This is a genomic window from Comamonas sp. SY3 (assembly GCF_041730275.1).
GTDB lineage: Bacteria > Pseudomonadota > Gammaproteobacteria > Burkholderiales > Burkholderiaceae_C > Comamonas > Comamonas sediminis.
Genome location: NZ_JBGTYN010000006.1, coordinates 1 through 109,157, shown reverse-complemented (window position 1 = coordinate 109,157; position 109,157 = coordinate 1). Strand labels below are relative to the sequence as shown.

Here is a 109,157-nt window from a genome sequence, read left to right as displayed (position 1 = left end):
GCCACGCGTGCTGTATCTGGCGCTGGTCTATCTGCTGATCCAGGCCAGCGTCTACGGCGTGGTGTTCTACCTGCCCAGCCAGGTGGCGGGCCTGTTGGGTACCAAGGTGGGTCTGCAGGTGGGCCTGGTCTCGGCCATCCCCTGGCTGTGCGCGCTGCTGGCGGCCTGGTGGGTGCCCGGCCTTGCCCAGCGCAGCCAAAAGCCCCGCAGCGTGGCCAGCATGACCTTGCTCGTTGCCGCCATCGGCATGGCCGCCTCGGTGAGCTTCTCCAGCCCGCTGCTGGGTGTCGCAGCCCTGTGCTTTGCGGCGGCAGGCTTTATCGCGGTGCAGCCGGTGTTCTGGACCTTTCCTGCCAACACGCTGGCCGGCGCAGCTGCAGCGGGTGGCATTGCGCTGATCAATTCACTGGGCGCTGTCGGCGGCTTTGTCGCCCCCATCGTCAAGAACTGGGCCGAGGGCCATTTCCATTCACCCGCCGCAGGCCTGTACCTGCTGGCAGGCACAACGGTACTGGCAGCGCTGCTGGTGCTGGGCATCCGGGCCCGCCTGGCGCCCGCTGCGCTGCAGCCCCAGGCCGCTGCCTAAATTGCATAAGGAGCAAACACCACCATGAGCCAGATCCCCACCATCAAGCAAGTGCGCGCCTATACCCTGAAAGGGGGCGGCGCCGACTACCACGACCAGGCCGATGGCCACTGGATCGACGACCACATCGCCACGCCGATGGCCAAGTACCCCGAGTACCGCCAGAGCCGCCGCAGCTTTGGCATCAATGTGCTGGGCACCCTGGTCGTGGAAATCGAAGACAGCGCTGGCAACGTCGGCTTTGCCGTCACCACCGGCGGCGAGCCCGCTGCCTATATCGTCGAGAAGCACCTGGCGCGTTTTCTGGAAGGCGCCAAGGTCACCGACATCGAGCGCATCTGGGACCAGATGTACTGGTCCACCCTGTACTACGGCCGCAAGGGCATCGTGATCAACACCATCTCCGGGGTGGACCTGGCGCTGTGGGATTTGCTGGGCAAGGTGCGCGGCGAGCCGGTGCACCAGCTGCTGGGCGGCGCGGTGCGCGATGAGCTGCAGTTCTACGCCACCGGTGCGCGCCCCGATCTGGCGCAGAAGATGGGCTTTATCGGCGGCAAGATGCCCCTGCACCATGGGCCGGCCGAAGGCGAAGAAGGCCTGCGCCGCAACCTGGAGGAACTGGCCACGATGCGCGAGCGCGTGGGCCCGGACTTCTGGCTGATGCTCGACTGCTGGATGAGCCTGGACCTGAACTACGCCACGCGCCTGGCCCAAGGTGCGCAGGAGTATGGCCTCAAGTGGATCGAAGAGGCACTGCCGCCCGATGACTACTGGGGTTATGCCGCGCTGAAGAAGAACGTGCCCACCGGCATGCTGGTGACCACCGGCGAGCATGAGGCCACGCGCTGGGGCTTTCGCCAGCTGCTGGAGATGGGCTGCTGCGACATCATCCAGCCCGATGTTGGTTGGTGCGGCGGCATCACCGAGCTGCTCAAGATCTCGGCGCTGGCCGATGCCCACCAGGCGCTGGTGATTCCGCATGGCTCCAGCGTCTACAGCTACCACTTTGTGGCCACGCGCCACAACAGCCCCTTTGCCGAGTTCCTGATGATGGCCCCCAAGGCCGACGAGGTCGTGCCGATGTTCCACCCGCAGCTGCTGGGCGAACCGGTGCCGGTGCAGGGCCGCATGCGCCTGTCGGCACTGGACAAGCCCGGCTTTGGTGTGGAGCTGAACCCGGCCTGCGAACTGCACCGCCCCTATACCCATTGATCAGCCATTGATCAGCCATTGATGGGCCCGCGCCGACGGGCCACCCAGGAGACATCCTATGGATTTGCCATTGAACCCCTTCAAGGCCGCGCTGCGCCGCAGCGAGCCGCTCTACGGTATCTGGGCCGGCTTTGCCACGCCCTATGCGGCCGAGATCATTGCCACCACCGGCTATGACTGGATGCTGGTGGATGGCGAGCATGCGCCCAATACCGTGCCGACCCTGCTCGCGCAGCTGCAGGCGGTGGCGCCCTATGCCACGCACCCGGTGGTACGCGCTGTGCATGGCGATGCGGTGCTGATCAAGCAGCTGCTGGATGCCGGCGTGCAGACCCTGATGGTGCCGATGGTCGAGACGGCCGAGCAGGCCCGCGCGCTGGTGCAGGCCATGCGCTACCCGCCGCATGGCATCCGGGGTGTGGGCGGCGGCCTGACCCGCGCCACGCGCTGGGATGCGGTGCCCGACTACATCCGCACCGCACATGATCACCTCTGCCTGGTCGTGCAGATCGAGTCGCGCCTGGGCGTCGAGAACGCGGCCGAGATTGCCGCCGTCGACGGTGTCGACGCCGTCTTCATCGGCCCGGCGGACCTGTCCACCGGCATGGGCCATGCCGGCGATGCCAGCCAGCCGGAAGTGCAGGACTGCATACGCCGCACCATCGAGACCACCCTGGCCCATGGCAAAGCCTGCGGCATTCTGGCGCCGCGTGAAGAAGATGCCCGCCGCTACACCGAATGGGGCTGCCGTTTTGTGGCGGTGGCCATCGATATCAGCCTGATGCGCCAGGCCGCCGTGGCCAACCTGGCGCGCTACCGTGCGCCCACCCAGCCGGCCATTGTCTCTACCACCTACTGAGGACGACCCCATGCCCACCACCCCTGTTTTGCGCAACTACATGGCCGGTGCGTTCAGCGACAGCGCCGAGCTGCACGAGGTCCGCAACCCTGCCACCGGCGCGCTGCTGGCGCAGTCGCCGCTGTCCACCCAGGCCGATGTGGACCGCGCGATTGCTGCGGCGCGCGGCGCGCAAAAGGCCTGGGCGCGCCGCCCCGCGATTGAGCGTGCACAGTACCTGCGCCGCATTGCCGCCCGCCTGCGCGAGAACGTCGCGCGCATTGCGCGCACCATCACCGAAGAGCAGGGCAAGGTGCTGGGCCTGGCCGAGGTGGAGGTGAACTTCACGGCCGACTACCTGGACTACATGGCCGAATGGGCGCGCCGCATCGAAGGCGAAGTCATCAGCAGCGACCGGGCCAACGAGCAGATCTTTCTGCTGCGCAAGCCGATGGGCGTGGTGGCCGGGATCCTGCCCTGGAACTTCCCCTTCTTCCTGATCGCACGCAAGATGGCGCCGGCGCTGCTCACCGGCAACACCATCGTCATCAAGCCCAGCGAAGAGACCCCCATCAACTGCCAGGCCTTCACCGAGCTGCTGGCCCAGTGCGAGCTGCCGGCCGGCGTGTTCAACGTGGTCTATGGCCAGGGCGCTACCGGTGGTGCGCTGTCGGCCCATGCCGGGGTGGACATGATCAGCTTCACCGGCAGCGTAGGCACCGGCGAGCGCATTGCTGCAGCCGCTGCGCCGCATATCACCAAGCTCAACCTGGAGCTGGGTGGCAAGGCGCCCGCCATTGTGCTGGCCGATGCCGACCTGGACCTGGCCGTCAAGGCCATCCGTGATTCGCGCATCATCAACACCGGCCAGGTCTGCAACTGTGCCGAGCGCGTCTATGTGCAGCGCCAGGTGGCCGACGAGTTCACCGCACGCATCGCCAAGGCGATGGCCGCCACCCGCTATGGCGACCCGATTGCGCAGAGCGATGTGGAGATGGGCCCGCTGATCAACCAGAAGGGCCTGGACAGTGTGGACGCCAAGGTGCGCCGTGCGCTGGCCGAAGGTGCGCAGCTGGTGACCGGTGGCCAGGTGGCCGATCTGGGTGCCGGCTTCCACTACCAGCCCACGGTGCTGGCCGGCTGCCGCGCCGACATGGAGATCATGCGCAAGGAAATCTTCGGCCCTGTGCTGCCGATCCAGGTGGTCGAAGACCTGGACGAGGCGATTGCGCTGGCCAACGACTGCGAATATGGCCTCACGTCCTCGCTCTACACCCGCGACCTGTCCAAAGCCATGCAGGCGATGCGCGAGATCGACTTTGGCGAGACCTATATCAACCGCGAGAACTTCGAGGCGATGCAGGGCTTCCATGCCGGCGTGCGCAAGTCGGGTGTCGGCGGTGCCGATGGCAAACACGGGCTCTATGAGTACACCCATAGCCATGTGGTGTACCTGCAGTCCTGATGGAACGCTGACGCTGAGGTGTTGAGCCCCAGCTATCCGCCATGAAGAAGGCCGCCGACCCGGATGAGCCGGGTTGGCGGCCTTTTGTTGTTGGCATTGCGGCGATCAGGTCTTGGCGCTGAGCCCCTCCACCACCGCGCGCACCTGCTGCAGCACCTCGTCGGCCAGCGCAGGATCGGCCTTGACGACACCGCGCGAGATGGCCATGGCGCCCACCAGGGCGGCGACCAGGGTGCTGGCCAGTGCCTGGCGCTGCTGCGGGTCGGCGCTGGGTGGCAAGGCCGCCTCGATGCCGGCGCGCAACTCGGCAAAGCCGTCGCTGAAGCTGCGGCTCACGGCCTCGCTCTGGCGGCCGGCATCGCAGGCGGTGGAGACCAGCGGGCAGCCCCGCGTCATGTCATCGCGCACCTGGGGGTTGAGGTAGCTGTCCAGGTAGGTGGCCATCGCATGCGCGCTTTTTTCACTGGCCTGCCTGACCTTGCCAAAGCCTTGCCCAAACCCATAGGCCAGCGCCTGGGCAGCCAGCTCCTGCTTGTCGCTGAAATGCTTGTACAGCGCGCCTTGCGTCAGGCCCGCCTGCTGGCAGATATCAGCCACGCCCGTGCCATCGATACCGCGTTCCTTGAACAGTGCAGCGGCGGCATCCAGCAGTGCCTGGCGGTTCTGTTGCGCTTGTTCCTTGGTGACTTTCATCGCAAATACCCTGCTTGAACCTGTGCTTGACAGTTTTTGATTGTGATCGCTATCATTGTAGCCCCTCCGTCGATAAAGTCCAATAACATGCTCGCTTCCCGACTCGCCGTGCTGCTCCAGCGCCATGGCATCCATTACGCCTGGGTGATTGCCGCCATCACCTTCCTGGCCATGCTGGTCACCTCGGCGGCGCTGGGCCTGCCGGGGGTGCTGATGCAGCCGCTGGCCGTCGAGTTTGGCTGGAGCGTGCGCGATCTGTCCTCGGTGTTTGCCACCCGCTTTGCGCTGTATGGTCTGCTGGGGCCCTTCGCAGCCGTCATTTTGCTGCGTTATGGCGTGTCGCGTGTGGTGGCACTGGCTGCGGCGGTGATTGCCAGCGCCTTGCTGCTGGGGCTGTTCATGCACAGCCTGGGACAGGCCTTTGTGCTTTGGGGCATGGTGCTGGGCCTGGGCACGGGCCTCACGGCCATGGTGCTGGGCGCTACGGTGGCCAACCGCTGGTTTGTGCAGCGCAAGGGCCTGGTCATGGGTTTGCTGGCGGGCAGCAGTGCCACCGGCCAGCTGCTGTTCTTGCCGGCTGCTGCCTGGCTGATTGCGCAGTACGGCTGGCGCTGGGCCTTGCTGCCGGTGGTGGCGGCATCGGCCATCGTGCTGGTGCTGGTGCTGCTGTTCATGCGCGACAGCCCGGCCCAGATGCAGCTGGCGGCGTATGGCGCTGACCCGGCTGCAGCGCCTGCTGCCCCGGCACCCCGCGCCAGCTGGGGCCTGCCGTTCAGCACCTTGGCCGCTGCCGCGCGCGTGCCGGCCTTCTGGATTCTGGCGGGCACCTTCTTCATTTGCGGGCTCAGCACCAATGGGCTGATCCAGACCCACTTTGTCTCGCTCTGCGGTGACTATGGCCTGGGCCCGGTGCCGGCCGCCTCGGTGCTGGCGATGATGGGCATCTTTGACCTGGTGGGTACGACCTTGTCGGGCTATCTGTCGGACCGCTATGACAGCCGCAAGCTGCTGTTCTGGTACTACGGCCTGCGCGGGCTGTCGCTGTTCTGGCTGCCGTACTCCGAGTTCACCGTGGCCGGCCTGTCGTTGTTTGCGGTGTTCTATGGGCTGGACTGGATTGCCACCGTGCCGCCCACCGTCAAGCTGGTGGCCAGCGAGTTCGGGCCCGAGCGCGCAGCGCTGGTGTTTGGCTGGGTATTTGCCGCCCACCAGCTCGGTGCTGCGGTGGCCGCCTATGGCGCAGGCCTGGCGCGCTCGGTGCTGTCGTCGTACTCGCCCGCATTGTTTGTCGCAGGCGCTGCCTGCCTGGTGGCGGCAGCGGCGGTGCTGTGGGTGCGCAAGCCAGCGATGGCGATGCGCGCCGTGGGTTAATCCGCCCGCGCGCCCGAGCGTCTCACGATCTCGGCCCATTTCTTTTCTTCGCTGCGCATATAGGCCAGAAACTCCTGCGGGCTTGATCCGACGGGCTCGGCGCCCATGCGCTGGTACTGCGCGGCCACCTCGGGCTTGCGCAGGGCCTGCTGCGCAGCCTGGGCCAGTTTGCCCACGATCTCGGGCGGCGTGTTCTTGGGGGCCCAGAGGCCGTACCAGGTGCTGGTGGCGTAGTCGGCAATGCCCGACTCCTGCATCGTCGGAATCTGCGGCAGCGAGCTGGAGCGCTTGGCGGTGGTGACGGCCAGCGCCTTGAGCTTGCCCGAGGTGATAAAGGGCATGGCCGAGGGCATCGAATCGAACATCAGCTGGATCTGGCCGCCCATCAGATCGGTGAGCGCCGGCGAGCTGCCCTTGTAGGGCACATGCTGCATCGCGATGCCGGTCTTGAGCTTGAACAGCTCGCCCGAGAGGTGCTGCGACGAGGCATTGCCGGCCGAGCCAAAGTTGACCGTGCCCTTGCTCTTTTTCAGGTAGGCCACCAGCTCCTGCACGTTCGACACCGGCAGCTCGCTGTTGACCACCAGCACCAGCGGCACATCGACAATCTGCGTGATCGGCGCAAAATCGTTGAAGGAGTCATACGGCACCTTGTCGTAGACCGAGGGGTTGATCACCTGCAGCGAGGCATTGGCCAGCAAGGTGTAGCCATCAGGCTGGGCCTTGGCGACCTGGGCTGCGCCCACCATGCCGCTGGCACCGGGCTTGTTGTCGATGAAGATGGTCTGCTTGAGGCTCTCGCCCATCGAGATGGCGACCAGGCGCCCGACCAGGTCGGTGGGTCCGCCGGGTGGGTAGGGTATCACCATGCGGATGGTCGAGGCCGGGTAGTCGGCTGCCGATGCCGCGTTGGCGGCGGGCAGGCCGCTGCCCAGCAGCGCCAGGCCCAGGCCGGAATGCAGCAGCGATTGCAGGGCCTGGCGGCGCTGCGCTGAATGGCGTTGTCTCATGTCTTGTCTCCTTGTATTTGTAGCGCGACCTTGCCCAGCACCTCGCGGCTGTGCAGCGCATCCAGCGCATCGCAGAGCTGGTCCATGGCATACACCCGCGAGATGTCGGGATGGATGGCGTCGCGGTGGGCCATCTCAAACAGCGCGGCCATCATGGCCTGCATGGCGGCGGCATGGCGCTGGCGCTCGTTGGCGGGCGTCCAGCCGATGTACTGGCCATAGAAGAAGCCGTGGATCGTCAGGTTCTTGACCAGCGCAATATTCATCGGCACCTTCGGGATCGTGCCGCTGGCAAAGCCGATGATGACGATGCGCCCGTTCTGCGCGGTGCAGCGCAGCGCCTGCAGCAGCAGGTCGCCGCCCACCGGGTCAAACACCAGCGTCGCGCCTTTGCCGCCGGTCACCGCCTTGACCTGCTCGATCAGGTGCTGCGGATCGACGGCGTGCTGCGCGCCATGGCGCAAGGCTGCCTGGCGCTTGTCTTCGCTGCTGGCGCAGGCAATGACCTGCACGCCAGGCACCTGGGCGGCCAGCTCGACGGCCGCCGCGCCTACGCCAGAGCCGGCACCCAGCACCAGCAGGCTGTCGCCCGCCTGCAGCGCCGCACGCCAGTGCAAGGCGGTATAGGCCGTGCCGTAGGAGATCGGCAGCGCCAGCGCGCGCAGCGGATCCAGCCCTGCCGGTACGGCATACACGGTGCTGGCATGCACCTTGGCTTGCTGCGCATAAGCGCCCCAGTCGCAGATGAACACGACCGGGTCGCCCACCTGGACATGGCGCACAGCGCTGCCGCATTGCAGCACCCGGCCTACGCCTTCGGTACCGGGCACAAAGGGCAGCGGCGGGGTCTTTTGGTATTTGCCCTCGATCAGCAGGCCGGTGGCGTGGCTGACGGTGGCATGGCGCACGTCGATCAGCACCTCGTCGGCCGCCAGGGCGGTGGGGGGCTCGGTGGTCTGGACGGCGGTCACATCGCGGGGCAGGCCGAAGCTGCGGCAGACAATGGCTTTCATGGGTGCGGCTCCGTTCACAGGCCTACGACCTGACGGGCCGCCAGTGCGTCGATCTCGTCCGGTGCCAGGCCCAGGCTGCGCAGAATCTGCTGGCTGTCGGCACCAATGCGCGGCGCTGGCAGCGGTGCTTCGGGCTTGGCTGGCCAGGGGGTGGCGGCCATCAGCACCTCGCCAAAGCCGGGCTGCTGCACGGTCTTGAACGTGCCCAGGTGCCGGGCCTGCGGGTGCTGCACCACGTCGGCTGCGCCATGCACCACCGCATGCAGCACGCTGTGCTGGTGGAACAGCGCGCGCAGCTCGGCCAGCGATCGGTCTGCCACGGCAAGGGCCAGGTCGGCATGCAGCTGCGCCTTGTGCTGCAGCCGCAGCGCATTGCTGGCAAAGCGCGGGTCGCTGTCCCAGCTGGTCAGGTCCAGCGCCTTGCCGATGCGCAGAAACTGCTCGTTGTTCAGCGCCAGAATCGTCAAACGGCCATCGGCCGCATCAAAGATGCCATTGGGCGCGCTGACGGCCGCCTTGACGGTCTGGCCGCCCAGCACCTCTTCAGACAGTGCCGTCGATTGCAGCGCGCAGCAGACGTTGAACAGGTTCAGCTCCACATGCTGGCCCTTGCCCGTCTTCAGGCGCTGCAGCAGCGCAGCGGTGCAGGCCTGCGCGGCATAAACACCGGTGGCAATGTCTGCCAGCAAGAAGCCGATGCGCTGCGGCGCGCCTTGGGCATCGCGGTTGCTGTTCATCAGGCCGGTGTCGGCCTGCATCACCGAGTCAGTCGCCGGGTTGTCGGCAAAAGGGCCGTCCGCGCCATAGCCGCTGATCGACACATAGACCGGCTCCAGCCCCAGCGCCTGCAGCGCGGCAAAGTCCAGGCCCAGGCGCTCCACTACCTGCGGGCGAAAGTTCTGCACCACCACATCGGCATCACGCGCCAGCTGCAGGATCAGCGCCTTGCCGTCGGGGTGCTTCGCATCGACCGCCAGGCTTTGCTTGCCGGCGTTGTAGGTGCTGGACAAGGTGCTGTGGCCATTGCGGGCCACGCCCACATGGCGGCCCCAGTCGCCCTGGGCAGGTTCGACCTTGATGACCTCGGCGCCCTGGTGGGCGAGCAGCTGGGCGCAGTAGGGGCCGGCCACGCCCTGGCTCAAATCCAGGACCTTGAAACCGGCGAGCGGGGTAAACCCCAGTGTTGACTCTGGCGTCACGTATTGTCTCCTTGCATGGCCCGGGCTAGGCGACACCCGCCCGGACGTTTGTTGTGAGACCCATGTTAAAAACGCGAAGCCGCTTTGGGAACTGCCAAAGCACAGCCATCAGTGGTGATTCAAAATCAACAATCAAAAGGGGATGCCGGCCATGGACCTGAACCTGGTGCGTTTGTTTGTGGCGATTGCCGAGTCGCGCAACCTGAGCGATGCGGCCCAGCGCTCAGGCGTGACGCGCTCGAATGTGTCGCGCCGGCTGGCGCTGCTGGAAAAGCAGTTTGGCGCGCAGCTGCTGCGCCGTACCACCCGGCATATGGAGTTGACCCAGGCCGGCCGCATCCTGCATGGCCAATGCCTGCAGGCCCTCAATGCGCTGCAAAGCGCCCAGCTGCAGATCGACCAGATCCACCAGACCATCAGCGGCGAGATCCGCGTGCGCATTCCCACCGGCCTGGGGCATTTCCATCTCAAGCCGCTGATCCTCGACTTCTGCCAGGCGCATCCCGATCTGCTGCTGCGCCTGGTGATCAACGACCAGATCCATGACCTGGTGGCCTCCAAGGTGGACCTGGCGATCCACATCACCTCGGCGCCGCTGGAAGACCATGTCGCCACCCGCGTCTGCGGCATCGAATGGGGGCTGTTTGCTACCCCGGCCTATCTGCAGACCCTGGGCCTGGCGCTGCAAACCCCGCAGGACATCAAGCACGCCCGGCTGCTGGCGCCCCTCAACATCCACCACCGGCTGGAGTTTTGGCGGCATAGCGATGGTGTGCATGAACTGGTGCAGAGCACGCCGTCGATCCAGTCGGGCGACTACCAGTTCCTGTTCAACGCTGCGATGGCGGACCTGGGTGTGGTGCTGCTGCCCTACTACGCGGTGCGTGAGGCCATGGCCCGGCGCAGCCTGGTGCAGGTGCTGGATGCTTTTGGCGTCAAGGGCGTGGGCGATGCGCTCTATGTGGTGCGCGCGCCCAACCGACAGCCTTCGGCGGCCACCCTGGCGCTGATCGAGTTGCTGGTCTCGTCGATCCAGAAGATGGCGCCGGGCTGGCGCCTGGGCACGGAGATGGCAGGCGCCAGGCTGTGATCTTGGCGCGGTGTTTCTAGATGCCCGCCGCCAGGCTGTAGACCGTCAAACCGCCATCTTCGCGGTCGCGCATCAGCAGGCCGGCCTGGGCCATCTCCTTGGCCACGCAGTAGATGGTGGCCGCTGGCAGGGGCGCGCCGCTCAGGGCCAGGTGGGAGGAGATATCGGCGCACTTGACCCGCGAGCGGCCGAGCTGGACGATGGCCTCCAGCACCCGCAGCCGGGCCGGCGTGGGCCGTATGCGCACATGGCGGCTGCGCTTGAACCAGTGGGCAGCAGGCAGGGCCGGCGCTGCCTTGCGGGGTGCGTGGTCATCATTCATGGGCGCATGCTGGCATGCCAGTTTGGAGGCGGTTTGTCGAAGTGTGGCAATTTGTGTCAATGCCCAGTTGCTGATCCGCCCAGCTACCACACAGCAGCACCGCGCAGCAGGCCAGCAGTGCTGCTGCCGTGCCGCGCCGGGGCGCATAGCTCAAGATCAGCACCAGGCACCACGCCGCCACGCTGAGCCAGCCCAGCCAGGCGACCGCACCCACTGCTGCGCCCGAGGCCGCCATGCAGCGCTGCAGCGCCAGGGCCAACAGCAGGCATGCCGCCAGGCGCAAGGCCCAGCGCAAGGGGCCGCCAGGTTCGCCCCGGCGCAGGATCTGTTCGCAGTGGCGGTCCATGGCCTGGCTCAGCAGCAGCATGGCTGGCAGGCACAGTGCCAGCGGCAAGGCGATGGTGCTGATCTGGGTGAGGTGGCTGAAGGCGTTCATCCGCAGCACTCCAGCAGCGCGCGCAAGCTGGCCAGCAGCAGCGCGGCAGCGGCAAACTGCAGCGCCAGCCGGGCCAGTCGCTGCACATGAAAGGCCCACAGCAGCAGCCCGGTGTACAGCACAAAACCCAGCAGGGTGCTGAGCAGTACCGCATGCGCCGGCGCGAGCAGGCCCGCCAGCACCAGGGCTTGCGCCAGCACTGCGCAGCCCAGGCCGGTGAGCAGGTAGCCACCACCAGCCGCCAGGCTGATGCGCAAGCCCAGCCGCATGGCATGACGCCAGGGCTGTGGAGCAGTGACCACTTTGGCAGGGGCGTTCATGCGCGTGCTCCTTGGCGGGGCCCGGGCCGGGCGGCGCGGGTGGGGGGCGTGGTGTGTGTTGAAAGCCGGTGGCGCCAGGCGCCCCAGGCGGCGAGCAGGCCCAGCGCGATGCTGGTCAGCTCCACCCCGGCGCGTAGGCCATCGGCCTGGGCCAGGTAGAGCAGCAGGTGCTGGCCCGTGGTGGCGGCGTTGAGCAGCGGCAGGGCCATGCACAGCAAAGCCAGGGCGCAGAGCTGCTCCTGCCAGGCCGAGCGCGCGGGGCGCAGCAGCGCATGCAAGAGGCTCAGAGCCCACAGCGCAAAAAACAGCCGTATCTCGGCACTGGCCCGGGCCTCGATGGCCAGTGGCAGCAGGCGGTTGCCGTAGAGGTAGCCGATGGAGGCCAGCGAGGTGCCGGCCAGCGCTGCGATGTTCAGCGCATCGATGCAGCGGTAGACGGCAGGTGTGGCCCGGCCCCAGCCATGGTCGCTGCGGGTTCGGCGTTTGCTGGCAAACAGCAGCAGGCCTGTAGCCACCATGGCGGTGCCGGCCAGCCCGCAGACAAAGTACAGCCATTTCATGGTCCAGCCGCCAAAGCGGGCCATGTGCAGCGCCTCGATGACCCGGTGCACATCGCGGGCGCTGGCGGCTGGCTCGGACCGAGGCGGCGCCTGCAGCACCTCACCGGTGTCGGCAGCGATGCTGACATGCTCGGCAAGGTTATGCATGCGCCTGGAATCGGCGCTATCCGCCAGCTGTGCCGTAAAGCGGTGGCTGGCCGGGCCTTGCGGCGGGTGCTGCAACGCAATGGATGCCACTGGCTGGCGCAGCAGCGACTGCGCCAGTTGCAGCTGCTGGGCCAGCTGGGGGCCGGCTGGTGGCAGATCCGGGCGCGCGGCCTGTGTGCCCGCGTTCAGATCGGTTTGGTAGCGGCTGTAGGCCTGGCGGTCTTCGCCATAGAGCGACTGCAGCGCATGCGGCATGTAGCTGGTGTAGAAGTAGGCCAGCCCGGTGTAGACGATCATGAACAGAAAGGGCAGGGTCAGCACGGCCGAGGCGTTGTGCGCATCCAGCCAGGAGCGCTGGCCCTTGCCGGGGCGAAAGCAGAAAAAATCCTGAAAAATGCGCCGGTGCACGATGAGGCCCGAGACCAGCGCCGCCATCATGCCCATGGACACCACACCCACCACCCAAAAGCCCGCCAGGCCGCCTTGCAGCGAGTAGTGGAAGGACATGAAGTGCCGACCACCTTCGGTCTGGCGGATGGGTGGCAGCGCCTGGGGTGCGCCGCTGGCCGGGTCGAGTGCAGCCTGCAGCACGCCGTCCGGCCCGCGTGCAGACAGCTGCAGGGCATCGCCCGCGCGGGCCGGCAGATCGATCTGCCACTGCCGGGCTTGCGGCGCCCTTTGCTGCAGATAGTCCTCAGCCGTGTGCAGGGCCTGCAGCCGGTCCTGCAAGCCCAGCGCGGCGCCAGGTGGCCCGTTGGCAGGCGCTGCCTGCATCCAGCGCGTGATGGGCTCGCGGAACACGCTCAAGGTGCCGGTCACAAAGATGGCGCAGAGCAGCCAGCCGCAGACCAGGCCACCCCAGGTGTGCAGCCAGGACATGGTCTGGCGCCAACCTGGCTGGCGCGCCGTACCGGGGACGGTACCGGGCATTTAGAAGCTGCCGCGCAAGGTCAGCTTGACGCTGCGGGGCTCGCCATACCAGTTGCCGCTGCCCGAGCTCCCCACGGTCTTGTAGTAGGTCTTGTCGAACAGGTTGTTCAGGTTGAACGTGGCCGACCAGTGGCGGTCGATGCGGTACTGCAGGCTGGCGTTCCAGACCGCGTAGCCGGCCTGGGTGAACTTGTAGGGCACGCCTTCGCTGTCGAACTTGCCGGTGGCCGGGTTGTAAGGGTAGGCGGTGCCGCTGGCATAGGTGGTGCTTTGCACGGTCACGCCACTGCCCACCGTCCAGCGCGAGAAGTCGCCGGGCAGCTGGTAGCTGCTCCAGAGCTTGAGCAGGTGCTTGGGGGTGATGGTGCTGTAGACCAGCTGCTCGGCATCACTCTTGTTGCGGTTGTGGTTGTAGGTATAGCCGGCAAACAGCTGCCAGCCGCGCGCCAGCTGGCCCGAGATCTCCATGTCCACCCCCTGGCTGACGATCTTGCCCTGGGCGATGTAGCAGCAGCTCAGACCCAGATCGCCCACATCGGTGTCGGGGTAGCGCGGGTCGCGCGCGGCCTCGCCGGTGCGCTCGATGCGGTAGAGCGCAAAGGCGGTGTTGAGCTTGCCGCCGGCCAGCTCGCCCTTGACACCCAGCTCGAAGTTGCGCCCCTTGATGGGATCGAGCGGCGTGCCCGGCAGCGGGCCTTGCAGGCTGCTGGCCTGGGATTTGTGGATCTCGGAGACGCTGCCATACGCCGTCCAGCGGTTGTCCAGGTCATAGACCAGGCCGGCATAGGGCGTGAGGATGCCGCTTTCCTGGTAGTAGATTTTGCCGCTGGAGCGCAGCGAGCCATCGGCGTTGTAGTTGAAGTAGGGCGTGACGTTGGAGTAGCTGGCATAGCGCCCGCCTACGATGGCGGTGAGCTTGTCGGTCAGGCTCAGGTTGACGCGGCCATACAGGCCTTTTTGCGTGGCGCCATAGCCGGGGTAGCTGCGGCTCTTGCGCTCGCTGACCGCATGCGGAATCTTGTCGGGATCAAAGCCATAGACATTGGTGAGCGACTCGTCCGTCTCCATCTCGGAGTAGTAGGTGTCCTGGTCATCGCGGATCTTGGCCCAGTCGGCGCCCAGCAGCAGCTGGTGGCTGCGGCCCAGCAGCGAGAAGGGGCCGCTGATATTCAGGTCCACGCTCTTCTTGTCCGAGCGGAAGTCATTGGAGAAGCCGGTCCAGCTTGCGCCCAGGCCGGTAGCGGGATCGACGGCGCCACTCAGGCTGGCCAGGCGGCTGTCGCTGTCCACCTTCTGGTAATTGAGCTGAGCCTTGGCTTTCCAGCCGCCAGCCAGCTGCTGGTAGAGCTGGGCAAACAGCTCCTTGGCGCTTTTGTCGTAGTGGCTCCAGCCGGCCATCAGTGCGGTGTTGCGCGGCAGGTGCAGATCATCGCCATTGGGGGCGCGCGGAATGCCTTCGCGCCAGGGTGTGGCACTGAGCTTGTCGTAGCTGGCGCCCAAGCTGAGCTTGGTGTCGCGGCTGAGATCGGCTTCGACAATGCCGTAGAGCAGGCTGTTCTTGGAATCGGCACTGCGGTAGAAAAAATCCTTGTCGGTATGGGCCAGCACCGCACGGCCGCGCACGCTGCCATCGCTGTTCAAGGGGCCGGCCACATCCAGCTCCAGCTGCTTGCGGTTCCAGCTGCCCAGGCTGGCCGAGGCCTGGATCTGGCGCTGGGCTGTGGGACGCTTGCGCACCAGGTTGATGGCGCCACCGGGCTCGCCATTGCCGCTGAACAGGCCATTGGCGCCGCGCACGATCTGCACGCTGTCGTACATCGCCAGGTTGGGGTCAAACAGCTGCTGGCTGAAGGCATCGACGCTGGCGCCATCGATCTGCACATTGCCAATCTCAAAGCCACGCGAGAGAAAACGCGTGGCCTGACCGCCCAGGCCGCCGGCACCGGCGTAGTCCACCGTCACGCCGGTGGCCTGCTGCATCACCTCACCAACCGTGCTCAGTGCCTGGTCCTCGATCAGCTGGTGGGTCATCACGGTGATGGACTGCGGTGTCTCGCGCACATCCTGGCCCTTGCCCAGCGACACGCGCCTGCTGGTGTAGGAGCCACTGCCTTCGGTGGCCTCCGTGCGCTCGGCCTGGGCGGTAACCAGCACCTCCTGCAAGGTGTGGGAAGCGATGCTGCGCCGCTGCACGGTGATGGCCGCGCCGGCGGGCATGGCCTCCAGATCGCTGCCGGCCAGCACCTGGGCCAGCGCCGCTTGCAGGCTGAGGCTGCCTTGCAGCGCTGGTGCCTGGCGTCCTTGCACCAGGGCGGCATCCACCGAAATGGCCACGCCCCAGGTGCGTGCCAGTGCATTGAGTGCCTGGCCCAGCGGCTGCGCTCGCATGTTCAGGCTCTGGGTGGCTGCCATGGCCGTCTGGGCGGCTGCCGGCTGCGCATGCACCGGGCCGGGCAAGGCAAGCAGGGCCAGCGAGCCGGCACAGGCCAGGCTGCAGGCCAGCGCGATGACAGGCTGGCGGCGTTGGGCAGTGGCCGGCGCTGCGGAGCGGCGGGACGGGCTGCAGGGAAGTGGCAGATCTCGGGACATGCGTATGCTTTCTAGGGTGTTGTCCCAGTGAAGACGTAGCAGCGGCGATATACCGGACAAAAATTTCGAGAGAGGTGGGTGGCAGGCTGTTTGGCGCTGTTCATCCACGCGCACGGCAACCCGACTAGCGGCGGCGAATCAGGCTGCTGCCATCGGGCAGGCGCTCCACCCGCACGGGCAGCGAGCGCGGCAGGCTGGCGACAAAGATGGCCGGGTCGCGCAGCTTGAAGCTGCCGGTCAGGTGCAGCGACTGCAGGCCGCCGGCAGTATCGAGCTGCAGCGGGCGCTCCAGGTAGTCGTTCCAGCGGCTCAGTACCTCCGGCAGCGGCGTGTGGTCAAACACCAGCCAGCCATCGCGCCAGGCGCCCACATCCTGGCGGTTGACGCTGCTGGTGTGCAGCGCGCCTTGCGCATCCAGGCGCGCGGCCTCGCCGGCGGCCAGCACCACATCGGCGGCCTGGCTGGCATCGCTGTCCAGGCCCCAGACGGCAACGCGGCCCTGGGCCACGCTGACCTGCAGGCCGGATGGGCGCAGTGCCACCGAGAACACGGTGCCCAGCACCTGCACCCTGCCCAGCGGTGTTTGCACTTCCAAGGGGCGCTGGGCATCGTGCACCACATCCAGGCGTATCTCGCCGCGCGCCAGCTGCAGCACGCGGCGGTCGCGGTACAGCACGGCCTCTACGGACGTGGAGGGCGCCAGATCCAGGTGCGAGCCATCGGGCAGGTTCTGGGCCAGCATCTGGCCATGGCCGGTATGCAGCGCCATGCGTGCCAGCGGCTGCTGCCAGTACCAACGCCCACCCAGGCCCAGCAGGCTGACCAGCCCCGCCGTGCCCAGCAGCGACAGGCTGCGGCGGCGCTGCTGGCGGCTGCGCTCGGCCTGGCTGGCGGGCAGCGCAAAGTCGGCTTGCAGCGCATGGGCTTCGGTCGCGCCCCAACCTTGCAGCGCGCGCTGGGCGGCGGCTTCGTGTTCGGCCGACTGGGCCCGCCAGCGTGCAAAGGTCTGGCTGGCGGTCTCGGCGGTGGCGGCATCGCCCGCGTGCTGGCGGGCGATCAGCAGCAAGGCGTATTCCAGATGTTTGCGGTGGGGGTCTGCCCCGGTGCTGGCCGCTGCCATCAGGTGTCCAGCCCCATGCAGTCGCAGACGGCGCGCACCACATGCTTTTCCACCGAGGCGATGCTGATGTCCATGTGCGCGGCCGCTTCGGCATGGCTGAAGCCATAGATGCGCACCAGTACAAACACCTCGCGGCGCTTGCGCGGCATGGCAGTGAGGCGGCGCACCAGCAGCTCCAGCTGCTGGCGGCTGGCGATGACGCGCTCGGTGGACGGGGCGTCGTCAGCCGCCACCAGCGCCAGGGTTTGCAGCAGCTGGGCATCGACCTGGCGGCGCCGGGCTTCGTCGATGACGATGTTCTTGCCGGTGCGAAACAGCAGTGCCCGCAGGTCTCTGACGGCTACTTCGCGCGCCTGCAGTGCCAAAACACGGGCATAGCTTTCCTGCACGACATCGGCCGCCGCCTGCCGGTCATTGAGCGAGCGGGAGAAGAAGTTCAGCAGTTCTGCGTAATAGCTCGCAAGCACGAGAGGACACCTTGGCCATGGGGCTGCAGAAAGGGGCCCCAACAATGCGCCCGGCAATGGTGCGGGACAGGGGCTGGCTTGCAGCGAAGGCGCGATCTTATCAAAAAATAGAAATGAATCTCATTTCCAATAAGACGACCCAGGATGTGGTGGGTCAGGTCCAAAGGTTCCAGAAGGGGGAAGGCGGGGGCGCTGCGCCTGCGCACCCCGATCATCGGTTAAGCGCTTAGCCGATGCGCTGGCCGCGCGAACGCATGCGCCAGGCGCCGAGGCCGCCGGTCAGCAAGGTCAGCAGTACCAGGCTCCATTGCTGCAGGCTGGGAACAGGTTCCACGCTGGTGGGCACAGGCGGGGGTGGTGGGGGCACAGGCGGGTTGGTGGTGGCAACGGTGGCGGAGGCGATGCAAGGCTGCGCGGTGTTGCCTGTGCATTGCGCATTGGCTTCGCCCACCGCCAACGAGGCTGTGTTGACCAGGCTGGCAGGGGGCTGCGCGCTGACGGTGGTGGCCAGCTCGATCGTGACACTGTCACCGGCGGCAAGCGATGCGACCGTCACATCCACTGCACCGGTGCCGCTGGCGGGCACGCAAGGAGCGGCGCCGCTGCTGGTACAGGTCCAGCTGGCGTTGTCCAGGCCGGCGGGCAGCGGGTCGGTGATATGGGCCTGGGTGACGGGCACCTGGCCTGCATTGAGTGCCGTGATCGTGTAGTTCACCGGCTGGCCGGCATACACCGCAGCACTTGCCTGCGCCGTCTTGCTCAGTTGCAGCAAGGCGTTGGGCCACAGATCCACCGCTGCCGATGCGCTGCAGGGCTTGGCCTGGGTCTGCGCGCTGGTTGGGTTGTAGCACAGCCACTCGGCATTGCTGGCTGCCACGCCGGCAGTGTTGAGGACCTGGTCCATGCGGGTGGCGATGCTGCCCACCGTGGCGACCACGGTGTAGACCAGGCTGGCGTTGGCGCGCATGCTGGCGATGGTCTGGCTCAGCACACCGCCTGCCGCGAGGCTGCCGCTGGCTTGTGGGCAGACCGCAAGGCTGCCGACCGGTGACTGGCAGCTCCAGGTGGCCGACGCAAATCCGGCAGGCAACGTGTCATTGAGTGCAACGCCGGTCAGCTCGGCTGCTCCTTCGTTCTTGACCGTCACGGTGTAGGTGGCCGTTTGCCCCGGGTAGAGCGGGCCGGTGGCGTCCACCGTCTTGGTCACACTGAGCAGCGGGCTGGTGGCCACCGATGCCGAGGCGCTGCAAGGCGTTGGAAAGCCTTCACGGGCATCGCAGCTGAGGGTGCTGGTGGCAGGCGGCTCGATGGTGGCGGTGTTGGTGATGACCGTGGCGCCTGCGGGCAGCGGGTTGCTGTAGCGCGAGTTGACGCGGAACACCAGTGCGCTGCCTGCCGGCAGGGCCGGCAGGACGGTATCGAGCGGAAAGACGCCGCTCGCAGGCACGGGGCACACGGCAGCGCTGCCCGCGGGGCGGCTGCAGCTCCAGGTGCTGGCCGCTGTCTGCAGGCCATCGGGCAGGGTATCGCGCAGGCGGGTGCCACTGGCGTCGCGCGTGCTGGCATTGGTCACCGTGATGTCGTAGAACACCGGGCTATTGGCGCTGGCCAGGCCGGTGTAGGCGCTGCCGTCGCTATTGACCGCTTTTTTGGCCACCGACAGCGGCGGCGAGCAAGAGGCGGTGCCGCTCGACTGCACCAGCAGACCCGAGGGGTCTCCCTGGTTGCCGACGACGACGTAGATGGTGTTGGTGCCGGTCTTCCAGCCATTATTGAGAACAACCGGCACATTGCCTGCAGCCGTGAAACCACCGACGCCCAGAATGGCGCCATTGTTGGTGTAATCGAAGACGGTGTCGTTCACCAAAACGCGTTTGACCTGGTTGTCCACATACAGACTCAAACTCAGGTTGAAACTGTCCGGGTCCACGGCTGGATCCATCGTGAAGCGGTATTGGTAGACGTAGTAGCTTCGGCCATACTGCACCCCGATCCACTGGGCGTTGCCAAACGGCGATTGCACCCAGGCGCCATTGCCGGCACCGGGGCGGTCGACCGGGCCTTGGGCATAGCTCAGCGCTGCAGCGGCGGCAGGTGTGGTGATATCGCCAGGTGCCGGGGCGATGGACCAGTGCGCATCCAGACTCCCCAGCGGGAGCTTGGGGCTGTTGATGCTGTAGCCGTTGCTGCCGTCAATCCCGGTATTGAATATGGCGGGGTCCGTGCTGCATGACACAACCGGCACCGTTTGCGCCTGGACCGCCAAGGGGTTGAGAAGTGCTGCGACCGCACATCCCAGGCCCAGAGAATGGGCCATCGATATTCTGAAGCCGTTCATTGCATTCCTATTTGAAATAAATTTATTCAATATGGATATGCATCGTAGTAGGGCGAAATCGCAGCGAAAACAGGGCAATGTCAAACATCTTCATGCGGGCGCATGGTTGACATTTTTTATGAAAAGACTTGCTTCAGTTGAAGCGATTGACGGCGCTCAAGATGTGGGCTGCAACGACACCGCAGCCACACCGCAGCGCGGGGCGCAGGTGCGGGGAGGCGGTGGTGCCAGCTGCCACTGAAGGCACTGCCTTTTTGGGGAAAGAAGAATCATTATCAATTATGATCTTGCGGTTGTTCGCGTTCCTCACCGGGTTGCCCATGCCACAGCCTCCGCTCCACACCGAGGTGGAAACCATCTTTCGCCAGCACCACGCATGGCTGCGCGGGCGCTTGATGCTGCGCGCATCCAGCCACAGCGAGGCCGAGGATGTGGCGTCGGAAACCTTTTTGCAGTTGACGGAAAAAGGGAGCGCGGCTGAAGGCGAGACGCTCGATATCCACCATCCGCGTGCCTTTTTGTCGACGGTGGCCAAACGCATCCTCATCAAGCTCTGGCAGCGCCAGGATCTGGAAGCCGCTTACGAGGACACGCTGCGCCATCTGCCCGAGGCGGTGGCGCTGTCCCCCGAAAGCCATGCGATGCTGGTCGAGGTCATCTGCCAGATCGACCGGGCGCTGGCTGCGCTGCCGCTGCCGGTCAAGACGGTATTTCTGCTGTCGCGGCTGGAGGGCATGCGCTACCCCGACATTGCCGCGCACATGGGCATCTCGCTGGCCACTGTCGAGCGCCATATGCGGCGGGCCCTGCTGCAATGCGTACGCAGCGTGCCATGAGCGCCACCCCACTCCCCAGCCCCGCACTGCACGCCGCCGTCGACTGGCTGGTGCGCCATGAGGCCGAAACGATGAGCGCGGCCGACCACCAGGCTTTTGCGCGCTGGCTGCAGCAGGACGCGCAGCACCAGGCCGCATGGGAGCGTGTGCGCGCGGCATTGGCCGAACCGCTGACCGCCGTCCGCCATCTGCAGGCCCATACCCAGGGCCTGCATGCACAGGCGGCCATGCAGGCGCTGGTCCGGACCCGCCGCCGCCGGGTCCTGCGCGGCGCGCTGGCGTTGAGCGGGCTCGGCGTGGCCACCGCACTGGTCGCAGACCGGCTGGCGCCGTTGGGCGAGCTGATGGCTGATTGGCGCACCGGCACCGGTGAGCGCCGTGAATTCATGCTGGCCGATGGCACCAGCGTGTTGCTGGATGCCCGCTCCGCCGTCGATGTGCACGATGCGGCCGGCGTGACCGTGCTGCAGCTGCGGGCCGGGGCCCTGATCGCCACGCGCGCCGTTGCAGGCGCGTCCCCGTTGCAGATCCACACCCGCGATGGCGTGGCACTGCTCGATGCCGGCCGCGTGATGGGCAGGTTGTATGCGGACCGGACGGAAATGGTGGCGCTGGACCAGGGGCTGACCCTGCGGCCCCGTGAGGCAGCGCAGACGCTGCTGCATGCCGGGGAGGGTGCGCGTTTCACTGCCCATCGGCTCCAGGCGCTGGGCGGCCATGCGGTGCAGCGCGCCGCATGGCAGCAGGGCATGCTCGCCGTCGATGACTGGCCGCTGGCCGATGTGGCCCAGGCGCTGCAGGCCTATTTTTCTGGCTATATCCGCGTGGCCCCTGCGGTGGCGGAGCTGCGGGTGTTTGGCATCTTCCGGCTGGATGTGGATGCGCTGCTGACCACGCTCAGCCAGATGCTGCCGCTGCAGATCCAGCGCTGGGGGCCGTTGATCCGCATTGGCGAGAAGGTCTGACGCGCAGATCGCGGCCAACCCCGATGCGGTGCCTGGTGCAAATAGATGAGGGGTTTTTTAGTCTCGGCGCACTGGTTAAACAGTACCCAGCGAAAAGGAACTTCTGCCGTGACGACTTCCCCTCTCCAGCGCCGCCATGACGGCGCCCCATTGACCGTGCGCAGCTGCGCCGCACACTCGCCCCTCCATGCGCTGGCCCTGGCTGCCGTGCTGGCCTGCACGCTGGCGCCTGCCACCAGCCGGGCGGACGATGCACCCCAGGCCGCTGCGGTGCAGCTCGACATTCCGGCGGGCAGCCTGGCCGATACGCTGACCCGCATTGGCCAGCAGACCGGGCGCAGCATCGTTGCCGACCCCGCCGTACTGCAAGGCCAGCGCAGTGCCGCTATCCAGGGCAGTTGGACGGCGGAGCAGGCGGTGCGCAAGGCGCTGGAGGGATCGGCGCTGCAGGTGCAGACGCTGACCGGTGGGGCGCTGCAGGTCCGCATGCCAGCGGCCCCTCAGCCTCCAGTGGCAGGCACTGCACCGGCAGCGGAGGTTGTTGCGCCAGCCGGCGCCGTAGCTGCAGCCGCTGAGGCCAGCCACCAGCTGCCCGTCGTGGTGGTGACCGACCAGCGCTCCGACAGCTCGCTGATGCAGCCGACCCGCCAGGTCACGGTGATCGAAGGGGAGGAGCTGGACGACCTGCGCGCCACCTCGGCCAACCTGAACAGCCTGCTGGCCAAGAGCGTGCCGGGCATGGCGGACTCCAGCCGCAATCTGAGTGATTTCGGCATGACCCTGCGCGGCAGAAATGTGCTGGTGCTGGTCGATGGCATCCCGCTCAACACCAACCGCGACACGGCGCGCAACCTGGTCAATGTGGAGATGAGCCGCATCGAGCGGGTCGAGGTGTTGCGCGGCAGCAATGCCATCTATGGCAGCGGTGCGACAGGGGGCGTGATATCGGTCACCACCCGCCCGGTGGGGGGCAAGCCGGTGGCGCGTACCACGGTGGGTTTTGACAGTTCGCTCTCGCGCCTGAGTGGTGACGGCCTGGGCGGCCAGGTGCAGCACTATCTGTCGGGGGCCGGCGATGTTGTCGATTACGAGGTCGATATCTCGGCACGCCGCATCGGTGGTGCCTTTGACGGCCACGGCGACCGTATCGCGCCGGATGCCAGCCAGGGCGATCTGTTCGACTCGAACACTTATAGCCTGGGCGGCAAGATCGGCTTTCGCATCGATGGGGACCAGCGCATCCAGCTGGCGGCCAGCCACCTGCGTGCGCACCAGAAGTCGGACTATGCCAACGACCCCAGCGTCAACCAGGCGCCATTGGGTTCGGTGGCGGCCCGCGCCATCCGGGTGCTGAAACTGGCGGACCAGAACCAGGTGGAAAACACCTTGCTGAGCGCCAGCTACGAACACAAGGACCTGGGGGGCAGCTCCCTGAGTGCGATGGTCTATGGCCGTGACAACTACGTGCGCTTTGCGCCCTTCGATGCCCGCAGCAATAGCAACCGGGGCAATTTTGTCGACCAGGTGATGCAGAACAACAAGGTGTTCGGCAGCCGCCTGACCATCACCACGCCGATCGGCGAAGACAAGACCACCAAGCTGGTCTGGGGCGCGGACTACATCCAGGAGCGCAGCAACATGCCGCTCGATACGTTTGACGCCGCTGTCTATGACGCCAGTGGCGGTCTGGTGTTCCAGCCCACCGGTCAGCGCATCTACATGCCCTGGGTCACCGTCAAAAGCGCGGGCGCCTTTGGTCAGCTGCAGCACAAGTTCAGCGACCAGTGGTCCGCCGAAGGCGGCTTGCGCTATGAGAAATCGCAGGCCAGTTTTGACGATTTTCAGCCACTGTCGCAGTCGCGCCTGCCCAACCCGGCCACGGTGGCGGGCGGCAAGGTCTCCTACGACGCGGTGCTCTACAACCTCGGTCTGGCCTTCAAACCCTGGAAGAACCACGAGTTCTACACCTCGTTCAGCCAGGGCTTTGACCTGCCCGATGTGGGCCTGCAGCTGCGCAATGCCGGGGCCAAGTTCGATATCAATGCCTCCGAGCTGGAACCGGTCAAGACCGACAACTATGAAATCGGCTGGCGCGGCAGCTTCGGCGACTCCATGGCAACATTGGCGCTGTTCCATTCGCGCTCGGACCTGGGCGCCGTGCAGTCCTTCAACAACGGCCTGCACCTGACGCGCACGCGCGAACGCATTCGCGGTGTCGAGCTGACCGCAGACCACTATGCCGACCATTGGTCCACCGGCGGCACCGTCACCTGGATGCAGGGCCGCGAGACGCCCCCAGGCGCCAGCAGCGATCAGCGCATGACAGGCTACCGCATCCCGCCGCTGAAGATCACCGGCTATGTGCAGTACAACCCCAGCGGCCGCTGGAGCCTGCGCACCCAGTTCAACTGGTTTGGCGCACGCGACTACCGCCTGGCCGATGGCAAGACCCAGTTCGCCCGGGCCGATGTCAAAAGCTACTACAGCGTCGATGTGGTGGGCCGCTACCAGTTCGACAACAAGAACCAGCTGACCATCGGGGTGCAGAACCTCTTCAACCGCTACTACCTGCCGCTCTACAGCCAGCTGATGCGCAGCGGCAAGAACGACAGCCGCCTGCCGGCAGCCGGTGCGACCTTGACGGCGAGCTATACGCACAACTGGTGATTTGGGCGGGAGTGGCTGGAGCCGCTAACGAAAAAGCACCCTCGGTGGGGTGCTTTTGCTGTTCTGGCGGAAGCTCAGGGAGCCATAGAGCCAATAGGCATGCGGATTGCAGGGGGTTTTGGAACTCTATAGGCCTAGGTATAGGCCAACGATTGAGAGGCTCGCCAGTGCTTGATTTTTGGCGGAAAACTGTCTTTTGGATCACTTCAAATCACCGGCCGCAAGCAGTGAATAGCTGTTAGTGCGCACTTCGGGGACTTCGAAAATACTGTATAAATAAACAGTGTTACAGGAGGCCATCATGAAGCTTGAGAAACAGTACTTTTGGAAGATCCAGGTCTTTGGGAAGTGGAAGACAACCCGATTCCGCTGCACTGAAGAACACATCAAAGACGAACACCCAGAAGCGATATGCATACCTGGTTCGCTTGTTGAGCTGTCGGTGCCGGAGACAGAAGAAGAGATGTGGGAGCGGTACCGGACAAGCTCGACCGGCAACGCGCTGATGAACCACCTACCGTCTATTTCGCAGACTGAGCCACCCGAAGCACCGCCGACGCATGGCTTGAAATCCTCGACCGGCATACCCGCTGACCTGCTTGCATCGCTGGAAAAAGAGATACCTTTCTAGTCGGCGCGGCGCCGTTGTTCCCACATTACGAAACCCGACGTTTCCCGACACTTAAACCGGGGGTAAAAATGCCCCGCCAGGCCCCGCCAGTGCTGGAAAGCGGCATGGTCGGCGGTGCCGACGATTGCGACCTATTAAGCAAGCGGGCGCGGCGGGGTCTCGACCGCGCGCAGCGGGGGTATGCAGGGGGTGGGCGGGCAGGGCGGCCGGGGGCGGGGGTGCCCCTGGGGGGCCGTGCGTGGGCCAGGGGCTGCGCCTGCGGGCCGCTGTGGGGCTGCGTGCGCTGGGGCAAGGGGTGGGGCGCCCATGCAAAGGCCCGCGCTGTGGCGGGCCTGTGGTGCTGGGGCGTGGGGGCGGGCTGGGCGTGCGGGCCGGGCTGTGGCTCCTGGTGCCGGGCCTGGGCGCGGCCTGGTGCTGGGCGCTGCGCTGTGCTGGGTGGCGGGTCGGGCTGGAACTACTGGGCGGCCTGGCTCTCGTCCAGCTTGTAAGGCTTGAAGCGCACCACCTCCCTGCCGGCCTGCTCGTTGATCGACCCGGCTATGTCGCTCTGCAGGGTGGTGATCTCATTGCGCGCAAAAACCGTTGCAGCTTTTTCCACATCGCCGAAGCCGCCCGTGTTGTTTGGCAGCATGCCGATCAGCTGCGGCGGCACCCGGTGCGCGGCCAGCACATCGTCGCGGCTGCTGTTCTTGATGTTCAAGAAGTCATCTTTGGCGGCCACCTCGCTGATGGGGATCAGCTGCAGGCCGTCTTTCTTGCCGCCTGGCGCATAGAAGAACACGTTGCGGAAGTTGCCGCCGTTCTTCGTCTGGGTCAGCTGCTTGCGCAGGGCGTCAATGTCCCCCTGGCTTTGGGCCGGGTCAGTCGCGTACAGGATGAAGCCGGCGTGCGATCCGTTGTTGTAGTAGCGGCGGCGGAACAGGGTTGCGCTTTCGTTGAGCTGGGCGGACTGCATGGCGCCCAGGTAGCCCGGAACGCCGTAAATTTCCTGATGCAGATCGGGCTCGCGCAGGTGCAGGATAGACCCGGCTTTGAATTCGTGCGGCGACTGCAGATCCGTCACGAAAAAGAACCGTCCAGGCTCGATGCCCACCCGCATGTATTTGGCCAGGGCGTGGCGCAGTACCAGTTTGTCACCCAGCTGGTTTTCTCGCCACTCCAGATAGCCGTTGCCCAGCACGCAGAAGTTAAACGCCATGGCCTTGAAGTCGGCGGCGCTGAGCCACTGGGTGGGAATGAATGTGCTGGCCAGGATGTTGACCTTGCAGCGCAGGGCAGATTCATGGTGCGCGCCCACGCGCAGCAGGCGGGCCAGGGCGGCCAGGCTGACGGGTGGCTCGTACCAATCGCCGTTTTGCACACACTCGGCATACTCCATCAGCGCGCTGATGCCGCCTATCACCGGCTCGGGATCGCCAAAGCTGAACACCTCCACGTTGGACTGCTGGCCTGATTGGGTGACTGGCGCGGGAGAAATGGCGGCCACTGCCGGCGTGCGCTGATGCTGCGCGGGTTTGCGTTTTCTCATTAGGGATAGACCTCGATAAAGGATTGCGTTTGCGGCGTGGCCAGGCCGGTGCCCACTTCCAGCGCTTCGTTGCTGAGCGCGTTCATGCACGCCCATGCCAGATCGGCGTGGCCGGTGTCTTTGCTGCGGCCCGCCGCGTAAGTCACGCTGCGACCGCTGGCCGTCATCTCGCGTTTGATGGCCATGAATGAGGCCGCCAGCTCACGGTGCACGCCGGCATCCCATTGCAGGCGCTTGGACTTGATGACCTGCAGGGCTTTCATCACCAGCATGGTTTTGCTTTCCACGCTGTAGTTGATGCCTCGCGCAGCCGGGAAGAACTTCACCACCAGCTGGTAGACGGCGTTGCCGATGCTGGTCTGGTCAATCGTGAGCTGCTGCACGTTATAGGTGTCGCAGACCTTTTTGATCTCGGCCGCCTGCGCTTCAAAGTCCAGGCCGCGCAGTTGGCGGGTGTGCAGCACGCGCAACGGGCCGCCTGGTGTCTCGGGCGGGGCTACCACCACCAGGCCCGCGCTGTCGCCGTTCAGGCTGGGGTCATAGCCCACCCATACCGGCTGCCAGCCAAAGGGCCGCTGCGTGAACGGCTTGAAGTCTTTCCACACCTCCCAGCTATCAACGAAGCAAGGCTGCAAATTCGCCAGCGGGAACACGCTAAACGAGTCATCCACAAAGCCGCACATCAGCAGGTTTTCAAACTCGGGGTCGGAGTACTCCAGCCGCAGTTCGTCCAGGTCGAAAAGATCGCAGCCCCCGGCCTCGGCGTCCAAGATGTTGACGATGTGGCGCCAAACCTTGTCTTCTCCCGTGAAGCCCCCTGCCAGCTTGCCGTGAGTAATGTCGATATCGGTCTTGAACTTGCGCGCAAACTTCTTCGCGCTCCACAGGTCATAGGCCGCGTGCTGAATGCTCGATGGTGTGCTGAAGTAGGTTTTGCGCCACTTCTTGTGCATGGCCATGCCGCTGGCCACCTTGTTCAGGCGCTCAAAGTCGGTAGTCCAAAAATACTCATCGAAGTAGAAGTTGCCGTGGTAGCCCTGGGCGGTGCGCGCATTGCTGCCCAGGAAATACAGCGTGGCACCGTTGCCAAGAATGATCGGATCACCCTTGAGCTCGACTTGGCAGACCTCAAAGACAAACGCCTGGATGTACTGCTTGAAGATGTGCGCCTGGGCCTTGCTGGCAGACAAGAAAATCTGATTGCGGCCCGTCTCCAGCGCATCAATCAGCGCTTCGCGGGCAAAGTACCAGGTGGCGCCGATCTGGCGGCTTTTGAGAATCTGGCGTGTGCGCTGGTGGCTGTTCTGCCACCAGGTGAGCTGGTACTTGAAGCACGATTCAATGAATGCATCGTGCAGCTGCTCGATCTGCTCCTGCGTCAGGAAGTTCTTGGTGGGCTGGGCCTTGGGCGCGGCATTGCGCGACAGAATATTCGGGTTTAGATCGCGCTCGCGGCCCGACTGGCGGTAGTTGCTGATGCGCGCGAAGCGCTCCATTTGCCGCCCGAGTAGGTCAATTTCCTTGTAATCGCTACCGGTCTTGCCTTCTTTGGCAACCAGCTGCGCGTAGCGCGTCTCCGTCACGCCCTCGGCGCGCTGCGTGGGGCTGGCCTCTGCCCAGCGCTCGGCCTTGTGCCAGCCGTGCAGCGTGGCGCGCGCTACACCCAGCTTTTCTGCGATGTGGGTCAGCTTCCAGCCCTGCCAATACAGGTCACGGGCCTGGCGCCGCTGGCCGGCACCGCCATCGGTGACGGCGCTGCACTCGCCAGCGGGCAAGCCGTCAAGCGCGAAGGGCAGACCCTTCCCCTCGGGCGATATCTCTTTGAGAACAGCAGCGGTAAACGCCTGCTCGGGCGTCACTGTGGTGATGTGCGGCCCGCATTTGCTGCGCGACTTGGCAAGGCGTTTGACGGCGCGCGCCGGCGCGCCACTGTCGGCGGTGCCGGTGGGCGCTGGGCTGGCTGGCGGCTTTTGCGGTGCTACTTTCATTCCGCCAGTGTCTGCCGCGCGCGCGCGGAAATCGACAAGTGCAAATTGTCCGAAACGCAGCCACAGCGCGCGGTGATTGCTACAAAAACAGGGTGCGCGGAACATAGCGATAGATCAACAACCGCTTAACCGAGCCGCACCATGCCAAGCAAATTCTTTCGAGTTGCCACTGAAGGCGCTACCACCGATGGCCGCACCATCCAGCGCAGCTGGATCGAACAGGCTGCCGCCAACTACAACACCGGCAAATACCAGGCCCGCGTCTGGCTGGAACACATTCGCGGCGTGATGGCCGACAGCGCCTTTGCGGCGCTGGGCGATGTGACTGCGCTCAAGGCCGTGGCCAATGCCGAGGGAAAGATGGAGCTGTTTGCCCAGGTTGAGGCGCTGCCCGCACTGGTGGCCATGAACAAAGCCAAGCAAAAGATCTTCACCAGCATCGAAATCGACCCCGACTTTGCGAAATCCGGCCAGGCTTACATGGTCGGACTGGCTGTTACGGACAGCCCCGCAAGCCTGGGGACTGAGGTGCTTGCATTTTCTGCTGCACACCCCGATGCCAACCCATTCGCCAAGCGCAAAACCAACCCATCCACACTGTTCACGGCAGCCCTCGAAACCGATCTGGGCCTGGAAGGTGACGCCGAAGGCATCGCCAGCGCCATGCTGCAGAAGTTCAACGACTTGGTTGACGGCTTCAAAGGAATGATGGCCGCCAAGCCACCAGCGGGCGACACCACCTTTGCCACCAACACCATTGCAGCACTGGGCGCAGCTCAAGACGCTATGCAGAACCAGGCCAAGGAACATGCAGCGCTGCTGGAGAAGTTCAACAAGCAGGGCGATGCATTTGCCACTCTGCAGCAAAACTTCGATGCCCTGAAAGCCAAGCTCGAAGGCACCGAGAACCACAGCGGACAGCGCCCACCTGCCACCGGCAAGGATGCCTCGGAGCTGGCTGACTGCTAAGCAAGTTACAGCCGCTCAATAGCCGCTCTCACCAACAACCGACACCAGTTTTTATAGGGACGCAACCATGCGCAACGATACCCGCCTGAAGTACACCGCCTACGTGGCGCAGCAAGCCCGTCTGTCCAACGTGGCAGACGCCGCCGTCAAGTTCGCCATCGCGCCCAGCGTGCAGCAAACCTTGGAGCAACGCATTCAAGAATCCAGCTCGTTCCTGGGCAAGATCAACATCGCCCCGGTGGATCAAATGATGGGCGAACGCCTGGGCCTGGGTGTGAATGGCCCCATTGCCAGCCGCACCGACACCAGCGGCGACGAAGAGCGCAAGCCCACCGATGTCTCGGACATGAACAGCCACAAGTACGTGGCTGTGCAGACCAACTACGACACCGCTATCCGCTACGCCAAGCTGGATATGTGGGCCAAGTTCCCGAACTTCCAAAAGCTGCTTTCGGGCGCCATCATCCAGCAATGCGCGCTCGACCGCATCATGATCGGCTTCAACGGCACCAGCGCGGCGGCGACCACCAACCGAGTGGCCAACCCGTTGCTGCAGGACGTTAACAAGGGCTGGCTGCAAGACCTGCGCGAGAACCGCCCACAAGGCGTGATGCAGCAAGGCAAGACGGCGGGCAAGGTCAAGGTGGGTGTCGATGCCGCAGGCGTGAAGCTGGCCGACGCCGACTATGCAAGCCTGGACGGCCTGGTGTATGACGCCCGCCACGCGCTGATTTCTGCCATGTTCTCGGAAAACGCCGATCTGGTGGCCATCGTGGGCCGCGACCTGATGCATGACAAGCTGTTCCCCATCGTGGACGGCCAGAACGCCCCCACCGAGATGCTGGCCGGCAGCCTGGTGGTCAGTCAAAAGCGCCTGGGCGGCCTGCAGGCTGTCACCGTGCCTTACTTCCCGCCCAAGGCCGTGCTGATCACCAGCCTGGACAACCTGTCCATCTACTACCAGGCCAGCGCGCGCCGGCGCATGGTCAAAGACCAGCCGGAAAAAGACCGCATCGCCACGTTTGAATCGTCCAACGACGCATTCGTGATCGAGAACCTGGAGAAGGCCTGCTTGGTCGAAAACATCGAACTGGCCTAAGCCCAAGCGCACCGGCCTGCCATGGGCAGCTAAAAAAATAGGCCGCTCTTTAGCGGGCCGGTGCCCACCAACACCAAGCGGGGAACATCCACATGCGACAGACACCAGCCCAAGCGCACTACATGCGCACCATGGCTGCCCTGGCGGCCAGCGCTGGCAGTGCCGCCGACGCCCATGGCCAAACCATCGGCACCGCCTACGAGCTGCAGCTTGCCCAGCTGCACCAGCATCGCATCGCGCTGAAAGATATCAAGGCCAACGAGCGCAAGGCCGAAGCCAAGCGCGCCATGCTGCCCGAATACGATGCATACCTGGCCGGCGTGTTTGACACCAAGCCAGGTACGCAAGACGAAGTGGTGGCCACCATCCTGATCTGGGCCATTGATGCCGGCGACTACGTGCGCGCCATGCCTTTGGCCGAATACGCCTTGGCCAGCGGCATCAAGCCGCCCGACAACTACAACCGCGACATGCCCAGCGTGGTCGCCGAGGAAATCGCCGACGCCGTTCTGGTTGGCCGCTTGAAAGATCAAGACGCCATCGCAGTCACCCAGCGCGTGCTGGAGTTGACCGCCGAGGCCGATATGCATGACCAGATCAAGGCCAAGCTGTACAAGGCCGCAGGCTGGGCGCTGCTGGGCAAGACCAACAGCCAGGACATTGCGATGGATGCCAAGGGCCGCACCTTGCAAGTCTGCAGCGCAGCCCTGCCGTACCTGCAGCGCGCTATGGAGCTTGATCCAGCGCGCGCAGGCGTCAAAAAAGACATTGAGCGATTGGAAGCGCGCCTTAACAAAAAGTAGCGCCCCCAATCGCCGCACCAGTCGCACCCCGCGAGCCGTGGCGGCCCCAGGGCAAAGGCAGCATTGATTTGCCGACGCCTGACGCCCTGGGCCACCGCCACACCTAACACCCTGAAAGCCTGACGCCGTGAATTCGCCCTTTGTCGCTGTCGCCAACCCGCCTATCAAGGGCGCCGAGCCATCGGTGGCCAATGACGGCTGGTGGCCCGATGTGAACTGCGAGAAGCTGCGCGAAGACGCCCGGCTCGATGGCACCGTGACGCCGCCCCGCCTGCTGCTTGCCGTGGAAGAAGCCATGCTCAGTGTCAACAGAGAGCTGGCCGACTGGCAGGCCGCGCAGGTAGCGCTGGGCTATGCCAGCCTGGCCGATGTGCCCGCCACCCGGCTGGGCGGCCAGAGCGTGAAGCTCAAGCACTACCTGCGGGCGATTCAATCGCATGTGCAGTCGCAGCTGGCCAGCGCCTACCGCGACATTGACACGCTGCCAGATGGCGCGGGCAAAGAAAGCCGGGTGCGCAGCGCGCTGGAGATCCGGCAAGACAGCCTCGACACCCGCACGCGCCATGCCATCGCCGACCTGCAGGGCCTGCCCCGCGTGATTGCAGAGCTGCTATGACCGGCACGCAAAACACAATCACCGTGCGGGCGCTGCAAAACGATGTGCTCGATGCGCTGGTGAATCGTCACCTGGGCAGCACAGCGGGCCACGTAGAGGCCACGCTTGCCGCAAACCCGGGCCTGGCCAAGGTGGCCATGGATATCCCCATGGGCATGCCCGTGCGCCTGGTCAAGGCCCCGCAGCCCGTGCAAGACCGCATCAACCTTTGGGACTGACAACACGATGAACAAGCTGCAAACCTATTTGACCGAGGCCGGCGTGCCCGCTGAGCTGCACGCGCAGGCGCTGGCCAGCCTGCAAAGCGCGCGCAAGCCTGCAATGTTCCGCTTTTGGCTGGGCCTGACCGCCCCCATCGTCTGGCTGTTCATCGCCGCACTGCTGCCACGCAAGGCAGAGCAGCTGCCGCGCTGGCTGCGCTGGTACGACAACAACATCAGCATCAACGGCGACCGCTCCGACTGGGCGCTGATTGATGGGCGGCATGTGCGCATGCCAGCGCCCAATGAAGATGTGGTGCACGACGATGGCCAGCATGTGAGCTACTGGCCCCCGTACAGCCCCCGCAGCTTTCTGCCGCGCTGGAATTTCAACGGCATCCGCAACCGCTGCGGCTGGCTGGCCAAGAAGTGGGGCATGCCCCTGGAGAACATCGCCTATCGCAACGGGTTGCCGGTGCTGGACGGCGAATGGGGCAACCCCGATATCGGCCGCCAGGTGATGGGCATCCGCGTGGCCTGCGCCGGTGGCGTCTGGCAGCTGGTGCGCACCAGCAAGCTGTGGGGCGGCACCAAGACCGAGAACTACGGGTTTGAAGTTCTGAACGCCAACACCATCGACCGTTTTGCCACCTGCACATGGACGGCATGGAGCTGGAAGGGGCCCAAAAAATGAACATCGAAGAAGCCGCACGCGATGCGGCCATTGCATCGGCTGGTGGCAAAACTGCATTGACCAGCGGCGGCGCGCTGGTGGGCTGGGGACTGCTGAGCAGCGAATGGGTGTTTGGGATCATCGGCGCGTTCATCGGTATCGCGGGCCTGGCCGTGCAGTACTACTTCCTCAAGCGCCGGCGCGAGGATGACCGCAAGCAAGCCGCCGAAGCGAACCGCCGCGCCGAGGAAATTCACAAGCTGCAGATCCAGTTCTACAACAAGAAGATCAACGGCGTGCCCAGCCCTGACGCATCCGTGATCGTCAGCCCGCCGCCCACGCGCAGCAAGCAGACCGATCTGCCAGTTACCGACTTCGGAGGGTTGGCCGATGACTAGACCCCTGCCATACGTGCCCAAGGGCACCATCATTGCCAAGGGCGCCACCGCAGTGGCGGGCGCCGTTGCAGCCATCCTGCTCACCACCTTGCCGGTAGACGAGGGCCGGGTGCTGCCTGCCTATCTCGACCCGGTGGCCATCCCCACCATTTGCGAGGGCTGGACGCGCGGCGTAAAGCTGGGCGATGTGGCCACAAACGCCGAATGCGATGCACTCACCCTGCAGGGCATACAGGAGGCCTGGCAGATATTTGAGCGCTGGGTGCCCGCCGATGTGCGCGATGCCATGCCAAACCACAGCGTGGCCGCCTTCCTCTCGTTCATCTACAACACCGGCCCCGGCGCGCCAGGCGTAAAGGACGGCTTTGTGTACCTGAAAAACGGCAACCACAGCACCATGCTGCGCCTGCTGCGCGGCGGCGATGTGGCGGCGGCCTGCCGCCAGCTGCCCGCCTGGGCATCGGCCAAGGGGCGCAAGCTGCGCGGCCTGGCCTTGCGCCGTGATCGAGAAATGGCCATGTGCCTGAAAGACCTCAAGCCATGAAAAAGCAAACCGGCGTCATCGACTGGCTCACCGTCATCGTCTGCGCCGCGCTGCTTGCGGCACTGTGGGTCGGCTACGGCTGGACATACCGCAAGGGCTATGCAGCACGCGACCTGATCGCCCAGCAGGACGATGCCAAGAGCCAAGCGGCTGAGCGCACCGAGGCCGCCCGCCAGGGCGAGGCCAGCCGCACCGCAGACAACCAGCTGCGCGACCAAGCCGCGACCCTTGCCCGTGAATTACAGGAGAGCAAAGACCATGCAAAAACTATTGAAGCAGAGCGCGACCGCGCTTTGCGTGCTGGCAGTCAGCGGCTGTCAGTCCGCACCACCAGCTGCACCGCCCCCGCAGTACCTGCTGAGCGAGCCGCCCAGCATGCCGGCGCTGGGCCTCAAGAAGCGCGAGCCGAACTACTGGCAGAGGATGCAGCCGATATTGCAGCCATCACCGCCGACGCCGAAGACGCCACCCGCGAGCTGAACAGCTGCATAGACCAGTACAACGCGGCCAAGCAGGCGCTGGACGATTGGAAAAACACCATCTGGAAAGGTGCCCAGCATGTGGAAGCTGCAAAGCCTGCGCAATCTCATTGAGGCCGCAGTGCCTGACCTCAAGGCCAACCCTGAAAACCTCGTGATCCTGGCCAGTTCAGGAAAAGCTGTCACGACTATGGGTAAGAGCCTGTCGTTTGAATACACCTACACCATCGATGTGACGGTGTTGGACTTCACCGGCCACACCGATGCGCTGTTTGTGCCGCTCATCGCCTGGCTGCGGGTGAATCAGCCAGAGCTGCTTCTCAATCCTGCGTCGCAGGATGCGGGCCTGGAGTTTCAGGTGGAATTGCTCAACACAGCCGCTGCCGATATAGGCATTCGCGTGCCTGTCACTGAGCGTGTGATAGTCACCGCTGACCCCAGTCACCCGACGCGCTTGACTTGCGACCATCCCGCAGAGCCACAGGTAATCGGCACTAACCGCCAGCCCGAGCATTGGGAGTTGTGGCTGAAAGACCAGATGCTGGCCGAATGGGACATACCAACCCCGCCCGAAGAAGCGCGATTCGCTCTGTAGTTGCACCCCATGGCTGAATTTGAACAAATAGAGAGCTGGGCCGAAGGCTGCTTGCGTAAGCTGGGGCCAGCGGGCCGCCGTAGGTTGACCCTGCAGATCGCTCGTGATGAACGGCTAAAAAACATTCGCCGCATGAGAAGCCAGCGCGGCCCTGATGGCGAGAAATGGGAAGGCCGAAAGCGCCAACGCAAGGCAGCTCCCATCATTCGGTATGTTTACCGGAAGAAAGACGGCAGCGTTCGTGAGCTGGAGATGAGCAGCTACAGGCGCAGTGGCGGCAAGATCATTGGATACGATAAGGAGGCCGGGGGGGTTCGCACGATGATTGGGGATCGTGTGATCGGGAAGGTCAAGCCCCGCCATAGTGCTGGCAGCATACGGGCGCGTGCAAAAAAGGCGCAAAGCATGATGCAAGGTCTAGCCTCCGCAAGACATTTGCGCGCCCGAGCAACTCCATCTTCTGCGGTGGTGGAGTTCTCTAACCGGGCTGCACGAATAGCTGCTGTGCACCATTGGGGGCAGAGAGACAAGGTTTCGCTAGGTGGGCCAGATTACGACTATCCAGCCCGCCCGCTCTTGGGCATCAGCAAAAGCGATGCAGAGCTAATTCGGGAAACCATACTGGAGCATATAGCGTCATAAAGTGTCAGAGCCGTAGCCACAGCGCCCGGTGCTGGCCCTGCGCGCGCGCGTGGCCGACACTGGCCGCATGCCCCCAAACACCAGCCCAGAAACCAACCCGCTAGAGCTATCGCGCCAACTGGCCAACGTGGTCCGCATGGGCACGGTTGCGGCTGTTGACCTGGCCGCCGCGCGCTGCCGCGTCAAGACCGGCGACAACGAAACCGATTGGCTGCCATGGTTTACGGGCCGCGCTGCAGGCGAGAAGGGCAGCCAGTGGTGGCCGCCCGTCAAGGGAGAGCAATGCATGGTGCTGGCCACGGGCGGCGACCTGGGCCAGGGCTGCGTGCTAGTGGGCGTGTACAGCGATCGCATGGCCGCCCCCAGCAAGCAGGCAGACACCTGCCGCACCCAGTTCAGCAAAGACGACTACAGCGAAACCGCCAAGGGCGAACACCGGCTGCACCTGGAAAAGCGCGTGCGCTTGGAAGTGGCAGAGGGCTGCAGCATCACGATGGAGCGAGACAGCATCACCCTGCAGGCCGGTGGCGCCACGCTCACGATTGGCCCGGGCCAGATCACGGCCAACGTCGATGTGATCGCCCAGGGCATCAGCCTGGTGAGCCACCCGCACAAGGGCGTCCAAAAGGGTCAAGCATTGACCGAAGGGCCGGTGCCAGCATGATGAACGCCCAGACCGGCACCCGCCTGGATGCCATCAGCCACCTGCGCCAATCGGTGATGGACATCTTGACCACGCCCATTGGCAGCCGCGTGATGCGCCGCGACTATGGCAGCCTGCTGCAGGCGCTGGTCGACCAGCCTGACAACCTGCTTGCGCAGACCCGCGTTTTCTCGGCCATCCAATCGGCGCTGATGCGCTGGGAGCCGCGCCTTGAGATCAAGCAGATCAAAAGCCTGCGCGACCCTAGCCGCCCCGGCTATGCCGAGTATCATATTTTTGGTACCTACAAAAGCGAATTTGGCGTAAGCCAGCCGCTGCGCCTGTCGGTGCCGATTGCGTGGGGGGCTTCTGCATGATCGACCTGACAACGCTGCCCGCGCCCGCTGTAGTCGAGGCCCTTAACTACGAAACGATTCTGGCCACCAGCAAAGCCGACCTGGCCGACCTGCTGCGTCCACACTTGCCTGCCGTGGACGATGTGCTGGCCCTGGAGAGCGAGCCGCTCACCAAGCTGCTGGAATCCTTTGCCATGCGCGAAATGGCATACCGTGCGCGCGTCAACGATGCCGCCCGCGCCCATCTGCTGGCCTTTGCCAGGGGTGCCGACCTTGACCACCTTGCGGCCATGGTGGGCGTCACGCGCATGGAGGGCGAGGCAGACACCCGGCTGCGCACCCGTGTGCAGCTGCGCATTGCGGCGCTGGCCAGCCAGGGCACGCGGGAGTACTACGAGTATCAAGCGATGACCGCCAGCCTGAACGTGCGCGCGGCCATGGCCACCAGCCCGCTGGCCGGCAAGGTGCTGCTGCAGCTGTGGTGCCAAGAAAAGGCCCAGGCCCCTGCAACGCTGGCGGCAGTCTCTGCCGTGCTGAACGGCGACGCCGGGCGCATGCTGGGTGTGCCCATCACGGTGGTTGTGGCCCAGCCAAAGGCCGTCAACATCACCGCCAACATCTACCGCACCCGCAACGCGCCTGCCAACCTGCAGCAGCTGCTGCAGAACCGGCTGCAGGATGCCTTTGCCAGCATGGCCGACCTGGGCGCCACAGTGGCGCGCAGCTACATCACCACGCTGCTGCATGTGGAAGGCGTGGCCCGGGTGGAATACCCAGACAGCACCGCACCTGCCGAAGTGACCGCAATCCCAGTGGGCAACTATCCGGCCCTGGGCCAAGTGCTGCTGGTGGATATGGGAGTGGCATAGCCATGGCAGGCCCTAAAGTCTCCCAGCGGCACCGCAGTGTGCTGCCTCCCAATGCCAGCTTGCTGGAGCGGGCTGTTGACGGCAACTTTCCAGCCGGCTGGGAAAGCCTGGCCGACCAGGCCGAGCCCGTCGCCGATCCTGATGTGCTGCTGCCATGGGTAGCGGCTCAATGGCAGCTTAGCCAGTTTGACCGCTACTTTGCCGACCCGCGCGAGCTGCTGGCAAAGGGCCTGCCATGGTTGCGCGAGCGCGGCAGCGCGGCAGCCGTCAAGCGGGCCATGGGCTGGCTGGGTTACGCCGGCGTGCGGATCGAAGAAGACGGCGCGCGCCTGCACATCAGCCCGGGCCGCGAAGTCTCCATTGCCGACATGCAGCACATCGCCTACATGGTGCGGGCCAGCATCCCGCTGCATGTGAAGTTTTACCGCCTGTTCCACCGCTATGACCTGCGCCGCATCCGGCTGGACAACCGCCCGCGCCTGGACAGCGGCATGCTCGACACCGATAGCGGCGTGCCCATCGATGTGGGCGGCGAAATCATCCTGGGCAGCCAGGGGCAATTTTTTAGCGCAGTGGCCCAGCGCCCAGGCAACGCCAAGGTGCGCGCACTATCCACCATCGGCTGGAGCCTGACCACACGCCGCAGGGATGCGTTGCGCCTGGACTCCTGGCATCTCGACCGGCGTCTGCGCAAGGCGCCACGCCTGCTGCCCACCCAGGTGGAGGCGCCCACCACGCCGGCCTATGTCCGGCTGCTCGCACAAACCGCCTACGGCAAGGCATACGCCATCACCGCAGCTGCTCGCAACGCCCAGCCGGCACAGATGCGGGCTGATACCTACTGCGCCGTGGTGCCCCGCACGATCCGCGCGCGCACCTGGACGGGCGCGTGGGACGGCCGCGCCTGGCAAGAGTCTGAAATCGCAACCAAATACACCGAGGAAACAACACCATGACAGCAGCAGTCCTGCAAGAAGCCGGCCGCATTGCCCTGGCCAAATCCCTGGCCGCCATGCCCGCGCATTTCGCATGGGGCCGGGGTGACGGCGCCTGGCCTGCGCCGCCCGCCGTGCCCAGCAACCGCACCACCCTGCTGGCCGAAGTGGGCCGCCGCCTGGCCACCACCGTGCGCTATGTGGTGCCAGCCACCGAGGCAGATTTTGATGTGGAGATGGACGACAAGCAGTTCTACAAATTCAGCGCCGACCCCACGCCTTACCTGTACCTGCGCGCCGAGTTTTCCACCGATGACGCCTTAAACGAAGAGATCCGCGAATGCGGCCTGTTCTTTGGCACCGTGGCCAAGGCTGGCGTGCCTGCGGGCCAGCGCTACTTGAAGCCTGAGCAGGTGCAGGACGCCGGTTTTATCTACCACCTGACCTACCGCAGCAAATCCACCCGCGAGGGCCAAAAGGCCTACGAAGAAGCGGTGCTGCCTCTCTAAGCACAAGGCCAAAGACATGACGGTTTACAACAAATTCGATGCCAAGGATGGTTATGTCAGTGTGGACTACCACGCTGACCGCATTCTGCAGTCGCGCGAGCTGAACGACGAGCAGGCCATGCAGCAGCACGCGCTGCGCCGGATCGCAGACGGCATTTTCAGCGATGGCGACCTCATAGAGGGTGCCCGCTGCACCATGAGCGCTGCCACGGGCATGGCCACCATGGACGCGGGCAGCATCTACATCGCTGGCCGCATCCACGATGTGGCCGCTGCGCAGATTCAGGTGCCGGTGCAGGGCGTGCAATACGTGGGCATCTACCTGGAAACCACCACGGTGACGGCGGTGGATGATCCGCGCCTTTACAACCCAGCGGTGGAGGGCGAGGGGCAGAACGAGCCCGGCGCTGACCGCACCCGCATGGTGGCGCGCTGGGGGCTGGCGGGCAGCCAAGGCGTGCCCGGGGACTTCTTCCCCGTGTGGACGATTGAGGACGGCGTGGTTAAGCCCCGCGAGGCGCTCAGCACGAACAACCCCATCACGGTGGCCATCAAGGATTACGACATTGCCAGCACTGGCGGCGGCAATTACGTGGTGGATGGCCTGGCCGTGTTCATGAACGATGATGACCTGGCGGGCAACCAGATCTACACCGTCAAAGCGGGCGAGGCGCATGTGGGTGGCATTGCGGTGTTCCGGCCCAACGACCGCACCGTGGTTTATCCGGCGGTGCCCAACACCTTGCAGATTCTGAGCGAGCCGCACGCGGCCAGCGGCGAGGCGCTGCAGACCATCGCCTTTGATCGCTTCCCGGTGTTGAAGCCTGCGACTGTACGGGTGCAGCGCAAGAAAACCCAGCAGGTGAACCGTGGCCCCATCCTGGGCGGCGCTGACCAGCTGAACGAAAACAGCGTGGTCAAGATCAACAGCGTCAAGCTGGGCAGCACCACCTATGTGCCCAACACCGATTACAAGCTGACTGCGGGCCAGGTGGATTGGAGCCCAGGCGGCGCAGAGCCTGCGACCGGCAATCTGTACACGGTGGAGTTTGAATTCATCAGCATTGAGCCGGTGCTGAACCAAACCCCGACCACATTCCAGATCGCCGACCCGATCAACGGCACGGTGCATTACGTGGATTACGAGTTTGCCATGCGCCGCTATGACCGCTTGGTGATGGATGACCAGGGCGTGTACAGCGTCATCAAGGGCGTACCCGCAACCTGGCAGCCGGTGCCACCTGATGTGCCTGCCGGCCAGCTGCTGCTGGCCACCATCTACCAAAGCTGGATGCAGGAAACGCGCCGTCTGATTCTCGACAGCTGGCGTATGGTGCCCATGCAGACCATCGCCAACTATTCCAACCGCATGGACGGTATCGAGCTGGACTTGGCCGAGCTGCGCCTAGCCACCGATGTGAACGGGCGTTACAGCGGTTTGAAAAAGGGCTACTTTGCCGACCCCATGCGCGATAACAGCATGCGCGACCAGGGGCTGGAGCAGACCGCGCAGATTCTCGACGGCGCGCTGCAGCTGTATGAGGACTTCGGCGCCCATTTGCTCGACGACGGCAAAACAGCGTATTCCATGGGCTTTGATATCGTGGCGGGCCTGCGCCAAGCCGCCTACAGCCGCAGCATGGCCATCAACCCAAGCACGGCCGTGGGCCAGCTGCCTGCATCCGTCACCCTGGCGCCACCCATTGACCGCTGGGAAGTGCCGGGCGTGCGCCGCTATCCCATCGGTGTGCAGTTCCACTACAACCCGATCTGGAACCCCGGCCAGACGGTGGAAAACAGCGTGCAGGCCGAATTTGACAAGACCTTTGACAAGTCCCTGATCGACACCAGCGATATCTACCTGCGCGAAATCGATGTGGGTGTGACGCTCAACGGCTTTGATCCGCTGGAGCCGGTCAAGTCGGCCACCTTTGACGGCCAGGCCGTGGCGCTCAAGAACGCCCAAGGCCAAACGCCATCGGCCAATGCGCAAGGGGTGGTGCAGGGCAGCTTCAAAGTGCCCAAGGGCGTGACGGTGGGCACCAAGCGCGTGCGCATTGAGGGCGACAACGGAAGCTATGGCGAGGCCAGCTACACGGGCTCTGCCACCTTGAAACTGCAAGTCTCTTACCTGTATCGCGGCAATTTCATCACTGCCGGCGTGGGTGACCAAACGGTGAACTATGTCCTATAACGTCCTGACCCAAGCTATCAACCCACCCACCACCGGCCAGGTGGCGGGCGCGAACCTGTTCTTTGCCAAGAAGGGCCAAGCCATCCTGGTGAGCATCGGCCAGGCCGACGAAAAGGGGCTGCCCAAGAACGAGCTGGCCACGGTGCGGCTGGAGCCCGAGCAGATCAACACTGCCGGCGCCACCACTGTCACCTGGCCTACGCCCGTGCTGCTGCAGGCCGGTGCGCCCTATGCGCTGAGCATCAGCGCCGCCGATACCGACACCGCGCCCTATGTGGCGCAGGTGGGTGAGGTCAACCAGGCGGGCGGCTACGTCACGCAACCGCCCGCAGAGATTGGCGCGCTCACCCATACCAACGAATCGGGGGTAGTGACCAAATACCTGAACCGCTTCTTGCGCTTTGAGCTGCTGGCCGTGCAGTACAAGCAGACGGCCCAGACCTTTGTGGTGGGCCAGGTGCCCGTGGTCAACGCCACCAACCTGACGGTGAACGCCGGCGCCATCCAGCCCGCGCCCGATGCCCGGGTGACCTACCAGATCAAGCTGCTGGACGAGCAAGGCGCCTTAAAGGCAACCCACGATGTGGATGTGGCCCAGCCCATCCAGCTGGCCGCGCCGCACACTGGCGCCGTGCAGGTGGAGGCCACCTTGCGCCGCGCCGCCAATGGCCTGGCCCCGGTGCTGGAGCAGGGCACCGTGCTGGTGGTGGGAAGCTTGCTCAATGAGGGGACCTACATCACGCCAGCCGTGCAGCTGGCAGGGGGCAATTCCATCACCTCGATTTTTGAGGCCAGCTTGCCCGCTGGTTCAGCTGTGCAGGTGGCATGCAGCACCGACAACGGCGCAACGTGGGTAGATGTGCCCTTTGACAGCAGCAGCGCGCAGACGGCCGGCAACGTAGAGCTGACCCACAAAAAGACCGGCCTGGCAGGCGCTGCATTGCGCCTGCGCCTGCGGCTCTCGGGCAACACCAATGCCCGGCCCAAGGTGCGCGATCTGCGCGCGGTGATTCTGTAAGGGGTGGCCATGGCAATCCAAGAAGACAAAACAGACTTCTTCGGGCTGGAGCTGCCCTACGCGGGCAACCCGCTGGCAGTGGATGTGGAGCGCCTGCGGGCGCTGGGCCGCGCCGTAGACGATGCGCTCAATGGCCTGCGCGAGTTGATCGACGGCAAGGCAGGAGTGCAGGAGGTAGACGGGGCGCTCGATGCGCTGCAGGTGGCCATCAATGAAATGGGCGCCGCGCGCGTGCATTCCGTCAATGGCAAAGCAGGAGTCGATATCACCCTGGCGCGGGCCGATCTGAAACTGGGGCCAGCCAATGGCCCAAGCACCACCAGCATTGCTTACGACACGAGCGGGCGTGTTTCGGTGGTAACCGAGATGATCGACGCCAAAGAATCAGTGACCGTCATGAGCTATGACGCGGCGGGGAACGTCAAGACGGTGGCCACCACCTACGACGGGCGCAAGCGCACCGAAACCATGACCTACAACAACGGGCGGCTGGAAGGAATCACCGCAACAGAGGGGGCAGCATGAGTACTTCTTTACTGGTCCAAGCCCTGGCCAAACTGGGCGAGCTGGCCACCAACATGGGCACGGCGCTCACCAATATCGCGGGGGTGCAAGCTACCACAAACGCTATCCGCACGGACGTTACCAATGCGCGGGATAACGTCAATGCGACGACAAATGCGGCGCGCGATAACGTTAAGGCTCACGTATCTGCTGCAGTGGGCGGAATATCGGCAGCGCCATTTAAGTCGGTGCAAAACATTGCGGTGACCGTTAACTTCGCATCCGGCGACGGAGGCTCTGGCAGCTCGTCTTACTACGATGTAGTTGTGGGGGCAGTCAACACCGCTAAGGCTTTTGTGGTTAATGGACGGCCCCAATACGGTTCCACCACGTTTTATGCCGCCACCTATAGATTCATCAGCTCAAACGTCGTGCGGTGCGAAGTGTATGGGGGATATGGCGGCGCTTCGCAGCGAATCGCATTTACAGTTGTGGAGGGCAACTAATGCCGAAATATGCTTTTCTGAATGCAGCCGGCGTGTGTAACGGTGAAGGCGAGTATGACCAGGCTCTGGCACCCATGCCTGACAACGCCTTGCTACTGGATGACAATGTGCCGCGCTTGGGGCAGCGATGGACTGGCAACAAGTGGGTAGTGGTAGCACCGCAAACTGACCAGCTCCCCGCCATCGTGGTGGAGAACATCACGGCCGACGCCGGGAGCAATGCAAATACGATCATTGCCGATAACTTCGCCGAGGTGCGCACTGTGGTGGGCGCTGTGCTGGCTATCACTGTTCGCATGGAGGTGGGCGGCCAGCTCTACCCGATCAATGAGGCATTCGATATGCCCATCACCAGCGTAGACGGGCGTGTACACCCCAAGCGAGTGCTGTTTAAAGCGGGCCGCGCCACGTTCACCATCACCATGACCGAGCCCCGGATCTGGAACGTTACGGCGGAAATGATCAACAGCGGCCTGCCCTCTGAAAAGCACATGCGTTTTGGTGGCCTGCGCGTGGTGGCCGCAGAGATTTAGGCCACCTTCCCACCCCATCACACAACCCGCCCAGGCGGGTTTTTTTGTGCCTGGCGCAGCCACAGTGCCCGCTGCTGGAGTTTCGCGCGCGCGCGGCAGACACTGACGGCTACAGAGAAATCAAGCGCGCCCATGCAACGGCTTGCGCACCCATTCACCCTTTGGAGTATCCGAATATGGCGACAGGAAACCTGGCCAATTACCACCACGGCGTGCGCGTTGTCGAAGTCTCGGGCGGCACAGCTGAGCTGCGCATTCCATCGACTGCGGTTATCGGCATGATGGTCACCGCCCCAGACGCAGACCCGGCTGTTTACCCGCTGGACAAGGCTGTGCTCTTCACCAGCATCAGCAAGGCCCAGGCAGCAGCTGGCAAAACTGGAACGTTGCCCCTGGCGCTGGCCACCATCGCCGATCAGGTGCGCCCCATCATCATCATCGTGCGCGTTGCCGAGGGCGTGGGAGAGACTGAGGAGGAAAGGATTGCCGATCAGACCAGCAAGGTGGTGGGCGACTACATCAATGGCAAACGCACCGGCATTCAAGCGCTGCTCGATGCGCAGTCCCAGCTCAAGGTAAAACCGCGCATCCTGGGCGCGCCAGGCCTGGACACTAAGCCTGTGGCAGAGGCGCTGACCGCAGCCGCTGAGAAGCTGCGCGCCATGGCCTACGTGTACTGCGATGGGTGTAAGGATGTGAGCGAAGCGCTCGAATATGCGGGCGGTTTCGGCAAGCGCGAAACCATGCTGATCTGGCCGAACGTGATGCGCTGGGACTCGACCGCCAAGGCCAACGTAGTGGCGCCTGCTGTGGCATTCGCGCTGGGCGCCCGCGCCAAGATCGACACCGAGCAAGGCTGGCACAAGACCATCTCCAATGTGCCGCTGAACGGCATCACCGGCCTGGAGCATGCAGTCTACTTTGACCTGCAAAGCACGGGCACCGATACCGACCTGCTCAACGAAGGCAAGGTAACTACCTGGATCGCGCAGGATGGCTATCGCCTCTATGGCAGCCGCACCTGCTCGACTGAACCTGAATTCACCTTTGAAAGCGCGGTGCGCACTGCGCATGTGATGGCTGACACCATGGCAGAAGGCCATTTCTCGGCGGTGGACAAGCCCATGCATCCGAGCTTGGCCAAGGACATCATCGAAGGCATTAACAGCCGCATGCGCAGTCTCAGGAACCTGGGCTACATCCTGGGCGGCTCTGCCTGGCTCGATACCGAGGTGAACGCCACCGAGACCCTCAAGTTCGGCAAGCTCACCATCGACTACGACTATTCGCCAATTCCACCGTTGGAGGATTTGGGCTTTATCCAGCGCATTACTGACAAGTATTGGGGCGACTTTGCCCAGCGCGTGGCCTCGGGCCTGTAAGCGCATCACCAACGCCACCACGCATAAGGACGCAACACCATGGCATTGCCTCGCAAACTCAAAAACTTCGCCGTCTTCAAAGACGGTATCAGCTACCTGGGCCAGGTGCCCGAGGTCACTCTGCCGGTGCTTACCCGCAAGATGGAGGAATACCAAGCCGGTGGCATGGGCGGCCCGGTCAAACAAGACTTCGGCATGGAAGCAATGTCGATGGAATACAAGATGGCAGGCTGGGCCGATGGCACCCACAGCGGTTTCGGATCGGGCCGCCATGACGGCACCATGCTGCGCTTCGCTGGTGCGCTCGATGCAGAGGACACCGGCCAGGTGGATGTTATCGAAGTCGTGGCGCGCGGCCGCATCAGCGAGATCGACAAGGGCTCTGCCAAGGTGGGCGAGGCCACGGAACACACCTACAAGATGGAGCTGAGCTACTACAAGGAAGTGCTCAACGGCCAAACCATTGCCGAAATCGACTTTGTGAACATGGTCGAGATCATTGACGGCGAGGACAACCAGGCTGCCGTGCGCGCGGCGCTGGGCGTCTAAGCCCGCAACCCTACGCAGCTTTGCCAAGCTGCTGGGCGTGCCCCGGGACAGGGCTGCCCAGTTCCAACAGCGGGCCGCGCATCAACCCGTGCGCCCGCTGTCTTTTTTGATTACCCGGAGATAGAACATGCAAACAGCTGAGCAAGTGAACACCGTCACCACACCCGCGCGCAAATCGGCAACCGTCACCCTGGTGCAACCGGTTGTGCGCGCTGGCCAGACCATTGCCAAAGTGCAGATCCTGAAGCCCAGCGTAGGCGATCTGCGCGGACTGATGTTGGTGGAGGTGATGAACATGAAGGTAGACGCGCTGGCCAAGTTGCTGCCGCGTGTGACCGTGCCCACCTTGATGGAAGCCGAGATCTACCAAATGGATACCGTCGATATGGTGTCGATGGCCACGGAGGCTGCCATTTTTTTGACTGGTGCAACGGTGCCGACCGAGTCGGAATAAACACCATTGAAGACATGATGACTGACATGGCCGAAATGTGGCATTGGCAGCCATCGGACATGTGGCAGATGGAGGCCGCAGAGCTGAGCGAATGGCGCAATCGAGCAATCAAGCGCTACAACGAAAAGCAGGAAGCCAAGGCCAAGGCCGGTAAATGATGAAAAGAGGGGCAGCATGGTCAACAAACTGCGCTTAGAAGTATTGCTGCAGGCTGTGGACAAGGTGACCGGCCCGCTCAAGCGCGTGATGGCGGGTAGCGCTGCCACCTCGGACAAGATCAAACAGCTGCGCAGCGACTTCAAGGCCATGGAGTCGCAGCACGGGCTTATCAACAATTTTCGCAACAGCGTCAAAGCCTCCGCTGGCCTGCGTGCCGAGCTGGCCAGCCAGCAGGCCAAGGTCAAGGCCATGGCGCTGGAGCATGACGCGGCGGGCAACGTCACTGCCGGCATGGCCCGGAAGTTTGAGAAAGCCAAGGCCGAAGCTGCGGCGCTGAAAAGCCGCCTGCAGGATCAAACCCAGACCACCCAGCGCCTGCGCGACAAGATGGCCCAGGCGGGCATGGCCACCTCGGGCCTGGCCGAGCAAGAGCGAGGATTGCGCGCACGCATGGATGCATCCACCGCTGCCATCACAAAGCAACGCGAGCAGCTCAAAAGCCTGGCCGAGGCACAGCGCAAAGCGTCTGCAATGGCCGCCAAGGGTGCGACCATGGCCGCAGCAGGCGGCGCAGCGATGTATGGCGGCAAGAAGGTGATGGACATGGGGCTCAAGCCCGTGGGCGCCTTCATGCAGCACGAAGACGCCATGCTGGGCATTGCGCGCCAGGTGCAAGGGGCGCGCGACGAAGCGGGCAACCTGACCGAGGTCTACCGCAAGGCCGAAGCCCAGGTGCGCGACCTCTCCACCAGATTGCCGCAGACCACGGTGCAGATTGCGGAAATGATGACCGCCGCCGCGCGCATGGAGGTGCCCACCGATGAGCTGGCCACTTTTGTGGAGCTGGCCAGCGAGATGGCCACCGCGTTTGATGCGGTGCCCGATGAGATCGCAGAGAAAATGGGGAAAGTCGCCAAGAACTTCAATATTCCAATACAGGATATTCGAGGATTGGCAGATTCCATCAACTACCTCGATGACAACGCGATCAGCAAAGGCGCGGACATTATCGGGGTACTGAATCGCACTGGTGGCGTGGCGTCTACGGTGAAAATTTCGGGGCAGAATCTGGCAGCCTTTGCCAGTACGCTTTTGACGCTGGGGGAGCGAGAGGAGACAGCCGGAACGGCTATCAATGCCATTTTTACCAAGTTTGCTGCAGCCACTAAAGGAACAAAGAAGTTTCAATCGGCGGTGAAAGAAATAGGGCTGTCTTCTAAGCAAATTCAGAAGGGTATGGCCACCGATGCAGCGGCCACCATGTTAAAAGTCTCCGAGGCCATTGCCAAGCTGCCGAAGAAGGATCAGCTCGGGGTCATGGTGGAGCTTGTCGGCATGGAGCATAGCGATACCCTGGCCAAACTGGTGGGAAAGCCGGAAGAGTTGAAGCGGCAAATGGAACTGGCAAACGGTCCAGCGGGTAAAGGCAGCATGGCTAAAGAGGCTGCAGCGCGCAATGACACGCTCTCGGCAAAAACCATGATGGAACAAAACCGCCTTTTCAACAGCATGGCGGTGGCAGGCGAGCAACTCAAGGCGCCTTTGCTGGAGATCTACAAAACGCTTAACCCGCTGCTGGAGAAACTCACCGCCTGGATGCAAGCCAATCCGGCTATCGTGGGCGGCGTCCTAAAGCTGGTAGTGGGCACGGGCCTTTTGATGGGGGCAGTGGGGGCGCTGCTGATTCCCCTGGGCTTGATGCTGGCCAAAGGCGCATTGCTGCGATTCATGCTTGCGCGCTTGGGGCTGTCCTTTGCCAACATGGGCACAGCGGTGCGCTTGGTGGGAAGCGCCTTTACTTTTGGTGGCCAGTGGCTTGGGGCCTTTGGCGCTCGCATGGCCCTTTACATTCCGGCCATCTTGCGTTTTGGCTCGGTGTTTCTTCGCCTGTTAGGCCCTATCGGCTTGGTCATTACGGCAGCCACTATGCTCTACAGCCGATGGGATGACGTGGTGGGCGGGGCAAAGCTTCTATGGGCTGACCTGACGGGCGCGATCAGCAGCGGCCTGCAGGCCGTGATGGGCCTGACTAGCCAGTTTTTCAACGCCGGCGCCAACATCATTCAGGGCTTGGTCAGTGGCATCACCAGCCGCATTGCGGCCGTGCGCGATGCCGTGGGCGAAGTGGCCAGCAGCAGCATTGGCTGGTTCAAAGAAAAGCTGGGCATCCATAGCCCGAGCCGCGTTTTTGCGGAGCTGGGCGGCTTCGTGGGCGAGGGCGCCGCGCAGGGCATTACGGGCAGCTCCAGCCTGGTGCGCAATGCTGCGCTGGGCATGGCCGCCGCCACCCTGGTGCCCATGGGTGCCATCGCCTTGCCGATGGGCGGGATGCTGCCCATGCCAGATGTGGCAAGCATGGCGGCACCAGCCCCTGCGAGTGGCGCAACTGCGGGCGGCGGTGCCAGCACGTACATCATCAACATCACCGTGCAGGGGAACGCCAAGGGCGACGAAATAGGCGCGGCAGTGCGCGCCGAGATTGAACGCTTTGAGCGGCAGAAGGCTGCCCGCCGTGGCAGCAGCCTGACGGACATTGACTAGGAGTAGCGCAGCATGATGGCAGCCCTGGGCCAATTTGTATTTGGCCTCTCAACCCTGGCCTACAACGATCTGCAACGCACCCAGGAATGGCGCCACCCCAGCAGTAGCCGGGTGGGCGACCGGCCGGCGCGCCAGTATGTGGGTCAAGGCGATGACAAGATCACCTTGACCGGCCTGCAGGTGCCCGAGTTCATGGGCGACCGCAAGGCCCTTGACCGCCTGGCCGATATGGCCGATGCGGGCAAGGCTTACAACCTGTGCACCGGCACCGGCGAGGCGCTGGGCGCATGGGTGATCGAGAGCCTGAACACGACGCGCAGCGTATTCATCCGCGAAGGTGCCGCGCGCAAGGTGGAGTTCACCCTGTCGCTGGCCCGCGTGGATGCACAGCAGGTAGACCCGTCTGGCGGCTTGGACACCGGGCCAGACAGTGGCGCAGGGGATGACGATTGGTATGGCGGCGACCCCTGGGACTGGTGGCTCAGTGAAGAAGACGACGACGATAAATGGTGATGGCCACAATGGCAGACACAACCCAACAACCCGAAGCGCTGGACGCCGGCAGCGAATACCGCCAGCCCACCTACCTGCTGACCATCAACGGAAAGGACATAACGCCCAAGATCAATGGGCGCCTGATCCGCATTGCGTTGACAGAGAGCCGGGGCGAAGAAGCTGACCAGCTCGATGTGGAGCTGAGCGACCACGATGGAAAGCTGGCCATCCCCCCAAAGGGCGCCATTGTGGCGCTGCGCTGGGGCTGGGTGGGCCACGGCCTGGTGGACAAGGGCGAATTCACTGTGGACGAGATCAGCCACAACGGCACGCCCGATGTGCTGAACATCCGCGCGCGAAGTGCCAACCTGGGCAAGGGCCTGCGCAGCCGCACCAGCAGCAGCTGGCACGACACCACCTTGGGCCAGATCGTGCAAGACATTGCCAAGGCCAACGGGATGCAGGCCAAGGTGGGCGCAAGCCTGGCCAGCAAGCGCGTGCAGCACATTGACCAGACCAACGAAAGCCCGGTGCATTTTCTGACCCGCATTGGCCGCCAGCACGACGCCGTGGCCACGGTCAAAAAGGGCGTGCTGCTGTTCCTCCCCATCAACGGCGCAGCGTCTGCCAGCGGCAAGGCCATCCCCGCCGTGGTATTGACCCGCCGCGCCGGCGACCAGCACAGCTACAACAGCTCGGAGCGCGACAGCTACAGTGGCGTGCGGGCGTATTGGGGAGACACCAATAAAAGCCAGCGGCGGGCATCGATCGCGGGCACTGAAACCAACCTGAAAACGCTCAAAGACACCTACGCCACCGAGGCTGACGCGCTGGCTGCAGCACAGGCGGAAATGGGCCGTATCGTGCGCGGCAAGGCCACGTTGCAGATCAGCCTGGCCATCGGCCAGCCGGCGCTGGCGGTGCAGACGCCGGTCAAGGTCAGCGGATTTAAACCCGAGATCGATGGCGAGGATTGGCTGATCAAAACGGTGACAAGCGAGCTGGGCGGGGAGGGCGGCTTTACTACCAAGCTGGAGATGGAGCGGAACGGGGAAGATGACGCGCCTACACGCACAACCGACCCGGATGATGACGATGATGAATGAGGTTTGAAGCGCCTTCAGAGTGCCGAGACGTTAAAAAAGCCACTCTTGAGTGGCTTTAGATCGAGTTGCTTTATTGAATCGCTTTGGCCGCCTGCTTCATATCCAGAGGCGTGCGGCCCTGGCCGGTTTTGAATGCGCCGGGGTAGGTGGAGCTGCTGTAGGAACCGCCACGATTGATGCGCTCAAGAGCCGATAGCGCTTTGCCATTCATCGCGTAAATGGTGTAGGTGTCTCCCTGTACGTCAACTTCCCAATAGCCAATCTGTGCGAGATCAGTGGAGCCGAGAGAAAAGCCAATCCCGCATCGCACAATTTGACGTGATTCCAACTGACCATACTTACAGTTCGTGTACTTAGCATCTGCTGGTTTTACGTCCATAACATAGGCCTCATCCAGAGCTGACACCGCTTCCTTTATCAACGTCGCATTGTCTTTGGCGGCGTGGGAGCCGCTTGATGCAACGGCCATGAGTGCAAACGCTGCTGCCAATCTAAAGGTCATTGTTTTCCTCGTTCATTGCTCGTTTTCGCAAACCGTCCGGAGCTTTCAAAAGCGCCGACCATTCCACCCGTAAACCACCATGCCGCAGATCCGCACTTCGTGGCCACCGTTCAGAATGTCGGTCTGCTTGATCGCCGGGTTGTCGCTGCTGATCTCGTACCTGCCGTCAATGCGCTGCCTGACTCGCTTGATGAACAATCGTTGGTGCGCTTCTAGGACATACACCCCATCGGCGTCAACCGAGTGGATATCGGTATCCACAAGGGCAAAGTCACCGCTTTCCAGGGTGCCGCGCATGCTATCCCCGTAGGCATGCACTAAGCGCAATGCCTCGGGCCGGCTGCGCGGGAGGTTCATCTGCACCCAGGTCAAGGAAACAGGCACATCACCCATCACCACATCTGCAGCCAGCGCTTCAGTGCCAGGCCCCATGCTACCTGTGGCACTGAGCAGCGGAATGAAGAGCGTGTCTTCTGAATGGGCTGGAGTAGGAGCAGGGCCTGTAAGCGCCGGGCGCTTCGGGGCCAATACGTCCTGAATTTGGGAAGAGGCTTGCTTTGTTCGCTTGCCGGTGATGATGTAAGCGACATCGAATCCCAGATTCTGGAGATGGCCCAAGTACTCGGCTTTCGGCGTTGCTACACCCTTCTCCCACCCATAGATGGTGGTAGCAGGCCACAGACCGGGGCGTTGCAGATCGGCCACCTTCATGTTCTGCAGCTCCCGTTCCTCCCTCAAGCGATTACCAATTTCCGTCTTGATGGACGAAATATCGTAATCATCATTGCTAGATTCCATAAATTTCTTGCCAATTTCTAAATTTAGAAATATCATGCAGCCGTAACACCAAATTACGTCCCTTTTGGGGATGGTACACGACACCGCTGTAGGCGGGGAGGCTTGGCAGATGGCATACAAGAACCCGGATCACGCACGCACGGCCAAGAAGACCGTGCGGTTTCGCCCAGAGGACTGGGCCATGTTGGAAGTGATGGCCCTGCGCCTGAAAACCGAACCGGCAACGCTGGTCTACGACATGACCATGCGCCGGGTGGATACCGAGCTTGAGGCCTTGGGCCTGGGCGACATGAACCACCAACAAAGCGCCGGCGCCGCCTGCTAATTGGCGGCACCCGCACAACACAAGCGGCAATGACCCATGCAGCTTTCCATCGAGCAGATCGGCTACAGCAAAGACCAGCTGGCAAAGCTGGAGCTGTACCGCCAGGCGATGCAGCTGCCAAGCATTGAAGCGGCTATAGAGCAGCTCAACCGCAGGCAGTTAGACGCCATGGTGGCGGCCATGACCGGCAAGCGGCCAGGCCCGCAGCTGGCAATCAACAACACAACGGCAAAGGCCGGGAGCGCAGATGACAACAGCAACAATCCAACGTGAGCGCCTGACGCAACTGGCGCGCGTCCGCAAGCCGGGCGCCTTGGTGGCCAAGGCAGAGCAGCCGGTCAAGAAACTGACCAGCATGCGTCTGTTTGAGCGCGAAATGCAAGAGGCCGACGCGCTGGCCGGTGCCAAGTGCTGGAACCGTGGCTTTTTCCTGCGCACCGTGTTTTTGATGGGCTGGCAAAAGCTGCAGGCCCAGGAAGACCAGCTGCAGTACTTCTTCGCCAGCGGCGTTGACGAGAAGCCACAAGGCGAAGCGGCCAAGCACCCCAACGTGCTGGCCGGCCTGCGCATCTTCCCGTCCGAGCAGCAGAAGGCTATGGAAATGGCCCACAGCCTGGGCCTGGAGCATGCAGCGCCGTTCCTGCGCTTTGTGTACCTGCTGGGCCTGCAGCAGTACAAGCAGCAGCGCGGCCAGGTGCAATTCTTTGCCAAGCAGTGAGCGGCTATTGAGCGGCTCAAAAGTGGCTATATCGACTGCACAAAGGCAAACCATGTTGCACACCACAGCAGAACAAAAGGCGCTGCACAAGGCAGTGCTGAAAACGTCCGAGGCCCGCAAACCGCGCGGAAACCACACGGGCCGCCGCCTGCGCATGGAGGGCACCCGCATGGAGTGCCCCCACTGCAAGGCAACGTGCGAAATCCGCACCAGCAAGCCAGTCAGCGCCACGATGCGCGAAACCATCTACCAATGCACCAACGTGGAATGCGGCCACACCTTTGTGGCCACCACCGAGATTGTGCGCACGCTGAGCCCCAGCGCCACCCCTGACCCCACTGTCAACCTGCCGCTGTCCACGCATGTGCGCCGCGACATGATGCGCGTGGTGCTCGACAACGCGGGCGAGGCGGCCCATGACGCCCAATTCACTCCGCCCATCACGGGCGACCTGTTTGCCGGCGACAAGCCCACGGGCGCAAGCAGCTAGCGCTACAGCCGCTCAATAGCGGCCACCCACCACCAACCCCAATCAATTTTTGCAAGGCCTGCGGGCCTGGCAGGGACTTTTTTTGCCCAAAAACGGAGAAAACGAAATGTCTGCAGCAAACCCTCAAGCAAAGCAGTTGAATGAGGCGCTCTATGCGCTGTCGCACTTCTTCAACATGGCCACGAACGAAAACGGCGGCGGTGCACGGGCGGCGGCCATGCTGCTGCTGGGCCTGTACAACGGCCCGCGCTTTCCGTTTGATCTGACTGACCTGCGCCTGTTCGACGAATCCAACTTGAACCTGGCCATTGCATTGCTGCGCTTCGATGCGCGCCCGGCGATGGAAGTGCATGACTGGTTGAACAAGCTGTATGGCCGCAATGATTTTGGTGCGCGCTTTGAGCAGCTGGCACACGATTGGCGTGTCAAGGGGCGTTGCAAAAAGGAATGGCTGCAGCCGCTTGAGCGCATCGGCATGCTGCAGATTGGCGGTGCGGCATGAGCATGTACGCAATGCACTACCGCGCTGCCTCGGGCGTGCGCCACACCCTGCACATTCTGGCCAGCTGCATGCGCGCAGCCTATGACGCCGCATTCGACATTGCCGAGCAGCAGCCACGCATCGGCGGCTTTTCTGTTGAAGGGCTGGCCAGCGCATGAAGCAAGACAAGGCCGAAGCCAACGCAGTGGCAGCCGTATTGCCCTATGGCTTGCGCAAGCTGCCTGTGCGCGATGTGCCGCAGCTGCAATGCCTGGCGCCTGACTTTGAGATTGCCACGCGCAAGCCTGCGCGGCCTGAGCCCATGGTGCCCCCGCTCAAGAACCCGGCAGTCACTGTCGAGGAAGCCAAGGCCATGCTCGATGGTCTGCGCGATGAGTTTGCCAAGAAGGCCAGCGGTGGGCTGTATCGCGATGCAGCTGATGCGGAATGGCGGCGCTTGCCCATTGAAATGCGCGAATGCCTGCTGCGTGTCGCGGGTATTAGGGCGAAGAGCAAGCCGGAGCTGCATGGCCTGGCCAGCCGCGCCTGGCAAGAAATGCCGGAAACCGAGCGCGAAGCCATCAAACGTGTGGTGCGCCTGTTCAAGCGCTACGTGATGCCGCTGTCGGCCCTGGCCGCCAAGGTTTAATTCATGGCCAGCCGCATACCCCGTCAAGAGCCCAAGCGCAGTAGCGTGCATGAGTGGTTGAAAAACCGCCCGACTCACGCCCTCGCCGATCGCCACCTTGAACGCATCGTGGAATCTGCGCCTGTTGAGTGGCAGGACGCATTGCGCAAGCGGTATGCCTATGTGGAGCTGACACCCAAGAACGACCCCAAGGGCCAGGATGACAAATCCATCCGTCTGATCAAGCGCGGCACTGAGGCTTATGACAGGTGGCAGCTGCAGCAGGCGCCCGAGAGCTTCCGCGCCTGGGATCGCATGCAAGCCATGGCCGACTTTGAAGACAAGTTTGGCGCCGCGCTGCGGTTTAACTTGAGCGACGAGGAGATCTGCGAATGGGCTAAAAAACTGGTGTTCGATGTAGAGGAGCTGGATGCCTGGGCATCCGTTGCAGGCGTCCCGCTGCATGCCCGTGTGGATATGGTCCGCAAGATCGTGCGTGTGATCGGAATCACCGAAGAACAGCCCATCAAAGGGGAGCCAGCAATCAAGCGGGCCAAAGACCCAAAGTGGTGGCGCAAACGCCTGCGCAGTCACGTTGCCCGGGTGGTGGAGGCTGGTTTTATCAGCATGGGCCAGGTGCATTTGCGTGAAGGCAAATATGTCAGCAATGCAGGCATGACCCGCCGCCGCCAGCAGGTGGCGCGCAACGCTGCAACGCTGCAGCAAACGCTGTTCACCAACGAAGCTGGTCAGGTCTACAACCTGGGGGAACTGGCGGCGCTGGGCACCAGCAACCCGCTGGTGCGCGGTGGCGAGTTGATGACCCGCATCCGGGGTGCCGAAGAGTACGCAGATCAGCGGGCGCATGTGGGCTTGTTTGTCACGCTGACAGCGCCCAGCCGTTTCCATCCCATCACAGTGGGCGGTGGAACACCTGTACGAAATAAGAACTACAAGGGCGCAACACCACGCGATGCGCAGTTGTGGCTGCGTGACAAATGGACAAAAACCCGGGCCAGCCTGAACCGCCAAAACGTGCGCCCCTACGGCCTTCGCGTGGCCGAGCCTCACCACGACGGCACCCCGCATTGGCACGCGTTGTTCTGGGTGGAGACGGAAGCCCAGGCGGAGCTGCTGGAAGAAACCATTCGGCATTACTGGCTGAGTGATGGCGGTGACGAACCTGGCGCCAAGCAGAACCGCGTCAACATCAAACGCATGGTGTCGGGTGGTGCTGCAGGCTACGTGGCTAAGTACATATCGAAGTCTGTCGGCCACCATGCCCTGGCTGAGCATTACGACCTGGTGGACGGTGAGCTGATCGAAATGCGAATGACGGCCCCGGCCCTTGAGAGCGACGCCGAACAACCCGCGATCAGTGACAGCGCCAAGCCTGCGAAGAAGGCCAAACCGGAAATCGTCAACGGCCATTTGCGTGTTGATGCCTGGGCCGCTACTTGGGGCATCCGCCAATTCCAAACTATCGGCATGCCATCGGTCACGGTGTGGCGTGAGCTACGCCGGGTGACGCATGACCAGCTGGAGCTGTTTGGCCGTGAGGGCGACAGCCAAACCGTGCAGGCCTTTCGCGCCTGTCACCGCCAAGGCGAGATCAAAGCTAACTGGTGCGAGTTCATGGAGGCCATGGGTGGGCATGCACTCAAACGCACTGAATGGCACCTTGCCCCCGTGCGCCGCCATGTGGAAGAGGGCGCCGCCAACAAATATGGTGAAGAACTGAAATGCGGGCGACTGATTGGCCTGACGCCACAGCGCGGGCGCATGTGTGGCCGCTACCTGGTGAGCCGCCGCATTGCCTGGAAGCCATTTGTTCAAACCGCCGAATCCGCTGCTGCTGCTGCTGTGGACGGCTCCCATTTTGAGCATGAAGAAGGCCAAGCGCAGGGCGCAGGTGCAGCCGCGTCCCGGCAGGCTCTGCCTGCCGCTTGGACTCGTTTCAATAACTGTACGGCCCGCCTGGATGCGACCCAAAACACCGAGCTGCTGACCACCAGATTGCAGGAGTTGGGCAGCTTACAGGCCGCAATCGAGGCCGTCGAGTTTGAGGAAGGCGCATGGCTATGACCCAAACCCCCGCCCAGATCAATGCCACCGCCCCCCAGCCGGGCCGCCGCGTGCGCGAAATCAGCCCGCTGCTGCAGCAGGCCCTGGATGCAGGCCGCCGTGTGTGCGACGACATGCAGGACGGCCCCGAAGCCCGCCAGGCCATGAAGCGCGAGATCCTGGAATTTGCCGATATGGGCGATCGCTTCCTACTTGGACTGATCGCTGGCCTGACCCATCCGCGCCTAAAGCGCACAGATTTTTCCCCCCACAACCAGCAACCTCAGGAGTAAAGCAAATGTCAGAAAAGCCAGATACCAAAGCAATGGAAATCGTGCGAGCAATGGGTGATGCAGCTCAGGCTGTTTTCACCAAGGAATACCCCCAACCATCGGTGGAGGGCCTAGAAGTGTTGAAGAAATTCACCGCGTACACCTTGTTCGATATGTGCGCGGCGATGGGCTCCGAGGCAGGGGCAGCTTTTGCCGACGAGTTGGCAACAGTCATCAATGCCAACAAAGAAGCGCTCGATGAAAAGCGCAAAGCAGCTTGCGATAAGCAGCATTGACCAGCGGAGCAACAGCCATGAACGCAAAACGCACCGAGCCCCGCACCCACACCTACCAGCGCAAGCCTGGCACCTATGTGGGCACCGGCCACGACGCCAGCCACCTGGCCGCAGTCTTTGCGGCCGAGCGCGAGCGCCTGGCCACCGAAGCGACCAAGGCCAAGCGCCGCCGCAAGCCCAAGGCCGAAGCCGTGGCCAACCCCGAAGAAAACCCCAACCAGCTGCGCCTGGTTGCCTGACCACCACCGAAAGACCACGACTATGACCATGACCCCAGCAACCAACATCCAGCCCATGCGCAGCTATCGCGCTTTCGTCTATCCCGTCACGGCCAACGCCTGGGACTTGGAGGGCGAGGAAGGCAACAAGCTGCTGCAGTCAGTGCAGCTCAAGGCCGCCAACAGCGAAGACGCCGAAGAAAAGGCCCAGTGGGTGACCGGCATGCGCGTCCATTCCGTTGAGCGCAAAGACTGAGAAGAGATATCGCCCCCTTTAATTTTTTTGAGAAGAACATGAAACCAGATCCCATCCTTCCCGCGCCCTGGCAGCTGATCCACGGCGAGTGCCTGCCTTTGCTGATGGCTATGAAAGACGACAGCGTAGATGCCGTGATTACCGATCCGCCATACAGCAGCGGCGGCTTTTCGCGTGACGACAAGAGCAAAGACACGGAAACGAAGTACATCCAGTCAGGCCACCGGGGCCGGTACCCGTCCTTCGGCGGCGATTCGCGCGACCAGCGCAGCTACCTGGTGTGGTGCGCCCTGTGGATTGCCGAGTGCGTGCGAGTACTTAAGCCTGGCGGCTATTTCATGGCCTTCACCGATTGGCGGCAGCTGCCAGTAATGACCGACGCGGTGCAGGCCGGTGGTGTCTTCTGGCGCGGCATTGTTGCCTGGGACAAGGGGCGCGGATCGCGCGCGCCGCACAAAGGCTACTTTCGCCATCAGTGCGAATACGTGATCTGGGGCACCAAGGGCCCTGCGGTGATCTTGGAACACGACGGCCCCTTTGACGGCTGCATTCAATCCACGGTGCGGCAAGACGACAAACACCACATGACCGGCAAGCCTACGCACCTGATGAGCGAGCTGGTGCGCCCTGTGGTGCCTGGTGGCCTGGTGCTTGATCCGTTTGCAGGCAGCGCATCGACAGGGGTTGCTGCAGTGCTGACCGGGCGCCGGTTTATCGGCATCGAGCGCGAGTTGGCTTATGCAGAAATTTCCCGCGAGCGCTTGATCGAGGCCGAGCGGCAGGCCAATTTCTTGGCCGGCCAGAGCAGCGCACAAACCCAAATTGGCTAAATAGGAATTGGATTGCATATGACCAAAATCTACATTGCCGGCCCAATGACTGGCCTGCCTGAGTTCAACTACCCCGCATTCAATGCCGCAGCCGCTGAGCTGCGGGCTCGGGGGCATGAAGTTTTCAACCCGGCCGAGAATCCCGTGCCAGCCTGCGGAAGCTGGGCAGGGTACATGCGCCAAGCACTGGCCCAGCTGCTGCAATGCGAGGCCATCTACCTGCTGCCCGAATGGATCCGCAGTAAAGGCGCAAGGCTGGAAAGCCGTGTTGCCACCGATTTGGGATTGGTGCGCATGTATAGCCCAGCGGAGGCAGAGCGCATGGCACGGCTAAATGCTGCAATTGCCGAAGCCCAGGCGCAGGGATCACGCGTGGCAGTGGTGGAGGGATCGCCCGTTTTCTTTTCCTGCGAAGGTGACCACGAAGCACGCTGCGAAAGTTCAAACACCCAGCAGTGTGACGAATGCGAAGGCTTCGGTACCGTGAACGACAGCAAGGATGATTGCCCCAGTTGCGGTGGTGATGGCTGGATCTACACCTCTGATGCGGGAGACGCGCCATGACTGTGCCCAACCACAGCCGCGCCATGAAGCGCGGCATCTACCGCAAGGCGGCGCCGATGATGGCGCTGATGGTGCGCAAGAACATGGAGGCCGAATACACCAGCATTGGGCTGCACTGCGTGCAGGCCGATCACCAGTCAAACCAAACCGAGCTGCTTGCCCGCCTGGCTTACCTGCTTGGGATGGGCGCGGAGATTGCGCGAGCCATTCCGGTGGCCGGCGACAACCGGCCAGGCCTGCACCAGGCGCTGGCCACCGTGGTGGAAATGGCGGTGGACGGGCACCGCTGGGACTCCAGCTGGGGCGCCCAGCTGTCGCTGGCCGCCGATATCAGCATTGATCTGTTCTGCAACTACCGCGACCTAGCAAGGCGGTTTGAGCCTGGCGCGCGCCTGCTGTCACGGCATGTGATGGCGGGTACTGTGGGCGCCGATGTAATCAGGCCAGTGGAATTCCCGAACGGGAACGAAATGGCCTAGGGCATGGCCTGGCCGCTTAATGTTCCCGTTCGGGAAGATCAGCGGTGCCAACAAATAGACAACCTATAAAAGAGAAAGATTGCGAGGTCAAAAGTGTCTGAAAAAGATTCTGAATTCCTCTCGGATGATGAAGTAACCCGTGTGACGGGCTACAAGCAGGCGGCACCCCAGCGCGAATGGCTCGACAACAACGGCTGGGTTTACACCGTGTCAGGTGCTGGCCGTCCGACAGTTGGGAGATGGTTCGCGCGGCTGCGCATGGCCGGCATGAAGGCAGTCAACATCACATTGCAGCCGGTGGAGATGGGAATGCAGCCAGTCATGGCCAAGGTGCAATCGGCTGTAAAACCCAACTTTTCCGCGCTGGATTAAGCTATGCAGATGCGCCCAAAGACTGTCAACCGAGATTTGCCGCCGCGAATGCTGCGCCGTACCCGCACGCTCAAGAGCGGCAAAGTGTGGGAGTCGTTCTATTACAACGGCAAGGACGCCAGCGGGCGCCGGGTGGAAATTGCGCTCGGGCCCGACCTTAACGAGGCTAAGCGCAAATGGGCAGAACTGGAATGCAGAAGCGCGCCAGTTGAAACCGGTTTGATGCGTTTCGTGTTTGATCGATACCTGCGCGAAATACTGCCAACCAAGGCACCCAAGACCCAGGCGGACTACCGTGGCAGCATCGATATGCTGCGGAAGGTCTTTGATGATGTGCCTGTCGATGCCATCAGCCCGCAGCACATCGCCATCTATCGGGACAAGCGTAGTCAAAAGGCAGCAGTGCGTGCCAACCGCGAAATATCAGTGCTTTCTACGCTGTGGAACATGGCGCGCGAATGGGGCTATACCGAAAAGGAAAACCCAGCCAAGGGTGTCCGCAAGAACAAAGAAACGCCCCGATCCTATTACGCGGCATCAGATGTTTGGAGTGCGGTATACGCCCAGGCGCCGGAAGAGCTGCAGGACGCAATGGACATCAACTATCTGACCGGCCAGCGGCCAGCCGATGTGTTGAAAATGCGCATGTCTGATATCCGCGATGGAGCTCTTGAAGTCACACAGAACAAAACCACCAAAAAGCTGCGCATCTTGCTGGAGGTGGCGGGAGTGCCAACTGAGTTGGGCAATGTGATTGAGCGCATCAAGAAGCGGCCCCGCAAAGTGACGAGCCTTTCTCTGATAGCTACTCCTGCGGGTGCAGCACTAAATCGCTGGACATTGCGAACTAGATTTGATGAAGCGCGATCCACTGCAGCAGGTTTGGCTGCGGATAATGGAGACTTAGAACTTGCCGAGCGTATAGGCGAATTTCAATTTCGTGATATCAGGCCTAAGGCTGCGTCTGAAACTGACCTTGACCATGCAAGCAAGTTGCTAGGTCATACTAAACAAGAAATAACCCGTAAAGTTTATAGAAGAGTGGGGGAAACAGTCAAGCCAACAAAATAGTGATGTTTAGGACTGAGTATTAATAATCCTTGCTGGGGTTCATATCAAAGCTATTAACTTCAGCCGATATTTCTACTTCGTTGGCCGCTATAAATTTTTTGCCTTCTGAGGTAAGGGAGTATCTGCGTCCACTGTTAACGATAATTGGGATGATCATCACTAAATCTTTATCGTACAAATGAAGAAATGCTGCTTCGATCTGTGCCACTGATTCATTAATAGTATTGGCGAACTCCTTAGGCTCTATATTTGTGGATGACCCTTGAGCTTCCATTGCAACGAGAAAACCGTAAAGGATTATTTTCTCATTGCGAGAGAGTTGACTTAGAGTAAGTGCATGGGGAATAGGAGTGGTATTTTTTATTCTAAAATTTCTATGCCAACCTAGCATTAGATTTGCTGATCTTGCAATTACTAACAACGCTAATGTTATTACTATCCATCTCGGTATATTCCAGTAGCCGCCAAGCCAATTCAAAAATGCTGGAAATATCGTGAATAACGGATCATTTGGATAAGTTTTAAAATGAGCTGAAATGGCTACCCACGCCGAGGGAATGGATACAAGTGTGAGTATCAGACCTAAGACTACAACACTAGTCTTATAAATTTGCTTTAAAATATCCATAGATAATAAAACAAGTTGTTTAATATCACACTTTGAAAAAAGCGCCTCAAGGGCGCTTCTTTACTATGTATTGGCGGAGGCGGTGAGATTCGAACTCACGGACGGCTTACACCGTCGCGGGTTTTCAAGACCCGTGCATTAAACCACTCTGCCACGCCTCCAAATTGACACCAGTTGCGGAAATCATTTCCGTCAGTTGCGGAAATGATCCTAAAAAAACATTGCTAATCAATAGCTTAAAAAGGCTTGCACCGGCTTTCAAGACCGGTGCAATCGACCACTCTGCCAAACTTCCTGGAGGCTGCTGGGCGGAGTGCTCGCCTGGCAGCATCAGGGATTGTATGCGAATTCCGGCCCGCCGCCTCAGTGGCGGGCGGGTTCGGGATCGTCCTTGAGGCGGCTGTGGGCCAATGCGCCGGCCGCTTCCAGGATCGGGTAGGCGACCGAGCACAGCAGCGAGTTGATGCGCTTGAGGTCGCTGATCAGGTCGATGTGCAGCGAGCTGGTCTCGATGCTGGGGACGGTGTTGTGCGACAGGCGCTCCAGGTGCGAGGCGGAGTAGGCCAGTTCCAGGTCGCGGAAGCGCGCCTTTTCCTCCAGCAGCTTTTGTGCATCACGCACATTGCCCGAGAGGAACACGCTCATCGCCAGGCGCAAGTTGTCCAGCAGGTGCGAATGCAGCTCGTTGATCTCTTCCATGCCCTGCTTGCTGAACTGGCGGCGCTTCTTGATCTTCTTGTTTTCCACATCGGTGAGCACGCGCTCGATGATGTCGCCGATCTGCTCCATGTTGATGGTGAAGTTGATCACTTCGGTCCAGCGCTGGCTCTCGCGTTCGTCCAGTTCGGCGCGCGAGATCTTGGTCATGTAGTACTTGATGGCCGAGTACAACTCATCGACCGTATCGTCGAGCTTGCGCAGGTCCTGTGACAACTGCTGGTTGTCGGTCTGCACCACGTTGTGCAGGCCGATCAGCATCGACTCGACCACATCGGCCTGGTGCAGCGCTTCACGTGCGGCGCAGGAGATGGCCAGCGACGGGGTGGACAGCGCAGAGGCATCGAGGTGGCGCGGGCGCTGGGGGCCCTTGTTCGCCTCTTCCTTGGGCAGCAGCTTGCGCATCCAGTCGCCGATCACGCCGGTGAACCAGATGAAGCCCAGTGTGTTGAGGATGTTGAAGGCCAGGTGGAACAGCACCGCCGAGCGGCCCGCATCGTTGATGTAGGGCATCGCATAGGTCGACCACAGACCGACGAAGGGCGCGACGATGGCGACGCCCATGATCTTGAAGACGAGGTTACCGATGGTGACCTGGCGCACTTCGATGCTGGATTTGGCCGTTTGCAGCACGGCCAGCACACCGCTGCCCAGGTTGGCGCCCAGCACCAGGCCCAAGGCCATGTCGCCGGTAATGGCGCCCGATGCGGCCATGGCCGCAATCAGCAGCACGATGGCCAGGCTGGAGTAGGCAATGACGGCCAGGATGGCGCCCAGCAACAGCTCCATGAAGAAGTCGCTCTTGACGCTGACCAGCAAGGTGCGCACGGCCTCCGATGCGAGCAGCGGCTCGGTGGCCTCGACGATCAGGCGCAGCGCCAGCAGCATCAGGCCCAGACCGATGAAGACGCGGCCTACGCGCCCGGGCGTGGAATCCTGCTTGGAGATGAACAGCACGACGCCGGAGAAGATCAGCAGCGGCGACAACCAGGACAGGTCGGTCGAGAACAGTACCGCCATCAAGGCGGTGCCGACGTCGGCACCACGCATGACCGACAGCGCGGCCGTAAGCGGTATCAGGCCCTGGCCGACGAAGGAGGCGGTCATCAGGGAGGTGGCACTGCTGGACTGGACGAGGGCCGTCACCCCGATGCCCGAGAGCATCGCGGTAAAACGGTTGCTCATACTGCGCGCCAGCAGGTTGCGAAGGTTGGCGCCAAAGACGCGCAGCACCCCTGTGCGCACCATATGAGAGCCCCAAACCAGCAGCGCAATGGCGGCAAGAAGATTGAGCAAGTGTTTCATAAGGCGAACCGGACACTATACCCCTGATAAGCGCGCCGCGCTGTAGGGCGAATGCCATTGTGTCTCTTTTTATGCAGGCCAGCGGCGTTTGGCCCCTGGCCGCGCTGCGCTGGTGGCGTGTGGACCACCGAAAAAACACCGCCGTCGCGGGGCGAGGGCGGTGTTTGCGTGTTGCCTATCGAGGCGTTGAATTGCCTGATCAGCTTTTTTCGCCCCGGCGCATGCGCAGCAGCTCATCCAGGATCAGCAGAAACGCGCCCAGGCAAATGGCCGAGTCGGCCAGGTTGAAGGCCGGGAAATGGCTGCCCATCCAGTGGAAGTCGAGCATGTCGACCACATAGCCGTGGCGCATGCGGTCCACCACATTGCCGATGGCGCCGCCCATGATGCAGGTGAGCGCCAGGCAGAACAGGGTTTTGTGGCTATGGCGGTAGAGCTGCCAGACGATGACCGCCGTCACGACGACCCCAATCCCAGTGAACAGCCAGCGCTGCCAGCCGCCGGCGCTGGCCAGGAAGGAGAAGGCCGCGCCAGGGTTGTGGGCCCGGACGATGTTGAAAAAGCCGGTAATGGTCGTGTATTCGCCCAGCTGGTAGTGGGCCAGGATCCATTCCTTGCTCCACTGGTCCAGCCAGAAGATCACCGCAGCAATCACCAGCCACAGCACAAACCGGCCTTTGCCGGCGCTGCCCACGGCAGCGGGGGCGGCGGCGTTCATCAGGCCATCCGGCGGGTTTCACCCACGCCATAAAGATTGCTGTCGCAGCGGCCGCACAAGGTGGGGTGGGCAGGGTTCTGGCCCACATCGTCGCGGTAGTGCCAGCAGCGCTCGCACTTGGCCTTGTCCGATGGGTTGACGGCCACGCTCAGCGCATCACCGGCGGCCACCGTGGCGGCCGAGGTGATCAGTACAAACTTCAGGTCGTCGGCCAGGGTCTGCAGCAGCGCCAGGTCTTCAGGCTGGGCGCTGATGGCCACCTCGGCCTGCAGCGATGCCCCCACCTTGCCATCGGCCCGCAGGGTTTCGATGTCCTTGTTGACCACATCGCGGATCTCGCGGATGCGGGCCCACTTGGCCAGCAGGGCTTCGTCGCCAGCGGGCAGGTCGCAGAATTTCTCCAGGAAGATGGTTTCGCTGTTGCCGACGATCTTCCAGGCCTCTTCGGCGGTGAAGGACAGGAAAGGCGCCATCCAGCGCAGCATCGCCTGGGTGATCTGGTGCAGCGCGGTCTGGGCCGAGCGGCGTGCCAGGCTGCCTTCGGCGCTGGTGTAGAGGCGGTCCTTGAGGACATCCAGGTAGAAGCCGCCCAGGTCCTCGGAGCAGAACAGCTGCAGTTTGGCCACCACCGGGTGGAACTCGTAGACCTTGTAGTGCGCCAGCAGCTCTGCCTGGAACTGCGCCGAGCGTGCCAGCGCCCAGCGGTCGATCTCCAGCATGTCGTCGTAGCCGACCGCATCCTTGGCCAGGTCGAAGTCGCTGATGTTGGCCATCAGAAAACGCAGGGTATTGCGGATGCGGCGGTAGGCGTCTACCACGCGGGCGAGGATCTTGTCGTCGATGCCCAGGTCGCCCGAGTAGTCGGTCGAAGCCACCCACAGGCGGATGATCTCGGCGCCCATCTTGCCGCTCACATCCTGCGGCGCGACGGTGTTGCCCAGCGATTTGGACATCTTCTTGCCCTGGCCGTCGACGGTGAAGCCGTGGGTCAGCAACCCCTTGTAGGGCGCGCGGCCAAAGATGGCCGAGGCCAGCAGTAGGGAGCTGTGGAACCAGCCCCGGTGCTGGTCATGGCCTTCGAGGTACAGGTCGGCCTCAGGGCCGCTGTCGTGGTGGTGCTCGGCGTGGGTGCCGCGCAGCACATGCCAGAAGGTCGAGCCCGAATCGAACCAGACTTCCAGGATGTCGGTGCTCTTGGTGTAGAGCTTGGCTTCTTCGGCGCCCAGGATCTCTTCGCTGGTCACGCGGCTCCAGGCTTCGATGCCGCCCTTTTCGACGATCTCGACCGCCTGGTCCAAGATCTCCATCGTGCGCGGGTGCAGCGCGCCCGTGTCCACATGCAGGAAGAAGGGGATGGGCACACCCCAGCTGCGCTGGCGCGAGATGCACCAGTCCGGCCGGCCGGCGATCATCGCGCGCAGGCGCTCCTGGCCGTTTTCCGGGTAGAAGCTGGTGTGCTCGATGGCATCCAGCGCGATCTGGCGCAGGGTCTGGGCGGGCTTTTGGGCCGGGTCGGTGAACACGCCTTCGCCTTCGTCCATGCGGATGAACCACTGGGCGGCGGCGCGGTAGATCACCGGCGTCTTGTGGCGCCAGCAATGCGGGTAGCTGTGGGTGATGGTCTTGGTGTCCATCAGACGGCCGGCGACCTTGAGCGCGTCCAGGATGACCGGCACGGCCTTCCAGATATGCTGGCCACCGAACAGCGGCAGCTCGGGCGCATAGACGCCGTTGCCCTGCACCGGGTTGAGAATGTCCTTGTAGTCCATGCCATTGCTGACGCAGGAGTTGAAGTCATCCAGACCGTAGGCGGGCGCGGAGTGCACGATACCGGTACCGTCGTCCGCTGTGGCGTAGTCGGCCAGGTAGACGGGCGAGATGCGGTCATAACCCTTGTCCACATGGGCCAGCGGGTGCTTGAAGGGCATGTGGTCCAGCACCTTGCCGGGGGCCGATGCGATCACCTTGCCTTCGATGCCCCAGCGCTCCATGCACTTGTCCACCAGCGCGCTGGCCAGCACCAGCAGGCCACGCTCGGTATCGACCAGGCTGTATTCCAGGTCGGGGTTGACGTTCAAGGCCTGGTTGGCAGGGATGGTCCAGGCGGTGGTCGTCCAGATGACGATGAAGGCTTGCTTGTCCAGCTTGGCCAGGCCGAAGGCGGCCGCCAGCTTGGCCGGATCGGCCGCCGGGAACATCACATCCAGGGTCTGGCTTTGCTTGTCGGCGTATTCGATCTCGAACTCGGCCAGCGACGAGGCGCAGTCAAAGCACCAGTAGACGGGCTTGAGACCGCGGTAGACAAAGCCACGCTCCATGACCTTCTTGAGTGCGCGCAGCTCGCCCGCCTCATTGGCATAGTTCATGGTCTTGTAGGGGTGGTCCCAGTCGCCCAGCACGCCCAGGCGCTTGAAATCCGCCATCTGCTGGCCGATCTGCTCGGTGGCAAAGGCGCGGCTCTTGGCCTGCATCTCATCGCGGGGCAGGTTGCGGCCATGGAGCTTTTCGATCGCGTTCTCGATCGGCAGGCCGTGACAGTCCCAGCCCGGCGCATACAGCGCGTCATAGCCTTCCAGCTGGCGGCTCTTGACGATCATGTCCTTCAAGATCTTGTTGACGGCGTGGCCGATGTGGATCTTGCCGTTGGCGTAGGGCGGGCCATCGTGCAGGATGAATTTGGGCGCGCCGCTGCGGGCAGCACGCAGACGCTTGTAGATACCCTTGTCCTCCCATTCCTGCACCCAGGCCGGTTCGCGCTTGGGCAGATCGCCCCGCATCGGAAACGGGGTGTCGGGCATGTTCAAGGTGGCGCGGTACGCAGAGGCCTTTTCTGCGGGAGACGATTTGTCGGACATAAATACCTTCAAAGCAAAACATGGTCCTGATCCGGGCGGGGTGATCATGCCGGTCAGTGGAAAAATGTATAGCGCAGAAGCGTTGTCTGACGTGCACGGGCGTGCAGGCGACGGCTGACTTCTGCGCGGCACGGCGCAGTCAGGTCAGCGTCAAATTCGGTCGCGCGTGGTCTGGCGACGGGTTTCGGCGTGGCTGGCCGTATGAAAGAAGGCACGGGCATCCGCGCAGTCTTTGGCAATCCCTGTGGTCAGGGCTTCCAGACTGTCGTATTTGAGCTCGTCGTGCAGTTTGTGTAGGAGTTCCACTCGGATGATTTTACCGTATGCCCCGTCACCACCCAGTTCGGCGGGCCATTGCAGGCAATGGGTCTCCAGCAGCACGCGGCCACCGTTGACGTCGTTCGGGTCCAGCGAGGGGCGCACGCCCAGATTGGCCACGCCGGGCAGCGGCTCTGCCGACAGGCCGTGCACCAGCACGACAAAAATGCCGCTGGCCGCCGGTTTCCAGTGGTCAAAACGCAGGTTCAACGTGCGAAAGCCATCGCCTGCGCCCGCGCGGCTTTCGGCCAATTGGCGGCCGAGCTTGCGGCCATGCACCACATGGCCGGATATCGCATAGGGGTAGCCCAGCAACTTGGCCGCCGCCTGCATGTCGCCCTGGCTGAGCGCATGCCGCACCGCCGTGCTGGACACGCGCAGGCCATCGGATTCGTAGCTGTTCATTCTTGCCACATCGAAGCCCTGCTTGCGGCCGGCGTCGACCAGCTTGGCGTAGTCGCCCGCGCGCTGGTGGCCGAAACGGAAGTCGTCGCCCACCAGCAGGTAGCCCGTGCCCAGCCCCTGGAGCAGCACATCGTCGATGAAGGCCTGCGGGGCCTGTGCCGCCAGGCGTGCGTTGAAGGGCAGCACAATCGTCTGGTCGATGCCGCACTGGGCCAGCTGGTCGAGCTTGTCGCGCAACGTGGAGATGCGGGCGGGCGCCAGATCGGGCTTGTGCAGCAGCTGGGCAAAATAGTCGCGCGGATGGGGCTCGAAGGTGAGTGCGCAACTGGCCAGACCCCGGCGCTGCGCTTCGCTGCGCAGCAGCGCCAGCATGGCCTGGTGGCCCCGGTGCACCCCATCAAAATTGCCGATGGTCAGCGCGCAATGCCTGGTGACCTCGGGGTGGTCAAGTCCTCTGAAGATCTTCATCTTTGCTTTGTTTTTTGTAGCGGCTTGCGCTTTCGATCCGAGCGCTGGTGTGCAATTTCACGATAAAAGTGTATATTGGTCATTATGACTTGGTGCCCGGGTCTGCGTGCGGCATGTGCGTGGGCAGTGGTATTTTTCGTGGCCAGGCGCCGCGCGGGTCAACGGTATTTCGGTTCAATTCCCAATGCGCAGGAGGCCCATTGTGAAGGTGTTGAAGTTATCGGCAAGTGGCGTTCCGCAATCCTGGATCAGTCTGCAGGAGGCGGTGACGCACTACGCAGCAGGCGATGTGCGCTGGGAGGCGGGCTCGAGTGTGGCCTGCTTCCGTGGCGGCCACAACGCCATCACCGGCCTGCAGTCGCGCATCGAGGTCGCCAGCATCATCGGCACACGTGGCAAGCCCGGCATTGACCCCTTTGCGATGCGCATGACGCTCACCAACAGCAAGCTGTTTGGCCGGGACCGCCATATCTGCGCCTACTGCGGCGAGCATTTCGACGAAGAACATCTGACGCGTGAGCACGTGATCCCGGTGTCCCAGAAGGGGCCCGATACCTGGATGAATGTGGTGACGGCCTGCGCCTCCTGCAACCACCACAAGGCTGGCCGCACGCCCGAGCAGGCGCATATGCCGCTGCTCTATGCGCCTTACACGCCCAGCCTCTGGGAGGATTTCATCCTGCGCAACCGGCGCATTCTGACGGACCAGATGGAGTTTCTGATGGCCCATGTGCCCAAGAGTTCGAGGTTGACAGCTTGATGGCACTTCTTGCCATCCCAGTAAAAAGGCCTTGTCGTGCGACAAGGCCTTTTTCTTTGGGCGAGCTTTCAGGAGGCGGCTATCAGGCTTCCTGGGGCTTGTAGGCGGTGACCACAAAGCCGTCCACGACCTGGCCCGCTTCCATGCGCAGTTCGACGTCGCGGGTGTCAACACGGTCAAAGCCGGCCGCCTTGGCCAGGCGCACGGTGCTGCTCAGGGTGTGGGTGTAGCGGCCGAACGGCTGCAGCTGGGTATCGGGCCCGGTGACGTCGCCGTGCTCGCAGGAGAAGATCAGCACGCCGCCAGGGGTCAGCACCCGGTAGGCATCGGCCAGGGTCTGCTGCAGGTCGCCGACATAGATCAGCACGTCCAGCGCAGTGATGGCCTCGAAGGTGTTCGCCGGTGTGGCAGCCAGCGCCTCGAGCAGGTTGACCTGGTGGAACTTGTAGTAGACCTTGTGCTTGGCCGCTTGCTCGAGCATCTTGCCCGACATATCGACGCCCATGATGTAGCCATCAATGGCGCCCAGCGACGCACCCAGCAGGCCGGTCCCGCAGCCCAGGTCCAGCAGGTTGAAGCGGCGGTTCGGGTAGATCTGCAGCAGCTGGTCAGCCACCTGCTTGGGCAGGCTGTAGGCCAGGTGGCGCACCATGTGCATGTCATAGACCGAAGCCATGTCATCGAACATGTGGGTGGTCAGCTCGACCGGCACATGTGCGGGCACCTGGCCCTGGGCCAGCTGGTGGTAGTACTGGTAGACCTTGTCGTCAGGCTGCAGGGCGAGCAAGGCTTCGGTATCGGGCAAGGCCTCTTGCATGGTGCCCCGCGCTTGCAGCATCTGCACACGGCCGATGCGTGCCAGATGGTCGTCCGGCTTTTCATCGATCAGCGGACCAAACACCGCCAATGCCTCGTCGTACTGGCGCACGGCCCCCAGATCGATGGCCAGATAGCGGCGCAGGATGCGGTCCTCAGGGGTCAGTTCCAGCACGCGGCGCAGGTGGCGGATAGCCATTTCGGTATTGCCCACGCGGTGGGCGATATCGATGACGCCGGCAATCACGCGGGCATTATTGGGCTCCAGCGCAATCACCCGCTCTGCCGCGGCCATGGCCTCGTGCTCGCGGTTGTGGCGGGCATACAGCAGCGCCTGCTCGAGAATGCCGGGCGCCCAGTCAGGAGCCAGCGTCTCGCTGCGCCGCATCGCATCGAATGCGCCTGGGAGGTTGCCCGACTTCTCGGCCATCAGGCCAGCCAGCATGAACAGACGCGCATCGCGTGGTGAACGCTGCCGCGCATCGTTGAGGGTTTGGGCTGCACCCGTGAGGTTGCCCACAGCAATCTGGTGGCGGGCGGTTTCGAGGAATTTGCGAATCGGATCGACAGGTGCTTTTGCGCTCATGGAGTAACTGCGGGCGAGCCCGTAAACGTGGCTGTGAATTCAGTAAAGCCTTTGATTATCCGCCATTTGACGGTGCAACGTGTTTCGGGACGTTCTGCGCCCTGCGATAATGCCGCCTCCATGAAAAACATCGTCATCCTGATCTCCGGCAGCGGCTCCAACATGGCGGCCATCGTGCGAACCGCGCAGCAAGAGCGCTGGCAGGAGACCTTGGGAGCGAGGGTGGCGGCGGTCATCAGCAACAAGGCCCAGGCCGGCGGCCTGCAGTTTGCCCAGGCGCAGGGCATTGCCACCGCCGTGGTGGACCACCAGGCCTATGACAGCCGCCAGAGCTTTGACGCGGCACTGGTGCAGTGCATCGACGCCCACGCGCCTTCGCTGGTGGTGCTGGCCGGGTTCATGCGCATTCTGACCCCTGGCTTTGTCGCGCACTACAGCGGCCGGCTCATCAATATCCACCCCTCGCTGTTGCCGGCCTTTGCCGGACTGCACACCCACCAGCGCGCGATTGATGCGGGTTGCAAATTTGCCGGTTGCTCGGTGCACCAGGTCACCGCCGATCTGGATGCCGGCCCCATTCTGGAGCAGGGCCTGGTGCCCGTGCTGCCGGGTGACACGGCCGAGCTGCTGGCTGCACGGGTGCTGGTGCAGGAGCACCAGATCTACCCCAAGGCCGTGCGCGCGCTGCTGCAGGCGCGCTGAGCACGAACCCGCTTTGTCAAACCTGGTCAGGCGTTTCGGTGTGTGGCGTATAAGCTGCAAACCGGGGCTGGCGCTGGCCGTTGACTTCCACGTCCTCGCTGAACATGGCCGCCGGCCGCACCCACCAGCCGTAATCGCCATATAGGGCTTGGTAGACCACCAGCCATTCGCGTGTCTCGCTGTGCTGCGCCAGTTGCCAGACCTGGTAGAGCCGGCCCTTGTAGTGGCGGTAGAGCCCGGGCGAAATAGCTGGTGCTGGCATAGGGTGCTGTTCCATAATCCGAAAAATAAACAAGCCTAGCAGACCGAATGGCATCGCTGGGCAAGAACTTATTCGGAGGGTGGGGTGGAGCAGATCGATTTTGTGCAGCGGGTCGATGCCTATGTGCAGGCCGCTGCGAACGACCCGGCCAGATTTGACCGCCATGTCCTGGGCATGGCCTTGCTGGCAGGACTGTGGGTGTGGGGCGGTCTGCTGCTGGGCCTGGCCTTGCTGGCCTGGTCAGTACTGTCCTATGTCTACCAGGGCTTTTACGGCCTGCAGATCTTTGGTTTTTTCGCGGGTGTGGCGCTGCTGATCAGTGTGCTGCGCCTGACCCGTTCCGACTGGGTCGACCCCGAGGGCATCGCCGTGCCCGCTGCCGAATGCCCACGCTTGTTTGAGGCGCTGGAACGCATCCGCCAGAAGGTGCGCGGCCCGCACATTTCCCAGTTGGTGATCACCGAGGACTACGGCCTGCGCATAGCGCAGCAGATGCGGCTGGGCGGGCTGCTGCCGGCACGCTACCACCTGCTGCTGGGCCTGCCGCTGGCGATGGCGATTGACCGGCCCCGTCTGGTGGCGATGATTGCGCAGGAATACAGCCATTTGCGCCGCCGCCAGGGCTGGCTGCAGGCGGCGGTCTACCGCGCCCGCCGCCGCCTGCAAGGCCTGCATGACCGGCTGGCCGATGCGCGCCAGATGACGCGGCTGGGCTGGGCCAATGAACGCTTCATGCGCTGGTATCTGCCGCGTTGGTGGGCGGCCAGCTTTGTCGTGGCGCGGCAGGACGAGGCAGTGGCCGACCGCATGGCGGCCCGCTGGGTCAGCAAACCGCTGGGCGAGGCGCTGTCCGAAGTGGCGGTGCGCGGGCGCTGGTTCCGCGAGCAGTTCTGGACCATGCACTGGCTGCGCGCCCGCGAACTGGCCTCGCCGATGGGGCCGTTCAGCCTGATGGCGGGCGTGATGAACCACCGCATGGATGTCAACTGGGTCTACCAGGGCTGGAAACAGGAATACCATGCGCCCGCCGGCTACCAGGACACGCCCCCCAGCCTGCGCGAGCGGCTGCGGGGCCTCGATGTGCCTCCCGGCCTCACGCCGATGTCCAGCAGCAACTGCCTGGCCTGGCTGGGCAAGCGCTCGGAGCGCTGGATCGAGCTGCTCGACCAGCGCTGGTGTGTACGCCATGGTCATGACTGGCTGGCCTACCGCAAGATCCTGAGCGCTTCGGCCGCACGCGTGGCTGCGCTGATGCCACGCGAGCCCTACCTCGATGCCGACCAGCTGGTGGAGCTGGGCTGGCAACTGCAGAGCACGGCCTTGCAGCACCACGATGCCCCCTTGCCCATCTACCAGCGCGCGCTGGAGCTGGAGCCTGCAAATGCCCGCGCGCTGGCCGCCTGCGCCAGCCTGCACATGGGCATGGACTGGGAGGCACAACTGCAGTACCTGGCACAGGCCTTTGCACAGCTGCCGGCCATGGGCGCGGCCTGGTGCCGGCTGGCCATGGGCGTGCTCGATGTGCTCGAAGACGAGGATTTTGACGAGGCCTCGGTGCGCCAGCTGCGCAGCGACTGGCGCGAGCGCGAGGTGCTCGCCCGCACGCAGCTACAGGCCTTGCGCGATGAGCGGCTGGCACACGGCAGCCTGCTGGGCGCGCGCGCCTGCACCACGCTGCCGCATCCGCTGTGGGTCAGCGAGCTGGCTGCGCTGCAGATCCACCTGCACCACTGCCCGCGCTTGCGCCGCGCCTGGCTGCTGGCACGGCCGCTGCGCAGCCTGGCAGGCGCCTATGCGCTGGTGCTGGTACTCGACCGGCCCGGCGTGCACTACCAGGACAACAAGCGCCTGGAGCTGCAGTGGCGCGGCTACCTGGAGCGCGAGCTGCTGCTGTGCAAGCTGATGCCGCTGTGGATCACCCATGTCGATGCGCTGGGTCCTACAGGCCTGCGGCAGCTGGCGGCCATGCCCTGGGGCCTGGTCCATGACCGTGCGGAGCAGCCCGCTGGCGCGCGCAGCGGTGCTGCCCCCATCGGCACCTAGAACAGCTTCTAAGCCGGGCCTGGTGCCCGGATACTGGCGCAATGGGACAATAGCGGCTATGCATCCCAAAGCCCTTTTAGATGCCTGCGCCGAGCTGGTTGCGCAGGCCCTTACTTTTGAACACCCGGCCGACGCCGTGGTGTCGCGTTATTTCCGTGAACACCGCAACCTGGGGCCGCGCGAGCGTAGCACCCTGGCAGAAACGGTTTACACCGTGCTGCGCAAGAAAACGCTGTTTGAATCGTTGGCACGCTCGGGCAGCGGCGCGCGCGAGCGCCGCCTGGCCATTCTGGGCTTTGCCGGCCCGCGCAGCTTTGTCAAAAGCGCGCTCAGCGACCAGGAAGTGCAATGGCTGGATGACTGCGACGCGATTGCGCCCGACAGCCTCATGCCCCAGCACCGCCACAACCTGCCCGAGTGGCTGGTGGAGCCTTTGCAGGCCCAGGTGGGTGAGCAGTTCGAGCAGCTGGCCGCCAGCATGCTGGAGATGGCACCGCTGGATCTGCGCGCCAATGCCTTGCTGACCAAGCGCAGCGAGCTGCAAAAAGAACTCAAGCAGGCGGGCATCCAGGCCGAGCCCACCCCGTACTCGCCCTGGGGCCTGCGCGTGGCGGACAAGCCTGCGCTGTCGCGCCTGGACGCCTTTGTCAAAGGCCGTGTTGAAGTGCAGGACGAGGGCTCGCAGCTGCTGGCCTTGTTGCTGGATGCCAAGCGCGGCGAGATGGTGACCGACTTCTGCGCCGGCGCTGGCGGCAAGACCCTGGCCATTGGCGCCACGATGCGCAGCACCGGGCGTCTCTATGCCTTTGATGTGTCGGCCCACCGCCTGGAGGCGCTCAAACCGCGCCTGGCCCGCTCGGGCCTGTCCAACGTGCATCCGGCTGCGATTGCGCATGAGCGCGATGAGCGGGTCAAGCGCCTGGCCGGCAAGATGGACCGCGTGCTGGTCGATGCCCCCTGCTCGGGTCTGGGTACCCTGCGCCGCAATCCCGATCTGAAATGGCGTCAGAGCCCCAAGGCGATCGAGGAGCTGACGGCCAAGCAGACCGCCATTCTGGCCAGCAGCGCCCGCATGGTGAAATCCGGCGGCCGCCTGGTCTATGCCACCTGCAGCATCCTGCCCGCTGAGAACGAGGCGATCGCCGAGGCCTTTGCTGCCGCGCACCCGGACTTTGTGCCGCTCGATGCCGGCGAACTGCTGGCAGGCCTGAAGGTCGAGCAAGCCGCCAGCCTGTGCAGCGGCGGCGACAGCGGCAGCCTGTACCTGCGCTTGTGGCCCCATCTGCACCAGACCGATGGTTTCTTTGCCGCCGTCTGGCAACGCAAGTAAGTCAGTCCTTCCAGCCCAGCAGGCCCAGCCAGCCGGCCACACTGCGCCAACCGGCGCGCCAGCCCGCATAGGCCTGGACCTGCACCTGCAATTGGGCGGGCTGCAGGCCTTCTGCCTGCAGCCAGTACCAGCCCGCATGTGCGCCATTGCAGTGCGGGGCGTCTTCCGCCTGCAAGCGCAGTGCGCTGTGCCAGGGCGAGCTGATGGTCAGCTGCCCGGCGCGGCAGTACAGGCTACTGCCGGCCTCCAGATACAGCCATTGGCCCTGGCCCGCCCGCAAGGCCAGGCTGCTGCTGTGCGTGCAGGGCTGTGCCGGGGCGCTGGTCTGGGCCGGGGTGGTGGCGGTGCCAGGCAGGGCCGTGGCGAGGCGGGCGGTGGTGCTGGTGGTCATTGTTGCGCTTTCCTGGGCGTTTCAGAACAGGGCTCTAGCGTAAAAAAACGCCGCCCAACGCAACAGACACAGTCGCGGCCAGGGTCGGGCAGAACAGCGCAGGCACAAAGCGGCTGTTCTGGTTCAAAATCGCAGTTTCTGTATCTGTTCTGTCAGGGTTGAACCTGAGACCATAGCGCTGCGTAAGGGAATCGGGTCCTGCCACTGCGGTGGCGCACAAGACGATGGACAGGTTCCCGGAACCAGGAGTCCTGCTGTGCCGCTGTTAGAAGAAAGTCTGTGTGAGATCCCCGAAAGCCATGCTGCGGATGCGGCCGGCCACCCGCCCGCCGACGATGCGTTTCTGTACGAGCGCATCGCAGCGCATTTTGAGCAGGCCATTGCCCAGCAGACCTTGGGCGTAGGCGCGCGCATGCCCTCGGTGCGCGATATCCGGCGCCAGCACCACGTAAGCCACAGCACCGCGCTGCAGGTGCTGCGCGTGCTCGAATCGCGCGGGCTGATCGAGGCGCGGCCCCGCGTGGGCTATTTCGTCAGCGATACGGCCTTGCAGATGCCGGCCGCGCGCGAGCCCCAGCAGCTGGGCCCCTTCCCGATGCAGGACCACCGCTTTGAAGGCATCGGCGAGCGCGCGGCCGAGTACCTGAACAAGGCGCGCCTCAAGGGGCCGCTGAAGGTGGACCTGGGCAGCGCGATGCCGGCGCCCGAGCTTTTTGATGCCAAGCTGCTCAACCAGCTGGCCGTGGCCTTGCTGCGCGAGCAGCCCCAGATCCTCGTGCACGGGCCTTCTGCGCCGTTCACCCATCCGGATTTTCAGGCCTCGATGGCGCGCTATGCGCTGGGTTTTGGCGTGCGCCTGGCGCCGATGGACATTGCGGCCACCTTTGGCAATTCCGAGGCGGTGAACCTGGCGCTGGATGCGCTGACCCAGCCGGGCGACATGGTGGCGATTGAATCGCCCACCTTCTACGGCATCCTGCAGGCGATCGAAGCCAAGAAGCTGCAGGCGCTGGAGATCCCGTCGAGCCCGCATACCGGCATGTCGATCGAGGCGCTGGAGCTGGCGCTGCGCACCCATCCCAACCTCAAGGCTGTCGTGGTGGTGCCCCACTTGCAGATGCCCCAGGGCGCGACGATGCCCGACAGCCACAAGAAACGCCTGGTGGCCTTGTGCCGCGAGTACCGGGTGGCCCTGATCGAGGACGACATCTACCGCGAATTTGTCGAATCCGACGAGGTGCTCAAGCCCTGCAAGGCCTGGGACACCGATGGCTCGGTGATCTATTGCTCCTCGCTGTCCAAAAGCTATGCGCCGGGCCTGCGCCTGGGCTGGATGAATGCCGGGCGCTGGCAGGAGCGCGTGCAGATGATCAAGTTCGCGCGCTCACGCAACCTGCCGGTCTGGCCCCAGCTGCTGGGTGCGCGCACCGTGGGCTCGCCGTCGTACATGCGGCACCTGGTGCGCCTGCGCCAGCAGCTGCGCGTGCAGCGCCAGGCCGCTGCGCAGGCGGTTGCGCGCTATTTCCCGATTGGCACGCGCCTGAGCCTGCCGGCCGGCGGCCTGAGCATCTGGCTGGAGCTGCCTGAGCAAATCTCGTCCAGCCGCCTCTATGACGAGGCGCTGGCCATCGGCATCCGCGTGGCGCCTGGCGACATGTTCAGCAATACCGGTCACTATGACCACTTTCTGCGCCTGAGCTGCGGCATGCCGTTTACCGATGTCGTGGACGAGGCCTACCGCAGCCTGGGGCGCATGATGCATGCGCAGCTGGGCCTGCCGCCCAGGGCCTGATGCGGGACCCAGAAAAACACAAAGGACACCGAGGTGTCCTTTGTGGTGTTTGCATGCCGCCCTATGAATGGCGGCGTACAGGCTGATTACTTCAGCTTCACTTCCTTGTAATCCACATGCTTGCGAGCCTTGGGATCGAACTTCGTGATCAACATCTTTTCAGGCATTGTCTTCTTGTTCTTGGTGGTCGTGTAGAAGTGACCGGTGCCGGCAGTCGATTCCAGCTTGATTTTTTCGCGTCCGCCTTTGGATGCCATGGTGATACTCCTTAAGCTTGGCCACGTGCGCGCAGGTCTGCGAGCACAGAATCAATACCGTTCTTGTCGATCAGACGCAGAGCGGCGCTGGAAACACGCAGGCGAACCCAGCGGTTTTCAGTTTCCACCCAGAAACGGCGATATTGCAGGTTCGGCAGGAACCGGCGCTTGGTTTTGTTGTTGGCGTGGGAAACGTTGTTTCCCACCATGGGCTTCTTGCCCGTTACTTCGCAAACGCGTGCCATCAGGACACTCCGAAAGTTTTAACAGCTGCTTGCCCTGTCTGCCTCGTCAAAGGCAGCGCGGCTTGCAGCCTCACCTCGCCAGTCAAAGGGTGGCGGTAGCCCATGTTCACAGCAGGTCTGCCCGTGGTGCAAGACCGTGGGTCAACCTGCCGTAGTTTCCTGTTCACGCGCCGGGGATTGCGAAATAGCAAAAGGCGGCAAGCAGCAAAGCCAAGGATTATAGCCCGAAAGCAAAAATGGGGCTATTCCCATCGCTGGTCGGCTTATTCCTGTTCCAGGAAGCGCTGCGCATCGAGCGCGGCCATGCAGCCGGTACCCGCGCTGGTAATGGCTTGGCGGTAGACATGGTCTTGCACGTCGCCGGCAGCAAAGATGCCGGGCACGCTGGTTTGTGTGGCGAAGCCGCCACGGCCCATCTGGGTCACCAGGTAGCCGTTTTCCATCTCCAGCTGGCCTTGGAAGATGTCCGTATTGGGGTGGTGGCCAATGGCGATGAAGCAGCCTTGCAGCGCGATGTCTTCGGTGTGGCCGTCTTGCGTGCTCTTGATGCGGATGCCGTTGACGCCCGACTGGTCGCCCAGCACTTCATCGAGGGTGAAGTGGGTCTTGAGCTCGATCTTGCCTTCTTGGACCTTCTCCATCAGCTTGTCGACCAGGATGGGCTCGGCCTTGAACTTGTCGCGGCGGTGCACCAGGGTGACCTTGCTGGCGATGTTGGACAGGTACAGCGCCTCTTCCACGGCCGTGTTGCCACCGCCGATAACGCACACCGGCTGCTCGCGGTAGAAGAAGCCGTCACAGGTGGCGCAGGCCGACACGCCACGGCCCATGAAGGCCTCTTCGGTGGGCAGACCCAGGTACTTGGCCGATGCGCCGGTGGCGATGATCAGGCTGTCGCAGGTGTAGGTGCCGCTGCCGCCGGTCAGTGTGAAGGGGCGCTTGCTGAAATCCACCTTGTCGATGTGGTCGAAGATGATCTGGGTCTTGAAGCGCTCGGCGTGCTCCAGGAAGCGCTGCATCAACGCGGGGCCCTGCACGCCCATCACGTCGGCAGGCCAGTTGTCCACTTCGGTCGTGGTCGTCAACTGGCCGCCCTGGGCCATGCCGGTGATCAGGACGGGGTCGAGGTTGGCGCGTGCCGCATAGATGGCGGCCGTATAGCCCGCAGGGCCCGAGCCCAGAATCAGTACTTTGGCATGTTGTTGGACGGCAGACATAGAACTCCTATCGCATTCATGGGGGCAGATGCAGGGCATCTGCGAATCAATCAAGGGCTGGCGTGTGCGCAGCAAAACATGAAAGAGTATCAAACACTGCGGCCCGCTTGGGGATGGCTTGTGTCAATGTCCTTGATTGTTGCAAGTCATCGCCGGGCCGGCCGCCGGCTGGCACCACCGCCCCGCCTCAATGACAACAATCGTTGCGGCGCGCTGGCGCAAGGGGTGGGATTGTAGGAAGATAGGTAGATTACAAAATGTTGCGTATTGCCGGATGGCAGGGGTGCGAGGGCCGCACAAGCCCATGCTTCAGGCGCATGAGATCGATGTTTTTATTGTGTATTTTTGCCAATCACCAGGCGCTGCAATGGCGCTGGCGGGCGGGGGGCTGCTGCAAGCTGCCCCGCCTTTGCGTGAACCACCGCGTCGCAGCAGGGCATCACCCGGCTCCAGGCACCTGGTCTGCTATCGAATTTGCAATCCGCTTAGGGTAAGCTCTGGCTCCTAGGTTATGGCTTACTCTTCAAAGAAATCAAAGACACCACCCCATGCTGGCCACTCGCTGGTGATGGGGGTTCGCCGTTTTGGGCATGAGCTGGTGCTCATCATCAGTTTTCTGCTGATGGCATTTTGCGTCGCGGCGATGGTCAGCTACTCACCCAAGGATCCGGCCTGGTCCACCTCGGGCACCCAGGTCGCAGGTGACGTCAGCAACTGGATGGGGCGCCTGGGTGCGATGGTGTCTGACGGCGGCTATTTCATGGTCGGCTTTTCGGTCTGGTGGCTGGTGGTCGCCGCCGTGCTCGCCTGGTTCTCTTCGCTGGCGCGCTGGCTGCGCGCGGGCGAGGCTCCCCCCAACGACCCGCGCCCGCTGTGGCTGCGCCGCATTGTGTTCTGGGGTGGCCTGGTGGTGCTGCTGCTGGCCAGCGCGGCGCTGGAGTGGTCGCGTCTCTACCGTTTTGAGCCCATCCTGCCCGGCGCTGCCGGCGGCGTGCTGGGCTTTTTGCTGGGCCCGCTGGCCGAGCGCTGGATGGGTTTTACCGGCTCGGGCATTGTCGGCGTCATGCTGCTGCTGCTGGGCCTGTCCTGGATTCTGGGCTTCTCCTGGGGCCAGATTGCCGAGAAGGTGGGCGCCGGGATCGAGCGCACGTTACAAAAGCTGATGCTGCGGCGCGAAGCCGCTGCCGACAAGGCTGTCGGCAAGAAGGCAGCGCAGGCGCGTGAGGCCGAGGTCAGCAGCGCAGCCCCCGCGCCGATGGCCTCGCGCATGGATCCGACCGGCGATGGCCTGGACAGCATGCTGCCCGCAGCGCCGCGCAGCGCGGCCGCCGATGCGGGCCTGCACATCGCCCAGCCGCTCAAGCCCCAGGCGCAGCCCAGCGCCCGTGTGGTCAAGGAGCGGCAGAAACCGCTGTTCAACGAACTGCGCGACACCCGTCTGCCGCAGGTGGACCTGCTCGATGCTGCGCCCAAGACGAAGGAGAGCGTCTCCTATGAAACCCTGGAGATGACCAGCCGCCTGATCGAGAAAAAGCTCAAGGACTTTGGCGTCGAGGTGCGTGTGGTCGAGGCCGCGCCCGGCCCGGTGATCACCCGCTACGAGATCGAGCCGGCCACCGGCGTCAAGGGCTCGCAGATCGTCAACCTGGCCAAGGACCTGGCGCGTTCGCTGTCCCTGGTGTCGATCCGCGTGGTCGAGACCATCCCCGGCAAGACCTATATGGCGCTGGAGCTGCCCAATGCCAAGCGCCAGACCATCCGCCTGACCGAAATCCTGGGCTCGCACGAGTACCACGATGCCAAGAGCCTGCTGACCATGGGCCTGGGCAAGGACATCATCGGCAAGCCGGTGGTGGCCGACCTGGCCAAGATGCCGCATGTGCTGGTTGCCGGTACCACCGGTTCGGGCAAGTCGGTAGGTATCAATGCCATGATCCTGTCGCTGCTCTACAAGGCCGAGGCCAAGGATGTGCGGCTGATGATGATCGACCCCAAGATGCTGGAAATGTCGGTCTACGAAGGCATTCCGCATCTGCTGTGCCCGGTGGTGACCGACATGAAGCAGGCCGCCAATGGCCTGAACTGGTGCGTGGCCGAGATGGAGCGCCGCTACAAGCTGATGAGCAAGCTGGGCGTGCGCAACCTGGCGGGCTACAACACCAAGATCGACGAGGCCAAGGCCCGCGAGGAAAGCATCCCCAACCCGTTCAGCCTGACGCCCGAATCGCCCGAACACTTGCAGCGCCTGCCGCACATCGTCGTGGTGATCGACGAGCTGGCCGACCTGATGATGGTCGTCGGCAAGAAGATCGAAGAGCTGATTGCGCGCCTGGCGCAAAAGGCGCGTGCTGCCGGTATCCACCTGATCCTGGCCACCCAGCGCCCCAGCGTCGATGTGATCACCGGCCTGATCAAGGCCAATATCCCGTCGCGGATCGCGTTCTCGGTGGGATCGAAGATCGACAGCCGCACCATTTTGGACCAGATGGGCGCCGAGGCGCTGCTGGGCATGGGCGACATGCTCTACATGGCCAGCGGCACGGGTTTCCCGGTGCGGGTGCACGGCGCCTTTGTGTCCGACGAGGAAGTGCACCGCGTGGTCAGCTACCTCAAGGAGCAGGGCGAGCCCGACTATATCGACGGCGTGCTCGAAGGCGGCACGGGCGACGGCGATTCGGGCTTCGGCGATGAGGAAGGCGGCGGCAGTGGCGAGAAGGACCCGATGTACGACCAGGCGGTCGAGATCGTGCTCAAGGACCGCAAGGCCAGCATCTCCTACGTGCAGCGCAAGCTGCGCATCGGCTACAACCGCTCGGCCAACCTGCTCGAAGAGATGGAGCGCGCCGGCCTGGTGAGCGCCTTGACCGGCAGCGGCCAGCGCGAAGTGCTGGTCGCCCACCGCCCTGGCGGTGAAGAATAGCGCCATCGCCGGTAAACATTCGCAAAGCCAACGCCTTTGCGGCCAACGGCGGGCACTTGTAGCCCGCTGCGGCACTCCAAACCCCTTGTTGGCCTGAAAAGGCCCATGCATTGGCTTTGTTCGCAAAGCCCGAAAGGATTCACGATGAAACAATGGATCGCAGCAGCAGCCCTGGTCAGCCTGGCCGGTTGGGCCCAGGCGGATGGCTTGCAAAGCCTGGAAAAGTTCATGACCAGCTCGCAGGCGGGCGAAGCCCAGTTCACGCAGACGGTGACATCGCCTGCCAAGCAGGGCCAGGCAGGGCGCGTCAAGACCTCCAGCGGCAGCTTTGCATTCCAGCGGCCGGGCAAGTTCAAGTTCATCTACCAAAAGCCGTTTGACCAGACCATCGTTGCCGATGGCTCGGTGCTCACCGTCTACGACGCGGACCTGAACCAGGTCACCCAGCGCCAGCAGAGCAAGGCCCTGGGCCAGACGCCTGCCGCGCTGCTGGCGTCCGCTTCGAGCCTGCAGGCGCTCAAGGCCGAGTTCGATGTCAGCAGCCTGCCCGAGGCCGATGGCCAGCAATGGGCCCAGGCCATCCCCAAGAACAAGGACGGCCAGATCAAGCAGGTCAAGGTCGGCTTCAAGGGCGATGAACTGCAGACCCTGGAGATCGAAGACGGCTTTGGCCAGCGCTCGGTGCTGCGCTTTGTCGGCTTCAAGGCCTTGCCTTCGCTGCCCGGCGCGACGTTCGAGTTTGCGGTTCCTTCTGGTGCGGAAGTGATTCGCCAGTAAGGCCGCAAACCATCGAAACAAAGCCCTGGCCGTCAGCTACCGCCAGGGCTTTGTTTTGGGCTATGCAGCGCTGGGCGGCGCGAGTCTCCCATGTCGTGACGGCTGCCTAGCGCGCAGCGTAGCGGCTGGCCGGGCGGGCCAGGCCCAGGTGGTCGCGCAGCGTGCGGCCGCTGTACTCGGTGCGAAACAGGCCACGGCGGCGCAGCTCGGGCAGGACCAGGGCCACGAAGTCATTCAGGCCGCCGGGGAAATAGGGCGGCATGATGTTGAAGCCGTCAGCGGCTTCGCCGTCGAACCATTCCTGTAGTGCGTCGGCAATCTGCACTGGCGTGCCGACGACGATGCGGTGTCCGCGTGAGCCCGCTACCAGGTGGTAGAGCTGGCGCAAGCTCAGGTTATCGCGCCGGGCCAGGTCGGTCAGCAGCTTGGCGCGGCTTTTGAGCTGGTCGGACTCGGGCAGGTCGGGCAGCGGGCCGTCCAACGGGTAGCCGGAGATGTCGTGGCCCAGGCGCTCGGACAGCATGGACAGCGCACCCGAGGTGTCCACCCATTGCTGCAATTGCTCGTAGCGGTCCTTGGCCTCCTGCTCGGTGCGGCCGATGACGGGGAACACCCCGGGCATCAGGTGCACTTGAGAAGGGTCGCGGTTCCACTGGCCCAGCTGGCTTTTAAGACCACGGTAGAAAGCGCTGGCTTCCTCCAGCGTCTGCTGGGCGGTGAAGACCACATCGGCGGTGCGGGCGGCCAGTGCCTGGCCTGGCTCGGAGGAGCCGGCCTGGATCACGATGGGGTGGCCCTGCGGCGGACGCGGCGCATTCAATGGGCCTTTGATGCGGAAATGCGCTCCCTCGTAGTCCAGCGTGTGCAGCTTGGCCGGGTCGAAGTACACACCCGTGTCCTTGTTGCGCACTATGGCGTCGTCCTCCCAGCTGTCCCACAGGCCTTTGACGACGTCGACAAACTCACCGGCCATCGCATAGCGCTCGGCATGGTTGGGGTGGTTGCCCCGGGTGAAGTTGGCAGCGGTGCGGTCGTAGGAGGTGGTGACCACGTTCCAGGCGGCACGGCCTTGCGACAGCATATCCAGCGAGGCGAACGAGCGGGCGATGTGGTAGGGCTCGCCATAGGTGGTGGAAGCGGTGGCAGCCAGGCCGATGTGGCTGGTGGTCATGGCCAGCGCGGACAGCAGGGTCAGCGGCTCAAAGCGCAGCGCGGCCGAGGGATGCATGTCGGGCGTGGCACTCAGCCCATCAGCCAGAAAGACCATGTCGAACTTGGCGTCTTCGGCGGTCTTGGCCAGGCGCTGGATCAGGCCCAGGTTCTCGCTGCCGGACTCTGCATCGGAGTGGCGCCAGCCTGCAACATGGTGGCCGGCGCCTTGCAGGAACAGACCCAGACGCATCTGGCGTGGAGTGGAGGTAGTGGTCATGCGTGCACCAGAGAAAACAAGGCGGTCAGTTGAAGGAGGTCGTCGCGGCTGTGCATGCGGCCGACCAGGGCTGGCACGGCGCGCAATGCGTCGGGCTGTTGCGCAGTGGTATCGGCATACTTGGCAGCCAGGTCCCTGGCACGGCTGAGGCCCCGTACGCGGCGCGAGAGCTGGCGGCCATCGTGCAGCCTGACTTCGACGGTGGAAAAACGGGTCTGGGGATCGGTGGAGGCACGGGGTGCATCGGCATCGTACGCACGGCTGACCAGCCGGCCAAAGCTGCGCAGGTCTTCGCGGGCAGCGCGCTCGTCAAACAGCGACAGCCCCAGGGCGCCATCGACCAGGGCAGCGGCCAGCACATATTCGACACTGAAGCGGCCTTCCAGACCGGTGGCGGGGTCCGTCACCGTCAGCGGCGTATCGCCTGCGGGTGGGAAGACCACGCGCACAGCGGCAATGTCCTCGGCCCGCAACTGGTGTTCAGCGCGCAGCGCCAGCGCGGCATCGGCCGCATAGTGGGTGGCCGTACAGCAGGCATAGGGCTTGAAGTACAAGCCGGGCGTGACGATCTGCCAGGGGCTGCCCCAGCCGGCCAGCGCGCGCTGCGCTTCGGCAGCGCCAAAGCCATAGGCCTCCAGAAAGCCGATGGGCGCCTCAAGTACGCCAGGCGAGCCCTGCAGCCCGGCCTGGGCCAGTTGCGCTGCAAACAGGCCCGAGCGCGCAGCCAGACCCGCGTGCAGCGGCTTGGCCTCGCTGCCGAACTGCAGGCGCAGACCGCCGGCCTGCGTGGCGGCCAGCCCCAGTGCGTTTTCGGTGGCGGCTGCCCCCAGCTTCAGCAGGCGTGCACAGGCAGCGGCTGCGCCCAGCGGGCCCAGCGTGGCAGTGTTGTGAAAGCCGGTTTCGTAGTGCTTGCTGCCCAGCGCCAGGCCCAGGCGGGCCATGGCCTCGACGCCGACGATGTAGGCATCGATCAGATCAAGCGCCGTGGCATTGGGCAAGGTGTCGGCCAGCGCGAACAGCGCAGGCAGCAGTACCGTGCCGGGGTGGCCGCGCACGCTGGAGTGCACGTCGTCAAAGTCCAGCGCATGGCCGGCATAGCCATTGAGCAGCGCGGCGCTGGCGGCATCGGCGGTGGTGGCCTGCCCGATCACGCGGGCCGGGCCACCCGCCTGCGGCAGCACACCGCGCAGCCTGTGCCAGGCAGGATCGGCCGGGCCAGGAAAGGCCGAGGCCAGAAAGTCCAGCACGCCTTCGCGGGCGGCATGCACGGCAGCGGCATTCTGCAGCGGTTGGGCATCGGCAATGCGCCGCGCAAAGTCCTGGGTGAGGGTCATGGTCAGAACGCCAGGTGGGTGGCAGGCGCAAAAGTGCTGGATGGAAGGTGGGTTGCAGGCGGCAGGCTGCCGCTGCGGTCGCCGCCCAGTGCGCGGCGCAGAAAGCTGCGCGTGCGCTCGTTGCCGGGCTGGCCAAAGATCTGCGCCGGCGTTCCGTGCTCGACGATGCGGCCCGCCTCGGTGAAATACACGTGGTCGCTGATTTCTTCGGCAAAGCGCATCTCGTGCGTGACCAGCGCGCAGGTCATGCCGTCGCGCACCAGTTCGCGGATCACGGTCAGCACCTCGCCGACGGTTTCGGGGTCCAGCGCCGAGGTCACCTCGTCGAACAGCATCAACTCGGGCCGCATCGCCAGCGCGCGGGCAATGGCCACACGCTGCTGCTGGCCACCGGACAGCTCGCCGGGGTAGGCATCGGCCTTGTGCGACAGGCGCACCTTGTCCAGCAGCACGCGCGCCTCGCGCTCGGCTTCGCTGCGCTCACGGCCCAGCACACGGGTGGGCGCGATCACCAGGTTCTGCAGCACGGTCAGATGCGGGAACAGGTTGTACTGCTGAAAGACAAAACCCACGCGCTGGCGCAGGGCGATCAGCTCGGCCTCGGTGCGCAGCTCCTGCACCTGGGTGTCGCCCACGCGGATCCGGCCCTGCTGCGGTCGCAGCAGACCGGTGATGCAGCGCAGGATGGTGGACTTGCCTGAGCCCGAAGGACCGATGATGGTCACGGCCTGACCACGCGGGATGTCGACATCGATACCCTGGAGCACCTCGTTGGCGCCAAAGGCCAGATGGATGTCGCGCAACTGCACCAGCGGCGGGGACTGCAGGGATGGGGTTTCAGCGGAAGGCATGGCGTTTTTCCAGGCGGCGTGTGTAGCGCGCAATGGGGTAGCAATAGGCGAAGAACAGGGCCAGCAGCGTGAAGTACACCAGGATCGTGAAGTCGGTGCGGGCCACGGTGTTGCTGGCGATCTGTGCCGTATCCACAATGTCGTGCACACCGACCAGCGAGGCCAGTGAGGTGCTCATCGTGATGCTGGCGTACAGGTTCATCCACGGCGGAAGCATGCGGCGCAGGCACTGGGGCAGGATGATCCAGCGGAAGATCTGCGTGCGTTTGAAAGCCAGCGACTGTGCGGCCTCCCACTGCGCAGAAGGAATGGACTGGATGGCCCCGCGAAATATTTCGGCCACCACAGCCGAGGTGGGCAAGGCTAGGCCCAGCACCACCTTGATCCAGTCGGGAAACGGCAGGCGCCAGTGCAGCAGCTGCAGCTCGAACGGGAAGACATAGGTGGTGAAATAGATCAGCACCAGGATGGGCGCATTGCGAAAGGCCTGCACATACCAGCGGGTGGCTCCGCGCAGCACGGCCCATTGCGACAGCGCCAGCGCCCCGACGACCAGACCCGCCAGCGTGCCGATGGCCATCGCCAGCATGCTGATGTAGACATTGGTCCACATGCCGCGCACGAGCGCAGGCGACCATTGCCACAGGTGGGCCAGCGCCACTGGAAAGCCGCCTTCGGCACGCCACCAGACGGCCAGCAGCCCGGCGGCCACCAGCAGTCCCAGCAGCCAGGGGTTGGCCAGCAGTGCGGGCCAGCGCAGGGCCTGTGGCGGCCGGGGAGATGTCAGATCACTGGCCATAGCCGGGCATCCTCAGGCGGTGTTCGAGCCAGCGGCCCGCGCGGCTGACCAGCCAGGTCAAGCCCCAGAAATACAGCAGGATCAGCAGCAGCAACTCCAGCACGTTGTCACGCTGCGTCCAGATCATCACGGACTCGTAGGTCACGTCGCCCACGGCAATGGCCGATGCCACGGCCGTCATCTTCACCAGATCCACCATGTTGTTCACCAAGGCTGGCAGCGCAAAACGCAGCGCCAGGGGCAGCTCCACGCGCCACAGCAGCTGCCGGCGGCTGAAGCCCAGGGACTGTCCGGCCTCCAGGGTGGCATGGGGCACCGCCTCGATGCCGGCGCGCAGCGCCTCGGCATGGAACACGCCCTTGTGCAGCGAGACCACGATGAAGACCCAGACAAAGGGCGTGAGGGGGTTCACGCCGCCATGCGCCTGCAGGCTTTGGGTGATCAGCATGTTCAGCACCAGAAAGGCGCAGTACAGCTGCACCAGGGTGGGCGTGTTGCGGGTGAGCTCGACAAACGCGCGCGTCGCTCCGGCGAGCCAGCGCTTGCCCGAGGTCAGCCCGGCCGCCAGCAGCACGCCAGCGATCAGGCTGCCCGGTATCACCAGCAGACACAGCTGCAACGTGACGCCCAGACCCCGTATGAAGGCATCGCGCTCATAGGCTTCAAGCAAGAAGGCGAAGTTCAGGCCGAGCGGCTTGGCGGCCTGCACCAGCCAGGGATAGAAGCTGTGCTCCAACATGGCCATCCCGTCAGCCAGGCGTCTTGCAGTATTTGGCCTGGAGGTCGAGCAAGCTTTGCGACGGGGTAAGCCCGTTCTTTTTCACGGTCTCGATCAGCCAGCCGCTGCGGTGCCATTGCTGGATGATGCGATCAATCGCTGCACTGGCATCGTGCTCACCCTTGCGCACCCAGATGACCTGGGGCGATGGAATCAGGTCTTGGGCCAGCGGCAGCTCATAGTCTTTCCAGTCGCTGCTGGTGGCGACCATTTGGCGCAGGGTGGGGCTGACATGGACGGCGGCATCGCAGCCGCCGCCGCGCAATGCCAACAGGGATTCGGGCTGCCCGCGAAACGCCTTGATCTTGGCACCGTATTCCTCGATCAGCGGTTTGGTGTAATTCGAGCCCTGCGAGACGCAGACCGTTTTGCCGCGCACGTCTTCCCATTGCCTGAAGCTGCCACCCTTGCGGGTAAGCAGCGCGCCGCCTATCTCCTCAAACGGTGTCGGGGCGAAGTCCAGGATCTCGGAGCGCTCCTGCGTCCAGGACATGTTGGCGATCAGCACATCCACCTTGCCGGACTGCAGAAACTGCACGCGATTGGAGGGCTGGACCTGCACGGCATCGAGCTTCACGGCCAGGCCTGTGGCCACGGCCTGCGCGAGATCGACGTTGAAGCCTTCGGGCTTTTGGGTGGCTGGGTTGATGGTGCCGAACGGCGGGCCGGAAAGAATCACGCCGATGGTGACCTGTCCACGTTGCTTGATCTTGTCGAGCGTGGCATCGGCATGGGCCACCGTGGTGGTCAGCGCCAGGGCCGTGGCCGCGAGGGTGGAGAGAAGGCGAGGAGTCATGGCAAAGGAACAAGGGCGGCCGGCTCCCAATGGGGGCAGGCCGCGAACAGGCTGGGGGCAGAGGTGGATTACCGGGTCTTGGACGATTGCAAGGCCTGCTGGTGCAGTTCTGCCAGCGCGGGCAATGGGGGCGTGATGCCCAGGCGCTTCTCCGTCTCGATCAACCAGCCCGTGCGGTGCCAGTTCTGAATCACTTTGTCGACGGCCGCAATGGTGTCGTTTTCGCCCTTGCGGGTCCACACGACCGATGGTGCTTCACCCAGCGGGATGGTGATCGGTGCGTCGTAATCTTTCCAATCGGCATTGGTTCTGAGCAGGGGATAGATCAGCGTGGTGTCATGCACGGAGGCCACGCAGTTGCCGCCCCGCAGTGCCAGCAGGGCTTCTGCCGAGCCTTTGAAGCCCTTGACCTGCACGCCGTAGTCCGCCCCCAGAATGCGGGCATAGCTGCCGCCTTGCGAGGCGCAGACGGGTTTACCACGCAGGTCTTCCCATTTGGACAGGCCACTGCCCTTGCGAGCGAGCGCCGTGCCACCCACCTTGTAAAAAGGTGTGGGGGCAAAGCCCATCACCTCTGCACGCTCCGGGTTCCATTCGATCGAGGCGATCAGCAGGTCGACCTTGCCCGACTGCAGAAACTGCACACGGTTGGACGGCTGCACCTGGATCAGCGTGGCGTCCGCACCCAGGTCCCGTGCCAGCTGGCGCGCCAGCTCGGGATTCCAGCCAATGAAGCGCTGGTTGGAGGGGTCAATCGAGCCTGTGGGGCCGCCGTTGAGCAGCACACCAATGGTGACGGACTTGTTGGCCTTGATCTTGTCCAGTGTGGCATCCGCATGGGCGCTTGCTGCACACAGCGCTGCAGCAGCGGCAAAGGCCAGGGTGAAGAAGGGGGGAGAAGAGGGGGAGACCGTCGAACGCATATCAGAAGGGGGCCAAGGCGCCAAAAAAGCGAGAGAAATTTCCGCTGGTATGCCTATTGTTCGGGCCGCCCGCTGCTGCAGCAACGAAGTTTTTCGTGCTTGGGTATGCGTAAGTCTTATATGGGAATCGGCCAGCGCAGGCCGGCGGGTGGCTGTTGCGCTGCTCGGCTTGCGAGCAGCTCCGTCACGTTCCCGGCCGCACGCTGGCACTGCCGGCACTGCCGCTGGCTGCCCGCCCTCACAGCAGGCGGCACAGGCCATCTGCAGCCGCAAGCAGGCGAGACGGCAAGCAGCGGATAAAAATGCAAACGCCCGGTGCAATGCACCGGGCGCCTTGGGCCGGATCGGGCCGGCAAGGTTCAAACGTCGTGACCGTCAGCCCTGCGCAGCAGGGCTGCCCATCACAGTGCCATGTCCGGCACCTTCTTCAGGTCCTTCATGTTTTCATTGGGCTGCACACCTGCTTCGACGCCTTGCAGGCTGGGCGAGGCAATCGCCAGGTTCAGCGCCTGCTCGGTGGCCTGCCATTCCTGCTGCAGCAGCGCAGGGTTCTCGTTGAGCTTGACGCCGTAGCTTGGCACGATCTTGCGGATCTTCTCTTGCCATTCGGCGCTCTTGACCTTCTCGGGGAAAGCCTTTTCCAGCAAGGTCAGCATGATCGCTGGCGAGGTCGAGCCGCCTGGCGATGCACCCAGCAGCGCGGTCAGCGAACGGTCCTGGGCGACGACCACTTCGGTGCCGAGCTTGAGGATGCCGCCCTTTTCCGGGTCATTCTTGATGATCTGCACCCGCTGGCCGGCTTCCCACAGGCGCCAGTCGGCATCCTTGGCCTCGGGCATGTAATGGCGCAGCGCATCCATCTTCTGCTCCTTGTTCAGGCTCAGCTGCTGGGCCAGGTACTTGACCAGCGCAAACTCGTTGACGCCCACTTGCAGCTGCGGGATCACGTTGGCAAAGGTCGTGGCCTTGGCCAGGTCGAAGTAGGAGCCGTTCTTCAGGAACTTGCTCGACCAGGTCGCAAATGGCCCGAACAGCAGCACGCGCTTGCCGTCCAGCACACGGGTGTCCAGGTGGGGCACGGACATCGGAGGCGAGCCGGTGTCGGCCAGGCCATAGACCTTGGCCAGATGGCGTTCGGTGATCGCCGGGTTCTCGGTGACCAGGAACTCGCCGCCCACCGGGAAACCGCCGTAGACCTTGGACTCGGGGATGCCCGACAACTGCAGCAGCGGCAGCGCCGCGCCACCGGCGCCGATGAAGATGAAGCGTGCATCCACGGTCTGGATCTTGCTGCCATCCTTCATGTCGAAGGCCGACACGCGCCAGGAGCCATCGCTGTTGCGCGTGATGGAGCGCACTTCCTGGCCCGTGTGGAGCTTGAAATTGGGCTTGGACGACAGGTTTTTGTAGAACTGGCGCGTGATCTCACCCAGGTTCACGTCGGTGCCCAGCGGCGAGCGCGTGGCCGTCACCACTTCGGCCGGGTCACGGCCTTCCATCATCAGCGGAATCCATTCCTTGATCTTTTCCGGATCGGTGGACGACTCCATGCCGGTGAACAGCGGCGAGGCTTCCAGGGCCTTGAGGCGCTTTTGGATGAAGGCGCGGTTTTCTTCGCCGAACACCAGGTTCATGTGGGGCGTGGAGTTGATGAACTCGCGGGGATTGCCCAATACGCCGGTACGCACCTGGTGCGACCAGAATTGGCGCGACACCTGGAAGTTTTCATTAATGTTAATGGCAGAGGAAATCTGCACATTGCCATTTTTATCCATCGGTGTGTAATTGAGCTCGCACAGCGCCGAGTGGCCGGTGCCGGCATTATTCCAGCCGTTCGAACTTTCTTCGGCGACCTGGTCGAGGCGCTCGAACAATTCATAGGTCCAGCCGGGTTCCAGCTCCTGCAGATAAACGCCCAAGGTGGCACTCATGATGCCGCCGCCAATCAGCAGTACATCGACTTGGCGGTCTGCTTTTTCTGCACGGTACTGGCTACCGAAGAAATACTGGTAGCCCACGACGCCAGCACCAACTGCCGCCGCCGAGGCGACGAACTTGCGGCGGGTGAAGCCCTTCTTGGGCGCTTTGGCAGCGGAGGCCGCTTGGGGATTTTCTGTTGGATTCGTCATTGCTGAAACTCCACAAATTTTTGGATTTTGACAGTATTGTCATTAAGGACCATGAATAACCATGGTTTAAGCAGGCTCAATGTCTCTCCGATTCTTGGGTGCCTGTTCTGACGGTATTGAGCTGCTTGGCTTAGGCGGTTCTAGATAAGGCTGCCAATGAATATCCAGTGCCGATATTAAAGGTGGTACTGAATATCCATTAGGCAGGAAGTGGTTCATAAGCGATCACGGGCGCACCGGTATTTGGCGGCGTGCCAAAAACCAGTCGGCCAGGCCAGCGCAGACCATGGTGGCCGCTACCGGGGTGACCCAGCCCAGGCCCAGCGCCGCGCCGGGCAGGTGGTCCAGCCAGGCGGGCAGGGCGCTGGTCCATTGCAGCGCCTTGGCGCCATCGACCAGGCCAAATACCAGCGCCACCAGCATCACCGGGATATAGACCCGTGTGGGTTGCTGCCAGCGCTGCAGCAGGCTGAGCGACACCAGCGCAATCGCAGGGGGATAGAGGGCGACCAGCACCGGGCCGGCGATCTCGATCAGCTGCGCCAGGCCCTGGTTGGCCACGGCGGCGCTGAAGATGCACAAGGACAGCGCCACACTGCGGTAGGAGAAACCGGTGAGCTGGCTGAAAAAGCTGCTGCAGGCGCTGACCAGGCCCACGCCGGTGGTCAGGCAGGCCAGCAGAATCACCGCGGCAATCAGCCAGATGCCGGCGCTGCCGAAGCGGTGCTGCACAAAGGCGGTGAGGATCTGCACGCCGGTGACGGTGTTCTGCGCCAGCTCGCCACTGGTGGCGCCCAGGTAGCACAGCGAGATGTAGACCAGGCTCAGGCACACCGCGGCAATCAGCCCGGCATAGATGGCGTAGCGGGTGTGCAGGCGTGTATCGGTCACGCCCGCGTCCTTGATCGCGTTGACGATGACGATGCCGAACACCAGCGAGGCGAGGGCGTCCATGGTCTGGTAACCCTGCACAAAGCCCTGGGCAAAGGCAGCCAGTTGCGTGCCATAGTCCGGGCTGGCCGTGCTGTAGCCACCTACGGGTGCCAGCACCGCCATGCCGCCCAGCGCCAGCAGCGCAGCAATCAGCAGCGGGGTGATGAGCTTGCCCAAGGTGTCCATCAGCTTGCCGGGGAACAGCGACAGCAGCAGCACCAGCGAGAAATAGACGATGCTGAACACCAGCAGTGCAATCGAGGTATTGCCGACAAAGGGCGCAATGCCCATCTCGAACGAGACGGTGGCGGTGCGTGGCGTGGCAAAGAAGGGGCCGATCGTCAAATAGATCGTCGTGGCCAGCACCAGGCCGGCGATGCGGCCAATCGGGTGGGTCAGCTGGTCCAGACCACCGCCCACGCGGGCCAGTGCAACCACACCCAGCAGCGGCAGGCCCACGCCCGTCAGCAGGAAGCCGGTTGTCGCGCCCAGCAGGTTCTCTCCTGCAGACAGGCCGACCAGCGGCGGGAAAATGATGTTTCCGGCCCCCAGGAACAGGGCAAAGGTCATGAAGCCGAGGGCGATAATGTCCCTGGTTTTCAGTGATTTCATAATGGCTCTTGGTTCTTGCTGGTTAGCGCCCACTTGGAGTGGAGGCCATCAGCGCATGGAGTCGCGGAAACGGGCATCAGAAAAAAACCCCCTGGGTGCATGCGCGGCAAATAGCGTTCCTGCTGGCTCGGTGCAAAGGCTTCGAGCGCGCGGCGTCCATGCCGGGGCTGGTGTTATAGGCTGGGCCAATGAGAGCCCTGTAATATCTGATGCGACGTGAATCCGTATAAACCCTTATTTTCTGCGAAAAATCGTGACCCAGATCAGCAAAGGCATATGCACCCCAGGGATTAGTAGGGTTGCAGTGCATAAACGTAGTAGGCAAGCGTCCTGCCCCGAGGGCCCATGGCTGCGGTGTGCCGGGACAGCCCACCGTAGTTCCGGAGGCCTGCATGGCTGATTTGTTTAGCCAGGAACCGGCCGCTCCGCTGGCCGAGGCGCTGCGCCCCAAGACGCTGGATGAGGTGGTGGGCCAGTCCCACTTGCTGGGAGAAGGCAAGCCGTTGCGGCTCGCTTTCCAATCCGGCAAACCCCATTCGATGATCTTCTGGGGCCCGCCCGGTGTCGGCAAGACCACCTTGGCGCGGCTGACGGCCACCGCTTTCAAGTGCGAGTTCATTGCGCTGTCTGCCGTGTTCTCCGGCGTCAAGGACATCCGCGCAGCGATGGAGCAGGCCCAGCAGAACCTGGCGATGGGCAAACACACGATCCTGTTTGTCGATGAAATCCACCGCTTCAACAAATCGCAGCAGGATGCCTTGCTGCCTTATGCGGAAAGCGGCTTGGTCACCTTCATTGGCGCGACGACCGAAAATCCCTCGTTCGAGGTGAACTCGGCCTTGCTGTCGCGCGCCCAGGTCTATGTGCTCAAGTCGCTCACAGACGAAGAGCTGCGCCTGCTCCTGAAGCGTGCCCAAGAGATTGCACTGGGCCATCTTGCGTTTGATGACCTGGCCACCGACACCATCATTGGCTATGCAGATGGCGATGCCCGGCGCTTTTTGAACCTGCTCGAGCAGACCAGCACGGCAGCGCAGGCTTCGGGCATGACCAAGATCACCGCAGACTTCCTGCAGAACGCGCTGACCCTGAACAGCCGCCGTTTTGACAAGGGTGGCGACAACTTCTACGACCAGATATCCGCATTGCACAAGTCGGTGCGCGGCTCGCACCCGGATGCCGCGCTCTACTGGCTCACCCGCATGCTCGACGGCGGCGCCGATGCGCGCTACCTGTCCCGGCGCATTGTGCGCATGGCCTGGGAGGACATTGGCCTGGCCGACCCGCGCGCAATGCAGATCGCCAACGATGCCGCGCTGACCTATGAACGCCTGGGCAGCCCCGAAGGCGAGCTGGCGTTGGGCCAGGCCGTCATCTACCTGGCGATGGCCGCCAAGAGCAATGCCGGCTACAACGCCTACAACCTGGCCAAGGCCTTTGTGAAGCAGGACAAGAGCCGCGAAGTGCCTGTACACCTGCGCAACGCCCCGACCAAGCTGATGAAGGAGCTGGGCTATGGGCATGAATACCGTTACGCGCATGACGAACCCAACGCCTACGCGGCCGGAGAAACCTATCTCCCGGAAGGGATAGACGAGCCTGGCTGGTACCAGCCCGTGCCCCGGGGCCTGGAGCTGAAGATTGGCGAGAAGCTGGCACAGCTCAGGCGCTGGGACGACGAGGCCGGGCAGGACTGATCCGGGCCAGTGGCCGGGCTGCGGCTGTGCATGCCTGCGGCCCCCGCCAAGGCGTTCGCGGCCCCTGCTTCCCCTCGCTGCGGTAGCCCGTTCCCGAGCGGCGTCCGCCGGGACGCTCCGGCACGCTGGCATCGCGAGGCCAGCAAGCCCGTCGGATATACCCCTGGCCGCACAATACCGGCCATGATCGTCCGTCCACCCTTGCATTGGCTGCGCATGCTGTTTGTGTGGCGTGGCTCCATCCTGCCGGCGATCACGCCGCAGCTGGTCCTCATCACCATCCTCGCGGTGGTGGCCACAATGCTGCACGGCTCCATCCTGAGCTGGAAAGTGCCGCTGAACTTTGTGCCTTTTTCGCTGATCGGCCTGACCCTGGCGATCTTTCTGGGCTTCCGCAACAGCACCTCGTATGCGCGCTTCTGGGAGGCGCGCACACTCTGGGGCGTGTTGCTGGTCGAGAGCCGGCATCTGGCGGCCCAGGCGCTGACGTTGACCCAGGACCGCGCACAGGCGCGCATGCTGGTGCTGCGCCTGTGCGCCTTTGCCTATGCGCTCAAGCACCAGCTGCGCGGCAGCGATGCGCGTGCGGATCTGGCGCTGTTCCTGCCCCAGGGCGAGGTGCAGCAGATCAGCCAGGCGCGCTATCCGGCGGCCGTCGCACTGCTGCTGGTACAGCGCTGGGTCGGCACGCAGTGCCTGCAAGGCCATATTGCGCCGGCCGTGGTGCCCGTGTTCGAGCAGGCACTGGCGCGGCTGGGCAGTGCGCTGGGCGGCTGCGAGCGCATCGCCAGCACGCCCATTCCGTTCACCTATTCGGTGATCCTGCACCGCAGCATCTATATCTACTGCTTTTTGCTGCCCTTTGGCCTGCTGGACTCCATCGGCACGATGACGCCGGTGATCGTCTGCTTTGTCGCCTACACCTTCTTCGCGCTGGAGGCGCTGGGCGCCGAGCTGGAACATCCCTTTGGCATGGAGGCCAATGACCTGGCGCTCGATGCGATGGTCTACGGCATTGAGTCCTCGGTGATGGAGATGCTGGGCGAGGCGCCGCTGGCTAAGGCCCCCCAGGTTCGTGATTTTGTACTGCACTGAACACCAGGCTGGCGCCCAATCCTGAGCCCTCTGAGCGCGGCGACAGCTGAAACTGCGCCTGCTGTAGATGCGCCAGCCTGGCCACAATCGCCAGGCCCAGGCCGGCGCCCTGGCCCAGGGACTGGCCGCTGGGCCCTTGCTGCCAGCGCTGCATCGCGGCCTCGCATTGCGCCTCGCTCATGCCCGGGCCGTCGTCGATGACGGCCAGCACCACGCTGCGGCCATCGTCAGCGGCCTGCAGGGCCACGGTGACCGACTGGCCGCCATAGCGCAGCGCGTTGAGGATCAGGTTGTCGAGCATGGCGGCGAGCAGGTTGGCATCGGCGGCGATGCGCAGCTGCTCGGCCTCGGCCGTGTCCAGGCCCTCGGCACCCAGGTCGATCCGGGCGCGGCTGGCGGCATCCCAGTGGCGCAGCACCGCCTGCTGCACCTGCTCGGCAGCGGCCACCGGCGCCAGTTGCACGGCGCTGGCCTCGTCGCTCAGCGCCAATAGCAGCAACTGGTCCACCAGGTGGCTGGCACGCGCCACGCTGTCGGAGATGCGCTGCAGTTGCTGCTGCTGCACCGCAGGGTCGGCATGGCCCAGGCCATAGTCGGCCAGCGCCTTGATGCCGGCCAGCGGCGTGCGCACCTCATGCGCCACATTGCCGGCAAACTCGCGCTGGGCCTCGACGTTATCGGCAATGCGGGCGAGCAGCGCATTGGTGGTCTGGTGCAGTTGCTCGATCTCGCGCGTGGTCGCCGGCGCGCTGGGCGGGATCGGCGCCAGATCCTGCGCATCGCGCCGCGACAGCGATCTTTGCAGCGCGGCCAGCGGTGCCATGTCCTGGCCGATGCGGTGGTGCAGCCACCACAGCAGCAGCACCAGCAGCGTCAGCTGCGGGATCGCGGCATAGAGGAACAGGTGCTGGATCAGGCTGTCTCGCACCCGCGTGGTGTGCATCATCACGATGCTGAGCTGCTGCTCGCCTACGGCGCTGCGCAGTGCCACTGCCCGCACCAGCTGGCCGTTGTAGAGGGTTTCGCGGTAGCTCACCGGCTCGCTCTCGTCCCAGGGCAGCAGCGGCAGCGGCTCACCGGCCAGCTGGCTGCCATCGCTGCGGTAGACGGCGTAGTACACATACTCGGCCTGGTCGAAGAGGGCGGCCTTGAGCTCGCTGTCGGTCAGCTGCAGGGCCACCTTGCCCTCGTCATCGGCGCGCAGGTGCGAGGCAATCGCATAGGCATCGTCGAGCAGCGCGCGGTCGAATGCGCTTTGGGTGAAATGGTTGGCCAGCGCCATCATGAACACGGTGCCCAGCAACCAGGTCCACACCAGCGGCCCGCGCACATGGCGCAGCACGCGCATGCGCAGCGAGGGCAGCGGGCCGGGGCGGGTGGTGGTGGTAGTGGCGGCGCTCATGCGGCATCGCCGCTGTCGGCCTCGATCAGGTAGCCAATGCCGCGCAGGGTGCGGATCGCCGCGCCACTGTGCTGCAGCTTCTTGCGCAGCCGCGAGATAAAGGCTTCGAGCGCGTTGTCGCCCAGCGCGTCGTCATAGCCCGAGAGCTTGTCCGACAGGCTGCGCTTGCTCACTGCGCGGCCGGGCGGGCTCATCAGCTCCCACAGCACTTCGAATTCGCGCGCCGGCAGATCCAGCGGCTGCATGCCGATGCGAAAGCGCCGGTTGTTGCGCTCCAGGCTGAGCTGGCCCACGGTCGATACATCCTGCGTGCCAATGGCGCGGCGCACCAGCGCGCGCAACCGGGCTTCCACCTCGGCCAGCGCAAAGGGCTTGCCCAGGTAGTCGTCGGCGCCGCTGTCCAGGCCGGCAATGCGGTCGGGGGTCTGGTTGCGGGCGGTGAGCACCAGCACTGGGGTGTTGTCGCCCCGCCTGCGCGCCTGCTGCAGCAGTGCCAGGCCGCTGCCCATCGCACTGCCGCGCACGGCGCTGCAGGGCAGGTTCAGGTCGAGCAGGATGGCATCAAAGCGCTGCACCCGCCACCAGTGCTCTGCCGCACCCAGGTCGGCCGCCTGGTCCACATGGTGGCCCGCATCGCGCAGGCTGCTGACCACCACATCGCGCAGCACGGCATCGTCTTCAATCACAAGAATTCGCATGGCCCAAGCCTAGCAAAAGCACAACACAGCCGCCAGAAAAAAGCCTGTTCAGGCCGGGTGGCGAGAACAGGCGCACTGGAGTGCAACAGGGTTAAGACGCAGCGGTAGCGGGTGCCGCGTTCTCTTGCGCAACGGCAAAAGCGCGGGCTTCCTTGCGCGATTTGCGCACGCCCGACCAGATGGCCCAGAGCAGGATCGCACCGGTCAGCGCCAGCAACGAAGCGCTGATCGGCCGGTTGAAGAACACCGACGCATCGCCACGCGACAGCAGCATCGCACGGCGCAGGTTCTCTTCGAGCATCGGTCCCAGGATGTAGCCCAGCAGCAGCGGCGCGGCCTCAAAGCGCAGCACCATCAGCACATAGCCGATGACGCCGAGCACGGCCACCATGTAGATGTCGAACAGGTTGTTGTTGACGCTGTAGACGCCGAGCGCGACAAACACCAGGATCGCCGGGTACATCCAGGCAAAGGGAATGCGCAGCAGCGCAACCCACAGCCCGATGGTGGGCAGGTTCAGAATCACCAGGAAAATATTGCCGATCGCAAAACTGACGATCAGCCCCCAGAACAGCTGGGGCTGCTCGGTCATCAGCATCGGGCCGGGCTGGATACCGTGGATGATCAGCGCGCCCAGCATCACGGCCATCACCGCGTCACCCGGAATACCGATGGACAGCGAGGGCACAAAGGCGGTTTGCGCAGCGGCATTGTTCGCCGACTCGGGCGCGGTGATGCCTTCGATGGCGCCATGGCCAAAGCGGCTCGGGTCCTTGGCCACGCGCTTTTCAATCGCGTAGGACATGAAGGACGCGATCGACGGGCCTACGCCCGGCAGCGCACCGAGGAAAGAGCCCAGCGCCGAGCCACGCAGCATCGGCTTGATCGTGTCGCGGAACTCCTGGCGCTCGGGCACCATCGAGCGCAAGGTGACCTTGTCGGGCTTCTGGTTGGCATCGGCCAGGTTGATGCAGCGGATCACCTCGGCCACCCCGAACAGGCCCATTGCCAGCGCCACCAGGTTGATGCCGTCCATCAGCTCGGGGATGTCGAACGAGTAGCGCGCGACGCCCGAATTCACATCGGTGCCGATCATGCCCAGCAGCAGGCCGAACACCACCATGCACAGGCCCTTGGTGGCCGAGCCGGCGCTCATCGACGAGGCGGCGACCAGGCCCAGCAGCATCATCGAGAAGAACTCGGTGGGGCCGAACTGCAGGCCGATCTTGGAGATCGCCGGCGAGAACAGCACCAGCAGGATCAGGCCCGACATGGCGCCGACCAGCGAGGCAATCGTGGTGACAAAGAGCGCCACCCCGGCCTTGCCTTTGCGCGCCATCGGGTAGCCGTCCAGACAGGTCACCGCCGATGACGGTGAGCCCGGCAGGTTCAGCAAGATGGAGGCGGTGGAGCCGCCGTACTGCGCGCCGTAGTAGACGCCGGCCAGCATGATGATGGCCGCCGTGGGCGACATATGGTAGGTAAAGGGCAGCAGCAGCGAGATGGCGGCCAGCGCGCCGATGCCGGGCAGCACGCCGACGACGGTGCCCAAAAATACGCCCAGGAAGCAGTACCAGAGCGTTGAGGGATCGGCCACCACATTGAGGCCCATCCAGAGGTTTCCAAGCAAATCCATAGAGATCCTTTGTCAGTGCCGGGCTCAGGGCCAGATGGGCAGGGTCATGCGCAGACCAATGGGAAAGATGACCGTGGTCAGCGCAGCCACGGCCAGGCTGACCAGCAGGCGCGTGCGCAGGCGCATCTTGGTGGCGATCAGTGCGACCAGGCTGGCGGCCAGTGCCGCCAGAGCCACGCCCAGCGGGTAGAGCAGCAGTGCAAAGGCCAGCAGGCTGGCCACGGACCAGAACAGGTTGCCCCACTGCAGCACGATGGGGCTGCCCTGGCGCCACCAGGCCGGTACCGCCAGCAGCAGGCCCAGGCCAAACAGCAGCCAGCCCAGCACCACCGGGAAGTAGCCCGGCCCCATGCGGTCTGCACTGCCAAAGTTGTATTCGCGCCCATACAGCGCAAAGAACAGGCCTGCTGCTGACATCAGCAGGCCGCCGACGATGTCATGGATGTCTCTTGTCATTTTCATTCGGTTCAATCCTGTGTGGTTCCATGCCTGCGCGCATCTGGGCCAGGATGGGCACGCACGCAGGCGCCGCCACCTTAAGGGCGCTTACCTGACGGGAACCTGATTGCAGGGCGCAAGCCGCGCCGGCAGGCGTGCTGCGGGCGACTCGGCGTTGGAATGCGAATGAAGGGGCGCAGCGCTGTTCAACCCAGCGCAGGCAAGCTGCCAGCCTTTTGTGATTGCTCCAGCAGGAAGCTGATCATCGTGCGCACCGCCTTGGTCTGGTGGCGGTTGGGCATCCACAGCAGGTACATATGGTTGCCGAAAATGCTCAGGCGCCAGTCGCGCAAGGTGGTGACGACCTCGCCGCGCTCGACCTCGGCGCGGATCACATAGTCCGGCACGATGCCCACGCCCAGGCCGGCCATGATGCCCTGGCGCAGGAATGGAAAATGCTCGGAAATGAGGCTGGGCTCCAGCCGGATCTCCTTGCGCACATCGCCCTGGTAGGCACGCACCAGCAGCTGCTTGCCGACCACGCCACTGGTGATCAGCGGCACATGGCGCAGGTCCTCGGGCTGCTGGGGCAGCATGTTCTGGCCCGCGTAGTCGATGCTGGCGCAGGCGACATAGTTCATCTCCCCCATGTGGCGGGCCACCAGGTTGTCGGGCGGCGTAGGCAGCACACGCACCGCGATGTCCACTTCGTCGCGCACCAGGTTGTCGACCCGGTTCTCGAAGATCACATCCAGCACGATGTCCGGGTAGAGGCGCTTGAAGGAGATCAGCCAGTCGCTCATCACCAGCTGGCCATAGCCGCTGGGCACTGCCAGCCCGACCCGGCCCTGCAGGCCCTTGCCCAGGCTGCGGATGGTTTCGCTGGCGGCGGCCAGCTCGTTGCGGATGCTGCGGCCATGCTCATACAGGCGCAGGCCCACCTCGGTCGGTTCGACCCGGCGCGTGGTGCGGCGCACCAGCTGCACGCCCACCGATTTCTCCAACTGGGCCAGGTGGTAGCTGACATTGGCGCGGCTCATCTTGAGCTTGGCGGCGGCGCGGCTGAGGTTGCCGGAATCGATGATTTCCACCAGCAAGGTGAGGGCGTTGTGGTCCATGGGATGCGATTGTCTAAATTCCTTTGACAGTCTGTCAATCCTCTATGTGATTGTCAAATAAGCCTAGTTGCACTGACAATGGTTCGAAACAAGCTTTCGATTGATCTACCAGGAGACATGCATGAGCGCTGAGAACGCCGCTGTGGTGAACATTGCCCGCGAAGGGCAGGTGTTGGTCGTCACGATCCAGAATCCCCCCGTCAACGCATTGAGCCAGGCCGTGCGGCAAGGTCTGGCCGATGCCGTGGCCCAGGCGCGTAGCGATGCGCAGGTCGAGGCCATCTTGCTGGTGGGCAGTGGCAAGGCCTTTATTGCCGGTGCCGATATCCGTGAGTTCGGCAAGCCCGCGATGCCGCCCAGCCTGCCCGATGTGCTCGTGCAGCTGGAAAACAGCGACAAGATCGTCGTGGCCGCGATCCATGGCCCGGCGCTGGGCGGTGGTCTGGAAGTGGCGCTGTCCTGCCACTACCGCCTGGCCGTCTCCGGCGCGAAGCTGGGCCTGCCCGAGGTGCAACTGGGCCTGCTGCCCGGCGCCGGTGGCACGCAGCGCACGCCGCGCCTGATCGGCGTCAAGGCCGCGCTGGATCTGATGCTCTCGGGCCGCCACGCCAGTGCCGAAGAAGCGCTGGCCATGGGCCTGGTCGACAAGGTCGAGCCCGCAGGCAGTGATGCCCGCACGGCGGGCCTGGCCTATGCCAATGCACTGCTGGCGCAGAACGCGCCGGTGCGCCGCACCCGCGAAGCCACGGCGCTGGCCGACAAGGCCGCGTCGCAGGCCGAACTCGATGCCGCCAAGGCCGAATCGGCCAAGAAAAGCCGGGGCCTGTTCTCGCCCGGCAAGATCATCGAATGCGTGCAGGGCGCGCTGGACCTGCCGTTCGAGCAAGGCATGCAAAACGAGCGCAAGCTGTTTGTGCAGTGCCTGGAGAGCCCGCAGCGCGCCGGCTTGATCCATGCCTTCTTTGCCGAGCGTGAAACCGCCAAGATCCCCGAAGCCAAGGCCGCCGCACCGCGCGCGCTGAACAGCATCGGCGTGGTCGGCGGTGGCACCATGGGTGCCGGCATCACCGTGGCGGCGCTGGATGCGGGCCTGCCGGTGGTGATGGTCGAGCGCGATGAGGAATCCATCGCCCGGGGCCGCGCCAATGTGGAAAAGGTCTACGACGGCCTGATCGCCAAGGGCCGCATGACGGCCGAGAAAAAGGCCGCCATCATGGCGCGCTACAGCGGCAGCACCGACTACGCCGCGCTCGCCCAGGTGGACCTGGTGATCGAGGCCGTGTTTGAAGAGATGGGTGTGAAGAAGGCCGTGTTTGCCGAGCTGGACAAGGTCTGCAAGCCCGGCGCCGTGATTGCTACCAACACCTCCTACCTGGATATCGATGCGATTGCCGCGAGCATCTCGCGCCCGCAGGACGTCATCGGCCTGCACTTCTTCAGCCCCGCCAATATCATGAAGCTGCTGGAGATCGTGGTGCCCGCCAAGGTGAGCGCCGATGTGGTGGCCACTGCCTTCGAGCTGGCCCGCCGCATGAAGAAGGTGCCCGTGCGCGCCGGTGTCTGCGATGGCTTTATCGGCAACCGCATTCTGGCCGTATACCGCGAGGCCGCCAATTACCTGCTCGAAGACGGTGCCTCGCCCTACCAGATCGATGAGGCGGTGCGCGAGTTTGGCTACCCGATGGGCCCCTTCCAGGTCGCCGACCTGGCCGGTGGCGACATTGGCTGGGCCACGCGCAAGCGCAAGGCCGCCACGCGCGACCCCAAGGCCCGCTATGTGCAGATTGCCGACCGCATTGCCGAAAAGGGCTGGTTCGGCCAGAAGACCCAGCGCGGCTACTACCTGTACCCGCAAGGCGCACGCGTGGGCGAGCAAGACCCCGAAGTGCTGGCGATTGTGGATGCCGAGCGCCAGCGCGCTGGCGTGACGCCGCGCAGCTTCAGCAATGCCGAGATCATGCGCCGCTACATGGCCGCAATGGTCAATGAAGGCGCCAATGTGGTGCGCGAAGGCATTGCGCTGCGTCCGCTGGATGTGGATGTCACCTTCCTCTACGGCTACGGCTTCCCGCGCTTCCGGGGCGGCCCGATGAAGTGGGCCGACATGGTAGGCCTGGACAAGATCCTGGCCGACATCCGCGAGTTCGCGAAGGAAGACGCGCTGTTCTGGACGCCATCGCCGCTCTTGGTGGAGCTGGTCGAAAAAGGCGAGAACTTCGAGAGCCTGAACAAGGCAGCCTGACGCAGAGTCAGGCTTGAGACAACCCATGGCTTCCATGCAGGCGAAGCCCGGGTTGCATGATCAAAAATGGCGGTTAGCGCTTGGGTGACAAGCGCGGCCGGCCCCAAAAATCACAATCAACGGTCGCTCAGACCCAAGGAGACATGCATGCGTGAAGCCGTCATCGTTTCGACAGCGCGTACGCCGCTGGCCAAATCCCACCGTGGAGAGTTCAATGTCACGCCCGGTGCGCAGCTGGCGGCCTTTTCCATCAGCGCAGCGGTGCAGCGCGCCGGCATCGATCCGGCGCTGATCGAAGACGTAGTGCTGGGCTGCGGCTACCCCGAAGGGACGACCGGCCGCAATATCGGCCGCCAGGCAGCTGTGCGTGCCGGTCTGCCCATCAGCGTGGGTGGCACCGTGGTCAACCGCTTCTGCGCCTCGGGCCTGCAGGCGATTGCGTTTGCGGCCGGCCGCATCATTGTCGATGGTGCACCGGCGATGGTAGCTGGTGGTGTCGAGAGCATCTCGCTGATCCGCTCGAGCAACACCAACCCCTCGGATGCCGATCCCTGGCTGGTGGAGCACAAGCCCGACCTGTTCATGGCCATGATCGACACCGCCGATGTGGTGGCCAAGCGATACGGCATCAGCCGAGAGGACCAGGATGCCTTCTCGCTGCAAAGCCAGCAGCGCACCGCTGCGGCGCAGGCCAATGGCACCTTCGACAACGAGATCGTGCCCTGCGCCACGCGCATGGCCGAGAAGAACAAGGAAACCGGTGAGGTCAGCTACAAGGACGTTACCGCGACCATGGACAACTGCAACCGCCCCTCGACCACGCTCGAAGGACTGGCCAAGCTCGAACCGGTCAAGGGCGCGGGCAACTTCGTCACCGCTGGCAATGCCTCGCAGCTGTCCGATGGCTCGGCCGCCTGCGTGCTGATGGAAGCCAAGGAAGCGGCCAAGCTCGGCCTGACGCCACTGGGCGCCTTCCGCGGTCTGGCGATTGCCGGTTGCGAGCCCGATGAAATGGGCATTGGCCCGGTGTTTGCCGTGCCCAAGCTGCTGGCGCGCCACGGCCTGACGGTGCAGGACATCGACCTCTGGGAGCTGAACGAGGCCTTTGCGTCGCAGGCGCTGTACTGCCAGCGCAAGCTGGGCATTCCGATGGACCGCCTCAACGTCAACGGCGGCGCGATCTCCATCGGCCACCCCTTTGGCATGACCGGCGCGCGCCTGACCGGCCACATCCTGCTCGAAGGCCAGCGCCGCAAGGCCCGGGGCGAGAAGGTGAAGTGGGGCGTGGTGACCATGTGTGTGGGCGGCGGCATGGGTGCCGCTGGCCTATTTGAGATTTTTTAAGGAACTGCGATGGATTTGCAATTCAGCCCCGAAGAAGAAGCCTTCCGCGCCGAAGTACGTGCGTTTCTGAAAGACAATCTGCCCCAGGAACTGGCCGCCAAGGTCAAGGCTGGCCAGCGCCTGACGCGCTTTGACCAGGAAAACTGGCATGCCATCCTGAACAAGAAAGGCTGGCTGGCCTACCACTGGCCGCAGGAATTTGGCGGCACCGGCTGGTCGCCGGTGCAAAAGTTCATTTTTGACGACGAGTGCGCCCTGGCCGGTGGCCCGCGCCTGGTGCCTTTTGGTCTGTCGATGCTCGGCCCGGTGCTGATCAAGTACGGCAACGAGGCGCAGAAGAGCCACTGGCTGCCGCGCATCCTCAATGGCGATGACTGGTGGTGCCAGGGTTACTCCGAGCCGGGCGCCGGCTCCGATTTGGCCTCGCTCAAGACCACGGCCGTGCGCAACGGCGACCACTACATCGTCAACGGCCAGAAGACCTGGACCACCCAGGGCCAGCATGCCAACATGATGTTCTGTCTGGTGCGCACCAACAAAGAGGTGAAGTCGCAGCAGGGCATCAGCTTTGTGCTGATCGACATGAACCAGCCCGGCGTCGAAGTGCGCCCCATCCGCACCCTGGACGGCGACAAGGAAGTCAACGAAGTCTTTCTGACCGATGTGAAGGTGCCGCTGGAAAACCTGGTGGGCGAGGAGAACAAGGGCTGGACCTATGCCAAGTACCTGCTGACCTATGAACGCACCGGCATCGCCGGCGTGGGCTTCTCGATGGCCGGGCTGGAAAAGCTCAAGGTCATCGCCCAGCGCGTGCAGCGCAACGGCAAGCCGCTGATCGAAGACCCGCAGTTTGCCACCCGCATGGCCAAGGTCGAGATCGAGCTGCTGAACATGGCCACCACCAACCTGCGCGTGATCGCGTCGGTCGCGGGCGGCGGTGTGCCGGGGGCCGAGAGCTCGATGCTCAAGATCAAGGGCACCGTCATCCGCCAGGAGCTGCTGTCACTGATCCGCCGCGCGATGGGCCCCTATGCGCTGCCGTTCATCGAAGAGGCCCAGTTTGCCGAATACGCCGACGAGCCGGTGGGCCCCAAGGAGGCGGCCACGGCCGCTGCGGCCTATTTCAACTACCGCAAGCTGTCGATCTTCGGCGGCTCGAACGAGATCCAGCGCAACATCATCTCCAAGATGATCCTCGGCTTGTAAGGAGAATTTTTATGGATTTTCAACTGGATGAAGACCGCCGCATGCTGGCGGACGCGCTGGGCCGCTACCTGAGCGAGCAGTACAGCACCGAGTACCGCAACAAGGCCGCCTATGGCGCCCAGGGCTTCAGCGCCGAGACCTATGCCAAGCTGGCCGAACTGGGCGCGATTGGCGCGCTGTTCAAGGAGGCCGATGGCGGCTTTGGCGGCGATGGTGTCGATATCAGCGTGGTGTTCGAGGCACTGGGCACGCACCTGGTGGCAGAGCCGCTGCTGGGCGCCTTGCTGGTGGGCCGTGCGCTGACCGAGGCCGGCAGTGATGTGCAAAAGGCGCAGCTCGAAGGCATCATCGGCGGCGAGACGATTGCCGCGCTGGCGCATGACGAGCCGGCCAACCACTATGAGCTCAACCGCGTGGCGACCACCGCCCAAGCCGAGGGCGATGGCTGGGTGCTGAACGGCAGCAAGGCCGTGGTGCTGTTTGGCGACCAGGCGCAGCTGCTGCTGGTCTCTGCCCGCACGGCAGGCGCCGTGGGCGATGAGGCCGGCATCTCGCTGTTCCTGGTGCCGGGCGATGCCGCCGGCATCAGCAGCCGGGGCTATGGCCGCATCGATGGCGGCCATGCCGCCGAGCTGGTGCTGGCCAACGTCAAGGTCGGTGCCGATGCCTTGCTGGGCAAGCAGGGCGAAGGCCATGCGCTGCTCGAACGCATCAGCGGCTTTGGCCTGCTGGCGTTGGCGGCCGAATCGCTGGGCGCGATGGATGTGGCCAAGAACCACACCCTGGAGTACCTGCGCACCCGCAAGCAGTTTGGCGTGCCGATCGGCAGCTTTCAGGCACTGCAGCACCGCATGGCCGATCTGCTGCTCGAAGCCGAGCAGGCGCGCTCTGCCGTCATCAACGCGGCAGCGGCCATCGACAACCCCGACTACGTCGAACGTGAAAAAGCGCTGTCGGCGGCCAAGTACAGCGTGGGCCAGATTGGCACCCTGATGGCCGAAGAGGCGATCCAGATGCATGGCGGTATCGGCGTGACCTGGGAGCTGCCGCTGGCGCATTACGCCAAGCGCATCATCATGATCGACCACCAATTGGGCGACATGGACCACCACCTGGCGCGCTACATGGCGCTGCAGGCCCGGGAACGCGCTGCAGCCAAGGCCGCCTGATGACGGCCGCCAGCAACGCAAACCCCGCGCTGCTGGCGCGCCGCGAAGGCGGCGTGCTGGTGCTGACCAACAACAACGAGGCGGCGCGCAATGCGCTGTCGCCCGAGTTCTACCTGGGCCTGACAGCAGCGCTCCAAGACGCAGCAACCGACCCGGCCGTGGGCGCGATTGTGCTCACCGGGGCGGGTGGGCATTTCTGCTCCGGTGGCGACCTGCGCCGCATTGCGACGCGCCGCGACCAGCCGCCGGAAAAGCGCCGTGAGCTGCTCGAAGGCCTGCATGACCTGGTGCGTGCGCTGCGCGACTGCCCCAAGCCCGTGGTGGCGGCGGTGGAGGGCGCAGCGGCCGGTGCCGGCCTGTCGCTGGCCTTGGCCTGCGACATGTTGGTGGCAGCGCGCAATGCCGCGTTCTCGGTCGCCTATGTGAAGGTGGGGCTGTCGCCCGACGGTGGCGCCACGGCCTTTCTGGCCGAGCACCTGTCGCGCCAGCTGCTGACCGAGTTGTGCCTGACCGGCGACCGGGTGAGCGGCGAGCGCATGCAGCAACTGGGCCTGGTCAACCGCCTGGCCGAGCCGGGCGATGCACTGGCCCAGGCCATCGCATTGGCCGCGCAGCTGGCCGATGGGCCGTTGCAGGCCATGGCCAGCATCAAGTCGCTGTGCCGCGCGGCCTATGACAACAGCCTGGAGCAGCAGCTGGACATGGAAGCCGAGCTGATGGTGCAGGCGCAGGCCACACCGGAATCGGCCGAGGGCATTGCCGCGTTTTTGGAAAAGCGCCCCGCCAACTACCTGCAGCTGCGCCGCTGACAGGGACTGAGAAAAATGGCACCGGGGCCGGCCCTGCAAGCTGGCCGGCCAGGTGATCCAAGGAGACAAGTATGCGTGAGGAAGAGAAAGCCACGGCCCTGCCGCTGGCGGGTGTCAAGGTGCTGGACCTGTCCCGTGTTTTTGCCGGCCCCTTGTGCGGCCAGGTGCTGGGCGACCTGGGCGCCGAGGTGATCAAGGTGGAGCACCCCAAGCGCGGTGACGACACCCGCGACTGGGGCCTGCGCATTGGCAAGACCGAGACCACCTACTACAACAGCATGAACCGCAACAAGCGGTCCATCACCGTCGATCTGCAAAAGCCCGAAGGGCTGGCGCTGATCCTGGAGTTGCTGCCGCAGTTCGATGTGGTGATCCACAACTTCAAGCATGGCGGCGCCGACAAGCTGGGCCTGGGCTACGAGGCGCTGAAGGCCTTGAAGCAGGACCTGATCTACTGCAGCGTGACGGGCTATGCCACCGACACCGATGAAGCCGCCCGCCCGGGCTACGACATCCTGGTGCAGGGCGAGGCCGGCTTGATGGCGATGAACGGCGAGGCATCGCAGCCGCCGCTGAAGTTTGGCGTCGCCGTCGTTGACCTGATGACCGGCATGAGCGCCGCCCAGGCGGTGCTGGCCGCGCTGTTTGCCCGCGAGCGCACGGGCCAGGGCCGCAAGATCGACATGGCGCTGTTCGACAACGGCGTCAGCATCACCGGCTACTACGGGCTCGATGCGCTGTTCATGGGCAAGGACCCCGAGCGCTTTGGCAATGCCCATCCGTCGATCGTGCCCTACGGCATGTTCGAGGCGGCCGATGGCCCGCTGATCATTGCGGTGGGCAACAACGCGCAGTTCGAGCGCTTCTGCCGCGATGTGATCGAGCGCCCCGACCTGGCCGACAACCCCAAGTACGCCACCAATGTGGAGCGCGCCAAGGACCGCAAGCTGCTGCTGCCGCTGATGATCGAGACGATCCGCAGCTTCCCGCGTGCGCTGCTGATCGAGCGGCTCAATGCCTGTGGTGTGCCTTGCGGCGAGGTGCTGGGCCTGCATGAGGCGCTGACCTCCGAGCGCGTGCAGCAAGCCGGTCTGGTGCAGAACATGCCCCACCCGGTGGCCGGCCAGACGGCCGTGCTGGCGCCGCCCATCCGCATGGATGGTGAGCGCCTGCCGATTCGCCGCGCGCCACCCACACTCGGTGAGGGTACACGCGAAGTGCTGCAAAATCTGCTGCGTTTGAGTGATTCGCAATTGCAGTCGCTCCAGGCGCAAGGTGTGCTGACCTTGCCCGATTGATACCGAGGCCCGCCCGTGGCGAACGACGCCGCAGCGGGCCCAGAGTTTATTGTTAGAAAGCTGAGACTATGAAAGTACTGGTACCCGTCAAACGCGTGGTGGACTACAACGTCAAGGTGCGCGTCAAGAGCGATGGCTCGGGTGTGGACATTGCGAATGTGAAGATGTCGATGAACCCCTTTGATGAAATCGCGGTGGAAGAGGCCGTGCGATTGAAGGAAAAGGGCGTCGTGACCGAGATCATCGCCGTCAGCTGCGGTGTCACCCAGTGCCAGGAGACCCTGCGCACGGCGATGGCCATTGGAGCCGACCGCGCCATCCTGGTCGAAACCGCCGAAGAGCTGCAGCCGCTGGCCGTGGCCAAGCTGCTGAAGGCGCTGGTCGACAAGGAGCAGCCCGGCCTCGTGATCTGCGGCAAGCAAGCCATTGACGACGACGCCAACCAGACCGGCC

113 protein-coding genes, 1 tRNA gene and 1 pseudogene (1 of these 115 running past the window's edge) are annotated in these 109,157 nt (G+C 63.8%); 72 read left to right on the top strand and 43 right to left on the bottom strand.

Annotated elements, in window-relative coordinates:
- The 4 genes in view from ACCQ08_RS10175 to aldA are tightly spaced (at most 58 nt apart) and all read left to right on the top strand, a layout consistent with a single transcriptional unit that may run on beyond the window.
- Positions 1-586, top strand: the final stretch of a protein-coding gene (locus ACCQ08_RS10175; protein ID WP_313336606.1) for an MFS transporter. Its footprint begins 713 nt before the window's first position; only the last 586 of its 1,299 coding nucleotides appear in the window; its start codon lies off the left edge, out of view; its stop codon occupies positions 584-586.
- Positions 587-610: 24 nt separating this feature from the next.
- Complete coding sequence (rhmD, locus tag ACCQ08_RS10170) at positions 611-1,798, top strand: L-rhamnonate dehydratase (protein WP_239810863.1); 1,188 nt, start codon at positions 611-613, stop codon at positions 1,796-1,798.
- 58 nt (positions 1,799-1,856) lie between these two features.
- Complete coding sequence (locus ACCQ08_RS10165; protein WP_373449723.1) at positions 1,857-2,657, top strand: HpcH/HpaI aldolase/citrate lyase family protein; 801 nt, start codon at positions 1,857-1,859, stop codon at positions 2,655-2,657.
- Between the two features lie 10 nt (positions 2,658-2,667).
- On the top strand, positions 2,668-4,101 hold the full coding sequence (gene aldA, locus ACCQ08_RS10160; protein ID WP_373449722.1) for an aldehyde dehydrogenase: 1,434 nt from the start codon (positions 2,668-2,670) through the stop codon (positions 4,099-4,101).
- A gap of 105 nt (positions 4,102-4,206) precedes the next feature.
- On the opposite strand, the gene ACCQ08_RS10155 is transcribed toward aldA, so the two are convergent.
- Entirely contained in the window at positions 4,207-4,794 is a 588-nt protein-coding gene (locus tag ACCQ08_RS10155; RefSeq protein WP_373449721.1) for a TetR/AcrR family transcriptional regulator, read from the bottom strand.
- A gap of 87 nt (positions 4,795-4,881) precedes the next feature.
- On the opposite strand from ACCQ08_RS10155, the gene ACCQ08_RS10150 reads away from it, so the two are divergent.
- Positions 4,882-6,165 (top strand): MFS transporter, encoded by a 1,284-nt coding sequence (locus tag ACCQ08_RS10150; RefSeq protein WP_312416270.1) that lies wholly within the window; start codon positions 4,882-4,884, stop codon positions 6,163-6,165.
- Here the strand turns inward: ACCQ08_RS10150 and ACCQ08_RS10145 are convergent.
- Genes ACCQ08_RS10145 through ACCQ08_RS10135 form a run of 3 tightly spaced genes read right to left on the bottom strand, consistent with a single transcriptional unit; the run spans position 6,162 to position 9,387 of the window.
- Positions 6,162-7,175, bottom strand: coding sequence for a Bug family tripartite tricarboxylate transporter substrate binding protein (locus tag ACCQ08_RS10145; protein ID WP_373449720.1), 1,014 nt, complete (start codon positions 7,173-7,175; stop codon positions 6,162-6,164). The two genes, ACCQ08_RS10150 and ACCQ08_RS10145, sit on opposite strands and share 4 nt — an antisense overlap.
- Positions 7,172-8,188 (bottom strand): NADPH:quinone oxidoreductase family protein, encoded by a 1,017-nt coding sequence (locus tag ACCQ08_RS10140; RefSeq protein ID WP_312416265.1) that lies wholly within the window; start codon positions 8,186-8,188, stop codon positions 7,172-7,174. Before ACCQ08_RS10140 ends, ACCQ08_RS10145 begins: the two co-directional genes overlap by 4 nt.
- A 14-nt stretch (positions 8,189-8,202) precedes the next feature.
- Positions 8,203-9,387 carry a CaiB/BaiF CoA transferase family protein gene (locus tag ACCQ08_RS10135; RefSeq protein WP_369460468.1) on the bottom strand — a complete coding sequence of 395 codons (1,185 nt, stop codon included), beginning with the start codon at positions 9,385-9,387 and terminating at the stop codon, positions 8,203-8,205.
- A gap of 151 nt (positions 9,388-9,538) precedes the next feature.
- On the opposite strand from ACCQ08_RS10135, the gene ACCQ08_RS10130 reads away from it, so the two are divergent.
- Positions 9,539-10,477, top strand: a complete 939-nt coding sequence (locus ACCQ08_RS10130; protein ID WP_373449719.1) for a LysR family transcriptional regulator — start codon at positions 9,539-9,541, stop codon at positions 10,475-10,477.
- A gap of 16 nt (positions 10,478-10,493) precedes the next feature.
- Here the strand turns inward: ACCQ08_RS10130 and ACCQ08_RS10125 are convergent, their stop codons facing one another.
- The 8 genes from ACCQ08_RS10125 to ACCQ08_RS10090 form a co-directional block, all read right to left on the bottom strand.
- Complete coding sequence (locus ACCQ08_RS10125) at positions 10,494-10,799, bottom strand: hypothetical protein (RefSeq protein ID WP_239810872.1); 306 nt, start codon at positions 10,797-10,799, stop codon at positions 10,494-10,496.
- The gene (locus tag ACCQ08_RS10120; protein WP_373449718.1) at positions 10,792-11,235 is read right to left on the bottom strand and encodes a DUF3325 domain-containing protein; all 444 of its coding nucleotides are present in this window, start codon (positions 11,233-11,235) and stop codon (positions 10,792-10,794) included. Before ACCQ08_RS10120 ends, ACCQ08_RS10125 begins: the two co-directional genes overlap by 8 nt.
- Positions 11,232-11,555 (bottom strand): hypothetical protein, encoded by a 324-nt coding sequence (locus ACCQ08_RS10115; RefSeq protein ID WP_239810874.1) that lies wholly within the window; start codon positions 11,553-11,555, stop codon positions 11,232-11,234. The genes ACCQ08_RS10120 and ACCQ08_RS10115 overlap by 4 nt, the downstream gene beginning before the upstream one ends.
- Positions 11,552-13,192: a PepSY-associated TM helix domain-containing protein gene (locus ACCQ08_RS10110; protein ID WP_373449717.1), complete on the bottom strand. Its 1,641-nt coding sequence runs from the start codon at positions 13,190-13,192 to the stop codon at positions 11,552-11,554. Before ACCQ08_RS10110 ends, ACCQ08_RS10115 begins: the two co-directional genes overlap by 4 nt.
- Complete coding sequence (locus ACCQ08_RS10105; RefSeq protein ID WP_373449716.1) at positions 13,193-15,781, bottom strand: TonB-dependent siderophore receptor; 2,589 nt, start codon at positions 15,779-15,781, stop codon at positions 13,193-13,195.
- Between the two features lie 124 nt (positions 15,782-15,905).
- Positions 15,906-16,901 (bottom strand): FecR family protein, encoded by a 996-nt coding sequence (locus ACCQ08_RS10100; RefSeq protein ID WP_373449715.1) that lies wholly within the window; start codon positions 16,899-16,901, stop codon positions 15,906-15,908.
- A complete protein-coding gene (locus ACCQ08_RS10095; protein WP_373449714.1) occupies positions 16,901-17,368 on the bottom strand; it encodes a sigma-70 family RNA polymerase sigma factor in 468 nt (155 codons plus the stop codon). Before ACCQ08_RS10095 ends, ACCQ08_RS10100 begins: the two co-directional genes overlap by 1 nt.
- Positions 17,369-17,594: 226 nt before the next feature.
- Complete coding sequence (locus tag ACCQ08_RS10090; protein WP_373449713.1) at positions 17,595-19,604, bottom strand: IPTL-CTERM sorting domain-containing protein; 2,010 nt, start codon at positions 19,602-19,604, stop codon at positions 17,595-17,597.
- On the opposite strand from ACCQ08_RS10090, the gene ACCQ08_RS10085 reads away from it, so the two are divergent.
- The 5 genes from ACCQ08_RS10085 (at position 19,591) to ACCQ08_RS10065 (ending at position 24,805) form a co-directional block, all read left to right on the top strand.
- The gene (locus ACCQ08_RS10085; protein WP_373449712.1) at positions 19,591-19,947 is read left to right on the top strand and encodes a hypothetical protein; all 357 of its coding nucleotides are present in this window, start codon (positions 19,591-19,593) and stop codon (positions 19,945-19,947) included. The two genes, ACCQ08_RS10090 and ACCQ08_RS10085, sit on opposite strands and share 14 nt — an antisense overlap.
- A 79-nt stretch (positions 19,948-20,026) precedes the next feature.
- Positions 20,027-20,542, top strand: coding sequence for a sigma-70 family RNA polymerase sigma factor (locus ACCQ08_RS10080; protein WP_373449711.1), 516 nt, complete (start codon positions 20,027-20,029; stop codon positions 20,540-20,542).
- Positions 20,539-21,507, top strand: coding sequence for a FecR domain-containing protein (locus ACCQ08_RS10075; protein ID WP_373449710.1), 969 nt, complete (start codon positions 20,539-20,541; stop codon positions 21,505-21,507). The genes ACCQ08_RS10080 and ACCQ08_RS10075 overlap by 4 nt, the downstream gene beginning before the upstream one ends.
- A gap of 108 nt (positions 21,508-21,615) precedes the next feature.
- Positions 21,616-24,174, top strand: coding sequence for a TonB-dependent siderophore receptor (locus ACCQ08_RS10070; RefSeq protein WP_373449709.1), 2,559 nt, complete (start codon positions 21,616-21,618; stop codon positions 24,172-24,174).
- Positions 24,175-24,475: 301 nt separating this feature from the next.
- The gene (locus ACCQ08_RS10065) at positions 24,476-24,805 is read left to right on the top strand and encodes a hypothetical protein (RefSeq protein ID WP_373449708.1); all 330 of its coding nucleotides are present in this window, start codon (positions 24,476-24,478) and stop codon (positions 24,803-24,805) included.
- Positions 24,806-25,259: 454 nt separating this feature from the next.
- Here the strand turns inward: ACCQ08_RS10065 and ACCQ08_RS10060 are convergent, their stop codons facing one another.
- Both ACCQ08_RS10060 and ACCQ08_RS10055 read right to left on the bottom strand, forming a co-directional pair.
- Complete coding sequence (locus tag ACCQ08_RS10060; RefSeq protein ID WP_373449707.1) at positions 25,260-26,333, bottom strand: phage portal protein; 1,074 nt, start codon at positions 26,331-26,333, stop codon at positions 25,260-25,262.
- Positions 26,333-28,321, bottom strand: coding sequence for a terminase large subunit domain-containing protein (locus tag ACCQ08_RS10055; protein ID WP_373449706.1), 1,989 nt, complete (start codon positions 28,319-28,321; stop codon positions 26,333-26,335). The genes ACCQ08_RS10060 and ACCQ08_RS10055 overlap by 1 nt, the downstream gene beginning before the upstream one ends.
- Before the next feature lie 141 nt (positions 28,322-28,462).
- Here ACCQ08_RS10055 and ACCQ08_RS10050 point away from each other — a divergent pair, with 141 nt between their 5' ends.
- The 25 genes from ACCQ08_RS10050 to ACCQ08_RS09930 all read left to right on the top strand — a co-directional run bounded on the left by ACCQ08_RS10050 (position 28,463) and on the right by ACCQ08_RS09930 (position 45,949).
- The gene (locus ACCQ08_RS10050) at positions 28,463-29,290 is read left to right on the top strand and encodes a GPO family capsid scaffolding protein (RefSeq protein WP_373449705.1); all 828 of its coding nucleotides are present in this window, start codon (positions 28,463-28,465) and stop codon (positions 29,288-29,290) included.
- A 67-nt stretch (positions 29,291-29,357) separates the two neighbouring features.
- A complete protein-coding gene (locus ACCQ08_RS10045; RefSeq protein WP_373449704.1) occupies positions 29,358-30,389 on the top strand; it encodes a phage major capsid protein, P2 family in 1,032 nt (343 codons plus the stop codon).
- Between the two features lie 92 nt (positions 30,390-30,481).
- Entirely contained in the window at positions 30,482-31,192 is a 711-nt protein-coding gene (gpM, locus tag ACCQ08_RS10040; protein WP_373449703.1) for a phage terminase small subunit, read from the top strand.
- Between the two features lie 127 nt (positions 31,193-31,319).
- Entirely contained in the window at positions 31,320-31,808 is a 489-nt protein-coding gene (locus ACCQ08_RS10035; protein ID WP_373449702.1) for a head completion/stabilization protein, read from the top strand.
- The gene (locus tag ACCQ08_RS10030; protein ID WP_373449701.1) at positions 31,805-32,026 is read left to right on the top strand and encodes a tail protein X; all 222 of its coding nucleotides are present in this window, start codon (positions 31,805-31,807) and stop codon (positions 32,024-32,026) included. The genes ACCQ08_RS10035 and ACCQ08_RS10030 overlap by 4 nt, the downstream gene beginning before the upstream one ends.
- A 7-nt stretch (positions 32,027-32,033) precedes the next feature.
- Positions 32,034-32,702, top strand: a complete 669-nt coding sequence (locus ACCQ08_RS10025) for a hypothetical protein (RefSeq protein ID WP_373449700.1) — start codon at positions 32,034-32,036, stop codon at positions 32,700-32,702.
- Entirely contained in the window at positions 32,699-33,079 is a 381-nt protein-coding gene (locus ACCQ08_RS10020; RefSeq protein WP_373449699.1) for a hypothetical protein, read from the top strand. Before ACCQ08_RS10025 ends, ACCQ08_RS10020 begins: the two co-directional genes overlap by 4 nt.
- Positions 33,072-33,623 (top strand): lysozyme, encoded by a 552-nt coding sequence (locus ACCQ08_RS10015; RefSeq protein WP_373449698.1) that lies wholly within the window; start codon positions 33,072-33,074, stop codon positions 33,621-33,623. The genes ACCQ08_RS10020 and ACCQ08_RS10015 overlap by 8 nt, the downstream gene beginning before the upstream one ends.
- Entirely contained in the window at positions 33,620-34,216 is a 597-nt protein-coding gene (locus ACCQ08_RS10010; protein ID WP_373449697.1) for a hypothetical protein, read from the top strand. The genes ACCQ08_RS10015 and ACCQ08_RS10010 overlap by 4 nt, the downstream gene beginning before the upstream one ends.
- Positions 34,182-34,697, top strand: a complete 516-nt coding sequence (locus ACCQ08_RS10005; RefSeq protein ID WP_373449696.1) for a phage tail protein — start codon at positions 34,182-34,184, stop codon at positions 34,695-34,697. Before ACCQ08_RS10010 ends, ACCQ08_RS10005 begins: the two co-directional genes overlap by 35 nt.
- Before the next feature lie 9 nt (positions 34,698-34,706).
- Positions 34,707-35,339 carry a phage virion morphogenesis protein gene (locus ACCQ08_RS10000; protein ID WP_373449695.1) on the top strand — a complete coding sequence of 211 codons (633 nt, stop codon included), beginning with the start codon at positions 34,707-34,709 and terminating at the stop codon, positions 35,337-35,339.
- A gap of 67 nt (positions 35,340-35,406) precedes the next feature.
- The gene (locus tag ACCQ08_RS09995) at positions 35,407-36,003 is read left to right on the top strand and encodes a phage baseplate assembly protein V (protein WP_373449694.1); all 597 of its coding nucleotides are present in this window, start codon (positions 35,407-35,409) and stop codon (positions 36,001-36,003) included.
- Positions 36,000-36,359 carry a GPW/gp25 family protein gene (locus ACCQ08_RS09990; protein ID WP_373449693.1) on the top strand — a complete coding sequence of 120 codons (360 nt, stop codon included), beginning with the start codon at positions 36,000-36,002 and terminating at the stop codon, positions 36,357-36,359. Before ACCQ08_RS09995 ends, ACCQ08_RS09990 begins: the two co-directional genes overlap by 4 nt.
- Positions 36,356-37,207, top strand: coding sequence for a baseplate J/gp47 family protein (locus ACCQ08_RS09985; protein ID WP_373449692.1), 852 nt, complete (start codon positions 36,356-36,358; stop codon positions 37,205-37,207). The genes ACCQ08_RS09990 and ACCQ08_RS09985 overlap by 4 nt, the downstream gene beginning before the upstream one ends.
- A gap of 2 nt (positions 37,208-37,209) precedes the next feature.
- A complete protein-coding gene (locus tag ACCQ08_RS09980) occupies positions 37,210-38,163 on the top strand; it encodes a phage tail protein (RefSeq protein WP_373449691.1) in 954 nt (317 codons plus the stop codon).
- Entirely contained in the window at positions 38,160-38,651 is a 492-nt protein-coding gene (locus ACCQ08_RS09975; protein WP_373449690.1) for a hypothetical protein, read from the top strand. The genes ACCQ08_RS09980 and ACCQ08_RS09975 overlap by 4 nt, the downstream gene beginning before the upstream one ends.
- Before the next feature lie 16 nt (positions 38,652-38,667).
- Positions 38,668-40,845, top strand: a complete 2,178-nt coding sequence (locus ACCQ08_RS09970) for a DUF4815 domain-containing protein (protein WP_373449689.1) — start codon at positions 38,668-38,670, stop codon at positions 40,843-40,845.
- A complete protein-coding gene (locus ACCQ08_RS09965) occupies positions 40,835-41,863 on the top strand; it encodes a virulence-associated protein (RefSeq protein ID WP_373449688.1) in 1,029 nt (342 codons plus the stop codon). The genes ACCQ08_RS09970 and ACCQ08_RS09965 overlap by 11 nt, the downstream gene beginning before the upstream one ends.
- 9 nt (positions 41,864-41,872) lie before the next feature.
- Positions 41,873-42,388 carry a hypothetical protein gene (locus ACCQ08_RS09960; RefSeq protein ID WP_373449687.1) on the top strand — a complete coding sequence of 172 codons (516 nt, stop codon included), beginning with the start codon at positions 41,873-41,875 and terminating at the stop codon, positions 42,386-42,388.
- Positions 42,385-42,873, top strand: coding sequence for a hypothetical protein (locus tag ACCQ08_RS09955; RefSeq protein WP_373449686.1), 489 nt, complete (start codon positions 42,385-42,387; stop codon positions 42,871-42,873). The genes ACCQ08_RS09960 and ACCQ08_RS09955 overlap by 4 nt, the downstream gene beginning before the upstream one ends.
- Entirely contained in the window at positions 42,873-43,406 is a 534-nt protein-coding gene (locus tag ACCQ08_RS09950; protein ID WP_373449685.1) for a hypothetical protein, read from the top strand. The genes ACCQ08_RS09955 and ACCQ08_RS09950 overlap by 1 nt, the downstream gene beginning before the upstream one ends.
- 191 nt (positions 43,407-43,597) lie before the next feature.
- A complete protein-coding gene (locus ACCQ08_RS09945; protein WP_373449788.1) occupies positions 43,598-44,788 on the top strand; it encodes a phage tail sheath subtilisin-like domain-containing protein in 1,191 nt (396 codons plus the stop codon).
- A 39-nt stretch (positions 44,789-44,827) separates the two neighbouring features.
- The gene (locus ACCQ08_RS09940) at positions 44,828-45,337 is read left to right on the top strand and encodes a phage major tail tube protein (protein ID WP_373449684.1); all 510 of its coding nucleotides are present in this window, start codon (positions 44,828-44,830) and stop codon (positions 45,335-45,337) included.
- 127 nt (positions 45,338-45,464) lie between these two features.
- Complete coding sequence (locus tag ACCQ08_RS09935) at positions 45,465-45,791, top strand: phage tail assembly protein (protein WP_373449683.1); 327 nt, start codon at positions 45,465-45,467, stop codon at positions 45,789-45,791.
- Between the two features lie 17 nt (positions 45,792-45,808).
- Positions 45,809-45,949 carry a GpE family phage tail protein gene (locus ACCQ08_RS09930; RefSeq protein WP_373449682.1) on the top strand — a complete coding sequence of 47 codons (141 nt, stop codon included), beginning with the start codon at positions 45,809-45,811 and terminating at the stop codon, positions 45,947-45,949.
- 34 nt (positions 45,950-45,983) lie between these two features.
- On the opposite strand, the gene ACCQ08_RS09925 is transcribed toward ACCQ08_RS09930, so the two are convergent.
- Positions 45,984-46,379: a hypothetical protein gene (locus tag ACCQ08_RS09925; RefSeq protein ID WP_373449681.1), complete on the bottom strand. Its 396-nt coding sequence runs from the start codon at positions 46,377-46,379 to the stop codon at positions 45,984-45,986.
- 102 nt (positions 46,380-46,481) lie between these two features.
- On the opposite strand from ACCQ08_RS09925, the gene ACCQ08_RS09920 reads away from it, so the two are divergent.
- From ACCQ08_RS09920 to ACCQ08_RS09910, 3 genes are read left to right on the top strand one after another with little or no spacing between them, the layout of a single operon-like run.
- Complete coding sequence (locus tag ACCQ08_RS09920; RefSeq protein ID WP_373449680.1) at positions 46,482-48,491, top strand: phage tail tape measure protein; 2,010 nt, start codon at positions 46,482-46,484, stop codon at positions 48,489-48,491.
- Positions 48,492-48,503: 12 nt separating this feature from the next.
- On the top strand, positions 48,504-49,004 hold the full coding sequence (locus tag ACCQ08_RS09915; RefSeq protein WP_373449679.1) for a phage tail protein: 501 nt from the start codon (positions 48,504-48,506) through the stop codon (positions 49,002-49,004).
- Positions 49,005-49,012: 8 nt separating this feature from the next.
- The gene (locus tag ACCQ08_RS09910; RefSeq protein WP_373449678.1) at positions 49,013-50,092 is read left to right on the top strand and encodes a contractile injection system protein, VgrG/Pvc8 family; all 1,080 of its coding nucleotides are present in this window, start codon (positions 49,013-49,015) and stop codon (positions 50,090-50,092) included.
- Between the two features lie 70 nt (positions 50,093-50,162).
- Here the strand turns inward: ACCQ08_RS09910 and ACCQ08_RS09905 are convergent, their stop codons facing one another.
- Complete coding sequence (locus ACCQ08_RS09905; protein ID WP_373449677.1) at positions 50,163-50,594, bottom strand: hypothetical protein; 432 nt, start codon at positions 50,592-50,594, stop codon at positions 50,163-50,165.
- A 45-nt stretch (positions 50,595-50,639) separates the two neighbouring features.
- Positions 50,640-51,428 (bottom strand): XRE family transcriptional regulator, encoded by a 789-nt coding sequence (locus ACCQ08_RS09900; protein ID WP_373449676.1) that lies wholly within the window; start codon positions 51,426-51,428, stop codon positions 50,640-50,642.
- A 73-nt stretch (positions 51,429-51,501) separates the two neighbouring features.
- Between ACCQ08_RS09900 and ACCQ08_RS09895 the strand changes: the two genes are divergently transcribed.
- The 17 genes from ACCQ08_RS09895 to ACCQ08_RS09815 all read left to right on the top strand — a co-directional run bounded on the left by ACCQ08_RS09895 (position 51,502) and on the right by ACCQ08_RS09815 (position 60,456).
- On the top strand, positions 51,502-51,717 hold the full coding sequence (locus ACCQ08_RS09895) for a hypothetical protein (RefSeq protein WP_182343319.1): 216 nt from the start codon (positions 51,502-51,504) through the stop codon (positions 51,715-51,717).
- 36 nt (positions 51,718-51,753) lie between these two features.
- Positions 51,754-51,990: a hypothetical protein gene (locus ACCQ08_RS09890; RefSeq protein ID WP_116927382.1), complete on the top strand. Its 237-nt coding sequence runs from the start codon at positions 51,754-51,756 to the stop codon at positions 51,988-51,990.
- Positions 51,965-52,435 (top strand): hypothetical protein, encoded by a 471-nt coding sequence (locus tag ACCQ08_RS09885; protein WP_182343317.1) that lies wholly within the window; start codon positions 51,965-51,967, stop codon positions 52,433-52,435. Before ACCQ08_RS09890 ends, ACCQ08_RS09885 begins: the two co-directional genes overlap by 26 nt.
- A 52-nt stretch (positions 52,436-52,487) precedes the next feature.
- Positions 52,488-52,925, top strand: coding sequence for an ogr/Delta-like zinc finger family protein (locus ACCQ08_RS09880; RefSeq protein WP_373449675.1), 438 nt, complete (start codon positions 52,488-52,490; stop codon positions 52,923-52,925).
- Between the two features lie 106 nt (positions 52,926-53,031).
- The gene (locus ACCQ08_RS09875) at positions 53,032-53,427 is read left to right on the top strand and encodes a hypothetical protein (protein ID WP_373449674.1); all 396 of its coding nucleotides are present in this window, start codon (positions 53,032-53,034) and stop codon (positions 53,425-53,427) included.
- Complete coding sequence (locus tag ACCQ08_RS09870) at positions 53,424-53,585, top strand: hypothetical protein (RefSeq protein WP_373449673.1); 162 nt, start codon at positions 53,424-53,426, stop codon at positions 53,583-53,585. The genes ACCQ08_RS09875 and ACCQ08_RS09870 overlap by 4 nt, the downstream gene beginning before the upstream one ends.
- A complete protein-coding gene (locus ACCQ08_RS09865) occupies positions 53,582-54,055 on the top strand; it encodes a hypothetical protein (protein ID WP_373449672.1) in 474 nt (157 codons plus the stop codon). Before ACCQ08_RS09870 ends, ACCQ08_RS09865 begins: the two co-directional genes overlap by 4 nt.
- A 3-nt stretch (positions 54,056-54,058) precedes the next feature.
- Positions 54,059-56,119, top strand: coding sequence for a replication endonuclease (locus tag ACCQ08_RS09860; RefSeq protein ID WP_373449671.1), 2,061 nt, complete (start codon positions 54,059-54,061; stop codon positions 56,117-56,119).
- Positions 56,116-56,391, top strand: coding sequence for a hypothetical protein (locus ACCQ08_RS09855; RefSeq protein WP_373449670.1), 276 nt, complete (start codon positions 56,116-56,118; stop codon positions 56,389-56,391). The genes ACCQ08_RS09860 and ACCQ08_RS09855 overlap by 4 nt, the downstream gene beginning before the upstream one ends.
- Positions 56,392-56,396: 5 nt before the next feature.
- A complete protein-coding gene (locus ACCQ08_RS09850; protein ID WP_373449669.1) occupies positions 56,397-56,666 on the top strand; it encodes a hypothetical protein in 270 nt (89 codons plus the stop codon).
- A 17-nt stretch (positions 56,667-56,683) separates the two neighbouring features.
- Positions 56,684-56,905, top strand: coding sequence for a hypothetical protein (locus tag ACCQ08_RS09845; protein WP_373449668.1), 222 nt, complete (start codon positions 56,684-56,686; stop codon positions 56,903-56,905).
- A gap of 28 nt (positions 56,906-56,933) precedes the next feature.
- Positions 56,934-57,140 carry a hypothetical protein gene (locus ACCQ08_RS09840; RefSeq protein ID WP_373449667.1) on the top strand — a complete coding sequence of 69 codons (207 nt, stop codon included), beginning with the start codon at positions 56,934-56,936 and terminating at the stop codon, positions 57,138-57,140.
- A gap of 38 nt (positions 57,141-57,178) precedes the next feature.
- Positions 57,179-57,970: a site-specific DNA-methyltransferase gene (locus ACCQ08_RS09835; protein ID WP_373449666.1), complete on the top strand. Its 792-nt coding sequence runs from the start codon at positions 57,179-57,181 to the stop codon at positions 57,968-57,970.
- A gap of 18 nt (positions 57,971-57,988) precedes the next feature.
- Positions 57,989-58,534 carry a DUF4406 domain-containing protein gene (locus ACCQ08_RS09830; RefSeq protein WP_373449665.1) on the top strand — a complete coding sequence of 182 codons (546 nt, stop codon included), beginning with the start codon at positions 57,989-57,991 and terminating at the stop codon, positions 58,532-58,534.
- Complete coding sequence (locus ACCQ08_RS09825; RefSeq protein WP_373449664.1) at positions 58,531-59,013, top strand: hypothetical protein; 483 nt, start codon at positions 58,531-58,533, stop codon at positions 59,011-59,013. The genes ACCQ08_RS09830 and ACCQ08_RS09825 overlap by 4 nt, the downstream gene beginning before the upstream one ends.
- Positions 59,014-59,106: 93 nt before the next feature.
- The gene (locus tag ACCQ08_RS09820; RefSeq protein ID WP_373449663.1) at positions 59,107-59,385 is read left to right on the top strand and encodes a DUF4224 domain-containing protein; all 279 of its coding nucleotides are present in this window, start codon (positions 59,107-59,109) and stop codon (positions 59,383-59,385) included.
- Between the two features lie 3 nt (positions 59,386-59,388).
- Positions 59,389-60,456 (top strand): tyrosine-type recombinase/integrase, encoded by a 1,068-nt coding sequence (locus tag ACCQ08_RS09815; protein WP_373449662.1) that lies wholly within the window; start codon positions 59,389-59,391, stop codon positions 60,454-60,456.
- Positions 60,457-60,475: 19 nt separating this feature from the next.
- On the opposite strand, the gene ACCQ08_RS09810 is transcribed toward ACCQ08_RS09815, so the two are convergent.
- The 6 genes from ACCQ08_RS09810 to ACCQ08_RS09785 form a co-directional block, all read right to left on the bottom strand.
- Positions 60,476-61,084 carry a hypothetical protein gene (locus ACCQ08_RS09810; RefSeq protein WP_373449661.1) on the bottom strand — a complete coding sequence of 203 codons (609 nt, stop codon included), beginning with the start codon at positions 61,082-61,084 and terminating at the stop codon, positions 60,476-60,478.
- A gap of 71 nt (positions 61,085-61,155) precedes the next feature.
- A tRNA-Ser gene (locus ACCQ08_RS09805) sits at positions 61,156-61,245 on the bottom strand.
- Between the two features lie 202 nt (positions 61,246-61,447).
- Complete coding sequence (locus ACCQ08_RS09800; RefSeq protein ID WP_239810884.1) at positions 61,448-63,106, bottom strand: Na/Pi cotransporter family protein; 1,659 nt, start codon at positions 63,104-63,106, stop codon at positions 61,448-61,450.
- 199 nt (positions 63,107-63,305) lie between these two features.
- Complete coding sequence (gene lspA, locus ACCQ08_RS09795; protein WP_239810885.1) at positions 63,306-63,824, bottom strand: signal peptidase II; 519 nt, start codon at positions 63,822-63,824, stop codon at positions 63,306-63,308.
- Positions 63,824-66,679 (bottom strand): isoleucine--tRNA ligase, encoded by a 2,856-nt coding sequence (gene ileS / locus ACCQ08_RS09790; protein ID WP_373449660.1) that lies wholly within the window; start codon positions 66,677-66,679, stop codon positions 63,824-63,826. The genes lspA and ileS overlap by 1 nt, the downstream gene beginning before the upstream one ends.
- Before the next feature lie 150 nt (positions 66,680-66,829).
- Positions 66,830-67,870, bottom strand: a complete 1,041-nt coding sequence (locus tag ACCQ08_RS09785; protein ID WP_373449659.1) for a bifunctional riboflavin kinase/FAD synthetase — start codon at positions 67,868-67,870, stop codon at positions 66,830-66,832.
- Positions 67,871-68,072: 202 nt separating this feature from the next.
- On the opposite strand from ACCQ08_RS09785, the gene ACCQ08_RS09780 reads away from it, so the two are divergent.
- The gene (locus ACCQ08_RS09780) at positions 68,073-68,630 is read left to right on the top strand and encodes an HNH endonuclease (protein WP_239810888.1); all 558 of its coding nucleotides are present in this window, start codon (positions 68,073-68,075) and stop codon (positions 68,628-68,630) included.
- Between the two features lie 82 nt (positions 68,631-68,712).
- On the opposite strand, the gene ACCQ08_RS09775 is transcribed toward ACCQ08_RS09780, so the two are convergent.
- Entirely contained in the window at positions 68,713-70,032 is a 1,320-nt protein-coding gene (locus ACCQ08_RS09775; RefSeq protein ID WP_373449658.1) for a methyltransferase domain-containing protein, read from the bottom strand.
- 120 nt (positions 70,033-70,152) lie between these two features.
- On the opposite strand from ACCQ08_RS09775, the gene purN reads away from it, so the two are divergent.
- On the top strand, positions 70,153-70,734 hold the full coding sequence (gene purN / locus ACCQ08_RS09770) for a phosphoribosylglycinamide formyltransferase (RefSeq protein ID WP_373449657.1): 582 nt from the start codon (positions 70,153-70,155) through the stop codon (positions 70,732-70,734).
- A 16-nt stretch (positions 70,735-70,750) separates the two neighbouring features.
- On the opposite strand, the gene ACCQ08_RS09765 is transcribed toward purN, so the two are convergent.
- Complete coding sequence (locus tag ACCQ08_RS09765; RefSeq protein WP_312416204.1) at positions 70,751-70,996, bottom strand: DUF1653 domain-containing protein; 246 nt, start codon at positions 70,994-70,996, stop codon at positions 70,751-70,753.
- Positions 70,997-71,080: 84 nt separating this feature from the next.
- Between ACCQ08_RS09765 and ACCQ08_RS09760 the strand changes: the two genes are divergently transcribed.
- Positions 71,081-73,039 (top strand): hypothetical protein, encoded by a 1,959-nt coding sequence (locus tag ACCQ08_RS09760; protein WP_373449656.1) that lies wholly within the window; start codon positions 71,081-71,083, stop codon positions 73,037-73,039.
- 58 nt (positions 73,040-73,097) lie between these two features.
- On the top strand, positions 73,098-74,369 hold the full coding sequence (locus ACCQ08_RS09755) for an RsmB/NOP family class I SAM-dependent RNA methyltransferase (RefSeq protein WP_373449655.1): 1,272 nt from the start codon (positions 73,098-73,100) through the stop codon (positions 74,367-74,369).
- A gap of 1 nt (position 74,370) precedes the next feature.
- Here the strand turns inward: ACCQ08_RS09755 and ACCQ08_RS09750 are convergent, their stop codons facing one another.
- Entirely contained in the window at positions 74,371-74,760 is a 390-nt protein-coding gene (locus ACCQ08_RS09750; RefSeq protein ID WP_373449654.1) for a hypothetical protein, read from the bottom strand.
- Between the two features lie 256 nt (positions 74,761-75,016).
- On the opposite strand from ACCQ08_RS09750, the gene ACCQ08_RS09745 reads away from it, so the two are divergent.
- Positions 75,017-76,552 (top strand): PLP-dependent aminotransferase family protein, encoded by a 1,536-nt coding sequence (locus ACCQ08_RS09745; RefSeq protein WP_373449653.1) that lies wholly within the window; start codon positions 75,017-75,019, stop codon positions 76,550-76,552.
- An 86-nt stretch (positions 76,553-76,638) separates the two neighbouring features.
- On the opposite strand, the gene rpmG is transcribed toward ACCQ08_RS09745, so the two are convergent.
- The 3 genes from rpmG to trxB form a co-directional block, all read right to left on the bottom strand.
- Positions 76,639-76,809, bottom strand: coding sequence for a 50S ribosomal protein L33 (gene rpmG, locus ACCQ08_RS09740; protein ID WP_021026858.1), 171 nt, complete (start codon positions 76,807-76,809; stop codon positions 76,639-76,641).
- An 11-nt stretch (positions 76,810-76,820) separates the two neighbouring features.
- Positions 76,821-77,054: a 50S ribosomal protein L28 gene (rpmB, locus tag ACCQ08_RS09735; protein WP_021026859.1), complete on the bottom strand. Its 234-nt coding sequence runs from the start codon at positions 77,052-77,054 to the stop codon at positions 76,821-76,823.
- 263 nt (positions 77,055-77,317) lie between these two features.
- Positions 77,318-78,271, bottom strand: coding sequence for a thioredoxin-disulfide reductase (trxB, locus tag ACCQ08_RS09730; RefSeq protein ID WP_239810895.1), 954 nt, complete (start codon positions 78,269-78,271; stop codon positions 77,318-77,320).
- Positions 78,272-78,782: 511 nt separating this feature from the next.
- Here trxB and ACCQ08_RS09725 point away from each other — a divergent pair.
- Together ACCQ08_RS09725 and lolA are read left to right on the top strand one after the other, a co-directional pair.
- Entirely contained in the window at positions 78,783-81,191 is a 2,409-nt protein-coding gene (locus ACCQ08_RS09725; protein WP_373449652.1) for a DNA translocase FtsK, read from the top strand.
- A gap of 144 nt (positions 81,192-81,335) precedes the next feature.
- Positions 81,336-81,968, top strand: coding sequence for an outer membrane lipoprotein chaperone LolA (gene lolA, locus ACCQ08_RS09720; RefSeq protein WP_373449651.1), 633 nt, complete (start codon positions 81,336-81,338; stop codon positions 81,966-81,968).
- A 106-nt stretch (positions 81,969-82,074) separates the two neighbouring features.
- Here lolA and ACCQ08_RS09715 read toward each other — a convergent pair whose 3' ends face one another.
- From ACCQ08_RS09715 to brnQ, 9 genes are all read right to left on the bottom strand, one after another.
- A complete protein-coding gene (locus tag ACCQ08_RS09715) occupies positions 82,075-83,397 on the bottom strand; it encodes an LLM class flavin-dependent oxidoreductase (RefSeq protein ID WP_373449650.1) in 1,323 nt (440 codons plus the stop codon).
- Complete coding sequence (locus ACCQ08_RS09710; RefSeq protein ID WP_373449649.1) at positions 83,394-84,731, bottom strand: MmgE/PrpD family protein; 1,338 nt, start codon at positions 84,729-84,731, stop codon at positions 83,394-83,396. The genes ACCQ08_RS09715 and ACCQ08_RS09710 overlap by 4 nt, the downstream gene beginning before the upstream one ends.
- A gap of 2 nt (positions 84,732-84,733) precedes the next feature.
- The gene (locus tag ACCQ08_RS09705) at positions 84,734-85,582 is read right to left on the bottom strand and encodes an amino acid ABC transporter ATP-binding protein (protein WP_373449648.1); all 849 of its coding nucleotides are present in this window, start codon (positions 85,580-85,582) and stop codon (positions 84,734-84,736) included.
- Positions 85,569-86,381 carry an amino acid ABC transporter permease gene (locus ACCQ08_RS09700; RefSeq protein WP_373449647.1) on the bottom strand — a complete coding sequence of 271 codons (813 nt, stop codon included), beginning with the start codon at positions 86,379-86,381 and terminating at the stop codon, positions 85,569-85,571. Before ACCQ08_RS09700 ends, ACCQ08_RS09705 begins: the two co-directional genes overlap by 14 nt.
- Positions 86,371-87,120, bottom strand: coding sequence for an amino acid ABC transporter permease (locus tag ACCQ08_RS09695; protein WP_312416174.1), 750 nt, complete (start codon positions 87,118-87,120; stop codon positions 86,371-86,373). The genes ACCQ08_RS09700 and ACCQ08_RS09695 overlap by 11 nt, the downstream gene beginning before the upstream one ends.
- 10 nt (positions 87,121-87,130) lie before the next feature.
- Positions 87,131-87,955, bottom strand: a complete 825-nt coding sequence (locus tag ACCQ08_RS09690; RefSeq protein WP_373449646.1) for a transporter substrate-binding domain-containing protein — start codon at positions 87,953-87,955, stop codon at positions 87,131-87,133.
- A gap of 68 nt (positions 87,956-88,023) precedes the next feature.
- Positions 88,024-88,878, bottom strand: coding sequence for a transporter substrate-binding domain-containing protein (locus ACCQ08_RS09685; protein ID WP_373449645.1), 855 nt, complete (start codon positions 88,876-88,878; stop codon positions 88,024-88,026).
- 401 nt (positions 88,879-89,279) lie between these two features.
- The gene (gene mqo / locus ACCQ08_RS09680) at positions 89,280-91,007 is read right to left on the bottom strand and encodes a malate dehydrogenase (quinone) (protein WP_239810898.1); all 1,728 of its coding nucleotides are present in this window, start codon (positions 91,005-91,007) and stop codon (positions 89,280-89,282) included.
- 225 nt (positions 91,008-91,232) lie between these two features.
- Positions 91,233-92,552: a branched-chain amino acid transport system II carrier protein gene (brnQ, locus tag ACCQ08_RS09675; RefSeq protein ID WP_312451816.1), complete on the bottom strand. Its 1,320-nt coding sequence runs from the start codon at positions 92,550-92,552 to the stop codon at positions 91,233-91,235.
- Positions 92,553-92,944: 392 nt separating this feature from the next.
- Between brnQ and ACCQ08_RS09670 the strand changes: the two genes are divergently transcribed.
- Both ACCQ08_RS09670 and ACCQ08_RS09665 read left to right on the top strand, forming a co-directional pair.
- Positions 92,945-94,249: a replication-associated recombination protein A gene (locus ACCQ08_RS09670; protein WP_373449644.1), complete on the top strand. Its 1,305-nt coding sequence runs from the start codon at positions 92,945-92,947 to the stop codon at positions 94,247-94,249.
- Positions 94,250-94,432: 183 nt separating this feature from the next.
- Positions 94,433-95,344 (top strand): bestrophin family protein, encoded by a 912-nt coding sequence (locus tag ACCQ08_RS09665; protein ID WP_373449643.1) that lies wholly within the window; start codon positions 94,433-94,435, stop codon positions 95,342-95,344.
- Here the strand turns inward: ACCQ08_RS09665 and ACCQ08_RS09660 are convergent.
- The 5 genes from ACCQ08_RS09660 to ACCQ08_RS09640 all read right to left on the bottom strand — a co-directional run bounded on the left by ACCQ08_RS09660 (position 95,307) and on the right by ACCQ08_RS09640 (position 100,636).
- Positions 95,307-96,746 (bottom strand): sensor histidine kinase, encoded by a 1,440-nt coding sequence (locus tag ACCQ08_RS09660; RefSeq protein ID WP_373449642.1) that lies wholly within the window; start codon positions 96,744-96,746, stop codon positions 95,307-95,309. The genes ACCQ08_RS09665 and ACCQ08_RS09660 overlap by 38 nt on opposite strands.
- Positions 96,743-97,444 (bottom strand): response regulator transcription factor, encoded by a 702-nt coding sequence (locus ACCQ08_RS09655; RefSeq protein WP_312833642.1) that lies wholly within the window; start codon positions 97,442-97,444, stop codon positions 96,743-96,745. Before ACCQ08_RS09655 ends, ACCQ08_RS09660 begins: the two co-directional genes overlap by 4 nt.
- A gap of 91 nt (positions 97,445-97,535) precedes the next feature.
- Entirely contained in the window at positions 97,536-99,080 is a 1,545-nt protein-coding gene (locus ACCQ08_RS09650; RefSeq protein ID WP_313335636.1) for a tripartite tricarboxylate transporter permease, read from the bottom strand.
- Between the two features lie 24 nt (positions 99,081-99,104).
- Entirely contained in the window at positions 99,105-99,542 is a 438-nt protein-coding gene (locus ACCQ08_RS09645) for a tripartite tricarboxylate transporter TctB family protein (RefSeq protein WP_312416151.1), read from the bottom strand.
- A 182-nt stretch (positions 99,543-99,724) separates the two neighbouring features.
- A complete protein-coding gene (locus ACCQ08_RS09640) occupies positions 99,725-100,636 on the bottom strand; it encodes a LysR family transcriptional regulator (protein WP_373449641.1) in 912 nt (303 codons plus the stop codon).
- A 121-nt stretch (positions 100,637-100,757) separates the two neighbouring features.
- Between ACCQ08_RS09640 and ACCQ08_RS09635 the strand changes: the two genes are divergently transcribed.
- The 7 genes and pseudogenes from ACCQ08_RS09635 to ACCQ08_RS09605 form a co-directional block, all read left to right on the top strand.
- Positions 100,758-102,878, top strand: a complete 2,121-nt coding sequence (locus ACCQ08_RS09635) for a 3-hydroxyacyl-CoA dehydrogenase NAD-binding domain-containing protein (RefSeq protein ID WP_313335642.1) — start codon at positions 100,758-100,760, stop codon at positions 102,876-102,878.
- 147 nt (positions 102,879-103,025) lie between these two features.
- Complete coding sequence (locus ACCQ08_RS09630) at positions 103,026-104,222, top strand: acetyl-CoA C-acyltransferase (protein WP_133858690.1); 1,197 nt, start codon at positions 103,026-103,028, stop codon at positions 104,220-104,222.
- Between the two features lie 9 nt (positions 104,223-104,231).
- Positions 104,232-105,428, top strand: coding sequence for an acyl-CoA dehydrogenase family protein (locus ACCQ08_RS09625; protein ID WP_373449640.1), 1,197 nt, complete (start codon positions 104,232-104,234; stop codon positions 105,426-105,428).
- Between the two features lie 11 nt (positions 105,429-105,439).
- A complete protein-coding gene (locus ACCQ08_RS09620; protein WP_373449639.1) occupies positions 105,440-106,597 on the top strand; it encodes an acyl-CoA dehydrogenase family protein in 1,158 nt (385 codons plus the stop codon).
- Complete coding sequence (locus ACCQ08_RS09615) at positions 106,597-107,406, top strand: oxepin-CoA hydrolase, alternative type (protein WP_373449638.1); 810 nt, start codon at positions 106,597-106,599, stop codon at positions 107,404-107,406. Before ACCQ08_RS09620 ends, ACCQ08_RS09615 begins: the two co-directional genes overlap by 1 nt.
- A 71-nt stretch (positions 107,407-107,477) precedes the next feature.
- Positions 107,478-108,704, top strand: coding sequence for a CaiB/BaiF CoA-transferase family protein (locus tag ACCQ08_RS09610; protein ID WP_239810911.1), 1,227 nt, complete (start codon positions 107,478-107,480; stop codon positions 108,702-108,704).
- Between the two features lie 68 nt (positions 108,705-108,772).
- Positions 108,773-109,157: pseudogene (locus ACCQ08_RS09605) on the top strand (electron transfer flavoprotein subunit beta/FixA family protein); the annotation flags it as partial.

What these genes read in the sequence shown, in the direction of transcription:
- rhmD (WP_239810863.1), top strand. Translation starts at nt 611, where the DNA reads ATGAGCCAGATCCCCACCATCAAGCAAGTGCGCGCCTATACCCTGAAA.
- ACCQ08_RS10165 (WP_373449723.1), top strand. Translation starts at nt 1,857, where the DNA reads ATGGATTTGCCATTGAACCCCTTCAAGGCCGCGCTGCGCCGCAGCGAG.
- aldA (WP_373449722.1), top strand. Translation starts at nt 2,668, where the DNA reads ATGCCCACCACCCCTGTTTTGCGCAACTACATGGCCGGTGCGTTCAGC.
- ACCQ08_RS10155 (WP_373449721.1), bottom strand. Translation starts at nt 4,794, where the DNA reads ATGAAAGTCACCAAGGAACAAGCGCAACAGAACCGCCAGGCACTGCTG.
- ACCQ08_RS10150 (WP_312416270.1), top strand. Translation starts at nt 4,882, where the DNA reads ATGCTCGCTTCCCGACTCGCCGTGCTGCTCCAGCGCCATGGCATCCAT.
- ACCQ08_RS10145 (WP_373449720.1), bottom strand. Translation starts at nt 7,175, where the DNA reads ATGAGACAACGCCATTCAGCGCAGCGCCGCCAGGCCCTGCAATCGCTG.
- ACCQ08_RS10140 (WP_312416265.1), bottom strand. Translation starts at nt 8,188, where the DNA reads ATGAAAGCCATTGTCTGCCGCAGCTTCGGCCTGCCCCGCGATGTGACC.
- ACCQ08_RS10130 (WP_373449719.1), top strand. Translation starts at nt 9,539, where the DNA reads ATGGACCTGAACCTGGTGCGTTTGTTTGTGGCGATTGCCGAGTCGCGC.
- ACCQ08_RS10125 (WP_239810872.1), bottom strand. Translation starts at nt 10,799, where the DNA reads ATGAATGATGACCACGCACCCCGCAAGGCAGCGCCGGCCCTGCCTGCT.
- ACCQ08_RS10120 (WP_373449718.1), bottom strand. Translation starts at nt 11,235, where the DNA reads ATGAACGCCTTCAGCCACCTCACCCAGATCAGCACCATCGCCTTGCCG.
- ACCQ08_RS10115 (WP_239810874.1), bottom strand. Translation starts at nt 11,555, where the DNA reads ATGAACGCCCCTGCCAAAGTGGTCACTGCTCCACAGCCCTGGCGTCAT.
- ACCQ08_RS10110 (WP_373449717.1), bottom strand. Translation starts at nt 13,192, where the DNA reads ATGCCCGGTACCGTCCCCGGTACGGCGCGCCAGCCAGGTTGGCGCCAG.
- ACCQ08_RS10105 (WP_373449716.1), bottom strand. Translation starts at nt 15,781, where the DNA reads ATGTCCCGAGATCTGCCACTTCCCTGCAGCCCGTCCCGCCGCTCCGCA.
- ACCQ08_RS10100 (WP_373449715.1), bottom strand. Translation starts at nt 16,901, where the DNA reads ATGGCAGCGGCCAGCACCGGGGCAGACCCCCACCGCAAACATCTGGAA.
- ACCQ08_RS10080 (WP_373449711.1), top strand. Translation starts at nt 20,027, where the DNA reads ATGCCACAGCCTCCGCTCCACACCGAGGTGGAAACCATCTTTCGCCAG.
- ACCQ08_RS10075 (WP_373449710.1), top strand. Translation starts at nt 20,539, where the DNA reads ATGAGCGCCACCCCACTCCCCAGCCCCGCACTGCACGCCGCCGTCGAC.
- ACCQ08_RS10065 (WP_373449708.1), top strand. Translation starts at nt 24,476, where the DNA reads ATGAAGCTTGAGAAACAGTACTTTTGGAAGATCCAGGTCTTTGGGAAG.
- ACCQ08_RS10060 (WP_373449707.1), bottom strand. Translation starts at nt 26,333, where the DNA reads ATGAGAAAACGCAAACCCGCGCAGCATCAGCGCACGCCGGCAGTGGCC.
- ACCQ08_RS10055 (WP_373449706.1), bottom strand. Translation starts at nt 28,321, where the DNA reads ATGAAAGTAGCACCGCAAAAGCCGCCAGCCAGCCCAGCGCCCACCGGC.
- ACCQ08_RS10050 (WP_373449705.1), top strand. Translation starts at nt 28,463, where the DNA reads ATGCCAAGCAAATTCTTTCGAGTTGCCACTGAAGGCGCTACCACCGAT.
- ACCQ08_RS10045 (WP_373449704.1), top strand. Translation starts at nt 29,358, where the DNA reads ATGCGCAACGATACCCGCCTGAAGTACACCGCCTACGTGGCGCAGCAA.
- gpM (WP_373449703.1), top strand. Translation starts at nt 30,482, where the DNA reads ATGCGACAGACACCAGCCCAAGCGCACTACATGCGCACCATGGCTGCC.
- ACCQ08_RS10030 (WP_373449701.1), top strand. Translation starts at nt 31,805, where the DNA reads ATGACCGGCACGCAAAACACAATCACCGTGCGGGCGCTGCAAAACGAT.
- ACCQ08_RS10025 (WP_373449700.1), top strand. Translation starts at nt 32,034, where the DNA reads ATGAACAAGCTGCAAACCTATTTGACCGAGGCCGGCGTGCCCGCTGAG.
- ACCQ08_RS10020 (WP_373449699.1), top strand. Translation starts at nt 32,699, where the DNA reads ATGAACATCGAAGAAGCCGCACGCGATGCGGCCATTGCATCGGCTGGT.
- ACCQ08_RS10015 (WP_373449698.1), top strand. Translation starts at nt 33,072, where the DNA reads ATGACTAGACCCCTGCCATACGTGCCCAAGGGCACCATCATTGCCAAG.
- ACCQ08_RS10010 (WP_373449697.1), top strand. Translation starts at nt 33,620, where the DNA reads ATGAAAAAGCAAACCGGCGTCATCGACTGGCTCACCGTCATCGTCTGC.
- ACCQ08_RS10005 (WP_373449696.1), top strand. Translation starts at nt 34,182, where the DNA reads ATGTGGAAGCTGCAAAGCCTGCGCAATCTCATTGAGGCCGCAGTGCCT.
- ACCQ08_RS10000 (WP_373449695.1), top strand. Translation starts at nt 34,707, where the DNA reads ATGGCTGAATTTGAACAAATAGAGAGCTGGGCCGAAGGCTGCTTGCGT.
- ACCQ08_RS09995 (WP_373449694.1), top strand. Translation starts at nt 35,407, where the DNA reads ATGCCCCCAAACACCAGCCCAGAAACCAACCCGCTAGAGCTATCGCGC.
- ACCQ08_RS09990 (WP_373449693.1), top strand. Translation starts at nt 36,000, where the DNA reads ATGATGAACGCCCAGACCGGCACCCGCCTGGATGCCATCAGCCACCTG.
- ACCQ08_RS09985 (WP_373449692.1), top strand. Translation starts at nt 36,356, where the DNA reads ATGATCGACCTGACAACGCTGCCCGCGCCCGCTGTAGTCGAGGCCCTT.
- ACCQ08_RS09980 (WP_373449691.1), top strand. Translation starts at nt 37,210, where the DNA reads ATGGCAGGCCCTAAAGTCTCCCAGCGGCACCGCAGTGTGCTGCCTCCC.
- ACCQ08_RS09975 (WP_373449690.1), top strand. Translation starts at nt 38,160, where the DNA reads ATGACAGCAGCAGTCCTGCAAGAAGCCGGCCGCATTGCCCTGGCCAAA.
- ACCQ08_RS09970 (WP_373449689.1), top strand. Translation starts at nt 38,668, where the DNA reads ATGACGGTTTACAACAAATTCGATGCCAAGGATGGTTATGTCAGTGTG.
- ACCQ08_RS09965 (WP_373449688.1), top strand. Translation starts at nt 40,835, where the DNA reads ATGTCCTATAACGTCCTGACCCAAGCTATCAACCCACCCACCACCGGC.
- ACCQ08_RS09960 (WP_373449687.1), top strand. Translation starts at nt 41,873, where the DNA reads ATGGCAATCCAAGAAGACAAAACAGACTTCTTCGGGCTGGAGCTGCCC.
- ACCQ08_RS09955 (WP_373449686.1), top strand. Translation starts at nt 42,385, where the DNA reads ATGAGTACTTCTTTACTGGTCCAAGCCCTGGCCAAACTGGGCGAGCTG.
- ACCQ08_RS09950 (WP_373449685.1), top strand. Translation starts at nt 42,873, where the DNA reads ATGCCGAAATATGCTTTTCTGAATGCAGCCGGCGTGTGTAACGGTGAA.
- ACCQ08_RS09940 (WP_373449684.1), top strand. Translation starts at nt 44,828, where the DNA reads ATGGCATTGCCTCGCAAACTCAAAAACTTCGCCGTCTTCAAAGACGGT.
- ACCQ08_RS09935 (WP_373449683.1), top strand. Translation starts at nt 45,465, where the DNA reads ATGCAAACAGCTGAGCAAGTGAACACCGTCACCACACCCGCGCGCAAA.
- ACCQ08_RS09930 (WP_373449682.1), top strand. Translation starts at nt 45,809, where the DNA reads ATGACTGACATGGCCGAAATGTGGCATTGGCAGCCATCGGACATGTGG.
- ACCQ08_RS09920 (WP_373449680.1), top strand. Translation starts at nt 46,482, where the DNA reads ATGGCCGCCAAGGGTGCGACCATGGCCGCAGCAGGCGGCGCAGCGATG.
- ACCQ08_RS09915 (WP_373449679.1), top strand. Translation starts at nt 48,504, where the DNA reads ATGATGGCAGCCCTGGGCCAATTTGTATTTGGCCTCTCAACCCTGGCC.
- ACCQ08_RS09910 (WP_373449678.1), top strand. Translation starts at nt 49,013, where the DNA reads ATGGCAGACACAACCCAACAACCCGAAGCGCTGGACGCCGGCAGCGAA.
- ACCQ08_RS09905 (WP_373449677.1), bottom strand. Translation starts at nt 50,594, where the DNA reads ATGACCTTTAGATTGGCAGCAGCGTTTGCACTCATGGCCGTTGCATCA.
- ACCQ08_RS09900 (WP_373449676.1), bottom strand. Translation starts at nt 51,428, where the DNA reads ATGATATTTCTAAATTTAGAAATTGGCAAGAAATTTATGGAATCTAGC.
- ACCQ08_RS09895 (WP_182343319.1), top strand. Translation starts at nt 51,502, where the DNA reads ATGGCATACAAGAACCCGGATCACGCACGCACGGCCAAGAAGACCGTG.
- ACCQ08_RS09890 (WP_116927382.1), top strand. Translation starts at nt 51,754, where the DNA reads ATGCAGCTTTCCATCGAGCAGATCGGCTACAGCAAAGACCAGCTGGCA.
- ACCQ08_RS09885 (WP_182343317.1), top strand. Translation starts at nt 51,965, where the DNA reads ATGACAACAGCAACAATCCAACGTGAGCGCCTGACGCAACTGGCGCGC.
- ACCQ08_RS09880 (WP_373449675.1), top strand. Translation starts at nt 52,488, where the DNA reads ATGTTGCACACCACAGCAGAACAAAAGGCGCTGCACAAGGCAGTGCTG.
- ACCQ08_RS09875 (WP_373449674.1), top strand. Translation starts at nt 53,032, where the DNA reads ATGTCTGCAGCAAACCCTCAAGCAAAGCAGTTGAATGAGGCGCTCTAT.
- ACCQ08_RS09870 (WP_373449673.1), top strand. Translation starts at nt 53,424, where the DNA reads ATGAGCATGTACGCAATGCACTACCGCGCTGCCTCGGGCGTGCGCCAC.
- ACCQ08_RS09865 (WP_373449672.1), top strand. Translation starts at nt 53,582, where the DNA reads ATGAAGCAAGACAAGGCCGAAGCCAACGCAGTGGCAGCCGTATTGCCC.
- ACCQ08_RS09860 (WP_373449671.1), top strand. Translation starts at nt 54,059, where the DNA reads ATGGCCAGCCGCATACCCCGTCAAGAGCCCAAGCGCAGTAGCGTGCAT.
- ACCQ08_RS09855 (WP_373449670.1), top strand. Translation starts at nt 56,116, where the DNA reads ATGACCCAAACCCCCGCCCAGATCAATGCCACCGCCCCCCAGCCGGGC.
- ACCQ08_RS09850 (WP_373449669.1), top strand. Translation starts at nt 56,397, where the DNA reads ATGTCAGAAAAGCCAGATACCAAAGCAATGGAAATCGTGCGAGCAATG.
- ACCQ08_RS09845 (WP_373449668.1), top strand. Translation starts at nt 56,684, where the DNA reads ATGAACGCAAAACGCACCGAGCCCCGCACCCACACCTACCAGCGCAAG.
- ACCQ08_RS09840 (WP_373449667.1), top strand. Translation starts at nt 56,934, where the DNA reads ATGACCCCAGCAACCAACATCCAGCCCATGCGCAGCTATCGCGCTTTC.
- ACCQ08_RS09835 (WP_373449666.1), top strand. Translation starts at nt 57,179, where the DNA reads ATGAAACCAGATCCCATCCTTCCCGCGCCCTGGCAGCTGATCCACGGC.
- ACCQ08_RS09830 (WP_373449665.1), top strand. Translation starts at nt 57,989, where the DNA reads ATGACCAAAATCTACATTGCCGGCCCAATGACTGGCCTGCCTGAGTTC.
- ACCQ08_RS09825 (WP_373449664.1), top strand. Translation starts at nt 58,531, where the DNA reads ATGACTGTGCCCAACCACAGCCGCGCCATGAAGCGCGGCATCTACCGC.
- ACCQ08_RS09815 (WP_373449662.1), top strand. Translation starts at nt 59,389, where the DNA reads ATGCAGATGCGCCCAAAGACTGTCAACCGAGATTTGCCGCCGCGAATG.
- ACCQ08_RS09810 (WP_373449661.1), bottom strand. Translation starts at nt 61,084, where the DNA reads ATGGATATTTTAAAGCAAATTTATAAGACTAGTGTTGTAGTCTTAGGT.
- ACCQ08_RS09800 (WP_239810884.1), bottom strand. Translation starts at nt 63,106, where the DNA reads ATGAAACACTTGCTCAATCTTCTTGCCGCCATTGCGCTGCTGGTTTGG.
- lspA (WP_239810885.1), bottom strand. Translation starts at nt 63,824, where the DNA reads ATGAACGCCGCCGCCCCCGCTGCCGTGGGCAGCGCCGGCAAAGGCCGG.
- ileS (WP_373449660.1), bottom strand. Translation starts at nt 66,679, where the DNA reads ATGTCCGACAAATCGTCTCCCGCAGAAAAGGCCTCTGCGTACCGCGCC.
- ACCQ08_RS09785 (WP_373449659.1), bottom strand. Translation starts at nt 67,870, where the DNA reads ATGAAGATCTTCAGAGGACTTGACCACCCCGAGGTCACCAGGCATTGC.
- ACCQ08_RS09775 (WP_373449658.1), bottom strand. Translation starts at nt 70,032, where the DNA reads ATGAGCGCAAAAGCACCTGTCGATCCGATTCGCAAATTCCTCGAAACC.
- purN (WP_373449657.1), top strand. Translation starts at nt 70,153, where the DNA reads ATGAAAAACATCGTCATCCTGATCTCCGGCAGCGGCTCCAACATGGCG.
- ACCQ08_RS09765 (WP_312416204.1), bottom strand. Translation starts at nt 70,996, where the DNA reads ATGCCAGCACCAGCTATTTCGCCCGGGCTCTACCGCCACTACAAGGGC.
- ACCQ08_RS09755 (WP_373449655.1), top strand. Translation starts at nt 73,098, where the DNA reads ATGCATCCCAAAGCCCTTTTAGATGCCTGCGCCGAGCTGGTTGCGCAG.
- ACCQ08_RS09750 (WP_373449654.1), bottom strand. Translation starts at nt 74,760, where the DNA reads ATGACCACCAGCACCACCGCCCGCCTCGCCACGGCCCTGCCTGGCACC.
- rpmG (WP_021026858.1), bottom strand. Translation starts at nt 76,809, where the DNA reads ATGGCATCCAAAGGCGGACGCGAAAAAATCAAGCTGGAATCGACTGCC.
- rpmB (WP_021026859.1), bottom strand. Translation starts at nt 77,054, where the DNA reads ATGGCACGCGTTTGCGAAGTAACGGGCAAGAAGCCCATGGTGGGAAAC.
- trxB (WP_239810895.1), bottom strand. Translation starts at nt 78,271, where the DNA reads ATGTCTGCCGTCCAACAACATGCCAAAGTACTGATTCTGGGCTCGGGC.
- ACCQ08_RS09725 (WP_373449652.1), top strand. Translation starts at nt 78,783, where the DNA reads ATGGCTTACTCTTCAAAGAAATCAAAGACACCACCCCATGCTGGCCAC.
- lolA (WP_373449651.1), top strand. Translation starts at nt 81,336, where the DNA reads ATGAAACAATGGATCGCAGCAGCAGCCCTGGTCAGCCTGGCCGGTTGG.
- ACCQ08_RS09715 (WP_373449650.1), bottom strand. Translation starts at nt 83,397, where the DNA reads ATGACCACTACCTCCACTCCACGCCAGATGCGTCTGGGTCTGTTCCTG.
- ACCQ08_RS09710 (WP_373449649.1), bottom strand. Translation starts at nt 84,731, where the DNA reads ATGACCCTCACCCAGGACTTTGCGCGGCGCATTGCCGATGCCCAACCG.
- ACCQ08_RS09705 (WP_373449648.1), bottom strand. Translation starts at nt 85,582, where the DNA reads ATGCCTTCCGCTGAAACCCCATCCCTGCAGTCCCCGCCGCTGGTGCAG.
- ACCQ08_RS09700 (WP_373449647.1), bottom strand. Translation starts at nt 86,381, where the DNA reads ATGGCCAGTGATCTGACATCTCCCCGGCCGCCACAGGCCCTGCGCTGG.
- ACCQ08_RS09695 (WP_312416174.1), bottom strand. Translation starts at nt 87,120, where the DNA reads ATGTTGGAGCACAGCTTCTATCCCTGGCTGGTGCAGGCCGCCAAGCCG.
- ACCQ08_RS09690 (WP_373449646.1), bottom strand. Translation starts at nt 87,955, where the DNA reads ATGACTCCTCGCCTTCTCTCCACCCTCGCGGCCACGGCCCTGGCGCTG.
- ACCQ08_RS09685 (WP_373449645.1), bottom strand. Translation starts at nt 88,878, where the DNA reads ATGCGTTCGACGGTCTCCCCCTCTTCTCCCCCCTTCTTCACCCTGGCC.
- mqo (WP_239810898.1), bottom strand. Translation starts at nt 91,007, where the DNA reads ATGACGAATCCAACAGAAAATCCCCAAGCGGCCTCCGCTGCCAAAGCG.
- brnQ (WP_312451816.1), bottom strand. Translation starts at nt 92,552, where the DNA reads ATGAAATCACTGAAAACCAGGGACATTATCGCCCTCGGCTTCATGACC.
- ACCQ08_RS09670 (WP_373449644.1), top strand. Translation starts at nt 92,945, where the DNA reads ATGGCTGATTTGTTTAGCCAGGAACCGGCCGCTCCGCTGGCCGAGGCG.
- ACCQ08_RS09665 (WP_373449643.1), top strand. Translation starts at nt 94,433, where the DNA reads ATGATCGTCCGTCCACCCTTGCATTGGCTGCGCATGCTGTTTGTGTGG.
- ACCQ08_RS09660 (WP_373449642.1), bottom strand. Translation starts at nt 96,746, where the DNA reads ATGAGCGCCGCCACTACCACCACCACCCGCCCCGGCCCGCTGCCCTCG.
- ACCQ08_RS09655 (WP_312833642.1), bottom strand. Translation starts at nt 97,444, where the DNA reads ATGCGAATTCTTGTGATTGAAGACGATGCCGTGCTGCGCGATGTGGTG.
- ACCQ08_RS09650 (WP_313335636.1), bottom strand. Translation starts at nt 99,080, where the DNA reads ATGGATTTGCTTGGAAACCTCTGGATGGGCCTCAATGTGGTGGCCGAT.
- ACCQ08_RS09645 (WP_312416151.1), bottom strand. Translation starts at nt 99,542, where the DNA reads ATGAAAATGACAAGAGACATCCATGACATCGTCGGCGGCCTGCTGATG.
- ACCQ08_RS09640 (WP_373449641.1), bottom strand. Translation starts at nt 100,636, where the DNA reads ATGGACCACAACGCCCTCACCTTGCTGGTGGAAATCATCGATTCCGGC.
- ACCQ08_RS09635 (WP_313335642.1), top strand. Translation starts at nt 100,758, where the DNA reads ATGAGCGCTGAGAACGCCGCTGTGGTGAACATTGCCCGCGAAGGGCAG.
- ACCQ08_RS09630 (WP_133858690.1), top strand. Translation starts at nt 103,026, where the DNA reads ATGCGTGAAGCCGTCATCGTTTCGACAGCGCGTACGCCGCTGGCCAAA.
- ACCQ08_RS09625 (WP_373449640.1), top strand. Translation starts at nt 104,232, where the DNA reads ATGGATTTGCAATTCAGCCCCGAAGAAGAAGCCTTCCGCGCCGAAGTA.
- ACCQ08_RS09620 (WP_373449639.1), top strand. Translation starts at nt 105,440, where the DNA reads ATGGATTTTCAACTGGATGAAGACCGCCGCATGCTGGCGGACGCGCTG.
- ACCQ08_RS09615 (WP_373449638.1), top strand. Translation starts at nt 106,597, where the DNA reads ATGACGGCCGCCAGCAACGCAAACCCCGCGCTGCTGGCGCGCCGCGAA.
- ACCQ08_RS09610 (WP_239810911.1), top strand. Translation starts at nt 107,478, where the DNA reads ATGCGTGAGGAAGAGAAAGCCACGGCCCTGCCGCTGGCGGGTGTCAAG.